Source organism: Streptomyces sp. NPDC058534, from assembly GCF_042717365.1.
Taxonomy (GTDB): domain Bacteria; phylum Actinomycetota; class Actinomycetes; order Streptomycetales; family Streptomycetaceae; genus Streptomyces.
On record NZ_JBHXNW010000003.1, the window covers coordinates 118,073 to 206,362 of the forward strand.

82 protein-coding genes and 3 pseudogenes are annotated in these 88,290 nt (G+C 72.1%); 52 read left to right on the forward strand and 33 right to left on the reverse strand.

Features of this window, described 5'->3' with window-relative positions:
* A partial coding sequence (locus ACFWR9_RS02555) for a YbjQ family protein (protein WP_383834320.1) occupies window positions 1-373 on the reverse strand: 373 nt, incomplete at its 3' end.
* A gap of 135 nt (window positions 374-508) precedes the next feature.
* On the opposite strand from ACFWR9_RS02555, the gene ACFWR9_RS02560 reads away from it, so the two are divergent.
* A complete protein-coding gene (locus ACFWR9_RS02560) occupies window positions 509-1,297 on the forward strand; it encodes a DedA family protein (protein WP_383834323.1) in 789 nt (262 codons plus the stop codon).
* 119 nt (window positions 1,298-1,416) lie between these two features.
* On the opposite strand, the gene ACFWR9_RS02565 is transcribed toward ACFWR9_RS02560, so the two are convergent.
* Window positions 1,417-3,126, reverse strand: a complete 1,710-nt coding sequence (locus ACFWR9_RS02565; protein WP_383834325.1) for a threonine/serine exporter ThrE family protein — start codon at window positions 3,124-3,126, stop codon at window positions 1,417-1,419.
* Window positions 3,127-3,239: 113 nt separating this feature from the next.
* The gene (locus tag ACFWR9_RS02570; protein ID WP_383834549.1) at window positions 3,240-3,731 is read right to left on the reverse strand and encodes an inorganic diphosphatase; all 492 of its coding nucleotides are present in this window, start codon (window positions 3,729-3,731) and stop codon (window positions 3,240-3,242) included.
* Window positions 3,732-3,813: 82 nt separating this feature from the next.
* Between ACFWR9_RS02570 and dacB the strand changes: the two genes are divergently transcribed.
* From dacB to folE, 6 genes are all read left to right on the forward strand, one after another.
* Entirely contained in the window at window positions 3,814-5,412 is a 1,599-nt protein-coding gene (gene dacB, locus ACFWR9_RS02575) for a D-alanyl-D-alanine carboxypeptidase/D-alanyl-D-alanine-endopeptidase (protein WP_383834328.1), read from the forward strand.
* 80 nt (window positions 5,413-5,492) lie between these two features.
* Window positions 5,493-6,620, forward strand: a complete 1,128-nt coding sequence (locus ACFWR9_RS02580) for a zinc-dependent metalloprotease (protein WP_383834331.1) — start codon at window positions 5,493-5,495, stop codon at window positions 6,618-6,620.
* Window positions 6,621-6,811: 191 nt separating this feature from the next.
* Window positions 6,812-7,858 (forward strand): tRNA lysidine(34) synthetase TilS, encoded by a 1,047-nt coding sequence (gene tilS / locus ACFWR9_RS02585; RefSeq protein ID WP_383834334.1) that lies wholly within the window; start codon window positions 6,812-6,814, stop codon window positions 7,856-7,858.
* A gap of 27 nt (window positions 7,859-7,885) precedes the next feature.
* Complete coding sequence (gene hpt / locus ACFWR9_RS02590) at window positions 7,886-8,446, forward strand: hypoxanthine phosphoribosyltransferase (protein WP_059301661.1); 561 nt, start codon at window positions 7,886-7,888, stop codon at window positions 8,444-8,446.
* A 194-nt stretch (window positions 8,447-8,640) separates the two neighbouring features.
* Entirely contained in the window at window positions 8,641-10,680 is a 2,040-nt protein-coding gene (gene ftsH, locus ACFWR9_RS02595) for an ATP-dependent zinc metalloprotease FtsH (protein WP_383834338.1), read from the forward strand.
* Window positions 10,681-10,815: 135 nt separating this feature from the next.
* Window positions 10,816-11,421, forward strand: a complete 606-nt coding sequence (gene folE / locus ACFWR9_RS02600) for a GTP cyclohydrolase I FolE (protein ID WP_383834342.1) — start codon at window positions 10,816-10,818, stop codon at window positions 11,419-11,421.
* A gap of 602 nt (window positions 11,422-12,023) precedes the next feature.
* On the opposite strand, the gene ACFWR9_RS02605 is transcribed toward folE, so the two are convergent.
* The 6 genes and pseudogenes from ACFWR9_RS02605 to ACFWR9_RS02630 form a co-directional block, all read right to left on the reverse strand.
* Window positions 12,024-12,512, reverse strand: a complete 489-nt coding sequence (locus tag ACFWR9_RS02605; protein ID WP_383834345.1) for a DUF3180 domain-containing protein — start codon at window positions 12,510-12,512, stop codon at window positions 12,024-12,026.
* A gap of 61 nt (window positions 12,513-12,573) precedes the next feature.
* Window positions 12,574-13,185, reverse strand: a complete 612-nt coding sequence (gene folK, locus ACFWR9_RS02610; protein WP_383834348.1) for a 2-amino-4-hydroxy-6-hydroxymethyldihydropteridine diphosphokinase — start codon at window positions 13,183-13,185, stop codon at window positions 12,574-12,576.
* Window positions 13,182-13,541 (reverse strand): dihydroneopterin aldolase, encoded by a 360-nt coding sequence (gene folB / locus ACFWR9_RS02615; protein ID WP_064729103.1) that lies wholly within the window; start codon window positions 13,539-13,541, stop codon window positions 13,182-13,184. The genes folK and folB overlap by 4 nt, the downstream gene beginning before the upstream one ends.
* A 244-nt stretch (window positions 13,542-13,785) precedes the next feature.
* Window positions 13,786-14,289: a nuclear transport factor 2 family protein gene (locus ACFWR9_RS02620; protein WP_383834351.1), complete on the reverse strand. Its 504-nt coding sequence runs from the start codon at window positions 14,287-14,289 to the stop codon at window positions 13,786-13,788.
* On the reverse strand, window positions 14,286-15,152 hold the full coding sequence (gene folP / locus ACFWR9_RS02625; RefSeq protein WP_383834354.1) for a dihydropteroate synthase: 867 nt from the start codon (window positions 15,150-15,152) through the stop codon (window positions 14,286-14,288). Before folP ends, ACFWR9_RS02620 begins: the two co-directional genes overlap by 4 nt.
* Window positions 15,153-15,313: 161 nt before the next feature.
* Window positions 15,314-17,092 (reverse strand): annotated as a pseudogene (locus tag ACFWR9_RS02630) (phosphatidylglycerol lysyltransferase domain-containing protein); the annotation flags it as partial.
* 180 nt (window positions 17,093-17,272) lie between these two features.
* On the opposite strand from ACFWR9_RS02630, the gene ACFWR9_RS02635 reads away from it, so the two are divergent.
* Window positions 17,273-18,403 carry an alpha/beta hydrolase gene (locus tag ACFWR9_RS02635; protein ID WP_383834357.1) on the forward strand — a complete coding sequence of 377 codons (1,131 nt, stop codon included), beginning with the start codon at window positions 17,273-17,275 and terminating at the stop codon, window positions 18,401-18,403.
* 128 nt (window positions 18,404-18,531) lie between these two features.
* Complete coding sequence (locus ACFWR9_RS02640) at window positions 18,532-19,806, forward strand: hypothetical protein (protein ID WP_383834360.1); 1,275 nt, start codon at window positions 18,532-18,534, stop codon at window positions 19,804-19,806.
* Window positions 19,807-19,825: 19 nt separating this feature from the next.
* Here the strand turns inward: ACFWR9_RS02640 and ACFWR9_RS02645 are convergent, their stop codons facing one another.
* Together ACFWR9_RS02645 and ACFWR9_RS02650 are read right to left on the reverse strand one after the other, a co-directional pair.
* Window positions 19,826-21,184, reverse strand: coding sequence for a PH domain-containing protein (locus ACFWR9_RS02645; protein WP_383834362.1), 1,359 nt, complete (start codon window positions 21,182-21,184; stop codon window positions 19,826-19,828).
* Complete coding sequence (locus ACFWR9_RS02650; RefSeq protein ID WP_383834365.1) at window positions 21,181-21,702, reverse strand: PH domain-containing protein; 522 nt, start codon at window positions 21,700-21,702, stop codon at window positions 21,181-21,183. Before ACFWR9_RS02650 ends, ACFWR9_RS02645 begins: the two co-directional genes overlap by 4 nt.
* A gap of 31 nt (window positions 21,703-21,733) precedes the next feature.
* Between ACFWR9_RS02650 and ACFWR9_RS02655 the strand changes: the two genes are divergently transcribed.
* Window positions 21,734-22,885 (forward strand): NADH-quinone oxidoreductase subunit D, encoded by a 1,152-nt coding sequence (locus tag ACFWR9_RS02655; protein WP_383834368.1) that lies wholly within the window; start codon window positions 21,734-21,736, stop codon window positions 22,883-22,885.
* On the opposite strand, the gene ACFWR9_RS02660 is transcribed toward ACFWR9_RS02655, so the two are convergent.
* A complete protein-coding gene (locus ACFWR9_RS02660) occupies window positions 22,850-23,938 on the reverse strand; it encodes an SAM-dependent methyltransferase (RefSeq protein ID WP_383834371.1) in 1,089 nt (362 codons plus the stop codon). The two genes, ACFWR9_RS02655 and ACFWR9_RS02660, sit on opposite strands and share 36 nt — an antisense overlap.
* A gap of 118 nt (window positions 23,939-24,056) precedes the next feature.
* On the opposite strand from ACFWR9_RS02660, the gene ACFWR9_RS02665 reads away from it, so the two are divergent.
* From ACFWR9_RS02665 to ACFWR9_RS02675, 3 genes and pseudogenes are all read left to right on the forward strand, one after another.
* Window positions 24,057-25,262, forward strand: a complete 1,206-nt coding sequence (locus ACFWR9_RS02665) for a sensor histidine kinase (RefSeq protein ID WP_383834374.1) — start codon at window positions 24,057-24,059, stop codon at window positions 25,260-25,262.
* A 53-nt stretch (window positions 25,263-25,315) separates the two neighbouring features.
* Entirely contained in the window at window positions 25,316-25,990 is a 675-nt protein-coding gene (locus tag ACFWR9_RS02670; RefSeq protein ID WP_383834377.1) for a response regulator, read from the forward strand.
* 40 nt (window positions 25,991-26,030) lie between these two features.
* Window positions 26,031-26,689 (forward strand): annotated as a pseudogene (locus tag ACFWR9_RS02675) (ATP-binding protein).
* Between the two features lie 47 nt (window positions 26,690-26,736).
* Here ACFWR9_RS02675 and ACFWR9_RS02680 read toward each other — a convergent pair.
* The gene (locus ACFWR9_RS02680) at window positions 26,737-27,843 is read right to left on the reverse strand and encodes a DUF5937 family protein (RefSeq protein WP_383834379.1); all 1,107 of its coding nucleotides are present in this window, start codon (window positions 27,841-27,843) and stop codon (window positions 26,737-26,739) included.
* Between the two features lie 177 nt (window positions 27,844-28,020).
* Here ACFWR9_RS02680 and ACFWR9_RS02685 point away from each other — a divergent pair, with 177 nt between their 5' ends.
* On the forward strand, window positions 28,021-28,236 hold the full coding sequence (locus tag ACFWR9_RS02685) for a hypothetical protein (RefSeq protein WP_383834382.1): 216 nt from the start codon (window positions 28,021-28,023) through the stop codon (window positions 28,234-28,236).
* 13 nt (window positions 28,237-28,249) lie between these two features.
* Here ACFWR9_RS02685 and ACFWR9_RS02690 read toward each other — a convergent pair whose 3' ends face one another.
* Complete coding sequence (locus ACFWR9_RS02690; RefSeq protein WP_383834385.1) at window positions 28,250-29,434, reverse strand: threonine aldolase family protein; 1,185 nt, start codon at window positions 29,432-29,434, stop codon at window positions 28,250-28,252.
* A 160-nt stretch (window positions 29,435-29,594) separates the two neighbouring features.
* Here ACFWR9_RS02690 and ACFWR9_RS02695 point away from each other — a divergent pair.
* From ACFWR9_RS02695 to ACFWR9_RS02740, 10 genes and pseudogenes are all read left to right on the forward strand, one after another.
* Window positions 29,595-30,518, forward strand: a pseudogene (locus ACFWR9_RS02695) (Rossmann-like and DUF2520 domain-containing protein); the annotation flags it as partial.
* Window positions 30,519-30,961: 443 nt separating this feature from the next.
* On the forward strand, window positions 30,962-31,963 hold the full coding sequence (gene panC / locus ACFWR9_RS02700) for a pantoate--beta-alanine ligase (protein WP_383834388.1): 1,002 nt from the start codon (window positions 30,962-30,964) through the stop codon (window positions 31,961-31,963).
* On the forward strand, window positions 31,960-33,693 hold the full coding sequence (locus ACFWR9_RS02705) for an L-aspartate oxidase (RefSeq protein ID WP_383834391.1): 1,734 nt from the start codon (window positions 31,960-31,962) through the stop codon (window positions 33,691-33,693). Before panC ends, ACFWR9_RS02705 begins: the two co-directional genes overlap by 4 nt.
* A gap of 5 nt (window positions 33,694-33,698) precedes the next feature.
* Window positions 33,699-34,679, forward strand: a complete 981-nt coding sequence (nadC, locus tag ACFWR9_RS02710; protein ID WP_383834394.1) for a carboxylating nicotinate-nucleotide diphosphorylase — start codon at window positions 33,699-33,701, stop codon at window positions 34,677-34,679.
* Between the two features lie 4 nt (window positions 34,680-34,683).
* A complete protein-coding gene (locus tag ACFWR9_RS02715; protein WP_383834397.1) occupies window positions 34,684-35,481 on the forward strand; it encodes a type III pantothenate kinase in 798 nt (265 codons plus the stop codon).
* Window positions 35,482-35,617: 136 nt separating this feature from the next.
* Window positions 35,618-36,253, forward strand: a complete 636-nt coding sequence (locus ACFWR9_RS02720) for a hypothetical protein (RefSeq protein WP_383834400.1) — start codon at window positions 35,618-35,620, stop codon at window positions 36,251-36,253.
* A gap of 23 nt (window positions 36,254-36,276) precedes the next feature.
* On the forward strand, window positions 36,277-36,456 hold the full coding sequence (locus tag ACFWR9_RS02725) for a hypothetical protein (RefSeq protein ID WP_234959492.1): 180 nt from the start codon (window positions 36,277-36,279) through the stop codon (window positions 36,454-36,456).
* 134 nt (window positions 36,457-36,590) lie between these two features.
* Window positions 36,591-36,989 carry a BlaI/MecI/CopY family transcriptional regulator gene (locus ACFWR9_RS02730; RefSeq protein ID WP_383834553.1) on the forward strand — a complete coding sequence of 133 codons (399 nt, stop codon included), beginning with the start codon at window positions 36,591-36,593 and terminating at the stop codon, window positions 36,987-36,989.
* Between the two features lie 9 nt (window positions 36,990-36,998).
* A complete protein-coding gene (locus ACFWR9_RS02735) occupies window positions 36,999-37,508 on the forward strand; it encodes an amino-acid N-acetyltransferase (protein ID WP_114528640.1) in 510 nt (169 codons plus the stop codon).
* Window positions 37,509-37,713: 205 nt separating this feature from the next.
* Window positions 37,714-38,049, forward strand: a complete 336-nt coding sequence (locus ACFWR9_RS02740; RefSeq protein WP_383834403.1) for an Lsr2 family protein — start codon at window positions 37,714-37,716, stop codon at window positions 38,047-38,049.
* Window positions 38,050-38,092: 43 nt separating this feature from the next.
* Here ACFWR9_RS02740 and ACFWR9_RS02745 read toward each other — a convergent pair whose 3' ends face one another.
* On the reverse strand, window positions 38,093-38,554 hold the full coding sequence (locus ACFWR9_RS02745; protein ID WP_383834406.1) for an SCO3374 family protein: 462 nt from the start codon (window positions 38,552-38,554) through the stop codon (window positions 38,093-38,095).
* A 626-nt stretch (window positions 38,555-39,180) separates the two neighbouring features.
* Between ACFWR9_RS02745 and ACFWR9_RS02750 the strand changes: the two genes are divergently transcribed.
* Complete coding sequence (locus tag ACFWR9_RS02750) at window positions 39,181-41,706, forward strand: ATP-dependent Clp protease ATP-binding subunit (protein WP_383834409.1); 2,526 nt, start codon at window positions 39,181-39,183, stop codon at window positions 41,704-41,706.
* A gap of 76 nt (window positions 41,707-41,782) precedes the next feature.
* On the opposite strand, the gene ACFWR9_RS02755 is transcribed toward ACFWR9_RS02750, so the two are convergent.
* From ACFWR9_RS02755 to ACFWR9_RS02765, 3 genes are all read right to left on the reverse strand, one after another.
* Window positions 41,783-44,737, reverse strand: a complete 2,955-nt coding sequence (locus ACFWR9_RS02755) for an NACHT domain-containing protein (protein ID WP_383834412.1) — start codon at window positions 44,735-44,737, stop codon at window positions 41,783-41,785.
* Window positions 44,738-44,780: 43 nt separating this feature from the next.
* Window positions 44,781-45,458: an HAD family acid phosphatase gene (locus ACFWR9_RS02760; protein ID WP_383834415.1), complete on the reverse strand. Its 678-nt coding sequence runs from the start codon at window positions 45,456-45,458 to the stop codon at window positions 44,781-44,783.
* A 133-nt stretch (window positions 45,459-45,591) separates the two neighbouring features.
* A complete protein-coding gene (locus ACFWR9_RS02765) occupies window positions 45,592-46,143 on the reverse strand; it encodes a hypothetical protein (protein ID WP_383834418.1) in 552 nt (183 codons plus the stop codon).
* A gap of 400 nt (window positions 46,144-46,543) precedes the next feature.
* On the opposite strand from ACFWR9_RS02765, the gene ACFWR9_RS02770 reads away from it, so the two are divergent.
* The gene (locus ACFWR9_RS02770; protein WP_383834421.1) at window positions 46,544-47,221 is read left to right on the forward strand and encodes a M23 family metallopeptidase; all 678 of its coding nucleotides are present in this window, start codon (window positions 46,544-46,546) and stop codon (window positions 47,219-47,221) included.
* Between the two features lie 40 nt (window positions 47,222-47,261).
* Here the strand turns inward: ACFWR9_RS02770 and ACFWR9_RS02775 are convergent, their stop codons facing one another.
* Window positions 47,262-47,867 (reverse strand): TetR/AcrR family transcriptional regulator, encoded by a 606-nt coding sequence (locus tag ACFWR9_RS02775; RefSeq protein ID WP_383834424.1) that lies wholly within the window; start codon window positions 47,865-47,867, stop codon window positions 47,262-47,264.
* 189 nt (window positions 47,868-48,056) lie between these two features.
* Here ACFWR9_RS02775 and ACFWR9_RS02780 point away from each other — a divergent pair, with 189 nt between their 5' ends.
* Complete coding sequence (locus ACFWR9_RS02780; protein WP_383834427.1) at window positions 48,057-49,655, forward strand: MDR family MFS transporter; 1,599 nt, start codon at window positions 48,057-48,059, stop codon at window positions 49,653-49,655.
* A gap of 87 nt (window positions 49,656-49,742) precedes the next feature.
* On the opposite strand, the gene ACFWR9_RS02785 is transcribed toward ACFWR9_RS02780, so the two are convergent.
* Together ACFWR9_RS02785 and ACFWR9_RS02790 are read right to left on the reverse strand one after the other, a co-directional pair.
* Window positions 49,743-50,507 carry an SAM-dependent methyltransferase gene (locus ACFWR9_RS02785; protein ID WP_383834556.1) on the reverse strand — a complete coding sequence of 255 codons (765 nt, stop codon included), beginning with the start codon at window positions 50,505-50,507 and terminating at the stop codon, window positions 49,743-49,745.
* Window positions 50,508-50,571: 64 nt separating this feature from the next.
* Window positions 50,572-50,997 carry an ATP-binding protein gene (locus ACFWR9_RS02790; protein ID WP_383834430.1) on the reverse strand — a complete coding sequence of 142 codons (426 nt, stop codon included), beginning with the start codon at window positions 50,995-50,997 and terminating at the stop codon, window positions 50,572-50,574.
* A gap of 96 nt (window positions 50,998-51,093) precedes the next feature.
* On the opposite strand from ACFWR9_RS02790, the gene ACFWR9_RS02795 reads away from it, so the two are divergent.
* From ACFWR9_RS02795 to ACFWR9_RS02840, 10 genes are all read left to right on the forward strand, one after another.
* Window positions 51,094-51,930 (forward strand): helix-turn-helix transcriptional regulator, encoded by an 837-nt coding sequence (locus ACFWR9_RS02795; protein ID WP_383834433.1) that lies wholly within the window; start codon window positions 51,094-51,096, stop codon window positions 51,928-51,930.
* The gene (locus tag ACFWR9_RS02800) at window positions 51,899-52,168 is read left to right on the forward strand and encodes a DUF397 domain-containing protein (RefSeq protein WP_383834436.1); all 270 of its coding nucleotides are present in this window, start codon (window positions 51,899-51,901) and stop codon (window positions 52,166-52,168) included. The genes ACFWR9_RS02795 and ACFWR9_RS02800 overlap by 32 nt, the downstream gene beginning before the upstream one ends.
* A 284-nt stretch (window positions 52,169-52,452) precedes the next feature.
* Window positions 52,453-52,893 (forward strand): ester cyclase, encoded by a 441-nt coding sequence (locus tag ACFWR9_RS02805; protein ID WP_383834439.1) that lies wholly within the window; start codon window positions 52,453-52,455, stop codon window positions 52,891-52,893.
* 324 nt (window positions 52,894-53,217) lie between these two features.
* Entirely contained in the window at window positions 53,218-53,376 is a 159-nt protein-coding gene (locus ACFWR9_RS02810; protein WP_383834442.1) for a hypothetical protein, read from the forward strand.
* A 91-nt stretch (window positions 53,377-53,467) separates the two neighbouring features.
* Window positions 53,468-53,866: a hypothetical protein gene (locus ACFWR9_RS02815; protein ID WP_383834445.1), complete on the forward strand. Its 399-nt coding sequence runs from the start codon at window positions 53,468-53,470 to the stop codon at window positions 53,864-53,866.
* A gap of 222 nt (window positions 53,867-54,088) precedes the next feature.
* Complete coding sequence (locus ACFWR9_RS02820; RefSeq protein WP_383834447.1) at window positions 54,089-54,499, forward strand: helix-turn-helix transcriptional regulator; 411 nt, start codon at window positions 54,089-54,091, stop codon at window positions 54,497-54,499.
* A gap of 72 nt (window positions 54,500-54,571) precedes the next feature.
* A complete protein-coding gene (locus ACFWR9_RS02825) occupies window positions 54,572-55,018 on the forward strand; it encodes a VOC family protein (protein ID WP_383834450.1) in 447 nt (148 codons plus the stop codon).
* A 240-nt stretch (window positions 55,019-55,258) separates the two neighbouring features.
* The gene (gene dctA, locus ACFWR9_RS02830; RefSeq protein WP_383834453.1) at window positions 55,259-56,725 is read left to right on the forward strand and encodes a C4-dicarboxylate transporter DctA; all 1,467 of its coding nucleotides are present in this window, start codon (window positions 55,259-55,261) and stop codon (window positions 56,723-56,725) included.
* 41 nt (window positions 56,726-56,766) lie between these two features.
* Window positions 56,767-57,669, forward strand: coding sequence for a LysR family transcriptional regulator (locus ACFWR9_RS02835; RefSeq protein WP_383834456.1), 903 nt, complete (start codon window positions 56,767-56,769; stop codon window positions 57,667-57,669).
* Between the two features lie 152 nt (window positions 57,670-57,821).
* Window positions 57,822-58,904, forward strand: coding sequence for a tartrate dehydrogenase (locus tag ACFWR9_RS02840; RefSeq protein WP_383834459.1), 1,083 nt, complete (start codon window positions 57,822-57,824; stop codon window positions 58,902-58,904).
* Between the two features lie 369 nt (window positions 58,905-59,273).
* Here the strand turns inward: ACFWR9_RS02840 and cseC are convergent, their stop codons facing one another.
* The 5 genes from cseC to ACFWR9_RS02865 form a co-directional block, all read right to left on the reverse strand.
* Complete coding sequence (cseC, locus tag ACFWR9_RS02845) at window positions 59,274-60,896, reverse strand: two-component system sensor histidine kinase CseC (RefSeq protein ID WP_383834559.1); 1,623 nt, start codon at window positions 60,894-60,896, stop codon at window positions 59,274-59,276.
* On the reverse strand, window positions 60,785-61,489 hold the full coding sequence (cseB, locus tag ACFWR9_RS02850) for a two-component system response regulator CseB (protein WP_376362491.1): 705 nt from the start codon (window positions 61,487-61,489) through the stop codon (window positions 60,785-60,787). Before cseB ends, cseC begins: the two co-directional genes overlap by 112 nt.
* Window positions 61,490-61,657: 168 nt before the next feature.
* Window positions 61,658-62,323: a hypothetical protein gene (locus ACFWR9_RS02855; RefSeq protein WP_383834464.1), complete on the reverse strand. Its 666-nt coding sequence runs from the start codon at window positions 62,321-62,323 to the stop codon at window positions 61,658-61,660.
* A complete protein-coding gene (locus ACFWR9_RS02860; protein ID WP_234959507.1) occupies window positions 62,311-62,850 on the reverse strand; it encodes a SigE family RNA polymerase sigma factor in 540 nt (179 codons plus the stop codon). The genes ACFWR9_RS02855 and ACFWR9_RS02860 overlap by 13 nt, the downstream gene beginning before the upstream one ends.
* 311 nt (window positions 62,851-63,161) lie before the next feature.
* Window positions 63,162-64,094 (reverse strand): A/G-specific adenine glycosylase, encoded by a 933-nt coding sequence (locus tag ACFWR9_RS02865; protein ID WP_383834468.1) that lies wholly within the window; start codon window positions 64,092-64,094, stop codon window positions 63,162-63,164.
* A gap of 348 nt (window positions 64,095-64,442) precedes the next feature.
* Between ACFWR9_RS02865 and ACFWR9_RS02870 the strand changes: the two genes are divergently transcribed.
* The gene (locus ACFWR9_RS02870) at window positions 64,443-66,143 is read left to right on the forward strand and encodes a sensor histidine kinase (RefSeq protein ID WP_383834471.1); all 1,701 of its coding nucleotides are present in this window, start codon (window positions 64,443-64,445) and stop codon (window positions 66,141-66,143) included.
* Window positions 66,140-66,811 carry a response regulator gene (locus ACFWR9_RS02875; protein WP_383834474.1) on the forward strand — a complete coding sequence of 224 codons (672 nt, stop codon included), beginning with the start codon at window positions 66,140-66,142 and terminating at the stop codon, window positions 66,809-66,811. The genes ACFWR9_RS02870 and ACFWR9_RS02875 overlap by 4 nt, the downstream gene beginning before the upstream one ends.
* A 20-nt stretch (window positions 66,812-66,831) precedes the next feature.
* Here ACFWR9_RS02875 and ACFWR9_RS02880 read toward each other — a convergent pair whose 3' ends face one another.
* Window positions 66,832-67,482, reverse strand: coding sequence for a phosphatase PAP2 family protein (locus ACFWR9_RS02880; RefSeq protein ID WP_383834477.1), 651 nt, complete (start codon window positions 67,480-67,482; stop codon window positions 66,832-66,834).
* A 174-nt stretch (window positions 67,483-67,656) separates the two neighbouring features.
* Here ACFWR9_RS02880 and ACFWR9_RS02885 point away from each other — a divergent pair, with 174 nt between their 5' ends.
* Window positions 67,657-68,496, forward strand: coding sequence for a hypothetical protein (locus ACFWR9_RS02885; protein WP_383834480.1), 840 nt, complete (start codon window positions 67,657-67,659; stop codon window positions 68,494-68,496).
* A gap of 19 nt (window positions 68,497-68,515) precedes the next feature.
* On the opposite strand, the gene disA is transcribed toward ACFWR9_RS02885, so the two are convergent.
* Both disA and radA read right to left on the reverse strand, forming a co-directional pair.
* Complete coding sequence (gene disA / locus ACFWR9_RS02890; protein ID WP_064729139.1) at window positions 68,516-69,640, reverse strand: DNA integrity scanning diadenylate cyclase DisA; 1,125 nt, start codon at window positions 69,638-69,640, stop codon at window positions 68,516-68,518.
* 81 nt (window positions 69,641-69,721) lie between these two features.
* Entirely contained in the window at window positions 69,722-71,131 is a 1,410-nt protein-coding gene (gene radA / locus ACFWR9_RS02895; RefSeq protein ID WP_383834484.1) for a DNA repair protein RadA, read from the reverse strand.
* Window positions 71,132-71,347: 216 nt separating this feature from the next.
* On the opposite strand from radA, the gene ACFWR9_RS02900 reads away from it, so the two are divergent.
* Window positions 71,348-73,093: a hypothetical protein gene (locus tag ACFWR9_RS02900; protein ID WP_383834562.1), complete on the forward strand. Its 1,746-nt coding sequence runs from the start codon at window positions 71,348-71,350 to the stop codon at window positions 73,091-73,093.
* A 43-nt stretch (window positions 73,094-73,136) separates the two neighbouring features.
* Here ACFWR9_RS02900 and ACFWR9_RS02905 read toward each other — a convergent pair whose 3' ends face one another.
* Complete coding sequence (locus ACFWR9_RS02905; protein WP_383834487.1) at window positions 73,137-73,949, reverse strand: hypothetical protein; 813 nt, start codon at window positions 73,947-73,949, stop codon at window positions 73,137-73,139.
* Window positions 73,950-74,020: 71 nt separating this feature from the next.
* Here ACFWR9_RS02905 and ACFWR9_RS02910 point away from each other — a divergent pair, with 71 nt between their 5' ends.
* From ACFWR9_RS02910 to ilvD, 4 genes are all read left to right on the forward strand, one after another.
* Entirely contained in the window at window positions 74,021-74,953 is a 933-nt protein-coding gene (locus tag ACFWR9_RS02910; protein WP_383834489.1) for a Ppx/GppA family phosphatase, read from the forward strand.
* 125 nt (window positions 74,954-75,078) lie between these two features.
* Window positions 75,079-75,924 carry a sugar phosphate isomerase/epimerase family protein gene (locus tag ACFWR9_RS02915; protein ID WP_383834492.1) on the forward strand — a complete coding sequence of 282 codons (846 nt, stop codon included), beginning with the start codon at window positions 75,079-75,081 and terminating at the stop codon, window positions 75,922-75,924.
* Window positions 75,921-76,532, forward strand: coding sequence for a TetR family transcriptional regulator (locus ACFWR9_RS02920; protein WP_383834495.1), 612 nt, complete (start codon window positions 75,921-75,923; stop codon window positions 76,530-76,532). Before ACFWR9_RS02915 ends, ACFWR9_RS02920 begins: the two co-directional genes overlap by 4 nt.
* A gap of 121 nt (window positions 76,533-76,653) precedes the next feature.
* The gene (ilvD, locus tag ACFWR9_RS02925; RefSeq protein WP_383834498.1) at window positions 76,654-78,507 is read left to right on the forward strand and encodes a dihydroxy-acid dehydratase; all 1,854 of its coding nucleotides are present in this window, start codon (window positions 76,654-76,656) and stop codon (window positions 78,505-78,507) included.
* An 18-nt stretch (window positions 78,508-78,525) separates the two neighbouring features.
* On the opposite strand, the gene ACFWR9_RS02930 is transcribed toward ilvD, so the two are convergent.
* The gene (locus ACFWR9_RS02930; protein WP_383834501.1) at window positions 78,526-80,634 is read right to left on the reverse strand and encodes a serine/threonine-protein kinase; all 2,109 of its coding nucleotides are present in this window, start codon (window positions 80,632-80,634) and stop codon (window positions 78,526-78,528) included.
* Between the two features lie 183 nt (window positions 80,635-80,817).
* Here ACFWR9_RS02930 and ACFWR9_RS02935 point away from each other — a divergent pair, with 183 nt between their 5' ends.
* From ACFWR9_RS02935 to proC, 6 genes are all read left to right on the forward strand, one after another.
* Complete coding sequence (locus ACFWR9_RS02935) at window positions 80,818-81,147, forward strand: SH3 domain-containing protein (RefSeq protein ID WP_383834504.1); 330 nt, start codon at window positions 80,818-80,820, stop codon at window positions 81,145-81,147.
* A gap of 43 nt (window positions 81,148-81,190) precedes the next feature.
* The gene (locus ACFWR9_RS02940; RefSeq protein ID WP_383834507.1) at window positions 81,191-81,703 is read left to right on the forward strand and encodes an EamA/RhaT family transporter; all 513 of its coding nucleotides are present in this window, start codon (window positions 81,191-81,193) and stop codon (window positions 81,701-81,703) included.
* A 24-nt stretch (window positions 81,704-81,727) separates the two neighbouring features.
* The gene (locus ACFWR9_RS02945; RefSeq protein WP_383834510.1) at window positions 81,728-82,528 is read left to right on the forward strand and encodes a class I SAM-dependent methyltransferase; all 801 of its coding nucleotides are present in this window, start codon (window positions 81,728-81,730) and stop codon (window positions 82,526-82,528) included.
* A gap of 32 nt (window positions 82,529-82,560) precedes the next feature.
* Window positions 82,561-83,373 carry an ABC transporter ATP-binding protein gene (locus tag ACFWR9_RS02950; protein ID WP_383834513.1) on the forward strand — a complete coding sequence of 271 codons (813 nt, stop codon included), beginning with the start codon at window positions 82,561-82,563 and terminating at the stop codon, window positions 83,371-83,373.
* The gene (locus ACFWR9_RS02955) at window positions 83,370-84,161 is read left to right on the forward strand and encodes an ABC transporter permease (protein WP_383834516.1); all 792 of its coding nucleotides are present in this window, start codon (window positions 83,370-83,372) and stop codon (window positions 84,159-84,161) included. The genes ACFWR9_RS02950 and ACFWR9_RS02955 overlap by 4 nt, the downstream gene beginning before the upstream one ends.
* A 139-nt stretch (window positions 84,162-84,300) precedes the next feature.
* Window positions 84,301-85,113 (forward strand): pyrroline-5-carboxylate reductase, encoded by an 813-nt coding sequence (proC, locus tag ACFWR9_RS02960; RefSeq protein ID WP_383834519.1) that lies wholly within the window; start codon window positions 84,301-84,303, stop codon window positions 85,111-85,113.
* 5 nt (window positions 85,114-85,118) lie between these two features.
* On the opposite strand, the gene ACFWR9_RS02965 is transcribed toward proC, so the two are convergent.
* Window positions 85,119-85,703: a cysteine hydrolase family protein gene (locus tag ACFWR9_RS02965; protein WP_383834522.1), complete on the reverse strand. Its 585-nt coding sequence runs from the start codon at window positions 85,701-85,703 to the stop codon at window positions 85,119-85,121.
* 101 nt (window positions 85,704-85,804) lie between these two features.
* Between ACFWR9_RS02965 and ACFWR9_RS02970 the strand changes: the two genes are divergently transcribed.
* Entirely contained in the window at window positions 85,805-86,818 is a 1,014-nt protein-coding gene (locus tag ACFWR9_RS02970) for a GlxA family transcriptional regulator (protein ID WP_383834565.1), read from the forward strand.
* On the opposite strand, the gene trpS is transcribed toward ACFWR9_RS02970, so the two are convergent.
* Complete coding sequence (gene trpS / locus ACFWR9_RS02975; protein WP_383834525.1) at window positions 86,773-87,783, reverse strand: tryptophan--tRNA ligase; 1,011 nt, start codon at window positions 87,781-87,783, stop codon at window positions 86,773-86,775. The two genes, ACFWR9_RS02970 and trpS, sit on opposite strands and share 46 nt — an antisense overlap.
* Between the last annotated feature and the right edge of the window lie 507 nt (window positions 87,784-88,290).

The following is an 88,290-nucleotide window of genomic DNA, read 5'->3' on the forward strand; positions in this document are numbered from 1 at the left end:
CGCCCCCCCCGCGCCCCCCCCCCCCCACCGCCGTCCCGTACGCGCACACCTCGGTACCGACGTCCGCCGCCTCCGTGACATCGAAGCGGAAGGCCAGCACCGCGTTGGCGCCACGCGCGCGTGCCTGCTCGACGAGCCGCTCCATCGCCTGGTTGCGGGTCTCGACCAGCGTCTTGGTGAGTCCGCGCAGCTCACCGCCGACCATCGACTTCAGCCCGGCACCGATCTGGCTCCCCAGGTGCCGGGAGCGCACGGTCAGCCCGAAGACCTCGCCGAGCACCTCCTGGACCCGGTGGCCCGGCAGGTCGTTCGTGGTCACGACGAGCACATCGGACTGCGGGCTCTGTCCACCGCCGTATTCTTCAATACCCATGGTTCTCAGGCTTCCCCGGGAAACTCCACAGTGCACCCCGAGGACCCCGGTGGAACCTGGGACACCGCGGCTGCGTTGTACGTTTGGGCAGCCAGGTCCAACCCGCCTCCCCCCAGCAGCAGGAGCCACAATCCCGTGACCACCCTTGCGCTCGGCCCCGAGTGGCTCAGCCCGGACTACCTGATCGAGACGTTCAGCCTGCCGGGCATCCTGCTCATCGTCTTCGCCGAGTCGGGACTCTTCGCGTTCCTCCCCGGCGACTCCCTGCTGTTCACCGCGGGTCTCTTCGTCGCCCAGGGCGAGTACATCAGCCAGCCGCTGTGGCTGGTGTGCACCCTGATCGTGCTGGCCGCAGTCATCGGCGACCAGGTCGGCTACATGATCGGCAAGTTCTTCGGACCCAAGCTCTTCAGCCGCCCCAACTCCAAGCTCTTCAAACAGGAGAACCTGGAGAAAGCGCACGAGTTCATGGAGAAGTACGGCCCCAAGGCGATCGTCCTGGCCCGCTTCGTGCCGATCGTGCGCACCTTCGCGCCCATCGTGGCGGGCGCCGGCCGCATGAAGTACCGCACGTTCCTCACGTACAACATCATCGGCGGCGTGGCCTGGGGCAGCGGCGTCACCCTCGCGGGCTACTGGCTCGGCCAGATCGAGTTCATCCGCACCAACGTCGAGCCGATCCTCGTCCTGATCGTCGTCGTCTCGGTCGTCCCGATCGCCATCGAGTACCTGCGCGAACGCAAGAAGAAGAAGCACGCCGCGGCAACCACACCCACGCCGCCCCAGCACCCCCAGCACCCGGTCATGGACGACGCCACGACCCAGCTCCGCCGAGTAGACCCGTACCAGCAGCCCCAACAGCCGTACGCCCAGCAGTACCCCCAGAACTACAACGACCAGTACCCGTACAACCAGGGCCGCTGAACCCACCCAGGGGCGCGGGGCTGTATCTGATATGCGGCTCCGCCGCGTGGGCGCGACAAGCCACAGCGCACCCGCGCCCGCAAGCGAACCGCACCACCCGACCCCGTAGGCGCCCTGCGTCAGAACCCACGCGTCCGCTTAGCCGCCCGGCGTCCCGCGGCGCTAGCCGCGCCCGGCACCTTCAAGAACAACCGCGAGATCTCCCCACCGAGGTTCACCCCGATCGCGATGGCCATCGCCAGCGCCACCGCCTTGGACAGCGACAGCAGCCCCTCGTCGACCTCGCTCTGGGCGATCGCCAGCAGTCCGAAGTACGTCGCGGAACCGGGCAGCAGCGGCCCGATCGCCGCGGTCGTGTACGGCAGCGCCGACGCGAACCGGTACCGGGACATCAGCTGCCCGAACAGACCCACGAGCCCCGCCGCGGCGGCCGTGGAGGCCACCGGCGAGATGCCGCCGGCGTAGTGCATGGCGCCGTACACACACCAGGCGACGCCGCCGTTCAGGGTCACCGCAAGGACGGTGGATCGTTCCTGCTGGAGCAGGATCGCGAAGGCCAGCGACAGCAGCATCGAGGCGAAGATCTGCACGAACGGTTCGTCGCCCGAGCCCAGCTCGGCGTCCGGGTTCAGGTTGGCGCCGAGCTGGACGCCGAAGTACAGGACCACCAGCACCCCGGCGACGATGCTGACGAAGAAGTACATGACCTCCAGCAGACGCGCCGCGGCGGTGATGTAGAAGCCGGTCAGACCGTCCTGCACCCCCGCGACCAGCGCCCGCCCCGGCAGCAGCGCGAACAGCCCACCGGTGATCACCGCGGACGCCTTCACATCGACGTGGACCAGCGTCAGCGCGATGCCGATCGCGGCCGGCGGCATCGCGGCCACCGCGAACTGGTAGAACTCCGGCAGCCCGCGCCCCGCGCACAGCCACGCCAGCCGGTCACCGAGAATCGCGCCGATCATCGCCGCGAAGAACACGATCACGTCACCGCCGACGAGCAACGAGGCGCCGCCCGCGAGCAGACCGCTCGCCGTGCTCAGTACCCAGGTGGGGTACGGGTGCCGGTTGCGACGGATCTCCGCGAGGCGCCGGTAGGCCTCCTCCAGCGAGATGTGCGTGTCGGGGTCGCTGAGGTCGTCCACCAGCTGGAACACGGCCGCGAGCCGGGTGTAGTCGGTGCCGCGGCGGCGTACCGTCCGCGACGCCGTCACCGGGTCCTCGACCAGGGACGGCTGGTGGGAGATCGATAGCAGGGTGAAGGTGACGTTCGGCTCGCAGCGGTCCAGGCCGTAGGACCGGCAGACGGCGAACATCGCCGCCTCCACGTCCTCGGCGCCCTCACCGCCCGCCAGCAGCAGCTCCCCGATACGCAGCGTCAGGTCGAGCACGCGCGGCACGGCGGGGCCGGTCTCGTCGTCGTGCTTCTGCGACGGCTCGGGCGCGGGCCGCTCGGCCACCGGCATGCGCAGCATGGCCCGCATCCGGTCCTGCCAGGGCACGTCCGTCAGGCTCACCGCCGGGAAGCCGCTCGCCGGGGTGAACGCGGTCGGCGCGGTCCACGCGTGGTACGTGCTCGGCGTCGTGAACGCCGACCCCTCGGCGTCCGCGGGCGTGGCCGGGGGCGCCTCCATGCCGTCCGGCAGCGAGAACTCCGAGGTCGTCTCGGACTCCGTTCCGGTGTGCCGCGGGACGGCCAGTCCCCGCGGGATCTCGAACTCGGACGTCGTCGACGACTCGCCGTCGATCGACGCAGCGATCCCGCCCGGCTGCCGGAAGGCACTGTGTGCCTCGTCCGACTGCGGCTTGCGGTCCTCCGCCTCGGTCACCTGCGCAACGCTCCCTGGTACGAACTCACCCTCCTGTTGATCTCAGTATGCGCACTCGCACGCGAACGGGCCGCACGCGGGTGGCGTGCGGCCCGTTACGGGAGGGGGGCTGCTCAGTGGCCGCCCTGCTCCTTGAAGCGCTTGTAGGACCGCTCGATCTCGATCTCGGCGTCGGTCCGGCCCACCCAGTCGGCGCCCTCGACGGACTTGCCGGGCTCCAGGTCCTTGTAGACCTCGAAGAAGTGCTGGATCTCCAGGCGGTCGAACTCCGACACGTGGTGGATGTCCCGCAGGTGCTCCACGCGCGGGTCCGTCGACGGCACGCACAGCAGCTTGTCGTCGCCGCCGGCCTCGTCCGTCATCCGGAACATGCCGATCGCGCGGCACCGGATGAGGCAGCCCGGGAAGGTCGGCTCGTCCAGGATGACCAGCGCGTCCAGCGGGTCGCCGTCCTCGCCGAGGGTGTTCTCGACGAAGCCGTAGTCGGTCGGGTAGGCGGTCGAGGTGAAGAGGCGGCGGTCCAGGCGGATACGACCGGTCTCGTGGTCCACCTCGTACTTGTTCCGCGAACCCTTCGGGATCTCGATCGTGACGTCGAACTCCACCGGACGCTCCTCCATGATCAGTACATAGTTCTGGTGGTTAAGTGTCCCTCACGCCGGTGTGTGATCGCGAAAGGGGCTGGTGATGGTGCCAGAGCTGAGGCCTTGGCGGTCCGCGAGGCCGCACCTGGTGCGGGCCGCGGGCGCCGTACGACCCCGTCTGGCGCGCCTCGTCCGGGCCGCCGGACCGCGGATCGCGCGGTTCACGCGGGCCACGGGACCGCGGCTCGCCAAGATCACGAGGCCGAAGACCTGGCAGTACACCGCCGGTGCCGCCACCGCCGGACTGGCTCTCGCCGCCGGTGTGGTGACCGCCGCCGGCCCCTGGGACTCCACGGGTCAGCGTACGGCCGAGCGGGACCGGGCCGTCGCACTGGAGCGCACGGGTGGCGCAGATCACGATGGCGGGTCCGGCAGCTCCGGCACCGCGGCCGGGACACCCCGTCCCGCGCCCAGCGCCGGGTCCGTGCTGGCCGGCCTCGGCGGCGCCACCACCCCGGGCGGCGTCAAGGCGGCCCCGCGCGGCGAGGCCCTCGCGGACCTGCTCGGGCCGCTCCTCGACGACCCGGCGCTCGGCACCGACCGCGCCGCGTCGGTCGTCGACCTCACCACGGGCAAGCGCCTGTACGGCCTCGGCGGCGACGCGCCCCTCACGCCCGCCTCCACCACCAAGATCGCCACCGCGGTGGCCGCGCTCACCGCCCTCGGCCCCGACCACCGCCTCACCACCCGCACCGCCCTGGAGACCGACACCGGCGAACTCGTCCTGGTCGGCGGCGGCGACCCGACGCTCACCGCGCGTGCGGACGCCAAGGGCCTCGCGAGCCTGCGCACCCTGGCCGAGAAGACCGCCGCCGCCCTGAAGAAGCGGGACCTGCGCAAGGTGACGCTGTCGTACGACACGACGCTCTACGCCGGCCGGGAAGTGCACCCGATCGGGGTCAACGAGAACCTCGCCCGCGTCACCGCCCTGATGGCCGACGAGGCCCGGACGGACGACTCCACCAGCGGCCCCGCCCCGCGCGAGCCCGACCCGGCCGCGCACGCCGCCCGCGCCTTCGCCGGTTTCCTGAAGCAGCACGGCATCACCGCGTCGGCCCCCGGCCCCTCCAAGGCCACCGACCGCGCCGACACCCTCGCCACGGTGTCCTCGCCGCCGCTGTCCGCCCTGGTCGAGCGGATGCTGACGAACAGCGACAACGACCTCGCCGAGGCCCTGGCCCGCCACACCGCCGTGGCGAGCGGCAGGCCCGCCGACTTCGACGGGGCGTCCGCCGCCATGAAGGACCGGCTGAAGCGGCTCGGGCTGCCGGTGGGCGGCGCCGCGCTCCGCGACGGCAGCGGTCTGGACCGCACCGACGTGGTCAGCGCGGACCTGCTCACCGCCCTGCTGGCCAAGGCGGCCGACCCGGCCCGCCCCCAGCTCCGCCCGGTCCTCACCGGCCTCCCCGTGGCCGGATTCACCGGCACCCTGAGCAGTCGCTACACGGACGGCGCAGCGGGGGTCGTCCGCGCCAAGACGGGCACGCTGACGGGCGTGAACACCCTCGCCGGCACGGTCGTCACCGCCGACGGCCGCCTCCTGGGCTTCGCCTTCATGGCCCACGGGACGTCCGACCCCGCGGCGGCCCAGTCGACCCTGGACCGGGCGGCGACGAGCCTGGCGTCCTGCGGCTGCGCGTAACCCGGGCTCCCACACCCGGCTCCCACCCCTGCGCCTCGCACAGCCTGCCCCCAGCGGCGGCGCTCCCGTACCGTTGACGCATGACGAGCATCGGCGCAAATTCCGGCATGGTCGACTGGAACCTCGCGGTGGCGACCGCGACCCGGCTCGTACGGCCGGGCCCCGAGGTGAGCCGCGACGAGGCCAGGGCGGTCGTCGCGGAACTCCGCCGCCATGCCAAGGTCTCCGAGGAACACGTCCGGGGCTACACCCGGATGGCCACCGAGGAGATCCACGACACCCCCGTCCTGGTCGTCGACCGCCCCGGCTGGGTCCGGGCGAACGTCGCCGGGTTCCGGGAGATCCTCAAACCCCTCCTGGAGAAGCTGCAGGAGCGGCGCGGCGACGGCGCCGGCAACGCGGTCCTCGGCGCCGTCGGCGGCAAGGTCACCGGTGTGGAACTGGGCATGCTGCTGTCGTTCCTGTCCTCCCGCGTCCTCGGCCAGTACGAGACCTTCGCCCCGGCCACCCGGGAACTCCCCGCCGGTGCCGACGGCGGCGGCCGGCTGCTCCTTGTCGCGCCGAACATCGTGCACGTCGAACGCGAACTCGACGTCCACCCGCACGACTTCCGCCTGTGGGTGTGCCTGCACGAGGAGACGCACCGCACCCAGTTCACGGCCGTGCCCTGGCTGCGCGACCACCTGGAGGGCGAAATCCAGTCGTTCCTCGCGGAGACCGACGTCGATCCCATGACCGTCCTGGAGCGGGTCCGCGAGGCCGCCCAGACCCTCGCCGGGGGCCGCCCCGAGGGGGAGGAGGACGACAGCGGCCGCTCGCTGGTGGAGCTGGTGCAGACCCCGGCCCAGCGGGAGGTCCTCGGCCGCCTCACCGCCGTGATGTCCCTGCTGGAGGGCCACGCCGACTTCGTGATGGACGGGGTCGGCCCGGCGGTCGTGCCGAGCGTCGGGGAGATCCGCGAGAAGTTCCAGCAGCGCCGCGCCAAGGGCGCCTCCCGCCTCGACCTGGCGCTGCGCAAGCTGCTCGGCCTGGACGCCAAACTCCGCCAGTACCGGGACGGCGAACGCTTCGTACGGGCCGTCGTCGACGAGTGCGGAATGGACGGCTTCAACCGCGTCTGGACCTCGCCCAACACCCTCCCCACCAAGTCGGAGATCGCCAAACCGGCGGACTGGATCGCGCGGGTGCACCGCAAGCCGGAGTCGTGAGCCCCCCGGACGCGGCGTGAACGATTCCGGCCGACGGCAGGCGAACGACCCTCCAATCACCCGTCCGAGGGACCGTGGGCCCTCGACAGGCGTGCGATGCTCGGGGAACGGCCCGTTTCTGTCACCATCTACACACTCTGCGTGACAGAACTCCGGGCTCACCCCCGAAAACTTCATGAAGGGCACCGGACATGGGTCCCCATCCTGCGGTCGCGGCGATACGCCTGGCGGTCCGCCGCGTCCTGCACGACATCCTCACCGAACTGAAGACCACGGCCGGCGTCCCCGCCGCGACGGCCGCCGGACCGACGCCCGAGCGGCCGCCGTCACCGCTCGTGCTCGTGGCCTGCTCCGGCGGCGCCGACTCCATGGCGCTCGCCTCCGCCCTCGCCTTCGAAGCCCCCCGGCTCGGCATCCGGGCCGGCGGCGTCACCGTCGACCACGGCCTGCAGAACGGCTCCGACCTGCGCGCCGAAGAGGTCGTCCTGCGCCTGCGCGAACTGGGCCTGGACCCCGTCGAGGCCACCGCCGTCAGCGTCGGCCGCGCGGGCGGCCCCGAAGCCGCCGCCCGCCACGCCCGCTACGCCGCCCTGGACGCCGCCGCGGCCCGCCACGGCGCCGCCGCCGTCCTGCTCGGCCACACCCGCGACGACCAGGCCGAGACCGTCCTGCTGGGCCTCGCCCGCGGCTCCGGCATCCGCTCCCTGTCGGGCATGGCCGCGGTCTCGGGGGCCGACGGCCGTTACCGGCGCCCCTTCCTCCAGGTCGACCGGCAGACCGCCCGCAAGGCCTGCATGGTCCAGTCCCTGCCGGTCTGGGACGACCCGCACAACGCCGACCCGGCGTACACCCGCTCCCGGCTGCGCCACGAGGGCCTGCCCGCCCTGGAGAAGGCCCTCGGCAAGGGCGTCGTCGAGGCCCTCGCCCGCACCGCCCAGCTCTCCCGGGACGACGCCGACGCCCTCGACACCTGGGCCCGCCAGGCCGAGGAGGGCGTCCGCGACGCCACGGGCGTGCTGGAGTGCGCCAAGCTCTACGCCCTGCCGCCCGCCGTACGCCGCCGGATCCTGCGCCGCGCCGCCATCGCGGCCGGTGCCCCCGCCGGTGCGCTGTTCGCCCGCCACATCGAGGAAGTCGACCGGCTGATCACCGGCTGGCGCGGTCAGGGGGCCATCAACCTCCCCGGCAAAGTCGTCGCCCAGCGGCAGGGTGGCAGACTGGTGATTCGGCAAGGCTGAATCCGGCCGGTGGGACGACCGAAAGTGATGCGGGTGGACGCGAACGACATGGGTGCCGACCTCGAGAAGGTACTCATCACCAAGGAAGAGATCGACGCGAAGCTGGCCGAGCTGGCCGCGAAGATCGACGCGGAGTACGCGGGCAAGGACCTGCTCATCGTCGGCGTACTCAAGGGCGCCGTGATGGTCATGGCCGACCTCGCCCGGTCGCTGTCCACCCCCGTCACCATGGACTGGATGGCGGTGTCCTCGTACGGCGCGGGCACCCAGTCCTCCGGCGTGGTGCGGATCCTCAAGGACCTCGACACCGACATCAAGGGCAGGCACGTCCTGATCGTCGAGGACATCATCGACTCCGGCCTGACCCTGTCCTGGCTGATCTCCAACCTCGGCTCGCGCGAGCCCGCCTCCCTCAAGGTGTGCACGCTGCTGCGCAAGCCGGACGCGGCGAAGGTCGCCATCGACGTGGAATGGGTCGGCTTCGACATCCCCAACGAGTTCGTCGTGGGCTATGGCCTCGATTACGCCGAGAAGTACCGCAACCTCCCGTTCGTCGGTACGCTCGCGCCGCACGTCTACGGCGGCTGACCCGCCCCTGTGGCGGGCCGCACGGCGATTGGGGGGCTACCGGGAACCCCGGAGGCCTCCGCGCCGTTGGAGGATGCAGACGGGACGCCAGCGGTCCCGTGCGGCTGAGGGCCGTCGCGCTGGGGTACCGTCAGAAGAACTGTCTTATCAAACTCACTATGGCAGGAGGGACGGGGCGACACCGCTCCGTGTGGATGGACGTGAAGCGATACTTCCGTGGGCCAATCATGTGGATCGTGCTGGCCGTCCTTGCCGTGGTCGTGTTGATGCAGGTCGTAGGCTCGTCCGGCGGCTACAAGACGGTGGACACGGGCCAGGTCGTCCAGGCGATCAACGACAACAGGGTCGAGTCGGCCAAGCTGACCACCGGCGACGAGCAGACCATCAAGGTCCAGCTCAAGGACGGCGAAAAGATCGAGGGCAGCTCCAAGATCCAGGCGAGCTACATCGGCGACCAGGGCGTCGACATCGCCAATTCCTTGCAGAACAAGTACCAGGACAAGCAGATCTCCGACGGCTACACGGTGTCGCCGTCGAAGCAGAACCCGTTCGTCGGCATTCTGCTCTCCCTGCTCCCGTTCGTCCTGATCGTGGTCGTCTTCCTGTTCCTGATGAATCAGATGCAGGGCGGCGGCAGCCGCGTGATGAACTTCGGCAAGTCCAAGGCCAAGCTCATCACCAAGGACACCCCCAAGACGACGTTCTCGGACGTCGCCGGTTCGGACGAGGCCGTCGAGGAGCTCCACGAGATCAAGGAGTTCCTCCAGGAGCCGGCCAAGTTCCAGGCCGTCGGCGCCAAGATCCCGAAGGGCGTGCTGCTGTACGGCCCGCCCGGCACCGGCAAGACGCTGCTCGCGCGTGCCGTCGCGGGCGAGGCGGGCGTGCCGTTCTACTCGATCTCCGGTTCCGACTTCGTCGAGATGTTCGTCGGTGTCGGCGCCTCCCGGGTCCGTGACCTGTTCGAGCAGGCCAAGGCGAACGCTCCCGCGATCGTCTTCGTCGACGAGATCGACGCGGTCGGCCGCCATCGCGGCGCCGGCCTCGGCGGTGGTCACGACGAGCGCGAGCAGACCCTGAACCAGCTGCTCGTCGAGATGGACGGCTTCGACGTGAAGGGCGGCGTGATCCTCATCGCCGCCACCAACCGGCCCGACATCCTCGACCCGGCGCTGCTGCGCCCCGGCCGCTTCGACCGGCAGATCGCCGTCGACCGCCCGGACATGCAGGGCCGGCTGGAGATCCTCAAGGTCCACCAGAAGGGCAAGCCGGTCGCGCCGGACGTCGACCTGTCGGCCGTCGCCCGCCGTACGCCCGGCATGACCGGCGCCGACCTGGCCAACGTGCTGAACGAGGCCGCCCTGCTGACGGCCCGCAGCGACAAGAAGCTGGTCGACAACCAGATGCTGGACGAGGCGATCGACCGTGTGGTCGCGGGCCCGCAGAAGCGGACCCGGATCATGTCGGACAAGGAGAAGAAGATCACCGCGTACCACGAGGGCGGACACGCCCTGGTCGCGGCGGCCTCGCCGAACTCCGACCCGGTCCACAAGATCACGATCCTGTCGAGAGGCCGGGCCCTCGGTTACACGATGGTGCTCCCGGACGAGGACAAGTACTCGACCACGCGCAACGAGATGCTGGACCAGCTCGCCTACATGCTGGGCGGCCGCGCGGCCGAGGAACTGGTCTTCCACGACCCGACGACGGGCGCCGCCAACGACATCGAGAAGGCCACCAGTGTGGCCCGTGCCATGGTCACGCAGTACGGCATGACCGAGCGCCTCGGTGCCATCAAGTTCGGCGGTGACAACAGCGAGCCGTTCCTCGGGCGTGAGATGGGTCACCAGCGCGACTACTCGGAAGAGGTCGCCGCGCTGGTCGACGAGGAGGTCAAGAAGCTCATCGAGACGGCGCACAACGAGGCCTGGGAGATCCTGGTCGAGAACCGAGACGTCCTCGACAACCTCGTTCTCGCCCTGCTGGAGAAGGAGACGCTGGGCAAGGAGGAGATCGCCGAGGTCTTCTCGCAGATCGTCAGGCGCCCGGCCCGGCCCGCCTGGACCGGTTCCTCACGCCGTACGCCCTCGACCCGTCCGCCGGTGCTCTCCCCCAAGGAGCTGGCCCTGACGAACGGAGCGAACGGCGCGCCGGCGGCGATCTCCACCACCAAGAGCGCCACGGTGGAGCCCGACCCGGTACCGGAACGAGCCCCGGAGGACCGCCCGGAGAGCTGACCCGGTCACTCCCGGTGGGCCCCACCAGGCCCGGAATGTATGCCGCGCCCCCCAGGTTCTAGCCTTGGGGGGTGCGGCATTTCCTTATGCCGATCCTTATGCCGACCGCAGGACAGCACAGGAACGAGGCACCAGATGACCGACCCCGTGACGTTGGACGGCGAGGGCGAGATCGGCGAGTTCGACGAGAAGCGGGCCGAGAACGCCGTACGCGAGCTGCTCATCGCGGTCGGTGAGGACCCGGACCGCGAGGGCCTGCGGGAGACCCCGGCGCGGGTGGCGCGGGCGTATCGGGAACTCCTGGCGGGACATGAGCTGGAGCCCGAGGACGTACTGACGACGTCGTTCGACATCGGGCATGACGAGATGGTCCTGGTGAAAGACATTGAAATCGTCAGTTTGTGCGAGCATCACATGCTGCCGTTTCATGGTGTAGCCCACATTGGGTACATCCCAGCAGAGAGCGGCAAGATCACAGGATTGTCGAAGCTTGCGCGGCTGGTCGAGGTTTTCGCCCGTCGTCTGCAGGTGCAGGAAAGACTTACCACGCAGGTCGCCGACTCCCTCATGCGGATTCTCGAGGCCCGGGGCGTGATCGTCGTCATCGAGGCCGAGCACATGTGCATGTCAGTGCGTGGGGTTCGTAAGCCGGGTGCCAAGACCACGACGTCGGCGGTGCGCGGTCAGCTTCGGGATGCTTCGACCCGCGCCGAGGCAATGAGCCTGATATTGGCACGCTGACCCGATTGTCAGTGGTGCCCGGTACCGTCCTTGATCAGTGAGTTGATCGCTGATCAAGGGGGGATCGCGGTGGGGTACGGGCTGCCCAGCAAGCAGACGGTGAACGCTGTCGAGGGGCGCTTACAGGCGCGGAATGTACGAGTGGGTTGCCGTCTGTGGATGTTGGATGGGGAGCGCACAGTCCAGACCACCGTCGCGGCGGTCACCACGGCCCGGGCTCGCGAAGTAGTGGACGTCGTAACCGATCACGTGAGGTTCACCGTGGCACCTGACCAGATGCTGGGTACGCCCGATGGGTGGGTTCACGCAAGGGATGCCACAGGGACCGTGCTCGCCTGGGCACAGGCGCGGAAGTTGTGTCGCGCAAGGTTGATCGTCAAGCCGGGTTATGAGCTGGGCTACCTGATCGGGGCCAACAGGCACGTTCAAAGCCGAGCGGCATCCCCTGCAACTCCGAGAGTCCTGCTGGACCCAGGTCCACGAGGTGCGGCTGCGGACCACCGTGAACAAGCCGTTCACCCTCTACAGCTACCGCCTCGACCCACACCCCGGATTCCTGGTCAACGGACACCTGGTCCGTCAGCCCTGGTAAGCCATACACGTCACACCGTCGGCGTGGCCCCCGTGCCGTTGTCTTCGTCATCCTCCGGGAGCTTGCAGACCCGCTCCATGAAGACCGCGGCCGCTATGACGCCGACGCCCGCCACCACCGAGAGTCCGGCGTAGATGGACTGGTCGCGGCGGGCCGGGATGTCCAGGTACTCCAGCAGGAAGACGCCCGTGCCGCCGTACATACCGGCGACGAGGGCGGCCACCAGGGCGCTGGCCTGGGCGAAGACGACCGCGCGCGCCGCCATCATCGGGTCGACCCCCTTGGCGTCGGGGACGCGGTCCCGCTGGGCCTTCAGCCGGGCGCGGATCGACAGCGCCGTGGCCAGCAGGATCACCGCGATCAGGGCGAGGACGACCGGGGCGGCCAGGGGGACGCTCGGCAGGGTCCCCACCGAGTTCCACAGGCGGGCGCCCGCCCAGGACAGGACACCGGCGACGACGAACACGCCGGCCAGCACCCTGATGCGCAGCTCTTTCACGGTGTTCCGGTGTCCCTTCGGTTCCCCTGAGCGGTCGTCGTGACCTCGTCGACCTTAACGACTACTCGGGCAGCCGGAGTTCCAGGTCCGCGCGGGGCGCGACACCGTCTCGGGTGACGGAGTCCAGGAGGTCGGCGACCGTGCCCCGTCCGGGCAGCCGGGCCTCGGGGTCCACGTCGAGCCAGGGGGCGAGCACGAAGGCACGCTCGTGGGCGCGCGGGTGGGGGAGGGTGAGCTGCGGGTCGTCGGAGACGACCTCGGCGTAGGCGACGATGTCGACGTCCAGGGTGCGCGGGCCCCAGTGCTCGTCGCGGACCCGGTGGAAGGCCTCCTCGACCGCGTGCGCGCGCTCCAGCAGGGAGGACGGGGGCAGGGTGGTCTTCACGACCACGACCGCGTTGAAGTACGACGGCTGGCTGTCGGGCGCGACGCCCCACGGCTCCGTCTCGTACACCTGCGACACCCCTTTGACGCGCACGCCGGGGGTGTCCTCCAGGGCGTCGATGGCGCCCTGGAGGGTCTCCAGCCGGTTGCCCAGGTTGGCGCCGAGGGCGATCACGGCGCGCTTGGGGTTGGACAGCGTCGTGTCCGCGGCGTCGACCTGCTCGATGACGGAGGCGGGCACCGGCTGAACGGTCGGGTCGCTGGAACCCTTGGCGAAGGGGGCGCTCATACACGGCTCCGGATGATGGTGACGGTCACGTCGTCGAAGGGGACGGTGATCGGCGCGTCCGGCTTGTGGACGCAGACCTCGACCTCCCGCACCCCGTCGTGCTTCAGACAGACCTGGGCGATGCGCTCGGCGAGCGTCTCGACGAGGTTGACGGGCTCGCCCTCCACGACGGCCACGACCTCCTCGGCCACGATGCCGTAGTGCACGGTCTTCGCCAGGTCGTCGTCGGCCGCGGCCGGCCGGGTGTCCAGGCCCAGGACGATGTCCACGAGGAAGGTCTGGCCGTCCTCGCGTTCCTTGGGGAACACACCGTGGTGCCCGCGGGCCTTGAGGCCGCGCAGCGCGACACGATCCACGCGAATCACTCCTGCAGTCGTCGGTCAAGACCGGTCGTACCACGTGCGGGCGGTACGGCGGCCACAGTCGAATCTACCCGCGAGCACCGACAGTGCCGGGCCACGGGGGGTGTGGGACCGGGCGGGGGCCGGGAGGTTTCACCCGGCGTTTTCCCTGGCGGCCCCGGTGGATCACGGGTTGGTAGCCGCCCATACCCGGCGGTCCGTGATTCCAACCACTTCTTGCGCTTCTTGGTCCTTCCGGTCAGGAAGGTGTGTCCTCGCTCTCCTCGTCGTCGGTCTCCGCGAGTACGGGGGAGGCATGGTGCGACCAGAGTTTCCAGCCGGCGGGCGTACGCCGGAACGTGTTCGTGGCGACCACGAGCTGGCCGACGAGCGGGCCCAGCTCCTCGTCGCCGTCGGGGGCGGGGCCGCCGCTGAGGATGTTCTCGGTGCAGGTGACCAGGGCGGTGTCGCCGGTGACGGAGACGTGGACGTCGGTGAGGAAGAACTGGATGTAGTCGGTGTTCGCCATGATCAGGGCGTAGGAGCGGAGGACCTCGCCGCGGCCGGTGAGCACCGGCCAGCCGGGGTGCACGCAGGAGACCACGCCGGCGTCGGCCGGGTCGTGGTACGTCTCGTCGACGCCCAGGTCGGACGGGGTGAGCCAGAACGCGGAGACCTTCTCGAAATCGCCCTGTTCCACCGCCTCGTAGAAGGCGGTGTTGGTGGACTCGACCTGTTCGACGTCGAGGTGCGGGGCGTTCACCGGGCTCCTTCGACGGCGCGGGCGACCCGTACGGCGTCGGCCGTGGCGCGGACCTCGTGCACGCGGACGGCCCATGCGCCGGCGTGCGCGGCGAGTGCGGAGACTGCGGCGGTGGCCGCGTCGCGCTCCCGCGCGGGGGGTGGGGTGGCCTGGGGGCCGGCGGCGAGGACGCGGCCGAGGAAGCGTTTGCGGGAGGCGGCGACGAGGAGGGGGTGGCCGAGGCCGAGGAGGCGGTCGAGGTGGGCGAGGAGGACGAGGTCGTGCTCGGCGTTCTTGGAGAAGCCGAGGCCGGGGTCGACGATGACGCGGTCGGGGGTGATGCCGCCCTCCAGGACGGCCTCCACGCGTGCGCGCAGCTCGTAGACGACCTCGGTGACGACGTCGGCGTAGACGCCCTTGACGTTGCCGGCCTCCAGGAGACCGCGCCAGTGCATGACGACGAACGGGGCGCCGGCGTCGGCGACGACCGGGATCATCCGGGGGTCGGCCAGGCCGCCGCTGACGTCGTTGACGAGGGCGGCGCCGGAGGCGAGGGCCTGGGCTGCGACCGAGGCGCGCATGGTGTCGACGGAGACCGTGACGCCCTCGGAGGCGAGGCCGCGCACGACGGGGACCACGCGGCGCAGTTCCTCGTCCTCGTCGACGCGAGTGGCGCCGGGGCGGGTGGACTCGCCGCCGACGTCCACGAGGTCGGCGCCCTGGGCCACCAGGTCGAGGCCGCGCTTGATGGCGGCCGTGGTGTCGAAGAAGCGACCGCCGTCGGAGAAGGAGTCGGGGGTCACGTTGACGACCCCCATCACCGCGCAGCGGTCCCATGCGGTGAGTCCCGCCAGGTGGTGGCGGCGGCCGGTCTGCTTGCTCATGTGTTCAGCGTAGGCCCAGTGGGCGGGGTGCCTGCGGCGGCCTGTGGCTGCTTCGGTGGGGGTGCGCGTAGCGCGTTGGGTTCGGTTGTGGGTCGCCGTACGCGGCTATCCGCCCAGCTGCGCCCACCCCGCTCAGGCCACGTGCGGGTCCCCATGGGCGCATGGGCGCATGGGCGGCGGGGCCTCGTGCGGCGGCGTAGGGCTTGGGGGAGGGGTGGGGTGAGGGTGACGAAGCCCTCGGCCTGCATCGCGGCGAAGCCGATGCGGGGGAGGTCGGCCGAGGTGCGGTAGACGACGAAGCGCGGCTCCCAGCGGGGGCGGAACTTCGCGTTGAACTTGTACAGGGACTCGATCTGGAACCAGCGGGAGAGGAAGACCAGCAGGCCGCGCCAGGCCCGCAGGACCGGGCCCGCGCCGATCTTCTCGCCGCGCGCGAGCGCCGCGCGGAACATCGCGAAGTTCAGCGACACCCGCGCGATGCCCAGCTTCGGCGCCGCCTCGAGCGCGGCCACGATCAGCAGCTCGTTCATGCCGGGGTCGGCCGCGCGGTCGCGGCGCATGAGGTCCAGGGACACCCCGTCGGCGCCCCACGGCACGAAGTGCAGGACCGCCTTCAGGTCGCCGTACTCGCCCGGCTCGGCGTCCTGCTTGTGCGCGGTCGCGATCAGGCAGTCGCCGTCGGCCGGGTCGCCGACGCGGCCCAGGGCCATCGAGAAGCCGCGCTCGGTGTCGGTGCCCCGCCACGCGTCGGCGGCGCGGCGCACGCGGTCCAGTTCGGCGTCGGGGAGGTCAGCCACGCGCCGTACCCGGGTCTCGTAACCGGCCCGCTCGATGCGCTTGACCATCTGGCGTACGTTGCGCATCGGGCGGCCGGCGAGGGAGAAATCCGGGACGTCCACCACCGCCTCGTCCCCCAGTTCGAGCGCGTCGAGCCCGGTCTCGCGGGTCCACACCTCACCGCCGGTCTCGGAGCAGCCCATCACGGCCGGCGTCCAGGAGTGGGCGCGGGCCTCGTCCATGAAGCGTTCGATCGCGCCCGGCCACGCCTCGACGTCGCCGATCGGGTCGCCACTGGCCAGCATCACGCCCGAGACGACGCGGTAGGTGACGGCCGCCTTGCCGCTGGGGGAGAAGACCACCGCCTTGTCACGGCGCAGCGCGAAGTGGCCGAGGGAGTCGCGGCCGCCGTGCCGGGCGAGGAGGGCGCGCAGGCGCGTCTCGTCCTCCTCGGTGAGGCGCGCGGCCGGGTGTTCCGGGCGGAAGGCCAGGTAGATGGTGGTCACTGCGGTCAGCAGGCCGAGCGCGCCCAGGGAGAAGGCGACCGTCCAGGACGTGTTGCCCCGGTAGTCGACCGGCCCTTCCACGCCGAACAGGCCGTAGAGGGCGTGGGTGAGGCGGTCGGCCAGGCTTGGCGCGCCGACCATGCGGTGCGGGTGGGCGTTGACGACCAGGAGGCCGAGGGCGAGCGAACCGGCCCCCATGAGGACGAAGTTGGCCAGTGCCCGCCAGCGGCTGCGCGGGTCGGGCAGGGCCGCGAACTGGTCCCGGTGGCGCAGCAGGGGCGCGAGCAGGGCGAGGGAGATCAGGACGCCGAGGAGTGAGTGCCGGTAGCCGAACTGGGCGATGGCGCCGAGCGGGAGGAGGGCCACCGCGGCCCGCCACGCCCGGCGCTTGCGGCGTTTGAGGCCGTGGGCGAGCAGCAGGAGCAGCACGCCGGCGCTGAGGGAGAGGGCCGCGGCGAACGGGCCGAACGCGCCCGGCAGTACCTCGGCGAGGGCGTGCATCCGGCTGTGCCGGAAGCGCGGGAAGACACCGGCGGCGATGTCCAGCAGGCCGACGAGCGCGCAGGCGCGTCCGACGAGGAGCGGCACGTTCTCCGGACGAGGGCCGCGCGGCAGTCGACGTACGCGGGTGGGTCCTGCCGGAACCCCACCCGACATTTCCTCATCTGTCCTGACAGACATCGCACCTGTAGTTCTGCGAGTAACCGTGGATCCGGGCCCGTTTCGGGCATCCGGCGACATTGCGCCCTCTAGGACGGTGTCTTGGCGGGAGAGGTTCACTCCCCTCGATCGGAATGCCCGAACGGGCACACGGAAAGCGCGGGCAGGTACCAAGGCATGGGTCTCACGAGCGACAAGGTGCTGGCGTTGGCGGTGCTGGCCGGCGTGCTGCTGTTCGCCGGCACGGTGTGGCTGTGGCCGCGGCTGGCCCGCGGTGGCATACGCGCCGTCCTGGGGCGCGTGGGCCTGCTGTTCGCGACCCAGTTGGCCGTCTTCGCGGCGGTCGGTCTGGTGGCCAACCAGTCGTTCGGGTTCTACGGCAGCTGGGCCGACCTGTTCGGCCGGGAGAACGGCCGGGGCGTGGTCGTGGACCACGCGGCCGGCGGTTCCGGCGGGCCGCTGCGGGTGGTCGGCGACAGGAAAGTGACGCAGGTGGGCGGGGGGCGGCCCGAGGCGGGCGGGCGGATCGAGGAGATCGAGGTCGTCGGCCGTACGACGCGGATCGCGACACCGGCGTACGTGTATCTGCCGCCGGAGTACTTCCAGGCTCGGCACCGCGGCCGTACGTTTCCCGCGGCCGTCGTCCTGACCGGGTACCCGGGGACCGCCGGGGCGCTGGTGGACAAGCTCCGCTATCCGCGCACGGCACTGGAGTCGGCCCGGGCCGGTCGGATGCGGCCGATGATCCTGGTGATGCTGCGGCCGACGGTCGCGCCGCCCCGCGACACGGAATGCGTGGACGTGCCGGGCGGCCCGCGGACGGAGACGTTCTTCGCGAAGGATCTCCCCGAGGCGGTGGGCGGCCACTACCGCGTGACCGAGGGGCCGGGGAGCTGGGGTGTCGTCGGCAACTCGACGGGTGGTTACTGCGCGCTGAAACTCGCCGTGCACCATCCCGAGGTGTTCGGCGCCGGGGCCGGGCTCTCCGCGTACTACGACGCGCCGAACGATCCCACGACTGGTGATCTCTTCCAGGGGGACAAGGAACTGAAGAACCATGCCAATCTGTGGTGGTATCTCAAGAACAAGCCCGCGCCGGACACTTCCCTGCTCGTGACCAGCAGCAGGTCGGGCGAGACGAACTACAAGGACACGCTGAAGTTCATCGAGCGGGTCAAGAGCAGGAAGCCGACCCGGATCTCTTCGATCATCCTGGAAAGCGGCGGGCACAACTTCAATACCTGGCGGCGCGAGATTCCCGCGACGCTGGAGTGGCTCGGTCAGCGGCTGGGCGGGCGCAGGGCGTGAATGATCTTGAGGTAATTCGCCCGTCGACGGGCTTGTGGAATCCCGGTGCCGTGTGAACACGCCGGAGACGGCCGTGTTTTTACGGGGCGGGGCGCCAAGATTCGCCTACGCGCGGTAAGTTTCTGGCCATGCCACGTGGACGTCACCGCCATTCCCCGCCTCTGCACAGGCTGCTTCCTCCGTCGGCGATCGCAGGCGTCTCCGTCGTCTGCGCCCTCGGCCCCTGGGTGTTCAGCGAGACCATGATCCTCCGTGTGCTGGCCGCGGCCGCCGCGGTGACGGCCGTCGTCGGCGCGGTCGTCATGCGGCACTGGGACGCACAGGCGGGCAGGCGCGTCGCCGACCTCACGCGCGCGCGTGCGAGCGACGAGTGGCGGTACGAGGAACGGGTCGCCGAACTGGAGTCCGACCTGGAGGAGTCGCGCGAACTGCGCGTCAAGCTGGAGCACCGGCTGCGGGCCAAGCGCACCGAGCTGGCGGGGCTGCGCAACGAGCACGCCGCGCTGCTGCGGCGCTACGCCACGGCGGAGACCGAGCGCGCCACCGCGCTGGAGGGCCGCCGCCTGCTGGAGATAGAGGCCGTGCCGTCGGCGCCCGCCCTGCCGGCGGCACGACCGGCACCGGCCGAGGAGGCGGCGGACGAGGACGGTGCCCCGGCCGCCGCGGACACGGGCGTGGCGGACACGGGCGAGGCGGAGATGGCCGAGGCGCCGGCCGTCTTCTCGCCCGCGGGCTCGCGGCTGTTCCTGCGCGCCAGCGACGCCCTCGCGCGCTTCGACGAGGACGCGCCGAACGGCCCGGACGGTGGCGACCGGGACGACGGCGGCGACTCGTCCGACGACGACGACGGCGGCGACGACGGTGACGGCGGTGACGGCGGCGGCAGCGGCGGCAGCGGCGGTGGCGAGAGCGCGACGGCGCCCGAGGCGGCGCAGGAGGACGAGGCGCAGGGGCAGCCCGAGGCGGCCGACGGGCACGAGAGCTCCGCCGCCGCCTCTCCGGCGACGCAGTCCGACGAACGGCCCGCGCCGCCCGCCCAGTCCACCCGGCGGGCCGACGGGCACTTCACGGTGCCGACCGCGGTGGCCGTCGTACCGGCGGCTCCGGCGCGGCGTCCGTCGGTCGAGGGCGGGTTCGACTTCTTCGGCACCAAGGCGCCCGGGGGCGGCACGGACGGCGCGGACGGTGCGGTGCCCTCCGACGCCGCCCTGGAGACCGTCCAGAACGAGGATCTCGCCGACGTGGTCGGCCAGGAGGCCCTCGCCCTGCACAAGGCCGAGGCGGAGGCCACCTTCAAGCCGGCCGGCGAGGAGTCCCGGGGGGTCGGTCAGGTGATCGACCTGACGGCGCACGACGAGACCGAGCAGATCGACATCCAGGGGCTGCGCAGCGCGGTGTCCTGACCGCCTCTGGCAGGGGTTCTCAGGCCATCCAGCGGTCCGGTGGCGCGTCCCGGCGCCCGGTCCGGGACCGTTCCGCCTGGCTGTCCAGCAGCCGCGCCGCCTCGTCGGCGTCCCACAGCCGCGCGGTCACCGTCTTGTTCGCCCCCGTGTCCACCCGTACGTCCGCCAGCCGCAGCGCCCGCTGCCAGGGCCCCTGGGTGAGGCGGACGCTCTGCACCTTGGCGTGCGGCACCAGCGCCAGGCTGCGACGCAGCAGTCCGTACCGGGCGGCGAAGACCGCGTCGGTCACGGCGAGGCCGTAGCCGCGCCACCACAGCGGCCTGCACCGCGCCGCGCGCCCCGGCGGACGCGACAGGTCCCGCGCCGCCGGCACGGTCACCCCGGGCAGCACCCGCGCGACGACCGACTCGGCGATCTCGCGCGGGGCGACCGGCAGCAGGACGGAGTTCGACGAGCCGGCCACGTCCAGCTCCACCCGCACCCAGCGGCGCCGCCGCCACAGCAGCGGCTCCACGATCCGCACGGTCTGCACCCTGCCCGGCGGCACCGTCTCGTGGGCGCGGTCCAGCAGACCGTGGTCGATGCGGAGCCCGTCCGGGGACTCGGCCACGGTCCAGTCGTACTCCCCGACGAACCGGCCCGCGCTGCTCGCGCCCGCGGCGCCAACGAGGGGGATGGCGGTCGCCAGTACCGTCCACAGGTTGTGGGTGGCCAGCCACAGCAGCGTCGGTACGACCACGGCGGCGAGCAGCGTGCCCCAGGTCGCGCCGGTGAGCAGCAGCGAGACGGCCAGCACACCGGGCGGCACGCGCAGCAGCTGCCGGGCGGGGGCCTCGCCGACCTCGCGCGCGGTCTCGGGCGCGAAGCCCGCCGCGCGTGCGAGCAGCTCGGCCCGTAGCGCTCGTGCGTCGCCGGCGCCCAGGAAGGCCAGTTCGTCCTTCTTGCCGGTGCCTATGACGTCGAGTTTGAGCTTGGCGACCCCCGCGACCCGGGCCAGCAGCGGCTGGGTGACGTCGATGGCCTGGATGCGTTCGAGGCGGATGTGCGCGGTACGGCGGAACAGCAGCCCGGTGCGGATGCGCAGCTCCGTGTCGGTCACCGCGTAGTGGGTGAACCACCAGGTCAGGAAGCCGTAGAGGCCGGCGGCCGGGATCAGCACGGCGAGGCCGATGAGCAGGTGGGTCGTGGTCAGCCGGGTCAGCTGGCGCTGCGCCTGGTCGGGGTCGTGCACCGCCCAGCCGACGAGCACGGCGACCGGCGCCCACGCGCGGCGCAGCGGCGTGACGGGGTGCAGGCGGCGCTCGGTGACGCCGTCCGCCGGCGAGGGCGGGCCGTGCTCGGTGGCCTGGGTGCCGCCGCCGGCCCCGGGCGTGGTCACAGCCCCGCCGATCGGGCCTCGCCCAGCTCGGTGAGCCGGTCGCGCAGGCGTTCCGCCTCGGCCGGGTCGAGGCCGGGGATGGTCGCGTCGGTCGCGGCGGCGGCCGTGTGCAGTTGCACGCTGGCCAGGCCGAAGTGCCGCTCGACGGGGCCGGACGTCACCTCGACCAGCTGCATCCGGCCGTACGGCACCACGGTCTCCTCCCACCACAGCACGCCCCGGCTGATCAGCAGGTCGTCGGCGCGTTCGGCGTACCGCCAGGAGCGCCAGTTGCGCTCCAGCATCACCCAGCCCCAGGCCAGCAGAGCCAGCGGCGGCAGGGCCAGGGCCGCCCACAGGGGACCGAGGAACAGGCCGGGCAGCACCCCTGCGGCGAGCGTCAGCAGCCCCAGCCACACCACCAGCAACAGCCGCCTCATACGCAGCAGTCCCGGCGGCAGGCCGGTCCACACCGGCTCGTCCCGCACCGCGCCAGTCGCCCCCGCCGTGCCCGCGTCGTCAGGGCTCCCCGTCTCCATGAGGCCAGCGTACGTAGGGGAGACTGTGTTCATGACTCCTACGACGGAGACCATGGTCGGGATCGGCGGCGCCGCGGAGAGCACCGACATGGTGCTCAACATCGGGCCCCAGCATCCCTCCACGCACGGCGTGCTGCGGCTCAGGCTCGTCCTGGACGGCGAGCGCATCACCAGCGCCGAGCCCGTGATCGGCTACATGCACCGCGGCGCGGAGAAGCTGTTCGAGGCCCGTGACTACCGGCAGATCATCGTGCTCGCCAACCGCCACGACTGGCTGTCGGCGTTCTCCAACGAACTGGGCGTCGTCCTCGCCGTGGAGCGGATGCTCGGCATGGAGGTCCCCACGCGCGCGGTGTGGACGCGGACGCTGCTCGCGGAGCTGAACCGGGTGCTCAACCACCTGATGTTCCTGGGGTCGTATCCGCTGGAGCTGGGCGGGATCACCCCGGTCTTCTACGCCTTCCGGGAGCGGGAGGTCCTCCAGAACGTCATGGAGGAGGTCTCCGGCGGGCGCATGCACTACATGTTCAACCGCGTCGGCGGCCTCAAGGAGGACCTGCCGGCGGGCTGGACCGGCCGCGCGCGTGCCGCCGTCGCCGCCGTGCGCCCGCGCATGGACGTCTTCGACGACCTGGTGCTCGGCAACGAGATCTTCCGCGGGCGCACGCGCGGGGTGGGCGCGCTGACGCCCGAGGCCGTGCACGGCTACGGCGTCAGCGGCCCGATCGCGCGCGCCTCCGGCGTCGACTTCGACCTGCGCCGCGACGAGCCGTACCTCGCCTACGGCGAACTCCAGGACACCCTCAAGGTCGTCACCCGCACCGAGGGGGACTGCCTCGCCCGCTTCGAGGTCCTCCTGGAGCAGACGCACAACGCCCTCGACCTCGCCGACGCCTGCCTGGACCGCCTGGCCCAGCTGGAGCCCGGGCCGGTCAACCAGCGGCTCCCCAAGGTGCTGAAGGCGCCCGAGGGCCACACGTACGCCTGGACCGAGAACCCGCTCGGCATCAACGGCTACTACCTCGTCAGCAAGGGCGAGAAGACGCCGTACCGGCTGAAGCTGCGTTCGGCGTCGTTCAACAACATCCAGGCGCTGACCGAGCTGCTGCCCGGCACGCTGGTCGCGGACATGGTGGCGATCCTCGGGTCACTGTTCTTCGTCGTCGGCGACATCGACAAGTAGCGCGGCGGCGTCCACGGCGCCCACCGGCTGGAGCAGCCACCCGAAGTCACCGAGACCGCCCGGCGCGAGCAGTTCGGCGGCCTGCGAGGCGCCGGCGAGGGCGCGCACGTACGCCGCCGGGTCGGTGGAGGCCAGCGCGAGCGGGGGGCGTAGGCCCGTGAGGCCGAGGGCGCGCAGGGCCTCGCGCTGGGGGCGCGTGAGGGCATCCGGGGGCGTGTGCCCCGGAGCGCACCTCGCGGCGTGGGCCGACGCGCACGCGTCCAGCGCGACATGCGCGGTGATGTCGCACGACCCGTCCGGCACCGGCCGCGTCTCCCGCCCCGCCCGAAAGCCGGTGAGCGTCCCGAACGGCGGCCGGGAGTCCACGGTGTGCGCGTAGTCGGCGGCCACCGCGAGCCCCGCGTCCAGCGACGCGACGGCCGACGCCCAGGCGGTGTCCCGGGGCAGCCCGATCTCGGCCCGCAGCCCCTCCTCGCCGGGCAGCGGCCACCACCGCGCCAGCCACGCGGCCTCCGCCCCGGCCACCGGATCGCCGAGCCGCTCCGTCCCGTCGCCGCGGACCAGCACCCGCCGCGCCATGCCCGCGGCGTCCACCTCCGCCACCTCCACCGGCACGTTGTCCAGCCACTCGTTGGCGAACAGCAGCCCGGTGACGCCGCGCGGCGGCTCGGCGAGCCACTCGATCCGGTGGTCAAGACCCTCGGGACGCCCCGCGACCTCGACGGCGTACGCGCGCGTGCGGGCCGACACGGCGGCGGGCAGCGCGGCCAGCACGCCGGAGACCAGTTCGCCCCGTCCGGCCGCCATGTCCACGAAGGCCAGTGAGGCGGGCCGGCCCAGGGCCGCGTCGACCCGGCACAGCAGCCGGGCCACCGCCCCGGCGAAGAGCGGCGACGCGTGGACGGACGTTCGGAAGTGCCCGGCCGGACCCTCCGGACCGGCCCGGTAGAACCCCGCGGGCCCGTACAGGGCCTCCTGTGTGGCCTCCCTCCAGCCCCGCCACTCGTCCTGTGCCTCTGGAACCTCTTCGGCCCCTGTCGTCCCTGCTGTCACAAGCCCAGGCTAGGGGCACAGGAGAGCGGGGCCTCCACCTTGCGGAGTATGCGCGGCGGATGCGGATCGACCCTCCGGTTGACCCCTGCACCTATTCCGCTTCCCTACGCTGGGTTACGTGCAGCGCCTCTACGACTTCCTCCGCCGACACCCGACCGGGGTCGACTCCTTCTGGGCCCTCGTCGTGCTCGGGATCTCCCTGGTGTCCGTGTCGGGTCCGGGGACGTCGGACGAGGGCACACACCTCCTGGCGCTGATCGTCCCCTTCGCCGTCCTGCTGAGCGTCGTGATCGCGCTGCGCCAGCGGATGCCGGAGAAGATGCTGCTGCTCGCCGTCGCCCTCGGCGTGGGGCAGCTGGCGCTGGACGTCTCCACGATGCCGTCCGACTTCGCCTTCCTGGTGATCGTCTACACGGTCGCCGCGACCGGCGCCCGCTGGGCCTCCCGCACCGCGCTGGCCGTGGGCCTGTGTGCGGCGCCCTTCGCCCAGCTGCGCTGGGCCGACGGCGAGCTGGGGATAGGGAGCAACATCGCCATAACGGTTTTCCAGGCGGTGCCCTTCGCCCTCGCCTGGGTGCTCGGCGACTCCATCCGCACCCGCCGCGCCTACTTCGCGCAGCTGGAGGAGCGGGCCGCCCGGCTGGAAAAGGAGCGCGAGGCACAGGCCAAGGTCGCCGTCGCCGCCGAACGCGCCCGGATCGCACGCGAGCTGCACGACGTCGTCGCGCACAACGTGTCCGTCATGGTGGTCCAGGCCGACGGTGCCGCCTACGTCCTGGACGCGGCCCCCGACCAGGCGAAGAAGGCCCTGGAGACCATCTCCTCCACCGGCCGCCAGGCGCTCGCGGAGATGCGCCGCCTGCTCGGCGTGCTGCGCACCGGCGAGCACCAGGAGGCCGGCGAGTACGTCCCGCAGCCCGACGTCCAGCAGATCGAGGACCTCGTCGAGCACTGCCGCACCTCCGGGCTGCCCGTCGACTTCAAGGTCGAGGGCACCCCACGGCAACTGCCCAGCGGCGTCGAGCTGACCGCGTACCGCATCGTGCAGGAGGCGCTGACCAACACGCGCAAGCACGGCGGGCCCAACGCCGGCGCGAGCGTGCGCCTGGTCTACTTCGACGACGGACTCGGACTGCTCATCGAGGACGACGGCAAGGGCGCCCCGCACGAGCTGTACGAGGAGGGCGGCTTCGACGGCCAGGGCCACGGTCTGATCGGCATGCGTGAGCGGATCGGCATGGTCGGCGGCACCCTGGACGCGGGACCGCGCCCGGGCGGAGGATTCCGCGTCAGTGCGCTGCTGCCGCTGAAACCCGCACACTGACAACCGCCCCCGCACGTACGTACCGCGTTGACACCTGTAAGGAAGAGGCCCCGATGGCGATCCGCGTAATGCTCGTCGACGACCAGGTGCTGCTGCGCACCGGGTTCCGGATGGTGCTGGCGGCCCAGCCGGACATGGAGGTCGTCGCGGAGGCGGGCGACGGCGTCGAGGCCCTCCAGGTGCTGCGCTCGACCGCCGTGGACGTCGTCCTCATGGACGTCCGGATGCCCAAGCTCGACGGCGTCGAGACCACCGCCCGGATCTGCGTGGACCCCGACGCGCCGAAGGTGCTGATACTGACCACCTTCGACCTCGACGAGTACGCCTTCTCGGCGCTGAAGGCGGGCGCCTCCGGCTTCATGCTCAAGGACGTGCCGCCCGGCGAACTGCTCGCCGCCATCCGCTCCGTGCACAGCGGTGACGCGGTCGTCGCCCCCTCCACCACCCGCCGGCTCCTGGACCGTTTCGCGCCGATGCTGCCGGCCACCGGCCAGGAGCCCCGGCACAAGGAGCTCCAGCGGCTCACCGACCGGGAGCGCGAGGTCATGATGCTGGTCGCGCAGGGCATGTCCAACGGGGAGATCGCGGCGCGGCTCGTGCTGTCGGAGGCGACCGTGAAGACGCACGTGGGCCGCATCCTGACCAAGCTGAACCTGCGCGACCGGGTGCAGGTGGTGGTGCTGGCCTACGAGACGGGGCTGGTGCGGGCGGGTGGGGGACTGGGCTGACAGGGCTCCGCCGGCGCCCCCGCGTCGGTAGGGTCTGGGCATGCTCCTGTGGATCAACGGCCCCTTCGGGGGCGGCGATCCGTCCAGTCGCTGCCCGCGCACGAGATACGGCGGCGGCTCCCCGGCAGCGTCGTCTGCGACCCCGAGCACGCGGGCTTCGGGCTGCGCCGCATGCTGCCGCCCGAACTGCGGGGTGACTTCCAGGATTTGGTCTCCTGGCGGCAGGGCGTCGTCGAGGTCCTGGACCTGGCCCTCACCAAGCACGACGGGGTGGTGATCGCGCCGATGACGGTCACCGACTCCGGGTACTTCGCCGAGACCGTCGGCCGCCTGGGCGAACTCGGGCACGACGTACGCCACTTCGCCCTCCTCGCCGAACGCGAGACCGTGCTGCGGCGGCTGCGCGAGCGCGGTCTTGGCCACCTCCTCGGGTACGTCAAGTACGTCGGGTACGCCCGCGGGAAGCGTCCCGGGCCGCGTCGCGACAGCTGGGCCGAGGGACAGCTCGACCACTGTCTGGAGCGGCTGGCCGAGCCGGAGTTCGCCGAGCACCTGTGGACGGACCACACGACCGTCCCGAAGACCGCCGACCGGATCGCCGTACTGGCGGGACTCACCCTGCGGCCCAACAACGAGGGCGCGCTGCGCACCCGGATCAGGCAGGCGGGCGTCGGGATCCGGCACATCCGGACCGACTGACCGGCAGCGCGCGCACCACCCGCGCACCCGCTGGGGCGGGCGCGGCGCTACCGGAGTATCCCCTCCAGGAAGTCGCTGCCCAGCCGGGCCACCACCGTCACGTCCAGCTGGTGCAGCACGTACCGGCCGCGGCGGCGGGTGGTGATCAGCCCCGCCTTCTTCAGCACGCCCAGGTGCCGGGATATCTCGGGGGCCGTCATGCCGTGCACCTGCGCCAGCTCGCCGGTGGTGTACTCGCTGCGGGCCAGATACCGGCAGATCCGCATCCGGACCGGGTGGGACAGCGCGGTCATCCGCAGCGTGAGCTGCTCGACCGAGGGCGGCGAGGCCATCTCCGGGGAGCCGACCGGGTAGTGCAGCACCGGCTGCCAGCCGTGCCGGTGCAGGACCATCAGATGCGGCCAGCCCAGGCTGGTCGGGACGAGCAGCAGACCGCCGTCCGCCGTCGCGGAGCGGCCGTCGCCCAGCTTGTCGACGGTGATCCGCGCGGCGCCCTCGTCCAGCGTCACCGCCGGGGAGACGGCGGCCAGCGCCTCGGCAAGGCCCTTGCGGCGCAGCAGGTCCGTCTTGTGCCGGGCGTCCGCCGCGAGCTGGTGGCGCAGCCGGGACCAGGCCTCCGCGAAGAACGCCTCGTCGCAGTCGTGCGCGAACTGGCGCAGCCAGCCCCGGATCCGCGGCGGGTCGACCAGCAGCCGCTCGCTGAAACGCAGCTGCTGCGGGCCGCGCGCGGCGGCCAGGTCCAGGGCGCGCCGGCGCACCTCGGCGTCGGCGAGCGCGGAGATCCCGCCGGTGCTGTACGGCAGCGCGCAGGTGAACTCCAGGGCCGCGTCCACGAACTGCTCGTCGGAGAGCTTGTCCAGCAGGTCGAGGTCCTCGGCGAGGGTGGCGCCGGGTAGCGTGCTGCGGCCGGGCACCCCGGCGAACGGCATGAAGAGGTCCGAGAAGGTCGTCCGCCACAGGAAGTCCGCCTCGCACATCCGGTCGGCCAGATGCGAGTCGAGCCGGGCCGTCACGCCCGTCGCCCAGCCCTGCAGTCCGGGATGGTGCCCCGGCTCGGACAGCGCGTGCAGCGCCATGCCCAGCTCGGCCAGGGGTGAGGGCACGACGGCGACCCTCTCCGGCCGCAGCCCCGCGATGTCGATGCGCACGCTCATGCCCCCATGGTGCACGCCGCCACTGACAACGCCGCCGCCGATCGACCGCCGTCGTCAATCGACGCGACGGCGGGGCCGGACCGGAAGCAGGCTGGGGTCACGGGGGCAGCCGTGGAGCCCTTTCCCACTTCCCACCGCTACGTTCTCCGATACGTCTCCTGGAGCAGGCGATCCGCCATGAGCATCACGCAGCAGTACCTCCTCGACACCTACCGCGCCCGGCAGCTCGGCGAGCCCGCCCCGCCCGCGCCCGGCACCCACGACCGGCAGGTCGTGCGGGAGTGGCACGAGCGCCGACGGTTCCGGGCCGTGCTCGCCGGCCGCCCGGCCCGCGGCCGCCTGCGGTGCGCTCTGCGCGGGTGGTGGTCCCGGCGGCCGCGCGCCCTGGGCTGACCCGGGCCGCCGCTCAGTCCTCCAGCCCGGCCACGAAGCCCGCGACCGCCGTCCGCACGTCGTCGGCCGTCCACTCCAGGCCGGCCGCCCCCACGCCGACCTCCGCGACCGAGATCCCCGGCCCGGCGGGGTCCCAGGGCCCGGCGAACAGCAGGACGCCGGTCTCCTCGCCCTGCCGGAGCGCGGCCTCGCCCAGGACTTCGGCGTCGTACGGCAGCCAGACCCGGAACTCGTGGGTGTGCGGCACCTCGGGCTGCACGCGCGCCCACGGGACGCCGGCCGCCGCGAACCCCTCGCGCAGCGCGGCGGCCACCACGCGCGCGTGCACGACCTGTCCGGGCAGTCGCGGCAGCGTCCGCTCCAGCCCCGCCAGCGCCGACAGGGCGGTGGGGAACTGCTGGAACAGGTTGCCGCCGTAGCGGTGCCGCCAGGCCCGGGCCTCCTCCACCAGCGTGCGCGGACCGGCGAGCGCGGCGCCGCCGAAGCCGCCGAGCGACTTGTAGAACGACACGTAGACGCTGTCCGCGAGGCCCGCGATCTCCGCCAGGGGCCGGCCGAAGTGCACGGTGGTCTCCCACAGGCGGGCGCCGTCGAAGTGGACCACCGCGTCCCGCTCCCGCGCCGCCGCGACGACCTCGGTCAGCTCCTCCCAGGTGGGCAGCACGTAACCGGCGTCCCTCAGGGGCAGCTCCAGCATCAGCGCCCCGAAGGGCTCCTCGAAGTCACGCACCTCCGCCGCGGTCGGCAGCCGGGGCTCACTGGTCACCCGTACCGGTCGCAGCCCACTGACCCGGCTGAACGCGTTCCGCTCGTGCACCTCGGGGTGGCTGAGCCCGTGCAGGGCCACTGTGGGGTCGCCGGTGCGGCCGGCCCAGCAGCGCAGGGCCACCTGCTGGGCCATCGTGCCCGTCGGGAAGAAGACGGCGGCCTCAAGGCCGAGCAGCAGCGCGGTCCGCTCCTCCAGGGCCTCGACGACGCCGTTGCCGTACATGTCGACGGGCTCGTCCAGGTCGTAGAGGTCCTGGACGTCGTCGAGCAGTGCCAGCCGTTCGCGGACGGTCCACAGGTAGCCGGGGCGGTCCAGCACCCGGCGGGCGGCCCGGTGGACGGCGAGCCGCCGCTCCCGCGTCCGCCGGTCCCGCTCCACCGGGGGCACCTGCCCGGCCGGCCCGCCACTCTGCTCCACCGTGTCAGTCATGCGGGGATCATGCCGGGCGGCACCGCGCGGGGGCCATCTGGTTTCCGGCGGCGCAACCCACAGCCTGTGGACAACCGAACGCCCCTGTAACCAATCGCGTTAACATGACGAGAAATCGTCCGGTACCCCGAGCGGACTGGAACGGGAAGGCCGTCGTCGCGTGAACACAACCCCACCGCCAGACCCCAAGGACCGCCCCGCGCGGCTCACCGTAGGCGTTGTCGGCGCCGGCCGCGTGGGCCCCGCGCTGGCCGCGTCCCTCCAGCTCGCCGGGCACCGCCCGGTGGCCGTCTCCGGGGTCTCCGACGCCTCCAGGCGGCGCGCCGCCGCGCTCCTGCCCGACGTGCCGCTCATGGCGCCCGCCGAGGTCCTGCAGCGCGCCGAACTGGTCCTGCTGACCGTCCCCGACGACGCCCTGCCCGGCCTGGTGACCGGCCTCGCCGAGACCGGGGCCGTGCGGCCGGGCCAGCTGCTGGTGCACACCTCCGGACGGTACGGCGCGCGGGTCCTGGACCCCGCGCTGCGGGCCGGCGCCCTGCCGCTGGCCCTGCACCCGGCGATGACCTTCACCGGCACCCCCGTGGACGTCCAGCGCCTGGCGGGCTGCTCCTTCGGCGTCACCGCTCCCGAGGAGCTGCGGCTGGCCGCCGAGGCCCTGGTCATCGAGATGGGCGGCGAGCCGGAGTGGATCGCCGAGGACAGGCGCCCGCTCTACCACGCGGCGCTCGCCCTGGGAGCCAACCACCTGATCACCCTGGTCGCCCAGTCCATGGAGCTGCTGCGCACGGCCGGCGTGGCCGCCCCCGACCGGATGCTCGGCCCCCTGCTGGGCGCCTCCCTCGACAACGCCCTGCGCTCCGGTGACGCGGCCCTCACCGGCCCCGTCGCGCGCGGGGACGCGGGCACGGTCGCCGCGCACATCGTGGAGCTGCGCGAGCACGCCCCGCAGGCCGTGGCCGGCTACCTGGCGATGGCACGCGCGACCGCCGACCGCGCGCTGGCCCACGGGCTGCTGAAGGCCGAACTCGCCGAGGACCTGCTCGGGGTACTCGCCGAAGGAAGGCCGGGCCCCACCGGCCCGGCGGGACCGACCGGCCCCACCGGCCCGGCGGGACCGACCGGCACGACCGGCCCTGCGGGACCGACCGGCCCTGCGGGACCGACCGGCCCCGACCGCTCCGAGGGACCCAGCGGCTCCGACCGCTCCGAGGGACCGACCGGCTCCGACGGCCCCGAGGGACCGACCGGCTCCGACGGCTCCGAGGGACCGACCGGCTCCGACGGCCGCGAGGGACCCAGCGGCTCCGAGGGACCCAGCGGCTCCGAGGGACCCAGCGGCTCCGACGGCCGCGAGGGACCCACCGGCCCCGAGGGACCCACCGGCCCTGACCGCCCCGCAGGACCCTCCGGCCCCGGCGGCCCGGCAGGACCGACCGGCCCCGCAGGACCCTCCGGCCCCGGCGGCCCGGCAGGACCGACCGGCCCCGCAGGCCCCGCAGGCCCCACCGGCCCCGAGGGAGACGCCCGATGACCACCACCCCGACCGTCCTGCTGCGCACCGCCGACGAACTCCACGCGCGTGTGCGGGGCGGCCGCCGGGCCGTCGTGATGACCATGGGCGCCCTGCACGAGGGCCACGCCACCCTGATCCGCACGGCGCGCGACCTGGCCGGCCCGGACGGCGAGGTCGTGGCCACCGTCTTCGTCAACCCGCTCCAGTTCGGCGCCGGCGAGGACCTGGACCGCTACCCCCGCACCCTGGACGCCGACCTGGAGATCGCCGCGCGGGCGGGCGCGGACGCCGTCTTCGCCCCCGCCGCCGACGAGGTCTACCCCGGCGGCGAACCCCAGGTGCGCGTCACCGCCGGCCCCATGGGCGAACGCCTGGAGGGCGCCTCCCGCCCCGGCCACTTCGACGGCATGCTCACCGTCGTCGCCAAGCTGCTCCACCTCACCCGCCCGGACCTCGCCCTCTACGGCCAGAAGGACGCCCAGCAGCTCGCGCTGATCCGCCGCATGGTCCGCGACCTCAACTTCGGCGTGGAGATCATCGGCGTCCCCACGGTGCGCGAGGAGGACGGCCTGGCCCTGTCCAGCCGCAACCGCTACCTCTCGGCCCCCGAGCGCCGCACGGCCCTCGCGCTCTCCCAGGCGCTCTTCGCGGGCCTGGACCGGCACGCCGCCCAGGAGGCGCTGTGCGCGCGTGCCCGCGAGGTCCCGGCCACCCAGGCCCGCGCCGAGGCCCTCAGCGCCCTGGGCGAGTCCCGCGCGGCGGCCGACGCCCACGCCGTCGCCACGTCCGCCCCGCGCAGCGCCACGGCCGTCCGGGCCGCCGCCCGCCTGATCCTGGAGGACGCAGCCCGCGCCACCCCGCCACTGGAGCTGGACTACCTCGCCCTGGTCGACCCGGCCGACTTCGCCGAGATCGGCGACGACCACACCGGCGAGGCCGTCCTCGCCGTCGCCGCCCGGGTCGGCGCGACCCGGCTGATCGACAACGTCCCCCTCACCTTCGGAGCCGCCTCGTGACCAGCACAGGCATACGACTGCACGCCCCCGCGCCCGGCTGGGCCATTGACGCGGACGTGGTGGTCGTCGGCTCCGGCGTGGCGGGCCTCACCGCGGCCCTGCGCTGCGAGGCCGCGGGACTGCGCACGGTGGTGGTCACCAAGGCCCGCCTCGACGACGGCTCCACGCGCTGGGCGCAGGGCGGCATCGCCGCGGCCCTCGGCGAGGGCGACACACCCGAGCAGCACCTGGACGACACCCTGGTCGCCGGGGCGGGCCTGTGCGACGAGGAGGCGGTCCGCATCCTGGTCACCGAGGGCCCCGACGCCGTACGCCGCCTCATCGAGACCGGCGCGCACTTCGACGAGTCCACCGAGGGCGGCCTGGCCCTCACCCGGGAGGGCGGCCACCACCGCCGCCGCATCGCGCACGCCGGCGGCGACGCCACCGGCGCGGAGATCTCCCGAGCCCTGGTGGAGGCGGTACGCGCGCGCGGCGTCCGCACCGTCGAGAACGCCCTCGTCCTCGACCTCCTCACGAACGCCCAGGGCCGGACCGCGGGCGTAACCCTGCACGTCATGGGAGAGGGCCAGCACGACGGCGTCGGGGCGGTCCACGCCCCCGCCGTCGTCCTCGCCACCGGCGGCATGGGCCAGGTCTTCTCGGCGACGACGAACCCGTCCGTCTCCACGGGCGACGGCGTCGCGCTCGCCCTCCGCGCGGGCGCCGAGGTGAGCGACCTCGAATTCGTCCAGTTCCACCCCACGGTCCTCTTCCTCGGCCCGGACGCCGAGGGCCAGCAGCCCCTGGTCTCGGAGGCGGTACGCGGCGAGGGCGCCCACCTGGTGGACGCGGACGGCGCGCGCTTCATGGTGGGGCAGCACGAACTCGCGGAACTCGCCCCGCGGGACATCGTCGCCAAGGGAATCACGCGCCGCATGCAGGAGCGCGACGCCCAACACATGTACCTGGACGCGCGCCACTTCGGCAGGGCGATGTGGGAGCAGCGCTTCCCCACGATCCTCGCCGCCTGCCGCGCGCACGGCATCGACCCGGTCACCGAGCCGATCCCGGTCGCCCCGGCCGCCCACTACGCCTCCGGAGGCGTCCGCACCGACGCCGCGGGCCGCACCACGGTCCCCGGCCTCTACGCGTGCGGCGAGGTCGCCTGCACCGGCGTGCACGGCGCCAACCGCCTCGCCTCCAACTCCCTCCTCGAAGGGCTGGTCTACGCCGAACGCATCGCGGCCGACATCGCGGCGAGCCACGCGGACGACGTCCTCCACGCGCGTGTGCCCGCCTCGCTCCCGCACCCCGCCCACCCGGCGCACCCCCTCCTCCCGCCGGAGTCCCGCCTCACCATCCAGCGGATCATGACCGAGGGCGCGGGCGTGCTGCGCTCGGCGGGCTCCCTCACGCGGGCCGCCGACCGGCTGCACCACCTCCACACCGAGGCCCGCGAGGCCCTGCGGGACAACGGCAAGACGTCCGAGCCCGGCGTCGACACCTGGGAGGCCACCAACCTCATGTGCGTGGCCCGCGTCCTGGTGGCCGCCGCGGCCCGGCGCGAGGAGACGCGTGGCTGCCACTGGCGGGAGGACCACGCGGACCGCGACGACACCGCCTGGCGCCGCCACATCGTCGTACGCCTGAACCCCGACCGCACTCTCGCCGTGCACACCACGGACACGCCAGAATTCCCCCCGACCGTCCACGGCCGCAGGCCGACGCAGCGTCCCCAGGAGCAGTGAGAGCAGTGAACACCCCCGACCTTCCCCTCGCGTCTTCCGGAGGCTGCGGCGACGGCTGCGCCTGCGGCGCGGAAACCGACGAAGAGGCGTACCTGGAGTGCGGCCTCGACCCCGCCCTCGCGGCGCTCCTGCTGGACTCCGGACTCGATCCGGTGGAGGTCGAGGACATCGCGAACCTCGCCGTCCAGGAGGACCTGGCGGGCGGCGTGGACGTGACGACGGTCGCGACCATCCCCGAGGAGGCCGTGGCCACCGCCGACTTCACCGCGCGGGAGGCGGGCACGGTGGCGGGCCTCAGGGTCGCCGAGGCGGTCCTCTCGGTCGTCTGCACGGACGAGTTCGAGGTGGAACGCCACGTCGAGGACGGCGACCGCGTGGAGCCCGGCCAGAAGCTCCTCTCCGTCACCACCCGAACCCGCGACATCCTCACCGCCGAACGCAGCGCGCTGAACCTCCTGTGCCGCATGTCGGGCATCGCGACGGCCACGCGCGCGTGGGCGGACGCCCTGGAGGGCACGAAGGCAAAGGTCCGCGACACCCGCAAGACGACGCCCGGCCTGCGCGGCCTCGAAAAGTTCGCCGTCCGCTGCGGCGGCGGCGTCAACCACCGCATGTCCCTGTCGGACGCGGCCCTGGTCAAGGACAACCACGTCGTGGCCGCCGGCGGCGTCGCGCAGGCCTTCCAGGCCGTCCGCGAACGCTTCCCCGAGGTCCCCATCGAGGTCGAGGTCGACACCCTGCACCAGCTCCGCGAGGTGCTGGACGCGGGCGCCGACCTGATCCTCCTGGACAACTTCACCCCGTCCGAGTGCGAGGAGGCGGTCGCCCTGGTGGCCGGCCGAGCGGCCCTGGAGGCGTCCGGCCGCCTGACCCTCACCAACGCCAAGGCGTACGCGGACACGGGCGTCGACTACCTGGCCGTGGGCGCCCTCACCCACAGCTCCCCGATCCTGGACATCGGCCTGGACCTGCGAGCGGCGGAGTAGGGCCATGCTGCTGACGATCGACGTAGGCAACACGCACACCGTCCTGGGCCTCTTCGACGGCGAGGACATCGTCGAGCACTGGCGCATCTCCACGGACTCGCGCCGCACGGCCGACGAGCTGGCGGTCCTCCTCCAGGGCCTGATGGGCATGCACCCGCTCCTCGGCGACGAGCTGGGCGACGGCATCGACGGCATCGCCATCTGCGCGACGGTCCCCTCGGTCCTGCACGAACTGCGCGAGGTCACCCGCCGCTACTACGGCGACGTCCCCGCGGTCCTGGTCGAACCGGGCGTCAAGACCGGCGTCCCCATCCTCACCGACCACCCCAAGGAGGTCGGCGCCGACCGCATCATCAACGCCGTCGCGGCCGTCGAGCTCTACGGCGGCCCGGCGATCGTCGTGGACTTCGGCACGGCGACGACGTTCGACGCGGTCAGCGCGCGCGGGGAGTACGTCGGCGGGGTCATCGCCCCCGGCATCGAGATCTCGGTCGAGGCGCTCGGCGTCAAGGGCGCCCAGCTCCGCAAGATCGAGGTGGCCCGGCCGCGCAGTGTGATCGGCAAGAACACGGTGGAGGCGATGCAGTCGGGCATCGTCTACGGCTTCGCCGGCCAGGTGGACGGCGTCGTCAACCGCATGGCCCGCGAGCTGGCCGACGACCCCGAGGACGTCACGGTCATCGCGACGGGCGGACTGGCCCCGATGGTCCTGGGCGAATCCTCGGTCATCGACGAACACGAGCCCTGGCTGACCCTGATCGGCCTCCGCCTGGTGTACGAACGCAACGTGTCCCGCATGTAGGGCCTGGCACCCCGCGTCCACACGTTGCCCGGCGTGGGCGCGGGGGTGGGTAACGTGACCCGGCGCCGGCCGGTTGCCGCCGCGCCGCACCCGCCCCCTATGCCGAGTTTGTCTGATTAGCGCGTATCGTCACCGCATGCCCACGCCCTACGGAACCCGCGGCGGCATGGCGTTCGGTGCTCAGGAGCTGTGTGTGCTCCGGCGCGCTCTCGCCCTTGCCCTGAACCCCAGTCCCGTCTCGGCGGAGGAGGCCCAGGACTGCCTCCGCCTCGCAGAGTCGCTCGACGAGGCGATGCGGGAGAGCGCCCGGCTACGCGCCTTCCTGGTGGCCGACCTCGCCCGGTACCGCGCCGCCCTCCCCGGCACCGCCACCGGCTACCTCGCACTCCTGGACGAGGCCCTGGGCGCCGGCCACCGCCCCCACGCGGACGACCTCGCCGCCCTCGGCGCCCTGCGCGGCAACCCCACCGCGGCCGCGCTGCTGACCCGCTGCGCACCCGCCGCACCCCCCACCGCCCCCACCGTCAGGCTCCCCACCGCCCCCACCGTCAGGCTCCCCGCCGCCCGCACCCACCTCCACGCCCTCCCCGGCGGCCAGCAGCCCGACAAGCAGCCTGCCCAGAAGCCCGCCCAGAAGCCGGCCACCCGCCCGGCCCCCGCTCCCACCCCCGCCACCCCCAAGCGCCCCGTCCCGACCCCCGGCGAGGTCTTCCCCCGCCGCAAGCCGGCCCCGCCCACCCCCGGCTCACGGCACCACCTCGCGGCCGGCTGACACCCCCTGGCTACCCTGGGTCCATGGACTACGTCTCCGCGCTCCTGCCCCCTGCCGTCATGGCCGTGTTCTTCATCGGCTTGATCCGGGTGATCGTGAAGACCCAGGGCGGCGCCAACAAGGCCAAGGAGGACGCGGCCGTGGACGCCGCCCTCGCCCGGGCGGAGGGCGCCCGGCAGCAGTCCCCCCACGCCGAGGGCTGACCTCACCGGGCGTACGGCTCCCACGGGACCCACCGGAGCCGTACGCCCCTTCCGCGCCCGTTTGCCAGCAAAACCGCACGTCCGGCACGCGATCGGCCAGATCTCCCACTATCGTTCGGAGCGTGCCTCGCCCATTGGGAGAACTCGAAGACGCGGTCATGACGAGGGTGTGGAAGTGGAACCGCCCCGTGACCGTTCGAGAAGTCCTGGAAGACCTCCAACAGGAACGGTCCATCGCGTACACCACCGTGATGACCGTTTTGGACAATCTCCATCAGAAGGGCTGGGTCCGCCGCGAGTCGGAAGGCCGGGCCTATCGATATGAGGCGGTCTCCACCCGCGCCGCCTACGCCGCCGCGCTGATGAACGACGCGTGGTCGCAGAGCGACAACCCCGCCGCCGCCCTCATCGCCTTCTTCGGCATGATGAGCGAGGAACAGCGGCAGGCCCTCAGAGACGCCATCCGCATCGCGCAGGGACCGGAAACCCCCGCGCCGGGCCCCGGCTCGGTACCGGACGGCGGCGAGCGATAGCGTCCCCACATGCCAAATGCCATCACCGTCCGTCGGGCCCGTACCAGGGATGTCCCGGACGTACGCCGGCTCCTCGACGCGTACGTCCGCGACCGCATCCTGCTCGACAAAGCGATGGTGACGCTTTACGAGAGCATCCAGGAGTTCTGGGTCGCGGAACGGGACGACAACGCCGAGGTGGTCGGCTGCGGCGCCCTGCACGTGATGTGGGAAGACCTCGCGGAAGTGCGCACTCTCGCGGTGAAGCCGGGCCTGAAGGGCGCCGGCGTGGGACATCACCTGCTGGAGAAGTTGCTGGACACGGCGCGCTGGCTCGGTGTTCGCCGCGTTTTCTGTCTGACCTTCGAAGTGGACTTCTTCGTCAAGCACGGCTTCGTGGAGATCGGGGAGACGCCGGTCGACACCGATGTCTACGCGGAGCTGCTGCGTTCCTATGACGAGGGCGTTGCGGAGTTCCTCGGTCTCGAACGAGTGAAACCGAACACCTTGGGGAACAGCCGGATGCTTCTGCATCTGTGATCGCGGGAGAGGGCTAGGCCCTATGTCCGAAACGCGTATGTTTCCGGCCCGGAGGCGGGCTGCCGGTCTCCGCCGGGGGTTTGTGTTTTTCCGGCAAAAGCGGTTTGCTTTCCGGCGTAGTGCAGTACTGCATATAACAAGGGACGGCGATACGGCGGACGCCGACGGACCTCCGGCCCTCACGTTATCGATGAAAGGAAATCCGGTGGCACAGAAGGTTCAGGTCCTTCTTGTCGATGACCTCGACGGCGGCGAGGCAGACGAGACCGTGACGTTCGCACTCGACGGCAAGACGTACGAGATCGATCTCACCACCTCCAACGCGGACAAGCTCCGTGGTCTTCTCGACGCCTACGTCAAGGGTGGCCGCCGTACCGGAGGCCGTGCCTCGGGCGGTCGCGGCAAGGCGCGCGCCTCTTCCGGCGGCAGCCAGGACACCGCGGCGATCCGCGCCTGGGCGAAGGAGAACGGCTACGAGGTCAACGACCGCGGCCGTGTTCCCGCGATCATCCGCGAGGCGTACGAGAAGGCCAACGGCTGATCACCCGGCCCGCGACACCGCCCGCGTCACTGCCACGTCACCGTCACCGGCCGGCGCAGAGCCGGACCCGGTGGCACTGCGTGGCCAGTGTGCGGACGAGCCGTGCGAGATCCGGGGCGGTTCCGGTGCCCCCGAGCACCGACAGCGTCGGCAGCGAGGTCTCGACCTCGCACCCCGGCTCCGGGGGCCGCAGCCAGAAGGCGGCCCCCCGCAGCCCGTCACGGCCCGGCGCCGGCTCGGTGGCGGGCACGAGGGGCGCGTCGATGAGGCCGCCCGTGCCCACCGCGGTCAGATCGAGCGGCAGCGAGCCCCACTCCAGCCACTCCAGCAGCCCCGGCACCTCCTCCGCGCCGCCCGCCGCCACGAGCAGCAGCATCCGCTCGCCCCGGACGGCCACCGGGCCCGTCGGTCCGAGCCGCTCCAGCGCCGCGTGACCGGCCTCGGCCGGGACGTCCAGGACGTCGAAGCGGTCGCCCACGCGCAGCCGGGTTGGAACTCCGGGCACCGTCGGCCACCCGAGCACGCTCTCGTACCAGCCCCGCACCCGTTCCCACCGGAAGCCGCCCGCTTCGCGCGACCTGCGCGGCGGCGGCACGACGGCGGGAGCCGCGGGGACGGGAGGGACCGGAGGGACGGGAGGGACGGGAGGGACGGGAGGGACCGGAGGGACGACGGGTACCGGGGGCAGGGCGCCAACCATGCCAAGCGCAACAGTCGAAAGTGCGCCGTAGTTACGCTGGGTGCCGGGGTAAATGCGCAGAGTGCTGGGAATAGGGGGCGTGCGGGGGTGCGGGGAGGCGCAAGGTTGTTCGCCCGTAGCGGAGGGAACCGGTGCACGCGGCATGGAGTGTCAGTCCCAGCGGGTAAGACACCCCTAGTGGGAGGGGGTGACACGCAGCTCGGGCCGTCTCGCGTTCGCCATCGGCGTACTGGCGAGTGGGGTAAGTGCCTGGCCTGCGGGAACATCGTCTCGCACCATCGGGTTGTGGCAGATGTCGGCGTCAGGGGTCAGGAGGCCATCGACGGTGTCGGCAGTTGGAATGAGCGGTCCCCGCTTGCGGGACTAAGCTGCGGAAGGACAGGGAGGGGAAGTTCCCCTTACTGCCTGACCGCTCTGAGGAGCGATTAACGATGTTCGAGAGGTTCACCGACCGCGCGCGGCGGGTTGTCGTCCTGGCTCAGGAAGAAGCCCGGATGCTCAACCACAACTACATCGGCACCGAGCACATCCTCCTGGGCCTGATCCATGAGGGTGAGGGTGTCGCCGCCAAGGCCCTTGAGAGCCTCGGGATTTCGCTCGAGGCGGTCCGCCAGCAGGTGGAGGAGATCATCGGGCAGGGCCAGCAGGCCCCGTCGGGTCACATCCCCTTCACTCCCCGTGCCAAGAAGGTCCTGGAGCTGTCGCTCCGCGAGGCCCTCCAGCTGGGTCACAATTACATCGGCACGGAGCACATCCTGCTCGGCCTGATCCGTGAGGGCGAGGGCGTCGCCGCCCAGGTCCTGGTCAAGCTGGGCGCCGATCTCAACCGGGTGCGGCAGCAGGTCATCCAGCTGCTCTCCGGTTACCAGGGCAAGGAGACCGCCACCGCCGGCGGTCCTGCGGAGGGCACGCCTTCCACGTCCCTGGTCCTCGACCAGTTCGGCCGGAACCTCACCCAGGCCGCTCGTGAGTCCAAGCTCGACCCGGTCATCGGGCGCGAGAAGGAGATCGAGCGGGTCATGCAGGTGCTGTCCCGCCGTACCAAGAACAACCCGGTGCTCATCGGTGAGCCCGGCGTCGGCAAGACCGCCGTCGTCGAGGGCCTCGCGCAGGCCATCGTCAAGGGCGAGGTGCCCGAGACCCTCAAGGACAAGCACCTCTACACCCTGGACCTCGGCGCGCTGGTCGCCGGCTCCCGCTACCGCGGTGACTTCGAGGAGCGCCTGAAGAAGGTGCTCAAGGAGATCCGCACCCGCGGCGACATCATCCTGTTCATCGACGAGCTGCACACGCTGGTCGGTGCGGGTGCCGCCGAGGGCGCCATCGACGCCGCGTCGATCCTGAAGCCGATGCTGGCCCGCGGTGAGCTGCAGACCATCGGTGCGACCACGCTGGACGAGTACCGCAAGCACCTGGAGAAGGACGCGGCCCTGGAGCGCCGCTTCCAGCCGATCCAGGTCGCGGAGCCGTCGCTGCCGCACACGATCGAGATCCTCAAGGGCCTGCGCGACCGGTACGAGGCCCACCACCGCGTCTCCATCACGGACGAGGCCCTGGTGCAGGCGGCCACGCTCGCCGACCGCTACATCTCGGACCGCTTCCTGCCGGACAAGGCGATCGACCTGATCGACGAGGCCGGTTCCCGGATGCGGATCCGCCGGATGACCGCGCCGCCGGACCTGCGCGAGTTCGACGAGAAGATCGCCGGCGTCCGCCGCGACAAGGAGTCCGCGATCGACTCGCAGGACTTCGAGAAGGCCGCCTCCCTGCGCGACAAGGAGAAGCAGCTCCTCGCCGCCAAGGCCAAGCGGGAGAAGGAGTGGAAGGCCGGCGACATGGACGTCGTCGCCGAGGTCGACGGCGAGCTGATCGCCGAGGTCCTCGCGACCGCCACCGGCATCCCGGTCTTCAAGCTCACGGAGGAGGAGTCCTCGCGTCTGCTGCGCATGGAGGACGAGCTCCACAAGCGGGTCATCGGCCAGATCGACGCCGTCAAGGCGCTGTCCAAGGCGATCCGCCGTACTCGTGCCGGTCTGAAGGACCCGAAGCGTCCGGGTGGCTCGTTCATCTTCGCCGGTCCGTCCGGTGTCGGTAAGACCGAGCTGTCCAAGGCGCTCGCGGAGTTCCTCTTCGGTGACGAGGACGCGCTGATCTCCCTCGACATGTCGGAGTTCAGCGAGAAGCACACGGTGTCGCGTCTCTTCGGTTCGCCCCCCGGTTACGTGGGCTACGAAGAGGGCGGCCAGCTGACCGAGAAGGTCCGCCGCAAGCCGTTCTCCGTCGTGCTCTTCGACGAGGTCGAGAAGGCCCACCCGGACATCTTCAACTCGCTGCTGCAGATCCTGGAGGACGGTCGGCTGACCGACTCCCAGGGCCGGGTCGTGGACTTCAAGAACACGGTCATCATCATGACGACCAACCTCGGCACGCGGGACATCTCGAAGGGCTTCAACCTCGGCTTCGCCGCCGCGGGTGACAAGAAGACCAACTACGAGCGCATGAAGAACAAGGTCCAGGACGAGCTGAAGCAGCACTTCCGGCCCGAGTTCCTCAACCGCGTCGACGACGTGGTCGTCTTCCCGCAGCTCAGCCAGGCCGACATCCTGCGGATCGTCGACCTGATGATCGGCAAGGTCGACGAGCGCCTCAAGGACCGGGACATGGGCATCGAGCTCTCCCAGTCCGCCAAGGAGCTGCTGTCCAAGAAGGGCTACGACCCGGTGCTGGGCGCGCGTCCGCTGCGTCGCACGATCCAGCGCGAGGTCGAGGACACGCTGTCGGAGAAGATCCTCTTCGGCGAGCTGCGCCCGGGCCACATCGTGGTCGTGGACACGGAGGGCGAGGGCGAGGCCCAGACCTTCACGTTCCGCGGCGAGGAGAAGTCGGCGCTGCCCGACGTCCCGCCGATCGAGCAGGCGGCCGGCGGCGCGGGGCCGAACCTGAGCAAGGAGGCGTAGCCCTCCAGGGGTGAGCCGAGAAAGGGGCTGCCTTGGGACTTCGGTCCCTGGGCAGCCCCTTTCCCTTGTGGCGGCGTCAGATCAGCTCGATCTCGGCGTGAGGAAAGAGGGCAGCGAGCCCGGTGGTGTCGACGGGGCGGGCGTCGAGAATCTGGACGGTGCGTACGCCGGGGAGCGCAGGCAGCACATCCCGGCTGTCGTCGAGGCCGGAGAAGTCCAGTTTCAGCGAGGTCAATCGCGGCAACAGGGAGATCTCTGCCCAGTCGGAAGCGGTGGCCCGGTGGTTGGGAAGGCCGAGGTGTTCGAGTGTGGCCCAGTGGGACAGGCCTCGAAGCCCTGTGCCCTCGGCGGAGTCCCGGCCGAAGTAGAGGTGCCGCAAGGGCGCGCCTACCGGAAGGGAATCAGTCAGGCGGGTGCCTGGAAGCTGCTGCCCGATGATCAGCGCTTGGAGTGAGTCCAGTTCCTTCAGGCCCGCGAGATCGGTGCTGCCGTAGAGCGTGAGGCTTTCGAGTCGTAGCGCGGAGAGCCGACCCACGCCTCGTGCGGACGTGCACTCGCGCAGGGTCAGGCGCCGCAGGGAGTCGAAGGCCAGCAGGGGGTCCAGGTCGGTCAGTTCCGGGTTGTAGGCCACGAAGAGTTCCCGGACCGTGCCCGGCTCCGGCACACACGCCAGGACGTCGGTCATGGCGTGCGGGCCATCGAACCGGAGCTGATTCCACGGCCGCATCGCGGTGACCGCAGTCCGCTGGGCCGGGGTCTGGCAGGTCAGGAACAGTCCCGTCCGGTCCAGGTGATCCAGTACTTCCGTTGCGTACTGCCGCGCCTCGAACCGGGCCCAGGTGCCCACCAACTGCCTGCGCACGTGGAGCGAGGGATGCTCCCGGAACCGGCGCAGCACCGCCAGGGCTCCGCTCGGCGCGTTCTCGGCCAGCAGCGAGGCCGTGACGGTCACCCTGTGGGCCTGCGTGTCTGTCAGCCTCTCCGGACCCGGCAGCAGCTCCACCACCAGTGGTCCCGCCTGCGCCAGTGCCCTCGCGTCCTCCAGCGACCCCGGCGGAATCAGCGCCCCCGCCCGCGCCTCCACCTCCGCCCGCACCGCGGGGTCCAGCGCGGTCGCGTGTTCCAGGCACGCCAGTGCCAGCAGCGTCAGGCGCGGGGTGTCCGCCGTCAGCAGCCGGCGCAGCAGCACCCCCCGTTCCCCGGGGCGGGCGTGGGCCACCGCCATGCGGATCACGTCCTCCCACTGGGCGTCGGCCGCGTGGCCCGCGATGACGTCCAGGTGGCCCTCCTCGACCGCGTACCGGGCGCCCAGGTAGTCCTGGAAGGTGCGGTGGACGAACTCCAGGACGCCCTCGGCGGGACGGCGCAACAGGCCGCTGCGGAGCAGCAGTTCCCGCAGGACCGTCGCCGCGTCGCCCCGCCCCGCCGCCGAGGCGACCGACGGCAGTGCGCGCTCCACGATCCCCTCGGCCGTGGCGACGTCCATCTCCGTGCGTCCGCTCAGCACCAGCGCGTACGCGAGCCGCTGGAGCAGCTCCAGTTGGGCCTCCTCGCCCAGGTCCACGGCCTTCATGCCACGCTCCCGGTCCCGCCGGGCGAGCAGCATCGTGAGGGCGGCGTCGTACAACTCCTTGCGGCCGGTGGGGAGATAGCCCCGCCGCTCCCGGTGCAGGGCGCAGATCAGGCCGCACATCAGGGGGTTGGTGGCGAGGCGGGCCAGGTCGCGCTTGGTGTGCAGGGAGTCGAGCAGTCGGGCCTCGTACTCGGGGGCGTGCGCCGCCGTGTGCCAGCGGCGCACGAAGGTCGTGACGTCGGCCTGGCGCATCGGGGTCAGGGCCAGCTCCCGGAAGCCCTCGCCGGCCAGCCAGTCGGGGCGTACGGCGGTGGGGCGGGAGGTGAGCAGCCAGCGGTTGCCGGGGTAGGCGCGGATCAGGGCGAGGAGCCAGTCGCGGGTGCGGTGCCGTTCGGCGGCCGGGATCTCGTCCAGGCCGTCGACGAGGACCAGGCCCCGGCCGGCCGTCAGCACGCGCTCGGCCCAGCCCTCGGGCGGGGTGAGCGGGCATCCCACGGCCGTGAGGAAGGCGGTGGGCGCCGGGAGCGTGCCCGCCCGGACGAGGGTGCGCAGCGGCAGGACGTACGGGACCCGGTCGCCGTCCCGGGCGGCGGTGACCGCCAGCCACTGCACCAGGGTCGTCTTGCCGGAGCCGGCGTCGCCGCGCAGCAGCACGCGGTCGTGGGTGCGCAGGGCGTCCTCGGCGGGGAGACGGACGCTGTGTTCCGGTTCGGCGCGCTCCCCGGGCAGGGCGGCAGCGTGTTCCTCGTCGCCGGTCGCCTCCAGGCTCAGGTAGGCGACCTCCAGCGGCCACCTGTCCGGAGCGTCGCGCAGGTCGACGCCGTAGATGGTGATGTGGTTGTACTGCTCGGCCGCGTACGGCAGGTACCGGCGCTCGAACGCCGTGTCCCGGGCGTCCGGGCGCGGGACGCGGGCGATCAGCTCGTCGACCTTCGCGATCAGCTCCGCCTGACCGCGGGTCTGGTCCACCAGGGTGCGGGCGACGAACGTGGAGCGCCGGGTGAAGAACTCCAGGATGTGCAGGCAGGCCCACTCGGTCGCGGAGTCGAGGAAGTAGCAGGCGTCGGCGGACAGACCGGTGGTGGCCGTCCCCGCCCCCAACCGCAACCGCTTGGCCAGTTCCCGGTGCCCCAGCCGCACCGCTTGGACGTCGTCCATGTCCAGGTCGCCGAGGGCCAGCAGCCGCGCGGCCAGGGCGTCGGCGACGGCGGTCTCCTCGTCGCGCGGGAAGGGGCGCTCGCCGGGGGAGTCCAGGGCGGCGCCGACCAGCCGCCCCGCGAGCCCGCGCACCTCCCTCTCGCCGAGGGTGCGCTGCTCGCCCCTGAAGGAGACCAGGCGGGTCAGCCGGACCGGCCGGTCGACCAGTCCGGCGCCGGGGCCGCCGGTCACGAAGAGCTTCTTCACCAGCGGGGCGACGAGGCTGGACGCCAACTTCCCGCCGAGTACGGTCGGTTCCATGCACGGCCCCCCTGGTCGGTCGACCAGGGGAGCCTATCCGGCGTCAGGACAACTGGCCGTCGTAGTCGGGCAGCTTGAACGTCTTCTCGGCGTGCCCTCCCGACAGGTCGGTGGCGCTGTTGCCGATGTTCGCGATGATCGTGTAGCCCTTCGACTCGATCTCCGCCCGCTGTTCGGTCTTGTACTCGGCGACGTCCCGGAACAGGTCGAGGAAGCCGCGCACGTGCAGGCCGGCGGAGTCGTAGCCGGCGTGCGCGAGATTCCACTCGGTGGGCACCCCGATGATGCCCGGCCGGGCGGTGACGAAGAACAGCGCGACGCCGCGCTCCTGGGCGTACTGGGCGGCCTCCAGGACCGGCCGGTTGGCGGGCTGCGGGTAGCTGAAGCCGAAGTCGGTCTCCAGGGAGGTGTTGTCGATGTCGAGGACGATCGCCTGCTTCTCGCCGGGTCGGGCGTCGCCGATCCGCTCCTTGAGATACGGCAGGGCGCCGTCCATCACGGCCCGGCAGTCCCGCTGCCAGGTGTCGTAGTCGACGTCCGCGGCGGCGGCCGTCACGGCGGCGGTCGAAACGGCGGCGGCCGGGGCCTCGGGAGTGGCGGCGCCGACGGGCGTGACGGCCACGGTGAGCGCCGCCGCGGTGACGGCCACGGTGCCGACCGCCCGCTTCCAGGTACGACGGGTCTGTCTGGTCCGTCTGGTCTGTCCGGTCTGTTCGGTCATGGGGGGCTGGATTCCTCTCATGCCTGCGCGGATGCCTGACGGCACCAAAGTTGTCGCGTGCATGCTTGCCCCAGCAAGTGGCCGGACGGCAACGATTGGGTTACTGAGTAGTAGTCAGTGGCCTGACCTGCGCCTACGCGGTGATCTCCACCCCGTCCGGCACGTTCCGCACCCGCGGCAGCCGCGGATTGACCCGCAGGACCCGCAGCCGGGGGAAGTGGGAGAGCCAGGAGACGTCTGTGTCCGGCAGCTCCGCGTTGAGCCAGAGGTGGGTCAGCCGGCCGGGCGGCAGCCCCTCCGTCAGCTCCTCGGCGCGCATCACGCCGGCCACCTGGACGCGCGGACGCCCGCCGAGTCCGCGCAGCGCCGCCAGCTCGGCGGTGTCGGCGACCGGGAAGTACAGGCCGTCCGGGTCCAGGTGGGCGATGATCTCCTGGGCGTACCGCTCGGTGTCGAAGTTCCGCCAGCCCCGGGCGAGTTCGGTGCGCACCGGCAGGGCGGAACGGGACCGGAGGCGGACCAGGTAGTCGATGGCCGCGTCGTCCTCGACCCGGGTCGCGGTGAGGGCGAGCAGCAGCGCCTGCCGGTCGTCGGGGACCTGCCCCGGGTCGGGCAGCAGCTTGCGGACGAGGGGAGCGACCGCGCTGGACGCGACACGTGCCCCGAGTGCTGTGACGTCGACCATGTTCCGAGCCTAGGTGAACGCCCTTGTACGGGGGGCGGGTTAACCGGGACGGGAGTAGCCCCGGTCACATTCACCGGCCTTTCGATCACGGTCGCCGGTGACATGGCGCACAGGCCGTTCGGCCTTTACTACGGGGAATAGTGGAAGCCGCGAGAACTACGAAAACGGACATAACGGTGCACGCCGATTGGCGACCGCCGGGCGCCTGAGCTGGCTTTGTCCGAAATGGCCGCTCTGTCAAGAGTCGTGAAGTATCGCCCTCAAGTACTAAATAGGGTCGTAGGTCACACCTTTGTGCGGTTCGGGGCCGCCGGGTTACCAAGGTTGAGCCCGCCCGACGAACGCCCTGTGCGTCTCGCTCGGAGGGGCTTTCCTCTGCACCCGTCCCCATGAGGTTCGAATGTTCTCGCGTGTCACGTCCCGTTCTTCCCGTACGACCCTCCGCACCCGCGCCGCTGTGATGGCCGCCGGCCTCGGAGCCTCGGTCGCACTGGGAGCCGGGGTCGCGGCCGCCACCGGCACCACGGCGGCCTCCACCTCCTCCACCACGGCGAGCGCCGTCGAGGCCCAGGCCACGGCGCAGGCCAAGGCGGCGAAGGCCGAGAAGGCGAGCGCCAAGAAGGCCACCGCCAAGAAGACGGCCACCAAGAAGAAGGCCGCCTCCTGGGTGGACCCGGTGAAGAAGTACGAGCTCAGCGCCAGCTTCGCCCAGAACGGCGGCATGTGGGCGAGCAAGCACAGCGGCCAGGACTTCGCCGTGCCGATCGGCACCAACGTCGTCGCCACGCACGGCGGCACCGTCGTCAAGGCCGGTGGCAACGGCGCCGGTGACGGCCCCGCCTACGGCAACGCGGTCGTCATCAAGCACGGCAACGGGACGTACTCCCAGTACGCCCACCTGTCCAAGGTCAACGTGAAGGCCGGCCAGGTCGTGAAGACCGGCCAGTCCATCGCGAAGTCCGGCAACACGGGTAACTCCAGCGGCCCGCACCTGCACTTCGAGATCCGTACGACCGCCAACTACGGCTCGGCCGTCGACCCGGTCTCGTTCCTGCGGGACAAGGGCGTGACCGTCTGACGGGTGACCGTCTGACGGTGATCCGTCCTACGGCGACCGGCTAGGACCCGGGCGCGGATCCGGAGCCCTCGGCTCCCCGGTGCGCCTGGGTCACCAGGTCGGTGGCGACCTCGAGAACGGCAGCGCGCTGTTCCTCGGGGTCGTGGCCCATGTCCTGGAGCACGATCGTCCCGGCGTGCAGCGTGAAGAGCGCACTGATGCAGCGGACCTGGTCCACCAGGTCCGCTTCCGGGTCGATGAGGATGTCGCGCAGGCCGAGCATGCGGGTCTTGAAGAGCTCGCCGATGCGCAGGTCCCGCACGGTCGCCTGGTTCTCCTGCATGAAGCGGAACAGCGGCGCCGCGCTCGCCAGCGCCTCGCTGTAGCGGCGGACGATCTCCTGCTTCGTCTCCAGGGTGTGCGGCTGCTCCCGGCCCCAGGCGATCAGGTCCTCGATCGGCCGGGCCAGATCATCGAAGATGCTGACCAGGATCTCTTCCTTGGTCTTGAAGTGGTAGTACAGCGCGGCCTTGGTCACGTCCAGGGTCTCGGCGATCTCGCGCAGCGAGGTCTTCTCGTACCCCTGCTCGGCGAAGAGCCCGAGCGCCACGTCCTGGATGCGCTGGCGGGTGTCCCCGCGGCGTCGCTGCTGCCTGGTGCCGTTCATCGTGCCGCCCATCCTCCTACGCACCTCCTGCTCAGCGCACTCTGCCCGCTCCGCGCCCTTTCCGAAAAACTTACTTGACGCCCGGCTAGTTACGCGACTACCTTCCCGAGTGTAGTCAACTTGCCGGGCGGCAAGTAAGTGGGATCGCGTGGGATCGGAAGACAGCGGTGGCTGGGGGAAGTGGGAGCGATGGCGGAGACAGCTGAGGCGGGGACCGGCGAGGCCGGCGCCGGCAAGCAGCCGAGGAGCGTGCGGGTGGTCCTGCTCGCTCTCATGATCGCGATGATGCTCGCGATGCTGGACAACATGATCATCGGCACCGCGATGCCGACGATCGTGGGCGAGCTGGGCGGTCTGGAGCGCCTTTCCTGGGTGGTCACCGCCTACACCCTCGCGACCGCGGCCTCGACCCCGCTGTGGGGCAAGCTCGGCGACATGTACGGGCGCAAGGGCGCGTTCATGACGTCGATCGTGATCTTCCTGATCGGCTCCGCGCTCAGCGGCATGGCCCAGGACATGGGCCAGCTCATCGGCTTCCGCGCCGTCCAGGGCCTGGGCGCCGGCGGTCTGATGGTCGGCGTCATGGCCATCATCGGCGACCTCATCCCGCCGCGGGAGCGCGGCAAGTACCAGGGCATGATGGCCGGCGTCATGGCGCTGGCGATGATCGGCGGACCGCTGGTCGGCGGCACCATCACCGACCACTGGGGCTGGCGCTGGTCCTTCTACATCAACCTGCCGCTCGGCGCGGTCGCGCTGGTCGCCGTCAGTGCCGTCCTGCACCTGCCGAAGAAGCGCAGTCAGGCGCGGATCGACTACCTGGGCGCCGCGCTGCTGACCATCGGCATCACGGCCATCGTGCTCGTCACCACGTGGGGCGGCACCGAGTACGCCTGGACCTCGGCGCGGATCATGGAGCTGATCGGCATCGGCGTCGCCGCGCTGGTCGGGTTCGTGTTCTGGCAGACCAGGGCGGCCGAGCCGATCGTGCCGCTGCACATCTTCCGCAACCGCAACTTCACGCTGATGTCCGTGATCGGCTTCATCGTCGGCTTCGTGATGTTCGGCGCCACCCTCTTCCTGCCGCTGTACCAGCAGTCGGTGCAGGGCGCGTCCGCGACCAACTCCGGGCTGCTGCTCCTGCCGATGCTGGGCGCGATGCTCGTCACGTCGATGGTGGCGGGGCGGGTCACCACGAACACCGGCCGCTACAAGATCTTCCCGGTGGCCGGCGGTGCGCTGATGGCGGTGGGTCTGTTCCTGCTGTCCCTGATGGACACCGACACCAGCCGTTTCACCTCCGGTCTCTACATGGCCGTCGTCGGTCTCGGCATGGGCTGCCTGATGCAGATCACGATGCTGGTGGCGCAGAACAGCGTGGAGATGAAGGACATGGGCGTCGCGTCCTCGTCCACCACCCTCTTCCGCACCCTCGGCTCCTCCTTCGGCGTCGCGATCATGGGCGCCCTGTTCAACCACCGGGTCCAGGACGTCATGGCGGAGCGGGCCCCGGCCTCGGGCGCCAAGGCGACGGAGCAGTCGGCGACGCTGACCGCGGACGCGCTGAACGCGCTGCCGGTGGCGGTCCGCGACGCCTACCAGCACGCGGTGTCGTCCGGCACCCACGGCGCGTTCCTGCTGGGCGCGGTGGTGGCGGTCGTGGCCCTGGTCGCGGCGGTCTTCGTGAAGGAGGTCCCGCTGAAGGGCGCGGGCCCGCAGGCGGCCGACGCCCCGGCCGACGGCGACGACGGGACGACGACGAAGGCGCAGGTGACCGAGGCGGTCTGACCGCACGGCGGCCCCTGTCCGCCGCTCTCCGCGAAGGCCTCCGGGTGGCCCGGCCCCCGGAGGCCTTCGCCGTGCCCGGCGGTGTGCTCACGCCTTGCGCGCGGTGACCAGCGCGAAGGAGAGGTACTCGCCGGCGTCCGCGGTGAGCATGTCGATGACGCGCCGGTCGGAGCCGCTCTCGTCGGCCCGGTGCGCCGCGCCCGCGCGGGTCCACAGCAGCCAGTCCCGCCAGGCGTCGGGTTGCAACCGGGCGGACGTGACCTCCACCAGCTCGGTGATCGCCCACTGGAACCGCCACCACTCGGCGGTGTGCCAGGCGATCGCCTCCCAGCCGACCACGTCCTTGATGTGCGGCGGAATGGCCCCCAGCTCACGGACCTCCCGCGTCAGCGCGGGCGTCGCCATCCCCAGCTGCCCACCGGGCCGCAGGAACCGCACCAGATACGGCAGGTACCCGTCCGCCGTACCGAAGTACTCGAACGCGTCGACACTCACGACGGCGTCGAAGCTCTCCTCCTCGAACGGCAGGGCGTGCGCCTCCGCCCGGACCGCCCGCACCCGGTCCCCGACCCCGGCGTCGGCGAACACGGCCGCGGCCTCCTCGGGGGCGATCCACAAATCGGCCGCGACGACCTCGGCGCCGTACTCGCGGGCCAGGAACACCGACGTGGCGCCCTTGCCGGAGCCGAGGTCGAGTATCCGCATCCCCGGCCGCAGATCGAGGTCCCGCGCGAGGTCCTCCAGCAGCCACAGGGGATTGGGGCCCATGTCGAGGTCGAGCAGCCAGCCGGGGTCGTAGCGCGAGGAGCGCGGATAACGTTCGGGACGCACGAGATCACTCAAGGAAGTCACGATCACGGACCCAAGCGGATCGCCCTCCCGGGCACAACCGGGTTTCGCCGAGTGTGAGCGGTGCCTACGGAGCCGCGCGGCCGACGCACTCGAACCACACCGTCTTGCCCTGCCCGTCGGCGTACGGTGTGACGCCCCACCGATCGGCCATCGCCGCGACGATCACGAGTCCGCGCCCGCCGTCGCTCAGCGTGTCGGCGCCCGCCGGAACCGGCAGTTCCGGGCAGCTGTCGGCGACCTCCACCCGCACTGCGCCGGGCAGGAGCAGGAAGCACACGCGGCAGCGACGCCCCGGCACGTGCCGTACGACGTTGGCGACCAGCTCCGTGAGGGCCAGCTCGGCGGCGTCGGCCACGTCGGGCATCCCCGAGCGGACGAGATACAGCCGCAGAACGCGGCGCAGATGGCGGGCCGAGTGCGCACCCATGGCGAACTCGGCGTGGTACTGGCTCTCAACGTCCGCCGCCTGCGGACCGGTTACGTGATTCACACCACAAGGCTGCGACGCGCTGCGTACGCTCGACTACGCAGAGAAGCGAACATCGTCAGGCGTTTGCCGTCCGCAGTCCCGGAGTGAGGTGCCGCAGTGGCCAACATCCAGTCCCTCGACCCGACCGCGTCCCCCCTCGACTACTACGGCTGGGAGCTGCGCCGCCAGCGCGAGGCCCACGGCCTCAAACAGGGCCAGCTCGGCGACATCATCTTCTGCACCGGCTCACTGGTCGGCCAGATCGAGACCACGAAGAAGGTCCCGACGCGGGACTTCTCCGAGCGCGTGGACGCTGCGCTGGGCACGGACGGCTTGTTCTCCCGCCTGATCGGCCTGGTCCTGCGCAGCCAACTCCCCACGTGGTTCCAGCCGTACGCGGAGATGGAGGCGAAGGCGGCGTACATCTCGACGTATCAGGCGCAGTTGGTCTACGGGCTGCTGCAGACGGAGGAGTATGCGCGGGCGGTGCTCGGCGTGGAGGGCGGCAACGTGGACGAGATGGTCGCCGCCCGGATGGAACGCCAGCGCGTCCTCCGGCGCGACCAGCCACCCGCACTGTGGGTCATCCTGGACGAGGCCGCCCTGCTGCGGGAGATCGGCGGGCTGGACGTCATGCGCGGGCAACTCGCCCACCTGTTGGGCTTTGCGGCCGCTCCCTGGGTCCGGATCCAGGTCCTTCCGCTTGCTGCGGGCCAACACGCGGGCATGATGGGTACGTTCACGCTGCTGCGGTTCGACGCCGATCCCGACCTCTTCTACATGGACGGCTACGACCGCGGGCACATGACCGCCAGTCCGGACGTGATCAAGGAACGCTCATTCGGCTACGCTCGACTGCAAGCCTCAGCCCTCTCCCCCGAGGACTCGGCGAGACTGATCACCCGCGTGATGGAGGAACGCTATGCGGCCCCGCACTGCACTGAGCAACGTTGAGTGGCGCAAGTCCAGTTACAGCGGAAGCAACGGCGGCGACTGTGTCGAGTGCACCGTCAGCGACGGTGCGGCCTGGCGCACTTCCTCGTACAGCGGAAGCAACGGCGGCGAATGCGTCGAGGTCGCCGACAACTGCCCCGTCGGCTCCGTTCCTGTCCGGGACAGCAAGAACCCGGCCGGTCCGGTTGTGACCGTCGGTGCCCACGCCTGGCAGTCCTTCATCGAGGGCATGCGGTAGCCGTCCTTCTCCAGACTTTGCTGCCAGGGTTTGCGCATGCATGTGACACCGGGTGGACGACCTCTCCCGCCCCCGCATGCCGACGAGCGCGCCATACTGGAAGCATGGCTGGGCTTTCACCGTGTGGCCCTCGCGTTGAAGTGTCCGGTTCTCAAAGATGATCAATTACGGATCGCTGCAGCGTCACCCTCGACGATGACGCTGCCCGGCCTCCCGGCGGTCGCCGGTACCGGCCGATGACCAGCTCGATACCCGCATCCGACATCACAACGAGGGCAGCAACCGTGACGACCGAGGCCACCGCCAACAAGGCACTCATCCGGCGGATTTTCGAGGAAGTGATCCCGGGCGGCGACGCCGCCACGATGCGCGGGCTGTTCGCCCCGGACTGGGTGGACCACGATCCGTTGCCCGGGCAGCCCGCCGGGCGGGACGGCGCCGCGTTCGTGGTGTCGACGATGCACACAGCCCACCCCGACCTGCGCTTCACCATCGATGACCTGTTCGCCGAGTCAGACCGCGTCGTGATCCGGTGGAGACTGCGCGGCACCAACACCGGGCCGATGCTCGGACGGCCAGCCACCGGCCAGCCCGTCGAACTCGCCGCAATCGTGATCTTCCGAATCGCCGACGGCCTGATCGCGGAGCGCTGGGCAGGCTGGAAGCCCGGCCGCTCACCGCAGACCCACCCGGCCCTGACGGCCCCAGTCACCCCGAGCGCGTAACGCGCGGGCTGAGCGGTCTGCTGACCGTACACGCTGGTGACCCCGGCCGGTCTAGCTCCATGTGCCGGACACGCAGGTCAGGGCGGATCCTGCTGGCGAGGTTGGAACGCTGCGGTGTCGCCCGCCAGGGTTGCCGGGCGGCGCCCCGCAGGCAGCAAACGACGCTCGAACAGGGCCGTCAGCTCTGCCCGACCCAGCCCAGCAACCTTGAGGTTCCCCCGCTGCGCGGGAGGGGCTGACTAGCTGGTCAGGGCGGGTTGACGTGGTTTCAGGTTCACTTGTTCGGCCGTTGCCTGGTCGGCGCAGTGCTTCTCCTCGAATTCGATGGACGGGGGCAGGTGGCTGGTCCGGCAGGGTGGTCCGGCCCGCTTGTGGGACCGGACCACGGAACTGGTCACACGGTGGCAGAGGGACGGATGCCCGGCGGCCGACCGGATGCGGCTGTACGTCGGCCACGAAGGACAGCGTCTCGACTGGGCGTGACCGCGAGCGGCAGCCGCACCCCCGCGATCGCCGGGCAGGGCTCACTTCGGGTACCGCAGGTGATGTCAGCAGCGGCTGGGATGCTGGCGGTGTGATCCCTTGGAACCTGCTCGATCTCGACAAGGCCCTGCGAGCCGCCTGGGCCGCTGACACCTGTTCACCCGACGATCAGGCCGACTGGCGACCAGGCAACCCGGCCTGGGGGCACTGTGACATCACTGCCTTGATCGTCAACGACGTCTTCGGCGGTGATCTCATGGTTGGCGAAGTACACCTCGACGGGACCCAGCACGGCTTCCATTGGTGGAACCGGCTGCCCAGTGGCGCTGAACTCGATCTGACGCGCGAGCAGTTCCAGCGTGGCCAGACCGTCACCGCTGCGCGTGCCGTCGAGCGCCCGCCGGGCCCCCTGCCCCGCCGCTGGGAGGAGTACCTCCTGCTGCGCGAGCGCGTCATCAAGCACCTCGGTCACCTTCCGGGACCTGCCTGAGGGGCGACCGATTTCTGACCTCCGCGGGGCGACACCGCCACCACGGCTGCTGACGACCCAGAGGGGCACCGTGCTCGCCCTTCCGCACGGCACGGTCCTCCGCATGGGGCCTGAGGCCCGCGCCGGACGGCCCGGTCCGTGTTCTGTTGCCGTCCCTGCACACGGGCTCCCCGGCATGACCGCCACCCGGCCGATGTCAGTACCCCGTGTCACCATCGGCCCATGGACAAGCTGCGGCAGCTACGCCTGGCGAAGGACGCCATGGACCGTGACTGGGCCGACCCCGGCCTCGACCTGGACGCGGTGGCCGCGCACGCCGGGTACTCGCGGTATCACTTCCTGCGCGCCTTCAAGGAGGTGTACGGCGAGACGCCCGGCCAGTACCTCACCCGCCGCCGTATCGAGCGCGCCGAGGACATGCTGCGCACCGCCAACCTGTCCGTGACCGAGATCTGCCATCTGGTCGGCTTCAGCAGCCTGGGCACCTTCTCCACCCGGTTCAAGGCGTGGACCGGCCTGACCCCGAGCGAGTACCGGACGAAGCACGTGGGCCGGGGGACCGCCCTGATACCGGGCTGCTACGTCATGCACTGGGCAGGCGGGGTGCGGCGCAATTCCGGAGAAGCGGACTGACGGCCGCCCTGCCTACGGTGGCAGAGCAGGCCGCAAGGGCCGCGGAACGAGCGCAGAACACGGGAGCACGTCATGATCAAGGGTCTCGCCATCTCGACCGTCTGGGTCCTCGACCAGGACCGGGCCAAGAAGTTCTACACCGAGAAGCTGGGCCTTGAGGTCCGCACCGACATGACCATGGGCGAGGGCGGCATGCGCTGGCTCACCGTCGGCTCGCCGAACCAGCCCGACGTCGAGCTGACGCTGATGCTCCCGAGCGGCCCGGCGATGGACCCCGAGTCCGCCGACATGATCCGCAAGCTGGTGGCCAAGGGCGCGCTCGGTGCCGGCGTGCTGACCACCGACGACATCCACGGCGACTACAAGAAGCTCAAGGACCGCGGCGTCGAGTTCCTCCAGGAGCCCCAGGAGCGCCCCTACGGCACCGAGGCGCTCTTCCGCGACGACTCCGGCAACTGGTTCTCGTTCACCCAGCCCCGCGAGGGCGGCCTCGACCTGGACCAGGACTTCGCCTGCTAGGGGCGTCGCCCGTCCCCTCCCGCTGCGGCGCCCCGTATAGGTACTGCCTATACGGGGCATCGATTTTTGGTCGTGGACCTCCTCGCCTGTGACCCGCTTCACTGACCACGTCGATGGTGCGACGACCGGTCGGGACCCGGTCTCGTACCCGGGCCCTCGCCGCCGGCACCGGATGTACGGCGCTCCGCCTCTCACGGACGCGTTTCGCCGAGTGCGCCGACGGGCCTTGTCCGTGCCTGGATGGAGGTTGCAGTGACGCATGCCCCGAAGGAAGCCGTAGGCGAGGCCGTGGTGCGGAAGAGGCCCTGGTACCGGCAGCTCTACGTGCAGGTGCTGGTCGCGATCCTGATCGGGATCGTGCTCGGGTGGCGGTGGCCGGACCTGGGCACCTCGATGGAGCCGATCGGCACCACCTTCATCACCGCGATGAAGATGCTCATCGGCCCGATCGTGTTCCTGACCATCATCGGCGGCGTCACCGGAGTCGCGGACCTGAAACAGGTGGGCCGGACCGGGGTGAAGGCGCTGACCTACTTCCAGGTAGGCACCATCGTGGCCATGGCCGCGGGGCTCGTCGCGATCAACCTGTTCCGGCTCGGCGACGGAGTGCACGCCGACCCCTCGCGGATCGAGGTCTCGGGCGACGCCGGCTCCTACGTCGAGACGGGGGAGCAGCAGCACTGGTGGGAGTTTCTGACCCACATCGTGCCGGACAGTGTCTTCGGGGCGTTCGTCGAGGGCGACATCCTCCAGGTGATCTTCCTCGCGGTGATCTTCGGGGTCGCCCTCAGGGCCGTCGGCACGGTGGGCGAGCCGGTCATCGACGGGGTCAACCGCCTCACCGAGGTGGTCTTCAAGGTCCTGTCGTTCGTGATGAAGGTCGCCCCGCTGGGCGCCTTCGGCGCGATGGCGTACGCCATCGGGAAGTTCGGCCTGTCGACGCTGACCAGCCTGGGCTCGCTGATCCTGCTCTTCTACGTCACCTCGATCATTTTCGTCGTGGTCGTGCTCGGCGCGGTGCTGGCGGCCTACGTGCGGCTGAACATCTTCCAGCTCCTGCGCTACTTCAAGGAGGAACTCCTCCTGGTCCTCGGCACGTCCACCGCCGAGCCGGCCCTGCCGGGACTGATGCGCAAACTGGAGTTCATGGGCGCCGAGAAGTCCACCGTCCGTCTGGTGGTGCCGACCGGCTACAGCTTCAACCTCGACGGCGCCGCGATCTACCTCTCCCTCGCCACCCTCTACATCGCCCAGGCCACCGACACCTCGCTCTCCCTCGGCCAGCAGCTCGGCCTGCTCGCGGTGATGCTGCTGACGTCGAAGGGCGCGGCCGGGGTCGCCGGCGGCGGCTTCATCGCCCTGACCGCGACACTCTCGACCGTCGGCCATGTGCCGGCCGCCGGCATCATGCTGGTCTTCGGCATCGACAAGTTCATGTCGGAGTGCCGGGCCCTGGTCAACTTCTGCGGCAACGCGGTCGCCACCCTTTTCGTCGCCCGCTGGGAGAACGGCCTCGATCTTGCCCGCGCCCGCCAGGTGCTCTCCGGCGGCCTGCGGGAGGACGCCCCCGTCGCGCGGGAGGACGCCCCCGTCGCGCAGGAGGACGCCCCCGTCGCGCAGGGGACGGGGAAGGCGGCCGGCACCGGGGCCGACGTGCCCGCCGCGCGGCCGGCCGAGGGCGACGGGGCGGTGCCGGTCAACCGATAGGGTCCACCTGTCGCCCGATCCACGGGGCACTGGGAGGCACGGTGGACGCCCGGCAGCTGGAGTACTTCCTCGCCATCGTGGAGCACGGCGGTTTCAGCAAGGCGGCTGCCGTACTCCACGTCGCGCAGCCGTCGCTGTCGCAGGCGATGGCCAACCTGGAAGCCGACCTGGGCGTGTCGCTGTTCCACCGGATGGGCCGCGGCGTGGTGCTCAGCGAGGCCGGGCAGGAACTCCTCGAACCGAGCCGGCGCGTACTGCGCGACCTGGTGGCGGTACGGGACAGGGCGGCGGCGCTGTCCGGCCTGCACGGGGGCATGGTCGAGGTGGCGGCCATGCCCTCGCCCGGCATCGAGCCGCTGACCAGCCTGATCCACCGTTTCACCGAGCTGCACCCGTCCGTCACCGTCAGCAGCCGGGCGGCGTTCACCCCCGAGGGCGTCGTGGACCTCGTCCGCAGCGGCGCCTGCGAGCTGGGGCTGCTCGGCGCGGAGCGGCCGGTGACCGTGTCCGGGGTCGACGTCCTGCCCGTGGAGGAGCAGCCGTTCGTCGTGGTCGCGGCGCCGGGAGCGGGACTGGAGGACGGTGCGACGCTGCGGCCGGAAGACCTCGGCGGGCGCAAGCTGATCGCGTCCCGGGGCGGGAGCCTGATGCGCACGATCGTGGACGACGTCATGGCGCACACCGAGGGCACGGACATCGTCGCCGTCGTCGACCACCGCACGTCCGTCCTGCCCCTCGTACTGACTGGCGTCGGCATGGCGGTGCTCCCCGCCTCCTGGACCCGGCTGGCCCGCCGCTGCGGTGCCGCCGTGGCGTGCATCGAGCCCACCGCACACCTCCACGTCGCCATGATCAGCCTGCCCGCGCACCTCACCCCCGGCGCCCGCGCCTTCCTGGAGCTGACGCGTTCGTACGCCAGGCAGCGGGGCGCGCACAGCGGCTGAACCCATCGGCCGCGCCTATGGGTCGTATCGGAAGCAGGTCTTGGACGGGGACGGCGTCCGCCGGTTTGACTCAAGCCGTCGAAGAGAACGTCAACTTCCCCGGCTCGCGGCCCTGTCCGAGCCGTGCGACCCCGGCCCACCGGAGGCTCCTCATGACCGCACCCCGCACCTTCCGCATCGCCGCCATTCCCGCCGACGGTGTCGGCGCCGAGGTCGTCGCCGTGGGCCGTGCCGTACTGGACGCCCTCGCCGCCGACTCGGGCGGGGCGTTCGCCTTCGACTGGCGGGAGTTCCCCTGGGGCTGCGAGTACTACGAGCGGACCGGGACGATGATGGACGACGACGGGCTGGAGCAGCTCAAGGACTTCGACGCCCTCTACTTCGGCGCGGTCGGCTGGCCGACCGTCCCCGACCACGTCAGCCTGTGGGGCCTCAGGCTGAAGATCTGCCAGAACTTCGACCAGTGGGCCAACGTCCGCCCGGTGCACTTCCTGCCCGGCGTCCAGAGCCCCCTGCGCAAGGCGGACCACACCGAACTGGACTGGGTCGTCGTCCGGGAGAACAGCGAGGGCGAGTACGCGGGCCTGGGTGGGCGCAACCTCTCCGGGCGCGGGCAGGGCGGCGAAGTCGCCGTCCAGTCGGCACTGTTCACCGAGGTGGGCTGCGAGCGGATCATGCGCTACGCCTTCGACCTGGCCCGCACCCGGACCCGCCGCAAGGTCTCCTCCGTCACCAAGAGCAACGCCCAGCAGTACGGCATGACGCTGTGGGACGACGTCTTCAAGCGCGTCGCCGCGGACTACCCGGACGTGGAGACCGAGAGCGTCCTGGTCGACGCGATGTCCGCCAAGTTCGTCCTGCACCCGGAGGACCTGTCGGTCGTCGTCGCCTCCAACCTCAACGCCGACATCCTGTCCGACCTCGGCAGCGCCCTGGCCGGCAGCCTCGGCCTGGCCGCGAGCGCCAACCTCAACCCCGAGCGCCGCTTCCCCAGCATGTTCGAGCCGGTCCACGGGTCGGCCCCGGACATCGCGGGCCAGGGGCTCGCCAACCCGATCGGCGCGGTGGGCAGCGCCGCCCTGATGCTGGAGCACTTCGGGCTCCCCGAGGAGGCGGCCCGGCTGCACCGGGCGATCCGGGCCACCACGGCGGCCGGCGTCCTCACTCGTGACGTCGGCGGCACGGCCTCCACCGAGGACGTCACCAAGGCCCTCGTCGACGCCCTCGGCGCCTGACGGCCCCGCAGGCACACCGAAACGTCCCGGTCCGCACCCTCACGTCGCGCCGGGGGGCCGGGACCGGGCCCGGCACGGAAGGCCCGCCCTCCCGTGCCGGGCCCGTGCACGGCCACCACCCCTCCGGTCCCGGCACGTGCGCGCACCGCGGCCGTGCATCCGGGCGGCGCTGTGATTCCCGCCGGGTGCGTGGCCCCGTGATCGGGTGTCCGGCGGTGCCGGCGTCGTGGTTCCCGGTACGTACGCGGCGCAGCGGCCACAGCTTCGGCGGCGTACACGCACCGGGCCTGCCCGGACGCCACCCGCGGGCACAGCCGCTACGACCCGCCCCTACGACCCGCCCCTACGACCCGCCCCTACGCCCCGCCCCTACGACCCGCCCCCGCCGGACACCCGGTCCGGCAGCATCGGGTAGCTCCCCGTGTTGGTCGGCGCGTGCTCCGGCAGCCACAGCACGGCGACCGCGCCCTCGGCCGGGACGTGGTCGGGTGCCCCGGCGGGGCGGACGTTGCGGAAGGTGAGCCGGGCGCCCAGCACCCGGGCCTGGCCGGCCGCGATGGTCAGCCCGAGCCCGTGCCCGCGCCCGGCCCGGTCGGCGCTGCCGGTGCGGAAACGGCTCGGGCCCTCGGCGAGCAGGTGCTCGGGGAAGCCCGGCCCGTGGTCGCGGACGCGGATCACCCGGCCCTCGACGCTGACCTCGACCGGCGAGCGGCCGTGCCGGGCGGCGTTGGCGAGCAGGTTGAACAGCACCCGCTCCAGGCGGCGCGGGTCGGTGGTGACCGCCGACTCGTGGATCACCCGCACCTCCACCGCCGGGTCCTTCGCCGCCACCCGCCGGGTCACGAAGTCGCCCAGCATCAGGTCCTGGAGTTCGGCCCGCTCCGAGGCCCCGTCGAGCCGGGCCACCTCCAGGACGTCCTCGACGAGCGTGCGCATCGCCTTCGCCCGGTCCAGGACCAGCTCGGTGGGCCGGCCCGGCGGCAGCAGCTCGGCGGCGGTGAGCAGCCCGGTCACCGGGGTGCGCAGCTCGTGCGCGATGTCCGCGGTGACCCGCCGCTCGGCCTCCAGCCGCTTCTGCAAGGCGTCCGCCATCGCGTCCACCGCGCTCGCGAGGTCGTCGGTCTCGTCCCGGACGACCCCGCCGATGGCGTCCCGGACGCGCACGTCCGGCTCCCCGTTGGCGACCTGGTTCGCGGCGGCGGCCGCGTCGCGCAGCCGCCGCGACAGCTGGCGCCCGATGAGCACACCGAGCGCGCTGCCGCCGAGGACCACCGCGATGGAGCCGATGACGAGGGCCTGGTCGAGATCGGTGAGGATGTCCGCGCTGCGGTCGGTGAAACCGGAGTGCAGGGACATCACGTGCCCGTCCTTGAGCGGCACCGCCGCCCAGATGTCCGTCACCCCGTCGTCCCGCTCGGAGACGTACGTCGCCCGCTGCCCGGCCTCCACCCTGCGGCGCAGCTCCTCCGGCAGCTCGGGATCGTCGATCTTGGCGTTGGGGAAGTTCTGCCGCCCCGACAGCTCGTAGTTGCGCTGGGCGATCAGGATCCGGTCGTCCGCGAGGTCACGGGCGTTGTCCAGCATCGATACCCGGGCCGCGTTGTGCACGACCAGGCTCAGGACGACCGCCACCAGCGCGCCGACCAGCGCGATCGCCGCGCTGAGCTTCCAGCGCAGCCCGGTGCGGATGCCACGCGCGCGCAGGCCACGCGGACGCGTGCCGTCCGGACGCGGGCCTTCCGGACGCGGGCCGTTGGGGCCCGGCCCATGCGGAGCGGATCCGCGCATACCTCTGTCCGGCCCCGTGCGGCCGTCCGGGCGCCCCGGAGGCGAGGCGGTCCGGCGTCGGAAGAACCCCCGCATATCCCTGTGTCCCCGCCTCAGGCCTTCAACTTGTAGCCGAAGCCGCGGACCGTCTCGATCCGGTCCTGGCCGATCTTGGTGCGCAGCCGCTGCACGTGCACGTCGACGACGCGGGTGTCCCCGCCCCAGCCGTAGTCCCACACCCGTTCCAGCAGCTTGTCGCGCGAGAGCACCGTCCCCGGCGCCGAGGAGAACTCCAGCAGCAGCCGCATCTCCGTCGGGGTGAGCGCCACCGGCCGCCCGGCCCGGCGCACCTCCATGCCGTCGGTGTCCACCTCCAGCTCGCCGAAGGTGAGCACCCCCCCGGTGTCCGCGTGGTCCGCCGCGTCCCCCCGGTCCCCGCCGCCGGCATGGCCGAAGCGCCGCAGCACCGCCCGGATCCGGGCGACCAGCACGGCCCCGTCGAACGGCTTGGTGACGTAGTCGTCGGCACCGGCCTCCAGACCCAGGACGACGTCGATGGAGTCCGCCCGCGCCGACAGCATGATCACCGGCACCGTGGACTCGTCCCGGATCCGGCGGCACAGGCTCACCCCGTCGAGGCCGGGGACCATGACGTCGAGCAGCGCGATGTCGGGCCGGTCGGTCCGGAAGGACTCCAGGCCGGACAGCCCGTCGGGCTTCGCGGTGACCGCGAAGCCGTCCCGCTCCAGGGCGAGCTGGGTGGCCTCGCGGATGACGTCGTCGTCCTCGACGAACAGGACGTGGGTCTGGTCTGCCATCCCGGTGCTCTCAGTCCTCGTTGTGATGGGTCGGGTGCGGTCGCCGGACGCGGGTGCGGTCACGGGCGCCCACTGGGACGGACGCCCACTGGGACGGACGCCGGGACCGCGCGCCGCGTTCACCCGGTCATCGGAGCGAGCGGCCCGTTCGGTTCACGCCCGTCCGCCTCAGCCGTCCGCGTCCGGGGCCGGAGTCGGCGCGTTGCCCGCGGCGTTGCTGTAGTCGTTGTGGGTGCGGTACTCCTCGGAGAAGCGGCCCGAGGCCCAGCGGTACGTGATGACGTTCTCGCCGGACGGACTGGACACCGGGTCGCCCCGCTCGTACACCTGCTTGGTCACCACCAGGTCGCCGCGGTCGATCTCCGCGTAGACCGGAGGCTCCTCGGTCCGGAACACACTCTGGTACGCGCCGTCCTCCTCGCGGTACACGTAACTGCCCACACCCACCGCGTCACCGCACGTCAGGACGTTGACGACGACGTCCTCCGCCGTGCCGCCGGTCAGCTCCCCGTACGACACGTCGACCGGGTACTCGTCGGCGACGCACGGCTTCAGCTCGTGCTTGACCTCCGCGGAGACCTTGGGGTCGGACTTGACCAGCCGCACCGCGTCCACCCGGTCGGGGACCTTCGAGGGGGAGGCGGCCGGCGAGGAGGCTGCGGCGCCGCCCACCGCGTCCGCGTGGGCCGCGCCCTCGTCGCGGGTGCCGGTGCCGCCGGCCGCGCAGCCGGACAGGCACACGCCGAGGGCGACGAACACGGCCACCGCCGCACTCGTCGCCTGCGTGCCCCGCCGGGTTTCCCCGGGTGATCGACCGACGCTCAGGCCGCGCAACGCTCCCGCTCCTCACGCTCCAGCGCCCGTGCGTCCAGATCGCGGGCGACCAGCTCCTCACGGAGCCGGGCGAGCGCCCGGTGCAGCGTGCTCTTGACCGTCCCCGCCGACATGCCGAGGGCGGCGGCGGTCTCCTCCGTGGACATCTGCTCCCAGTGTCGCAGCACCACGACGCTGCGCTGCTTCGGGGCGAGCACCTTCATGACGTCCATCAGCAGGGCGCGGTCCGCGTGCTGCTCGGTGGAGTCGTCCACGCGGGACTCGGGGAGCTGCTCGGTCGGCACCTCCTCCAGCTTCCGCGCCCGCCACCACTCGGTCCGCGTGTTGATCATGACCCGGCGCAGGTAGGCGTCGGCCAGCCGCTTGTCCTCGATGGTCGACCAGCGGCGGTACGTCCGCGCCAGCGCGGTCTGCAGCAGGTCCTGGGCGTCGACCGGATCCGGGACCAGACGCCGGGCACTGCGCAGCAGCGCGTCCTGCCGCGTCCGGACGTACTCCTCGAACTCGAGCACCTCGCCCATGGTCAACCGCCTTCCGATCCCCGTACTCCGCCGGTGTGGTCACCGCCGGCCCACTGCCTGTGGTCCCTGGTCCTGCCGTGCCCGCCGGGCACACAAATGAAGGTAGGGAAGCGTTGTCACGGCGCTGTGCGAAGCAGCCTGCGACGAACACTCGGCTGTCCGTCGGTTGTGTAACGGAAGGAGGAACCGGGTAAATCGGCGGGCCGCTTGATGACGGTAGACGGCGATTTGCCCGTTACTAGGGCTGTAACCGAGGCTGGACGGGGCCGGTACTTCTGTCACACCGGCACCCGCCGCCCCCGTGCCCCCGCTGTCCGTCAGCTCAGCGGCAGCCGGTACAGCCCGTCCGCCAGCGGCTCCACCAGACCGTCGGACACGAGGCCGTCCAGGGCGCGGGCCCGCTGGACCGGCTCGTGCCACACCTGGTCGAGGGCCGACTGCGGCACCGGCCCGGACGCCTCCCGCAGCACCGCGAGCAGCCGGCCGCGCACCTGCCGGTCGGTGCCCGCGTACGTCTGGCCGCGACGCGGCGGTCCGTCGTGCGCGGGCTTGCCGGCCAGCCGCCAGGCACACTGCCCGGCGATCGGGCAGCGCTGGCACGACTCGTTCTTCGCCGTGCAGACCAGCGCGCCCAGCTCCATGGAGGCGGCGGCCCACCGGGCGGCCCTCGTCTCCTGCTCCGGCAGCAGCGCACGCGCCAGCTTCCGCTCGGCGGCGGTGGTGGCGTTCGGCGGGTACTGCACGCCGGTGACCGCGCGGGCGAACACCCGGCGGACGTTGGTGTCCAGCACGGGGTGCCGCTGGCCGTAGGCGAAGGAGGCGACCGCGGCGGCCGTGTACTCGCCGATGCCGGGCAGCGCCAGCAACTGGGCGTGGTCCGCCGGTACGTCGCCGCCGTGCCGTTCCGTTATGGCCGCGGCGGCACCGTGCAGGCGCAGGGCGCGGCGCGGGTAGCCGAGCCGGCCCCAGGCGCGGACCGCCTCGCCGGGCGCCTCGGCGGCGAGGTCGGCGGGGCGCGGCCAGCGCGCCAGCCACTGCTCGTAGACGGGCCGGACGCGGCTCACCGGCGTCTGCTGGAGCATGAACTCACTGACCATCACGCCCCACGCGCCGGCCTCCGGGCGCCGCCACGGCAGATCGCGGGCGTGCTCGGCGAACCAGTCGATGACGGGGGCGTGCAACGGCACGCCGGACGAGGCGGCGGCGGGGTCGGAGGGGCCGCTGTGCGAGGACTTCGTGGGCGCAGTCATGACCCCCCGATCCTGCCACGACGGGACCACCACACGGGCGCACCACCACCCGGTGGCGCCCACGACCCTGCCGATCGGCGGGCTCGCCGCGCGGCCCGCCGCTCGTGGCAGGGGACTGGCGGAAGGTCTCCGCCCGGCGGGCGCTGCTGGGATCGGGGGCCCGGGTGCATCGCGACTCGGTGGGGCCCGTGACACCGGCGGATCGGCGGGCTCGCCGCGCGGCCCGTCGCTCGTGGTGTGGGGATGGTGGAAGGTTTCCGCCCGGCCGACGCCGCCGGGGCGGTGGCGCTCACGAGACCTGACGATCGGCAGGGGCGCCGCCCCGTCCGCCGCTTGTAGCGTCGGCTCATGGAAGGTACGCGTCCGGCCGCCGACGCCGGAACATCCGCCACCGGCGTCGTCGGCCCCCCGGCGGACGCGCACCCGCGCGCCCCCCTCACGCCCAGCTCGCGCGCCCCCGGCTCGCGCTCCGCGCGGCTCGCCCCCGTCGGCCGGGGCGCGCTGTTCTGGTGCGTCCTCGCCCTCCCCGCGGTCACCGCCGACCGGATTGGCCTCAACGAGCCGCGTCCCCTCTGGCAGCAGCTGGCCGGGCTGGGCGTGCTCGCGGTGGCCGCCGCGCTTTCCCGGAGCCGGCCGCTCGCCGCGTTCGCGCTGACGGCGGCCCTGGGCCTGGCCGACACCCCGGCGCTGTTCAGCGTCTCGTACGGCCCCGCCCTCGCGACCCTCGCCCTGCTCCTCGGCCTGCGCGCCCCGCGGGCGCACCCCGCGGTGGCCGTCCTCGCCGGCACCGGCGTCGTCGGCGCGGCGCGGATCGCGCTGGATGGAGTGGACCCGGCGCCCGAAGCGCTGGTCCTGACCGGCACCCTGCTCTTCGGCTGCGTCCTCCCCTGGCTGGGTGGCCGCTACTGGCGGCAGAGCCGCGCGCTCGCCGAGGCCGGCTGGCTCCGGGCGGCCCGCCTGGAGGACGAGCAACGGCACGCGGAGGAACGGGCCAGGCTGCGCGAACGGGCCCGGATCGCCCAGGACATGCACGACTCCCTCGGCCACGAGCTGAGCCTGCTCGCGCTGCGCGCCGCCGCCCTCCAGGTCGCCCCCGGCCTCGGCACCGGCCACCGCGCCGCCGCGGCCGAACTGCGGGTCGCCGCCGCCGACGCCACCGACCACCTGCACCGCATCATCGGCGTCCTGCGCGAGGACGACGAGGACGACGACCCACTGCCGCTCACCCCGGCCGGCGAGAGCGTCGAGGAACTCGTAGCCCGCGCCGCCGAGTCGGGGCTCCCCGTCCGCTGGGAACCACGCCACGCCCCCGTCCCGACCGCCGAACCGGGCGGCCTCGCCGACCGGCTGCTCTACCGGATCGTGCGCGAGGCGCTGACCAACGCGGCCCGGCACGCGCCCGGCGCCCCCGTCGTCGTGGCGGTCACCGACCAGACCTCCGGAACGACGGTGACCGTCACCAACGCCGCCGCCACCGACCCCGGTTCCCCCTCGGCGGGTGGCTCGGGGCTGCTCGGGCTGCGCGCCGCCGTCACCTCCGTCGGCGGCGACTTCACGGCGGGCCCGCACGGGGACGGCTTCCGCGTCCGGGCCTACGTCCCCGCCGGGCGGACCCTCGCCCCCACCCCCGCTCCCTCACCCACGGCCCCCTTCGCCCGCGCCCGCCGCCGCGTCGCCCTGGGCCTGGGCGCCGCCGCCGGTGCCGGCCTGGTCCTGGTCGGCGCGGCCTTCGCCTGGTACGCCCACACCGAGACCCGCTCGGTGCTCACCCCGAGCGCCTACGCGCAGTTGCGCCCGGGGACCGCCTACGACGAGATCGCGCCCGTACTGCCGGACCGCGAGGCCCACGACCCGCCCACCGACCGCGCCCCCGCACCGCCGCCGGGCGCCGACTGCCGCTACTACCGGGCGAGCGGCGAACTCCTCGTCTCCATCGACCACTTCCGGCTCTGCTTCGACGACCGGCAGCGACTGCTCACGAAGGACGTCGTCCCCGGCGTCGACAGCGAACGAGCCGACACGCGACAACGAGAGGAGACCGTAAGGTGATCCGGGTCCTGCTGGCCGACGACGAGGCGATGGTCCGCGCGGGGGTGCGCGCCATCCTGGCGAGCGGCGGCGAGAGCGAGGTCGTCGCGGAGGCGGGCGACGGCCGCGAAGCGGTCGAACTGACCCGCGCGCACCGCCCCGACGTGGCCCTGCTGGACATCCGCATGCCCCGCCTGGACGGCCTCACGGCGGCCGAGGAGATCGTACGCACCGCCCCCGGCACCGCAGTCGCCATGCTGACCACGTTCTCCGAACAGACCTACGTGGCCCGCGCCCTGGCCGCCGGCGCCACCGGCTTCCTGCTCAAGTCCGGCGACCCGTACGAACTGATGGCCGGCGTACGGGCCGTGGCGGAGGGCGCCGCCTTCCTCTCCCCGAAGGTCGCCCGGTACGTCATCGAGGACCTCGGCCGGGGCGGTGGCGGCGGCCGGCTCGCCCGCGAGGAGCACGCCCGCGCCCGCGTGGCCCGACTCAGCCCCCGGGAGCGCGAGGTCCTCGGCCTCGTCGGCGCCGGCCTGTCCAACCCGGAGATCGCCGCCCGGCTGCATCTCGTCGAGGGCACGGTAAAGGCGTACGTGAGCGCGGTCCTGGACCGGCTGGAGGTACGCAACCGGGTCCGGGCCGCGATCGTGGCCTACGAGGCGGGACTGGTCGAGACGGACACATAGGCCCTCTGGCCCCCCGCCCGTCAACGACGACGCCGGTGCGAGGCGACGTACGCGCCCGGCGGCGGCACGGCACCCGGCCCGGTCAGCCACCGCACCGCCGGTGCCGAGGAGCCCCGCATCGCCTCGGCCAGCCGCGTCGCCGGACGTATGCCGAGCCGTACGGCCGCGCCGGCGACGACCGCGCCGAGCAGCAGCCCGGCGACGACGTCGTGCGGGTAGTGGACGCCGACGAAGACCCGGGAGAAGGCCAGAAGAAGGGCGAGCGGCGCCGTCAGCCGGACCGCCGTCCACCGGACCAGCGCCAGGGCGACGGCCGCACCGCCCGCGATCGTCGCGTGGTTGCTCGGGAAGGACCAGTCACCGGTCGGCGGGCACTCCGCCAGCGAGGGCACCGCTCCGACGACCGCCCGGCACGGACGTTCCTCCTCGACAACGGACTTGAGCAGCTCGCTGCACAGATACGCGACAGCCGTGGCCACAGGTGCAAGGACCGCGATCGCGAACGCCCGTGGGTCGCCGCGGCGCGACCGCCACCAGGCGAGGACGAACAGCGCGCCGAACACCAGGATTCCCGCCTCCGTCCCCACCTCCGCCGTGTGCTGGACCCACGTAGGGGTGTCCCGGGCGAAGCCGGTGATGTCGCGGTAGAGATCGTCATCCTCGAAGGTCATGCTCACGGACGGTAGGCGGCTGCCGGAATCGGTCACACCCTGCGATCGACACCTCCGACACCTGACGATCGGCAGGGGTCCGGGCCGGTCTCCGGGATGATGATCCGTAAAAGTTGCGGGCCTGAACGGCGGGTGGGACAGGGGAACGCGCGGATCTCTCGTACAGTTTGCGCCGTGGGATCTTTGCGCAATCCGGTCGGGCCGCTTCCCTCCTCCATCTACTGGCGACGGAGGGCCGTACTGCTGTCCCTGTTCGCCCTGTTGGCGCTGCTGATCACGTGGATCGTGGTCGCTGGCGGCGGAGGCGGCGGCAAGGGACGCGACGACGGAGCCAACGGCAAGAATCCGGCCCCGTCGATCACTCCGGGACCCTCGGGGTCCGGGCCCGCGATCAGTGAGGCCCCGGGCGGCCGCGACGAGTCGGGAAGCGCCGACTCCGGTGGTACGGGGTCGGGTTCGGGTTCCGGCGGCGGGGACGGTTCGGGCGACGGAGCCGGTTCCGGCGAAGGCTCCGACAGCCCGGGCAGCGCCGACGGCGGGGGATCCGGGGGCGGCGCGGCAACGGGCGTCGGCGCGGGGGACGCGCTGCCGGGCGGTTCGGCCCTGCCCAACTGCACCTCGAGCGCGGTGAAGTTCAGCCTGCGCAGCGTCCGCAACAGCTACACGCCCGGACAGACTCCCGCCTTCGAACTGACCGCGCGGAACACCTCCGGCGGCGACTGCAAGGTCGATCTGGGCCCCGAACACGCGGTGTTCACCATCACCCCGGCCAGCGGCGACGACGTCTACTGGGCCTCGGACGACTGCGTCGAGGACAAGAGCAAGGCCAGCCTCAAGTACCGGGTGGCGGCGGGCAGCGGCATCACCTACACCGTGAAGTGGGACCGCAAGCCGAGCGCTTCCGAGTGCGGTACGCCCCCGGCGGGCTCGGCCAAGGCGGGGACGTACCTGGTGGAGGCCAAGGCGCCCGGTTTCGAGAAGGTCCGGACATCTTTCGTACTCAAGAACGACTGACGCGAGGCCGCCGTTCCGGTCAGACGTAGCGCTCCAGGATCGACGACTCCGCGAGCCGCGACAGCCCCTCACGCACACTGCGCGCCCGCGCCTCGCCGACGCCGTCCACCGTCTGAAGGTCGTCCACGCTGGCGGCGAGCAGCTTCTGCAGGCCGCCGAAGTGCTCCACCAGCCGGTCGATGATCGCGCCCGGCAGCCGCGGCACCTTCGCCAGCAGCCGGAACCCGCGCGGCGACACCGCCGAGTCCAGCGTCTCGGGAGACCCGGTGTACCCCAGCGCCCGGGCCACGGTGGACAGTTCGAGCAGCTCGGCATGGCTGAGCTTGTCCAGCTCGGCGAGCGCCTCGTCGACCGTACGGGACCGCTTGGCGGTCGGCTCGGGCACGTAGTCCCGCACGACCAGCTCGCGCTCCGGCTCCACGCCGGCGATCAACTCGTCCAGCTGAAGCGCCAGCAGCCGCCCGTCCGTCCCCAGCTCCACCACGTACTCGGCGATCTCGGTGGCGATCCGGCGCACCATCTCCAGCCGCTGCGCGACCGCCGACACGTCCCGGACGGTCACCAGGTCCTCGATCTCCAGCGCGGAGAGCGTGCCGGCGACCTCGTCGAGCCGGAGCTTGTAGCGCTCCAGGGTGGCCAGCGCCTGGTTGGCCCGGGACAGGATCGCCGCTGAGTCCTCCAGCACCCGCCGCTGCCCGTCGACATAAAGGGCGATCAGCCGCATGGACTGCGAAACGGACACGACGGGAAAGCCGACCTGCTTGCTGACCCGGTCCGCCGTACGGTGCCGGGTACCGGTCTCCTCGGTCGGGATGGTCGGGTCGGGCAGCAGCTGCACGCCCGCCCGCAGGATCTTCGACAGGTCCGAGGAGAGCACGATCCCGCCGTCGAGCTTGCACAGCTCGCGCAGCCGGGTCGCCGTGAACTCGACGTCCAGCACGAAGCCGCCCGTACACATCGCCTCGACGGTCTTGTCCGACCCCAGCACCATCAGACCGCCGGTATTGCCGCGAAGGACCCGTTCCAGGCCGTCCCGCAGCAGCGTGCCGGGCGCCACGGCGCTCAGCGAGGCGCGCATCAGGCCATCGGCACCGGCACTCCCACCGGACTTTCCGGGAGCTGCTGCCCGGTCGTTGGCTGCCACTGCACTCCTCCGGTCGCAGGTTCTTCTGGTGCGCCCGTGTCGCACACTCGGTCGTACGCACGGGCGAGACCAGGGCAAAGTCTACCGGCGGTCCTCCTCCTCCCGTGGGGCCTCTCGCCGACGCGAGCGCGGAAGCACCCGCAGGGCGTCCCCTATGTCCGCGACTTCCAGGACCTTCATGCCGGCGGGAACCCTGCCGGGGTCGCTCGGTACCAGGGCGTGCGTGAAGCCCAGCCGGTGCGCCTCGGAGAGCCGGCGCTGTACGCCCGTGACCCGTCTCACCTCCCCGGCGAGGCCGACCTCACCGATCGCGACGAGGTTCTTGGGCAACGGAGTGTCGCTCGCCGCACTGGCCAGCGCGAGCGCGACGGCGAGGTCGGCGGCCGGCTCGGACAGCTTCACACCCCCGACCGTCGCACTGTAAATGTCCCGCTTGCCCAGCGCAGTGATCCGACCGCGCTGCTCCAGCACGGCCAGCATCATGGACACCCGGGACGTCTCCAGCCCCGAGGTCGTACGCCGAGGCGACGGAATCTGGGAATCCACGGTCAGCGCCTGCACCTCGGCCACCAGCGGCCGGCGCCCCTCCAGGGTGACGGTCAGACAGGTACCGGGCACCGGCTCGGCACGCCGGGTGAGGAACAGCCCGCTGGGGTCGGCCAGCCCGGTGATCCCCTCATCGTGCAACTCGAAGCAGCCGACCTCATCCGTCGTCCCGTACCGATTCTTGACCCCCCGCACCAGCCGCAGCCGCGCATGCCGGTCACCCTCGAAGTGCAGCACCACGTCCACCAGGTGCTCCAGCAGCCGCGGCCCCGCGATCGCCCCGTCCTTGGTGACATGCCCCACCAGCAGGGTGGACATCCCGCGCTCCTTGGAGGCCCGGATCAACGCCCCCGCCACCTCCCGCACCTGCGCCATGCCGCCGGGAGCGCCGTCGATCTCGGGAGAGGCCACGGTCTGTACGGAGTCCATGATCAACAGCGACGGCTTGACCGCGTCCAGATGCCCCAGCACCGCCGAAAGATCGGTCTCGGCGGCAAGGTAGAGATGATCGTCGATCGCGTCGATCCGGTCGGCCCGCAGCCGCACCTGACTCGCCGACTCCTCACCCGTGACGTACAGCGTCCGGTGCTCGTCGCTCGCGGACTTGGCGGCGACGTCCAGCAGCAGCGTGGACTTCCCGACCCCGGGCTCACCCGCGACCAGCACCACCGCACCGGGCACCAGCCCGCCACCCAGCACCCGGTCCAGTTCCGGCACACCGGTCGACCGCGCGGTCGCCTGACGTCCGTCGACCTCCCCGATCGGCACCGCGGAGGTGGTCACACGCCCCGGTGATGTCGTCCGCACGGCGGGCGCGCCGTACTCCTCGACGGTGCCCCACGCCTGGCACTCGGGACAGCGACCGAGCCATTTGGCCGTCTGCCAGCCGCACTCGGTGCAGCGGAAGGACGGCCGTTCCTTGGTGGACTTCACACGAGCAGCCATGCACGAACCGTAACGGCCCCCACTGACACCCCGACGCGGCGCTGCCTGGGACTGTGTTCCGCGCCACGCCACAGGCCGCCACAGGCCGCCACAGGCATCCCACCCCCCGGAACAACCGCTTCCTGTCCCCTTATGAGGGATCGTTTCACCCGTACGGATTAAAAGTGCCCAACGCGCCAGTTCGCGCCACCCATAGCCCCCTACGGTCGCCGAGTGATGAGGAGCAGTCCGGAGACCACGACCCGCACGACCGGCGCACACCGAGCGCACCGGGAGGCGCGTGACCGCGCCGCGGCGCGTTCCCTGGCGCAGCGACCGCCCGAGCGCCACGCCGCGTACGACGCGTATCTGGACGGCCTGTTCACGTACTGCCTGTCCGTGCTCTGCGACCACACCGCCGCGACCGCCGCCCTGGGCGACGTCCTGGCGCTCGCCCAGCGCCGCGGCCACCGCGGCCCCGGTTCCCCCCAGGACCGCAGGGCCTGGCTGTACGCACTGGCCCGCTGGGCCTGCCTCCGCAAGCTCGCCGAGGCCAAGCAGAAACGTCAGAGCAGCCACGCGGCAGGCCGCCCCACCCCCACGACCACCACCGAAGCGACCACCACCGACACCCCCGACGACAAGACCCGACAACGCCACCGCAGCGAACTCGCCCAACTCGCCTGGCCGGAGGCCGCCGGCACCACCCCCGAGCAGCGCGAGGCCCTGGAACTCGCCGTCCGCCACCGCCTGGCCCCCCACGAGGTCGCCGCGGTCCTCGGCATGGACCTGGCCGCCACCCGGGAACTCCTCGCCTCCGCCGCCTGCGAGGTCGAACGCACCCGCGCCGCCCTGGCCGTCGTGGAGACCGGCACCTGCACCGGCGTAGCCCGCCTCACCGGCGACAACCGGTACGTGCTCAGCGCCGCCCTGCGCCGCGAACTCGTCCGGCACGTGGACGACTGCCCCCGCTGCCGCCGCACGGCAGAGCGCGCGATCCCCGGCCGCTGGCCCGGCACCAGCGTCACCCCGGCCGAACTCCCCGTCCTGGAGGCCCCCCGCACCGCGCTGCACGTGGCCATGGCGCACCACCCACGCGCGCGAATCGCCGCCCCCCGCTTCGACCGCCGCGGCTTCCCCATGGACCCCAAGGACCGCGCCGCCCGCCGGGACCGGCTACGCGCGCGTGCCGTCACCAGCACCGTCGTCGCCACCGTCGTCGCGGCGCCCGTGCTCGCCCTCTGGGCGGCCTACCGCGGCACCCCCGTCGTAGAGGGCGAGGACGGCCGCTCGTCCAGCGCCAGCGAGGCACAGAGCCCCGACGGCCTGGACGGCGACTCCACCGGCGGCGGGTACGAGAACGCGGGCAACGCCAGCACCACCCCCGGCACCGGCTTCGGCAAGAACGGCGAGTCCGACGTCTCCGTGGAGGTCGTCAGCGTCTCCGGCGCCGACGAGAAGGGCGCCGCCGCGCTGAGCGTGACGGCCGGCCACGACGGCGACACCACGCAGGTCACCCTGACCGCGACCGGCGACGCCCCGGTCCGCTGGTCCGCGTCCGTAGGCGCGTCCTGGCTCTACCTGAGCCAGTCCTCCGGCACCCTGCGCCCCGGCGAATCCCGCACGATCCGGGTGTACGTCGACCACCTGCGCGAGCCGTCCGGCCACTGGACCGCCCGGGTGGCGGTATCGCCCGCCGGCGCGGTCGTCTCCATCAAGGGTTACGGCACCGCGCCCGGCCCCTCCCACCCGGGCCCGCGCCCGCGCCCCAGCACCCCGGACCACTCGCCGTCACCGTCCGACCCGGGCCCGGACCCGTCGCCATCGACCTCGCAGCCCGACCCGGACCCGACACCCACCGAGGACCCGTCACCGACATCGCCCGCCCCGGACCCGACGCCCACCGGACCGTCCCCGACGGGCGGCACCGGCTCCTCGCCCCTACCGAGCGACACCGGCGACCCGAGCCCGTCCACCTCCTAGGACACCCGTCCACCTCCTGGGGCAAACGCGGCCTACGAAGTCCTCAGCGAGCAGGATCCGCCGGATGCGGCGCGAGCAGCGGCAGCTGCGAGGCCAGCCGCTCCTCGCACAGCTCGACCAGCCGGTCGTACCCCGCCTTGCCCATCAGCTCGATCAGCTCGGGCCGGTACGAGACGTACACCGGGTCGCCCGCGCCGTGCGCCGAGGTCGCCGAGGTGCACCACCAGTGCAGGTCGTGCCCGCCGGGACCCCAGCCGCGCCGGTCGTACTCACCGATCGACACCTGGAGCACGCGCGTGTCGTCGGGCCGGTCGATCCACTCGTACGTCCGCCGCACCGGAAGCTGCCAGCACACGTCCGGCTTGGTCTCCAGCGGCTCCCGGCCCTCCTTCAGGGCCAGGATGTGCAGCGAGCAGCCCGCGCCCCCGGCGAAACCAGGCCGGTTCTGGAAGATGCACGAGCCCTGGAAGGGGCGGGTCTGCCGGGAGCCCTCGTCGTCCTCGGAGGTCCAGCCGTCCCGCGTGCCCTCGGCGTGGTGCTGCCAGATGTCCGGCGTGAGCCGCGCCACGTGCTCGGCGACCCGCCGCTCGTCGTCCTCGTCGGAGAAGTGCGCGCCCAGCGAGCAGCACCCGTCGTCCGCGCGGCCCGCCTGGATGCCCTGGCAACCGCTGCCGAAGATGCAGTTCCAGCGGGAGGTCAGCCATGTCAGGTCACACCGGAAGACCTGCTCGTCGTCCGCCGGATCGGGGAACTCCACCCACGCGCGGGCGAAGTCAAGACCCTTCTCGTCGCCCATTCCGCGCCTCTTGTCCTTCTTGGCCGACTTTTCAGCCTTCGCCTTTTTCGTCTTTGGCACGGCTCCAGGGTAAGACGCCCGAGGCGGATGAGGGCACCGCCGCCCGCTCCGCGGGCAGTAGCGTTCCGTACATGAGACTCGGTGTCCTCGACGTGGGTTCGAACACGGTGCACCTGCTGGTGGTGGACGCGCACCCCGGCGCCCGCCCCCTGCCCGCCCACTCGCACAAGGTGGATCTCCGCCTCGCCCAGCTCCTCGACGAGGACGGCGCCATCGGCCCCGACGGCGTCGACAAGCTGGTCGCGGTCGTTCACGAGGCCCTTCAGGCGGCCGAGGACAAGGGCGTCGAGGAGATCCTGCCGTTCGCCACCTCCGCCGTGCGCGAGGCGACCAACGCCGACGACGTCCTCGCGCGCGTGCGGGCCGAGACCGGCGTCGAGCTGACGGTCCTCAGCGGCGCGGAGGAGGCGCGGCTCACGTTCCTCGCCGTCCGCCGCTGGTTCGGCTGGTCCGCGGGCAAGCTGCTGGTCCTGGACATCGGAGGCGGCTCGCTGGAGATCGCCTACGGCATGGACGAGGAGCCCGACACGGCCGCGTCGCTGCCGCTGGGCGCGGGCCGCCTGACCGCCGGCTGGCTGCCCGGCGACCCGCCCGAGCCGGACGACGTCAGGGCGCTGCGCCGGCACGTCCGGACGGAGATCGCCCGGACGGTCGGCGAGTTCAGCCGCTCCGGCACGCCCGACCACGTGGTCGCCACGTCCAAGACCTTCCGGCAGCTGGCCCGCATCGCCGGCGCCGCCCGCTCCGCCGAGGGCCTCTACGTCCAGCGCGAGCTGAAACGTGCCTCCCTGGAGGCGTGGGTGCCGCGCCTGGCCGCCATGACCGGCCCCGAGCGCGCCGAACTCCCCGGCGTCTCCGAGGGCCGCGCGAACCAGCTCCTGGCCGGCGCCCTGGTGGCGGAGGCGGCGATGGACCTCTTCCGCGTCGAGAACCTGGAAATCTGCCCGTGGGCCCTGAGAGAGGGCGTGATCCTCCGCAGACTGGACCACATGGGCCAGGTGTAGGCCCCGTCAGGGGCGCGGGGCTGTATCGATGCGCGGCTCCGCCGCGTGGCCGCGACAAGCCACAACGCACCCCGCACCCTTGGGCCCCCCACCCCCTCCAACCCACACCCCGTAACCTGACCCCCGTGGCAAAACCCAGCGACGCAGTCCGAATCCCGGACGCGAAGGTCGCCCTGTCGACGGCTTCCGTCTACCCGGAGTCGACGGCGACGGCCTTCGAGATCGCCGCACGCCTCGGCTACGACGGCGTCGAGGTGATGGTCTGGACGGATCCGGTCAGCCAGGACATCGACGCGCTGCGCAGACTCAGCGACTACCACCGCATGCCGATACTGGCCGTGCACGCGCCGTGTCTGCTCATCACCCAGCGCGTCTGGTCCACCGACCCCTGGGTCAAGCTCCAGCGCGCCCGCGCCGCCGCCGAGCGACTCGGTGCGAGCACCGTGGTGGTCCACCCCCCGTTCCGCTGGCAGCGCCAGTACGCGCGGGACTTCGTCAGTGGCATCTGGCGGATGTCGGACGAGACGGACGTCCGCTTCGCCGTCGAGAACATGTACCCCTGGCGCTACCGCGACCGCGAGATGCAGGCGTACGCCCCCGACTGGGACGTGACGAAGGACGACTACCGCCACTTCACGATCGACCTCAGCCACGCCTCGACCTCCCGCACCGACGCCCTCGACATGGTCGACCGCATGGGCGACCGCCTGGGCCACGTCCACCTCGCCGACGGCAAGGGCTCCGCCAAGGACGAGCACCTGGTCCCCGGCCGGGGCGACCAGCCCTGCGCCGAGCTGCTGGAAGGGCTCGCGGACACCGGCTTCGACGGCCATGTCGTCATCGAGGTCAACACCCGGCGCGCGATGTCAGGCGCCGAACGTGAGGCCGATCTCGCCGAGGCCCTGGCCTTCGCCCGCCTGCACCTGGCGTCGGCGTCGTCGGCCTCCGCGACGAAGGCGCACCGCCGGTGAGCGACACCGGCGGGACCACCCGCCGCCGTGGCCGCCCGCCGCGCACGGAGTCCGGCGACACCCGCGACCGCATCCTCACCACGGCCCGCCAGGAGTTCTCGGAGCACGGCTACGAGAAGACGTCCGTGCGGGGCATCGCCAAGGCGGCCGGTGTGGACCCGGCGCTCGTGCACCACTACTTCGGCACCAAGGAGCAGGTCTTCGAGGCGGCCATCGAGATCGCCTTCGCGCCCGCCCTGGAGGCCCCGGACGTGATCGCCGACGGTCCCCTCGACGCCGTCGGCGAGCGGCTCGCCCGCTTCATCATCGGCATCTGGGAGAACCCCACCACCCGCAAGCCGGTGCTGGCCATCGTCCGCTCCGCCGTGAACAACGACACCGCGGCCGCCGTCTTCCGCCGGCTGATCTCCGCCCAGCTGCTGAACCGGGTCGCGGCCCGCCTGGACCGCCCGGACGCGGAACTGCGCGTCGAGCTGGCGGCGGCGCAACTGGTGGGGTGCGCGATGCTGCGCTACGTGATCAAGGTGGAGCCGCTGGCCTCCGCCGACCCGGAGCAGATCGTCGCGCGGCTGGCCCCGGTCGTGCAGGGCCACCTCACGGGTCCCTGACGCCACGCCCGGGACACTGTGGACGAGACGGGCGTCCCGCATTCCGGACACCCTGTCCCGACCCCTGGATAACCGGCGTACGCTCGACGGCAGTCATAACTCTCCGAAGGAGCGAGCGACGATGCCCGAACTGAGGTCCCGCACAGTCACCCACGGCCGCAACATGGCGGGCGCCCGCGCCCTTATGCGTGCCTCCGGTGTACCCGGCGCGGACATCGGGCGGAAGCCGATCATCGCCGTCGCCAACAGCTTCACGGAGTTCGTGCCGGGCCACACGCACCTCGCCCCGGTCGGCCGGATCGTCAGCGAAGCGGTCGTCGCGGCCGGCGGCATCCCGCGCGAGTTCAACACGATCGCCGTGGACGACGGCATCGCCATGGGCCACGGCGGCATGCTCTACTCGCTGCCCTCCCGCGACCTGATCGCGGACAGCGTGGAGTACATGGTCGAGGCCCACTGCGCCGACGCCCTGATCTGCATCTCCAACTGCGACAAGATCACCCCGGGCATGCTCAACGCCGCCCTGCGCCTGAACATCCCCACGGTCTTCGTCTCGGGCGGCCCGATGGAGTCCGGCCGCGCCACCCTGGTGGACGGCACGGTCCGCACGCTCGACCTGGTCGACGCGATGTCGGAGGCGGTCAACGACAAGATCTCCGACGAGGACATCCTCCGGATCGAGGAGAACGCCTGTCCCACCTGCGGCTCCTGCTCCGGCATGTTCACCGCCAACTCGATGAACTGCCTGACCGAGGCCATCGGCCTCTCCCTCCCCGGCAACGGCTCGGTCCTGGCCACGCACACCGCCCGCAAGGCGCTCTACGAGAACGCCGCCCGCACGGTCCTGGACCTGACCCGCCGCTACTACGAGCAGGACGACGACTCGGTCCTGCCCCGCAACATCGCCACCCCCGCGGCCTTCGGGAACGCCATGGCGCTGGACATCGCGATGGGCGGCTCCACCAACACGATCCTGCACCTGCTGGCCGCCGCCCAGGAGGCGGAGGTCTCCTTCGGCCTCACGGAGATGGACGCCCTCTCGCGCCGTGTCCCCTGTCTGGCCAAGGTCGCCCCCAACGTCGCCAAGGACCGCACGTACTACATGGAGGACGTGCACCGCGCCGGCGGCATCCCCGCCCTCCTGGGCGAACTGCACCGCGGCGGCCTGCTCAACGAGGACGTGCACTCCGTGCACAGCCCGTCTCTGGCCGACTGGCTGAAGACCTGGGACGTCCGCGGCGGCTCCCCGTCGCAGGAGGCCGTGGAACTCTGGCACGCGGCCCCCGGCTGCAAGCGCTCCGCCGAGGCCTTCTCCCAGTCCGAGCGCTGGGACTCCCTGGACGACGACGCCGAGGGCGGCTGCATCCGCTCCGTCGAGCACGCCTACTCCAAGGACGGCGGCCTGGCGGTCCTGCGCGGCAACCTCGCCGTGGACGGCTGCGTGGTGAAGACGGCGGGCGTCGACGAGTCCATCTGGACCTTCGAGGGCCCGGCGGTCGTCTGCGAGTCGCAGGAGGAGGCCGTCGAGAAGATCCTCACCCAGCAGGTCAAGGAGGGCGACGTCGTCGTCATCCGCTACGAGGGCCCCAAGGGCGGCCCCGGCATGCAGGAGATGCTCTACCCGACCTCGTACCTGAAGGGCCGCGGCCTCGGAAAGGCCTGCGCCCTGGTCACCGACGGCCGCTTCTCCGGCGGCACCTCCGGCCTCTCCATCGGCCACGCCTCGCCGGAGGCGGCGGCCGGCGGCACGATCGCCCTCGTCGAGGACGGCGACCGCGTCCGCGTCGACATCCCGAACCGCTCCATCGAGCTGCTCGTGGACGACGCCGAACTGACCCGCCGCGACCAGGCCCTGAACGGCGTGTACGCCCCGAAGAACCGCGACCGCAAGGTCTCCGCGGCCCTCAAGGCGTACGCCGCGATGGCCACCAGTGCGGACAAGGGCGCCATCCGCGACGTGTCCAAGCTGGGCTGAACCCGCCAAAGGCCCCGCTCACCAGGCGGCGGGGTCCCGCCCGTCCACGCCGAACACGGTCCCGTCGGGCGCGGTGGCGTAGACGTGCCCGCCCGCGAGCAGCGGCGCGGGCAGCGAGGCCGGAACCCGGTCGGAGTCGGCGCCGAGCCGCGGCCGGGTCTGCCCGAGGAGCCTGCCCTCGCGGGCGTCGACGCCCAGGAGCCGCCCGTCGGGCGCGGTGACGTACACGTGCCGGCCGTCGGAGACGGGAGCTGAGCCCCGGCTCACCCCGGTCTCCAGCCGCCACTTCTGCTTCCCGGCCGCCATGTCGACGGCCACCACCGAACCGCCCGCGCCAGCGAGGTACACGGTGTCCCCGTGCACGCCGACCGCCGCCTGCTCGACCGGCACCGGCAGGTCCACCCGGCGGGTCTCCCCGGTGGCGGGCGTGTAGCGGACCACGGCCTTCGCGTCGCCGTAGGCCGCTCCTTCGGGGACGAGGTACACGGACCCCTCCGCCGCGCCCACGAGCGCCAGCGTTCCCTCCAGCTCCGCTTCCCACCGCACGTCCCCGCTCGCCGGGTCCACCGCGGTGACCCGGGTGCGGTTCCCGTCCGCCGACTGGCTCGTCGCGTACGCCGCCGGCCGCCGCTCCCCGGCGAACGAGGTGAAGTACGGCACGGACTGCCCCGGGATCCGGTGCGCCCACCGGGTCCGCCCCGAGGCGCTGTCCACGCCGGTGACCACCCCGTCGGCGCGGGTGAGCAGGAGCATGTCGCCGACGCACCGCAGTCCGTCGTACGCGGGCATGTCCTCCTGCCACACCGGCTCGCCCGTGGCGGGGTCGAGCGCCTCCAGCGGGCCCAGCAGACCGACCTCGGGCTGCACGAGCCCGCCCGACACGACCGGCGGTTCGCTCCGCACGGTCTCCTCGACGGCGTGCCGCCACAGGATGCCGCCGTCGGCCGGATCGACGGCGAAGACCAGGCCGGGCCGCGCGCACAGCAGCCGCCGCGCCGCGTACGAGCACTGGGGCATGCCACCGCTCTTCCCGGCGGAGGACGTCGTCTCCCACGCGCCGAAGCCACCCGGCGCACTCTGCGCGGCGGGCGTCCTGGGCGCGGGTTCGCCGCCGCCGGACAGCTGGACCCAGACGAGCCCGCCGAGCACGGCGAGGCAGAGCGCACCGGCCACCAGCCCCGCCCGCTTCCCGAGCCGCCGCACGGCCGGCTCGGCGGGAGCGTCCGGTGCCGCGGCGGGCGCCGGGGCCGACGACCCCTCCTCCCGCTGCGCCGGTATGAACACCTGCGTGTCGTACCCCGCCGCCACCGACCGCAACTGCCGCATCAACTCGTCCGGCGTGGGCCGGTCCTCGGGCTCCTTGGCGAGACACCGCAGCACCAGCGGCGCCAGCGACTCCGGTACGCCGGTCAGGTCGGGCTCGTCGTGCACGACCTGGTAGGCGACGACATACGGGCTGTCGGAGTCGAAGGGCCCCCGCCCAGTCGCCGCGTGCACCGTCAGCGACCCGAGGGCGAACACGTCGGCCGCGGGCCCCACCTCCCGGGGCCGCCGGAACTGCTCGGGCGCCATGAACGGCGGCGTCCCGATCAACTTCCCGGTCTCGGTGCGCAGTTCGCTGTCCTTCGGCCGGGAAATGCCGAAGTCGATGACCTTCGGACCGTCCTCGGCGAGCAGTACGTTGCTCGGTTTCAGGTCCCGGTGCACGACGCCGACCCGGTGGATGTCACGCAGCGCCTCGGCGAGCCCGGCCATCAGCCGACGCAACTGGGCCTCGTCCATGGGCCCGTTCCGCTTCACCTGCTCGGAGAGCGTGGGCCCGGGGATGTAGAGCGTGGCCATCCAGGGCCGTCCGGCCTCCGGATCGGCGTCCACGACCGGCGCCGTGAAGGCTCCGCTGACCCGCCGGGCCGCGGCCACCTCCTGCCGGAAACGCCCCCTGAACTCGGGATCCTTGGCATACGAGGCGTGTACGACCTTGACCGCGACCCGCATCCCGGAGGTGCCGCGGGCCAGGTGGACGACGCCCATGCCGCCGGAGCCCAGGCACGACTCCAGCCGGTAGTGGCCGGCGTACTCCGGAAGTTCCGCTTCCGCGCCGGCTCCGGCGTTCTGCTGCGGCGCCATGGAACCACCCCCCGTGCTGTTCGTTCGCGCGAGCGACGCTCGGAGCCTAGTCGATGGGGCGTACGGGACAGAGGCGGCGGGCCGCCCCTCGTATGCGAGTTGCGAACTGGTGTTTTATGGCTTGTTCTTGGGGTATCAACGGGGCCCCATGAGCGTCGTGGGGCACAACGGGGGAGGATTTCCATGTCTGTCGACCAGATTCCGGCCGTAGGGGACGGCGAGGACGAGAAGGCGACGCCGGGCGCCGTGACCACGACGGCCGCGGCCCGGCGCAGCTACCCGGTCGCACCGGGCTACCGGCTGAACGTCCGCAGCGGACCGGGGACCGGCTACGCGATCGTGCGGGTCCTGCCCGAGGGCGCCAACGTCTCGATCAGCTGCCAGACGCCGGGCACCCGGGTCTCGGGCCCGTACGGCACCTCGAACGTCTGGGACTGCATCGGCAGCGGCCAGTACGTCTCCGACGCCTACGTGCGCACCGGCAGCGACGGGTACGTCGCCCCGCGCTGCTGATCCCACCCGGAGCCCGCGGCACCCCCGGCGCCATAATCGACCCGTGAGCGCAGAGAACGGCAAGAACGGCATCCCGGAGACCCCCGCGGGCTCCACACCCGGCCCCCGCCCCGAACCCCTCCGGTTCTACGGCACGACCTGGGTGAACCACGACGGCGGCTACGGCGCCCGGCGGGCGGGCCTCGCCGTGGGCTCCCTCGCCGTGGCGGCCGCCGCCTGCCTCGTGCTCCGCATCGCCTACGACGGCCTCCAGATCGCCGACATCGGCAGCTTCGTCTCGCTGCTGATGGTCGTGATGTTCGCGATCTGCAGCGCCCTGGCCTTCCGCCACACCTGGTCCGGCTTCGCCGGCCGTCCCGACCCCGACCGCCAGGCCTCGATGCGCGGCCTGCTGGCCATCGGCTTCGTCGGCTCCCTCCTCGCCTACTTCTTCCGCACCCTCGCCGAGGCCCCGGGCGAGAAGCTCCACCGCGCGGAGTACGAGAAGGCCCGCGCGGAGTACGAGAAGCGCGCCACCCGCCGCTCGGGCAACCCGAAAAAGCGCCGCCGCCGGTAGCGGGAACGCGGCCACCATGGCCGTATGACGACACCCGTGACCCCCGGGGAGGCCACCCCGGCCCCCGACCGCGGCGCCCGCGCCCATTCCTTCAACGCCGCCGCGGCCCAGTACGCCGCGAACCGCCCCTCGTACCCGCCCGCCCTCCTCGACGCGCTGGAGGAGCTGGCCGGCCGCCCCCTGAAGGGCTCCCGCGTCGTGGACGTCGGCGCCGGTACGGGCATCGCCACCGCCCTCCTGCACGCGCGCGGCGCCGACGTGATCGCCGTGGAGCCCGGCGCCGGCATGGCCGCCGAGTTCCGCCGCACCCTCCCCGACGTGCCGGTCGTCCGGGGCAACGGCAACGCCCTGCCCCTCGCCGGCCACCGCGCCGACTTCCTCACCTACGCCCAGGCCTGGCACTGGACCGACCCAGCCCGGGCGATCCCGGAGGCGCTGCGCGTACTGCGTCCTGGCGGCGCGCTAGCGCTCTGGTGGAACACGGACGCCCTCGACGTCCCGTGGATCAGGGCCGCCGCCCGACGCATCGAGAACCACTTCGACATCGACGTCTCCGCCGAGAAACGCAACGTCAACGCCCGCGCCGCCGACCCCACCGACAGCCTCGGCTTCACCCGCCGCGAGATCCGCTGGAGCCGCCGCGTCCCCCTCGACACCCACCTGGCCAACCTCGGCAGCCACTCGGTCTTCCTGACCCACGGCGCGGAACACAGCGCGGCCTTCCTCGCCGAGGAACGCCAACACCTCCTGGCCGCCTTCCCGGACGGCATCGTCGAGGAGACGTACGACGTCCTGCTCCTCCTCGCGAAGGCCCCGGCGGCTTGACGGCACGGGTGACCGGGAGGAGTATTCATCACATGATGAATTACGCCTCCCGGCCACCCGGAACAGAAGGCGGCGACCCCGCCCCGCCCGCCGTCCGCGCCGAGGACCTCACCGTCGTCCGCGGCCCCCGCACCGTCCTGCGCGCCCTCGGCTTCACCGTCCCGCGCGGACAGATCACCGGCCTCCTCGGCCCCTCCGGCTGCGGCAAGTCGACCCTCATGCGCGCCATCGCCGGCACCCAGGCCAAGGCCACCGGCACCCTCGACGTCCTCGGCCGCCCGGCCGGCCACCCCGCCCTGCGCACCCGCATCGGCTACGTCACCCAGGCCCCGTCCGTCTTCGACGACCTGACCGTCCGCCAGAACCTCGACTACTTCGCCGCGATCCTCGCCCCCGGCCGCGCCATGGCCGACCGCCGCCGCGCCGACGTCACCCGCGTCGTCGCCGAGGTCGACCTCACCACCCACGCCGACGCCCTGGCCGGCAACCTCTCCGGCGGCCAGCGCAGCCGCGTCTCCCTCGCCGTCGCCCTGCTCGGCGCCCCCGAACTCCTGGTCCTCGACGAACCCACGGTCGGCCTCGACCCGGTCCTCCGCCGCGACCTGTGGACCCTCTTCCACTCCCTCGCCGCCGACCGCGGCGCCACCCTCCTCGTCTCCTCCCACGTGATGGACGAGGCCGAGCGCTGCCACCGCCTCCTCCTCATGCGCGAGGGCCGGATCCTCGCCGACGACACCCCCGACGCCCTGCGCGCCCGCACCGGCTCCGAGACCGTCGAGGAAGCCTTCCTGCACCTGGTCGACGCGGCCACGACGGCCGCCCGCACGAAGGAGACCACCCCATGACCACCTCAGCCGCCCCCGCGCCCACCCTCACCCCGGCCCCCACCCGCGCCCTGGGCCTCACCCGCACCACCGCCACCGCGACCCGCGTCCTGCGCCAGCTCGGCCACGACCCCCGCACCATCGCGCTCCTGCTCCTGATCCCCTGCGTGATGCTGTTCCTGCTGCGCTACGTCTTCGACGGCAGCCCGCGCACCTTCGACAACATCGGCGCCTCACTCCTCGGGATCTTCCCGCTGATCACGATGTTCCTGGTGACGTCCATCGCCACCCTGCGCGAGCGCACCTCCGGCACCCTCGAACGCCTCCTCGCCATGCCGCTCGGCAAGGGCGACCTCATCGCCGGCTACGCCCTCGCCTTCGGAACCCTCGCCATCGTCCAGTCGGCCCTTGCCACCGGCCTCGCGGTCTGGTTCCTCGGCCTGGACGTCACGGGCAGCCCCTGGCTGCTCCTCCTCGTGGCCCTGCTGGACGCCCTCCTGGGCACCGCACTCGGCCTCTTCGTCTCGGCCTTCGCGGCCTCCGAGTTCCAGGCGGTGCAGTTCATGCCGGCCGTGATCTTCCCCCAGCTCCTCCTGTGCGGCCTCTTCACCCCGCGCGACAACATGCACCCCGCCCTGGAGGCCATCTCCGACGTCCTGCCCATGTCCTACGCGGTCGACGGCATGAACGAGGTCCTCCGCCACACCGACATGACCGCCGCCTTCGTACGCGACGCGGCGATCGTCGCGGGCTGCGCCCTCCTGGTCCTGGCGCTCGGCGCGGCAACATTGAAACGCCGAACGCCCTGACAGCCCGTCCGGCGCTTGAGGACGAGGCCGTTGCGACATCCCGCCCACTGGACACCGCACCCCACCCACCCCCGCGGATGCGAGGATGACGAAGACGGACGACACACCTCAGACAGGGCACCGGAGGGCACCGAAAGCCATGACCCAGAAAGTCGCAGTCCTCGGCACCGGCAAGATCGGCGAAGCCCTGCTCAGCGGCATGATCGGAGCCGGCTGGTCACCCGCCGACCTCCTGGTCACCGCCCGCCGCCAGGAGCGCGCCGACGAACTCCGCACCCGCTACGGAGTCACCCCCGTCACCAACGCCGAGGCCGCCAAGACCGCCGACACCCTCATCCTCACGGTCAAGCCGCAGGACATGGGTACGCTCCTCGACGAACTCGCCCCGCACGTCCCCGCCGACCGCCTGGTCATCAGCGGCGCCGCGGGCATCCCGACCGCCTTCTTCGAGGACCGCCTGGCCACCGGCACCCCCGTGGTCCGCGTCATGACGAACACCCCCGCCCTCGTCGACGAGGCCATGTCCGTCATCTCCGCCGGCACTCACGCCACCGCCGGCCACCTCGCCCACGCGGAGGAGATCTTCGGCGCCGTGGGCAAGACCCTCCGCGTCCCCGAGTCCCAGCAGGACGCCTGCACCGCCCTCTCCGGCTCCGGCCCGGCGTACTTCTTCTACCTGGTCGAAGCCATGACCGACGCCGGCATCCTCCTCGGCCTGCCCCGCGACAAGGCCCACGACCTCATCGTCCAGTCCGCCATCGGCGCCGCCACCATGCTCCGCGACAGCGGCGAACACCCGGTCAAGCTCCGCGAGAACGTGACCTCACCCGCCGGCACCACGATCAACGCCATCCGCGAACTGGAGAGCCACGGCGTCCGCGCCGCCCTCATCGCCGCCCTGGAGGCCGCCCGCGACCGCAGCCGCGAACTGGCCTCCGGCACCAAGGACTGACGGGCTCACTTCGCCGCGCCCAGCACCTCCTCGGCCGTCACCACCTGCGCGAACCCGCCTCCGTGCAGCGACACCGCCGTCGCCCGCGCCAGCTCGTCCGCGCTCTGCCGCCAGCCGAAGGGACCCTCAAGACCGAAGGTGTACGTCGCGTCGAACGCGACCACGACCTCGTACCCGAGATTCCCGCCCATCCGTGCGGTCGTCTCGACGCACATGTTCGTCTGGATCCCGGCCACCACGACCTGCGAGATCCCCGCGGCCCGCAGCCAGGCCCCCAGATCCGGCGTCCCGAGGAACGCCGAGTTGACGGTCTTCGTGACCAGCAGCTCGGCCCCGCCGCCCTTCCCGCGCCGCCGCTCGACGTACTCCTTGAACCCGTTGCCCTCGTACCCGGCCCGCAACGGCGACCCGGGCGTGACCGAGTCGTGCCGCACGAACACGACCGGCCGCCCGCTCGCCTGCCACCCGTCGATGAGCGCGGCGATGTTGTCGTCCGCCGCCGGATTGTTGCGCGTACCCCAGTAGCCGACCTCCTCGAACCCCTGCTGCACGTCCACGACCACCAGTGCTGCGTTCTCCGCGATGTCCATGCCCCGATCGTGCCGCCCGGCAGCACCACACCCCAGAGGTCGAAAAGCCACCGATCGATGGTTTACTGCCACGCATGGCATCCATGGCACGCATGCCACCCATGGCCTCCGAAGCCGCACCCCCGGCCCGGTCCCGGACCCCCTACCGCGTCGCCCTGGTGGCCTTCCCCGGCATCCGGGCCTTCGACGTCTCCGTCATCACCGAGGTCTGGGGCACCGACCGCACCGACCGCGGCGCCCCCGCCTTCGACCTGCGCCGGGTCGCCGCCGACCGCGAGGCCGCCGTATCGATGCGTGGCGGCCTCGCCCTCCACCCCGACCGCGCCCTCGGCTGGCTGGACCGCGCCGACCTCGTCGTGGTCCCGGGGCTCGACGACCACCTCACCCCGGCGCCCGCCCCCGTGCTCGACGCCCTCCGCCGCGCCCACGCCCGCGGCACCGCCGTCGCCGCACTGTGCGGCGGTGCCTTCACCCTCGCCCAGGCCGGCCTGCTCGACGGCCGCCGGGCCATCACCCACTGGCGGCTGATCGACCTCCTGCGCACCCACCACCCCCGCGTCACCGTGGTCCCCGACGCCCTCTTCATCGAGGACGACAACATCTGGACCGCCGCCGGCACGGCGGCCGGCATCGACCTCTGTCTCCACCTGGTCCGCCTGGCCCACGGCGCCGAAGCCGCCGCCACCATCGCCCGCTCGATGGTCACCGCCCCGTTCCGCACCGGCACCCAGGCCCAGTTCATCGAGCGGCCCACTCCCCGGGCCGACCGCGACGCCGACACCCTCGCCGCCGTCCGCGAACACGCCCTGAGCCACCTCCACGAGCCGCTCACGGTCGCCGACCTGGCCGCCCGCGCCGACATGTCCCCGCGCTCCTTCGCCCGTCACTTCACGGCCGAGACCGGCACCACCCCCCTGCGCTGGCTCCTCGACCAGCGCATCGCCGCCGCCCAGCGACTGCTGGAACGCACCGACCTGCCCATGCCCGAGGTCGCCCGCCGGGCGGGCTTCGGCAGCGAGGTCACCATGCGCCAGCACTTCGCATCGCGCCTCGCCACCAGCCCCCGCGCCTACCGCGCCGCGTTCACGGGCGGCAACAGCCCGATCGCCCGGTAGGCCGCGTCCACGGTCGGCCGGGCCATGTCACGCGCCTTCTCCGCGCCCTCCCGCAGCACGCCCTCGACGTAACCGGGATCCGCGCACAGCTCCTGATGCCGCCGCTGCACGGGCCGCAGCACTTCGACGACGGCCTCCGCGGTGTCCTTCTTGAGGGCGCCGTACGAGTCGTACGCCTCAGCCAGCGACGCCGGTTCGCCGCCCACGCAGGCGGCGAGGATCTCCAGCAGGTTCGCGAGCCCCGGCCGCTCCTCCCGGTCGTACACGACCTCGCGCCCACTGTCGGTCACCGCCCGCATGACCTTCTTCCGCGCCACGTCCGGCTCGTCCAGCAGATAGACGATCCCGGGCCCGACGTCGTCGCTCTTCCCCATCTTCGAGGTCGGCTCCTGCAGGTTCATCACCCGAGCCGCCACCGCCGGATTCGTGGCCCGTGGCACCACGAACGTGTGCCCGTACCGCTGGTTGAACCGCACCGCGAGATCGCGCGCCAGCTCCACGTGCTGCGTCTGGTCGTGCCCGACCGGCACGTCGTCCGTCCCGTACGCCAGGATGTCGGCCGCCATGAGCACGGGATACGTCAGCAGCGACAGCCGCACACTCCCGCCCCGCTCCCGCTCCCGCGCGGCCTTCTCCTTGTACTGGATCATCCGCCGCATCTCCCCGTCGGTCGCGACGCACTCCAGCACGTACGACAGCCGCGCGTGCTCGTCCACATGGCTCTGCACGAACACGGTGCACAGATCAGGGTCCAGCCCCGCCGCCAGCAACAGCGACGCCGCCTGCCGGCTCAGTCTGCGCACCCGCGCCGGATCGTGGTCCACGGTCAGCGCGTGCAGGTCCACGACGCAGAACAGCGCATCGGACCGGTGCTGGTCCACCGCGGCCCACTGCCGCATGGCTCCCAGGTAGTTCCCCAGCGTCAGGTGCCCTGTCGGCTTGACCCCACTGAAGACCCGCGTCATCTCTCCACCTCCTGGTCAGGGCCGCCGCCACCCGCCGGCCGCCCCTCCTGGAGGGAGATACGAGAACGGCCGCCGAAGCGGCGGCCGTTGAGTGCATACGTGAGTACGGCCGCCGTCAGGCGGCCCACCAGAGCTGGCTACACGTACGCGTCGTCACGAGCCCCACAGTACGCCTCGGATGCCGCCCTGACCTGGATTTGACACGTCCGACCCGCACTCGTAGTGTTCTCCGAGTTGTCCGACGTGAGCGTCGACTCCGGTCGGTCCCCGGACAGCGATTCCGCAAGTGCCAACCACTCCTCGACGAACAGTCGATCTGTCGGTGCGCGTATTTACGGAATGAGGAATCCACGTTCGAAAGGACGCGGCCCCCGATTAGCTCGGGAGCCGGGAATCCGCTAGAGTCTCACCTCGTCGGAACGGCCCGAGGGCCGGGAAGACAACCCCCCTCTGACGGGGAATCAGAGCCGAAAGGATCTGATAGAGTCGGAACCGCCGGAAAGGGAA

Excerpts from the sequence above, each read along its gene's own strand:
- folK (WP_383834348.1), bottom strand. The coding sequence starts at position 13,185 with ATGAGCGCCCCCTTCGCCAAGGGTTCCAGCGACCCGACCGTTCAGCCG.
- ACFWR9_RS02935 (WP_383834504.1), top strand. The coding sequence starts at position 80,818 with ATGTCTGTCGACCAGATTCCGGCCGTAGGGGACGGCGAGGACGAGAAG.
- ACFWR9_RS02735 (WP_114528640.1), top strand. The coding sequence starts at position 36,999 with ATGCCAAATGCCATCACCGTCCGTCGGGCCCGTACCAGGGATGTCCCG.
- ACFWR9_RS02635 (WP_383834357.1), top strand. The coding sequence starts at position 17,273 with ATGGGTCTCACGAGCGACAAGGTGCTGGCGTTGGCGGTGCTGGCCGGC.
- ACFWR9_RS02910 (WP_383834489.1), top strand. The coding sequence starts at position 74,021 with ATGAGACTCGGTGTCCTCGACGTGGGTTCGAACACGGTGCACCTGCTG.
- proC (WP_383834519.1), top strand. The coding sequence starts at position 84,301 with ATGACCCAGAAAGTCGCAGTCCTCGGCACCGGCAAGATCGGCGAAGCC.
- ACFWR9_RS02840 (WP_383834459.1), top strand. The coding sequence starts at position 57,822 with ATGACCGCACCCCGCACCTTCCGCATCGCCGCCATTCCCGCCGACGGT.
- ACFWR9_RS02770 (WP_383834421.1), top strand. The coding sequence starts at position 46,544 with ATGTTCTCGCGTGTCACGTCCCGTTCTTCCCGTACGACCCTCCGCACC.
- ACFWR9_RS02655 (WP_383834368.1), top strand. The coding sequence starts at position 21,734 with ATGACTCCTACGACGGAGACCATGGTCGGGATCGGCGGCGCCGCGGAG.
- ACFWR9_RS02965 (WP_383834522.1), bottom strand. The coding sequence starts at position 85,703 with ATGGACATCGCGGAGAACGCAGCACTGGTGGTCGTGGACGTGCAGCAG.
- ACFWR9_RS02750 (WP_383834409.1), top strand. The coding sequence starts at position 39,181 with ATGTTCGAGAGGTTCACCGACCGCGCGCGGCGGGTTGTCGTCCTGGCT.
- ACFWR9_RS02780 (WP_383834427.1), top strand. The coding sequence starts at position 48,057 with ATGGCGGAGACAGCTGAGGCGGGGACCGGCGAGGCCGGCGCCGGCAAG.
- radA (WP_383834484.1), bottom strand. The coding sequence starts at position 71,131 with ATGGCTGCTCGTGTGAAGTCCACCAAGGAACGGCCGTCCTTCCGCTGC.
- ACFWR9_RS02680 (WP_383834379.1), bottom strand. The coding sequence starts at position 27,843 with ATGAGCGTGCGCATCGACATCGCGGGGCTGCGGCCGGAGAGGGTCGCC.
- folE (WP_383834342.1), top strand. The coding sequence starts at position 10,816 with ATGACCGACCCCGTGACGTTGGACGGCGAGGGCGAGATCGGCGAGTTC.
- ACFWR9_RS02685 (WP_383834382.1), top strand. The coding sequence starts at position 28,021 with ATGAGCATCACGCAGCAGTACCTCCTCGACACCTACCGCGCCCGGCAG.
- ACFWR9_RS02825 (WP_383834450.1), top strand. The coding sequence starts at position 54,572 with ATGATCAAGGGTCTCGCCATCTCGACCGTCTGGGTCCTCGACCAGGAC.
- ACFWR9_RS02970 (WP_383834565.1), top strand. The coding sequence starts at position 85,805 with ATGGCCTCCGAAGCCGCACCCCCGGCCCGGTCCCGGACCCCCTACCGC.
- ACFWR9_RS02945 (WP_383834510.1), top strand. The coding sequence starts at position 81,728 with ATGACGACACCCGTGACCCCCGGGGAGGCCACCCCGGCCCCCGACCGC.
- ACFWR9_RS02765 (WP_383834418.1), bottom strand. The coding sequence starts at position 46,143 with ATGGTCGACGTCACAGCACTCGGGGCACGTGTCGCGTCCAGCGCGGTC.
- ACFWR9_RS02950 (WP_383834513.1), top strand. The coding sequence starts at position 82,561 with ATGATGAATTACGCCTCCCGGCCACCCGGAACAGAAGGCGGCGACCCC.
- ACFWR9_RS02715 (WP_383834397.1), top strand. The coding sequence starts at position 34,684 with ATGCTGCTGACGATCGACGTAGGCAACACGCACACCGTCCTGGGCCTC.
- ACFWR9_RS02900 (WP_383834562.1), top strand. The coding sequence starts at position 71,348 with ATGAGGAGCAGTCCGGAGACCACGACCCGCACGACCGGCGCACACCGA.
- ACFWR9_RS02820 (WP_383834447.1), top strand. The coding sequence starts at position 54,089 with ATGGACAAGCTGCGGCAGCTACGCCTGGCGAAGGACGCCATGGACCGT.
- hpt (WP_059301661.1), top strand. The coding sequence starts at position 7,886 with ATGCGGGTGGACGCGAACGACATGGGTGCCGACCTCGAGAAGGTACTC.
- ACFWR9_RS02755 (WP_383834412.1), bottom strand. The coding sequence starts at position 44,737 with ATGGAACCGACCGTACTCGGCGGGAAGTTGGCGTCCAGCCTCGTCGCC.
- ACFWR9_RS02650 (WP_383834365.1), bottom strand. The coding sequence starts at position 21,702 with ATGGAGACGGGGAGCCCTGACGACGCGGGCACGGCGGGGGCGACTGGC.
- folP (WP_383834354.1), bottom strand. The coding sequence starts at position 15,152 with ATGAGCAAGCAGACCGGCCGCCGCCACCACCTGGCGGGACTCACCGCA.
- ACFWR9_RS02775 (WP_383834424.1), bottom strand. The coding sequence starts at position 47,867 with ATGAACGGCACCAGGCAGCAGCGACGCCGCGGGGACACCCGCCAGCGC.
- ACFWR9_RS02580 (WP_383834331.1), top strand. The coding sequence starts at position 5,493 with ATGACGAGCATCGGCGCAAATTCCGGCATGGTCGACTGGAACCTCGCG.
- ACFWR9_RS02810 (WP_383834442.1), top strand. The coding sequence starts at position 53,218 with ATGGACGGGGGCAGGTGGCTGGTCCGGCAGGGTGGTCCGGCCCGCTTG.
- ACFWR9_RS02800 (WP_383834436.1), top strand. The coding sequence starts at position 51,899 with ATGCGGCCCCGCACTGCACTGAGCAACGTTGAGTGGCGCAAGTCCAGT.
- ACFWR9_RS02640 (WP_383834360.1), top strand. The coding sequence starts at position 18,532 with ATGCCACGTGGACGTCACCGCCATTCCCCGCCTCTGCACAGGCTGCTT.
- tilS (WP_383834334.1), top strand. The coding sequence starts at position 6,812 with ATGGGTCCCCATCCTGCGGTCGCGGCGATACGCCTGGCGGTCCGCCGC.
- ACFWR9_RS02760 (WP_383834415.1), bottom strand. The coding sequence starts at position 45,458 with ATGACCGAACAGACCGGACAGACCAGACGGACCAGACAGACCCGTCGT.
- ACFWR9_RS02670 (WP_383834377.1), top strand. The coding sequence starts at position 25,316 with ATGGCGATCCGCGTAATGCTCGTCGACGACCAGGTGCTGCTGCGCACC.
- ACFWR9_RS02880 (WP_383834477.1), bottom strand. The coding sequence starts at position 67,482 with ATGACCTTCGAGGATGACGATCTCTACCGCGACATCACCGGCTTCGCC.
- ACFWR9_RS02870 (WP_383834471.1), top strand. The coding sequence starts at position 64,443 with ATGGAAGGTACGCGTCCGGCCGCCGACGCCGGAACATCCGCCACCGGC.
- ACFWR9_RS02720 (WP_383834400.1), top strand. The coding sequence starts at position 35,618 with ATGCCCACGCCCTACGGAACCCGCGGCGGCATGGCGTTCGGTGCTCAG.
- dctA (WP_383834453.1), top strand. The coding sequence starts at position 55,259 with ATGGAGGTTGCAGTGACGCATGCCCCGAAGGAAGCCGTAGGCGAGGCC.
- ACFWR9_RS02930 (WP_383834501.1), bottom strand. The coding sequence starts at position 80,634 with ATGGCGCCGCAGCAGAACGCCGGAGCCGGCGCGGAAGCGGAACTTCCG.
- ftsH (WP_383834338.1), top strand. The coding sequence starts at position 8,641 with ATGGACGTGAAGCGATACTTCCGTGGGCCAATCATGTGGATCGTGCTG.
- dacB (WP_383834328.1), top strand. The coding sequence starts at position 3,814 with ATGGTGCCAGAGCTGAGGCCTTGGCGGTCCGCGAGGCCGCACCTGGTG.
- trpS (WP_383834525.1), bottom strand. The coding sequence starts at position 87,783 with ATGACGCGGGTCTTCAGTGGGGTCAAGCCGACAGGGCACCTGACGCTG.
- ACFWR9_RS02955 (WP_383834516.1), top strand. The coding sequence starts at position 83,370 with ATGACCACCTCAGCCGCCCCCGCGCCCACCCTCACCCCGGCCCCCACC.
- ilvD (WP_383834498.1), top strand. The coding sequence starts at position 76,654 with ATGCCCGAACTGAGGTCCCGCACAGTCACCCACGGCCGCAACATGGCG.
- panC (WP_383834388.1), top strand. The coding sequence starts at position 30,962 with ATGACCACCACCCCGACCGTCCTGCTGCGCACCGCCGACGAACTCCAC.
- cseB (WP_376362491.1), bottom strand. The coding sequence starts at position 61,489 with ATGGCAGACCAGACCCACGTCCTGTTCGTCGAGGACGACGACGTCATC.
- ACFWR9_RS02725 (WP_234959492.1), top strand. The coding sequence starts at position 36,277 with ATGGACTACGTCTCCGCGCTCCTGCCCCCTGCCGTCATGGCCGTGTTC.
- ACFWR9_RS02865 (WP_383834468.1), bottom strand. The coding sequence starts at position 64,094 with ATGACTGCGCCCACGAAGTCCTCGCACAGCGGCCCCTCCGACCCCGCC.
- ACFWR9_RS02690 (WP_383834385.1), bottom strand. The coding sequence starts at position 29,434 with ATGACTGACACGGTGGAGCAGAGTGGCGGGCCGGCCGGGCAGGTGCCC.